This window comes from Clostridia bacterium (assembly GCA_024653205.1).
Lineage (GTDB): Bacteria > Bacillota > DSM-521 > Neomoorellales > SLTJ01 > JANLFO01.
Genome location: JANLFO010000009.1, coordinates 1 through 90349, shown reverse-complemented (window position 1 = coordinate 90349; position 90349 = coordinate 1). Strand labels below are relative to the sequence as shown.

71 protein-coding genes, 3 pseudogenes and 1 riboswitch are annotated in these 90349 nt (G+C 63.0%); of the genes and pseudogenes, 23 read left to right on the top strand and 51 right to left on the bottom strand.

Annotated features, from left to right (window positions below; all coding sequences use genetic code 11):
* Nucleotides 1-701 precede the first annotated feature (701 nt).
* Nucleotides 702-914 carry a hypothetical protein gene (locus tag NUV99_06475; GenBank protein ID MCR4419766.1) on the top strand — a complete coding sequence of 71 codons (213 nt, stop codon included), beginning with the start codon at nt 702-704 and terminating at the stop codon, nt 912-914.
* A gap of 273 nt (nt 915-1187) precedes the next feature.
* On the opposite strand, the gene NUV99_06470 is transcribed toward NUV99_06475, so the two are convergent.
* Nucleotides 1188-1394: a TOBE domain-containing protein gene (locus NUV99_06470; protein ID MCR4419765.1), complete on the bottom strand. Its 207-nt coding sequence runs from the start codon at nt 1392-1394 to the stop codon at nt 1188-1190.
* Nucleotides 1395-1887: 493 nt separating this feature from the next.
* Between NUV99_06470 and NUV99_06465 the strand changes: the two are divergent.
* The 12 genes and pseudogenes from NUV99_06465 to NUV99_06410 all read left to right on the top strand — a co-directional run bounded on the left by NUV99_06465 (nt 1888) and on the right by NUV99_06410 (nt 15177).
* Nucleotides 1888-1965, top strand: a pseudogene (locus NUV99_06465) (ATP-binding cassette domain-containing protein).
* A gap of 526 nt (nt 1966-2491) precedes the next feature.
* Nucleotides 2492-3367 (top strand): xanthine dehydrogenase family protein subunit M, encoded by an 876-nt coding sequence (locus tag NUV99_06460; GenBank protein MCR4419764.1) that lies wholly within the window; start codon nt 2492-2494, stop codon nt 3365-3367.
* 18 nt (nt 3368-3385) lie between these two features.
* The gene (locus NUV99_06455) at nt 3386-3919 is read left to right on the top strand and encodes a (2Fe-2S)-binding protein (GenBank protein ID MCR4419763.1); all 534 of its coding nucleotides are present in this window, start codon (nt 3386-3388) and stop codon (nt 3917-3919) included.
* On the top strand, nt 3912-6206 hold the full coding sequence (hcrA, locus tag NUV99_06450) for a 4-hydroxybenzoyl-CoA reductase subunit alpha (protein MCR4419762.1): 2295 nt from the start codon (nt 3912-3914) through the stop codon (nt 6204-6206). Before NUV99_06455 ends, hcrA begins: the two co-directional genes overlap by 8 nt.
* A 181-nt stretch (nt 6207-6387) precedes the next feature.
* Nucleotides 6388-7575 carry an ABC transporter substrate-binding protein gene (locus NUV99_06445; GenBank protein MCR4419761.1) on the top strand — a complete coding sequence of 396 codons (1188 nt, stop codon included), beginning with the start codon at nt 6388-6390 and terminating at the stop codon, nt 7573-7575.
* Between the two features lie 189 nt (nt 7576-7764).
* Nucleotides 7765-8748, top strand: coding sequence for an iron ABC transporter permease (locus NUV99_06440; protein ID MCR4419760.1), 984 nt, complete (start codon nt 7765-7767; stop codon nt 8746-8748).
* On the top strand, nt 8745-9608 hold the full coding sequence (locus NUV99_06435) for an ABC transporter ATP-binding protein (protein ID MCR4419759.1): 864 nt from the start codon (nt 8745-8747) through the stop codon (nt 9606-9608). Before NUV99_06440 ends, NUV99_06435 begins: the two co-directional genes overlap by 4 nt.
* 8 nt (nt 9609-9616) lie before the next feature.
* Nucleotides 9617-10543 carry a DUF364 domain-containing protein gene (locus NUV99_06430; GenBank protein MCR4419758.1) on the top strand — a complete coding sequence of 309 codons (927 nt, stop codon included), beginning with the start codon at nt 9617-9619 and terminating at the stop codon, nt 10541-10543.
* A gap of 501 nt (nt 10544-11044) precedes the next feature.
* Complete coding sequence (locus NUV99_06425; GenBank protein ID MCR4419757.1) at nt 11045-12013, top strand: DUF364 domain-containing protein; 969 nt, start codon at nt 11045-11047, stop codon at nt 12011-12013.
* A 193-nt stretch (nt 12014-12206) separates the two neighbouring features.
* Nucleotides 12207-13430, top strand: coding sequence for an MFS transporter (locus tag NUV99_06420; GenBank protein MCR4419756.1), 1224 nt, complete (start codon nt 12207-12209; stop codon nt 13428-13430).
* Nucleotides 13431-13610: 180 nt separating this feature from the next.
* Nucleotides 13611-14417, top strand: coding sequence for an ATP-binding cassette domain-containing protein (locus NUV99_06415; GenBank protein ID MCR4419755.1), 807 nt, complete (start codon nt 13611-13613; stop codon nt 14415-14417).
* Nucleotides 14374-15177: an ABC transporter permease gene (locus NUV99_06410; GenBank protein MCR4419754.1), complete on the top strand. Its 804-nt coding sequence runs from the start codon at nt 14374-14376 to the stop codon at nt 15175-15177. Before NUV99_06415 ends, NUV99_06410 begins: the two co-directional genes overlap by 44 nt.
* Nucleotides 15178-15301: 124 nt before the next feature.
* On the opposite strand, the gene NUV99_06405 is transcribed toward NUV99_06410, so the two are convergent.
* The 10 genes from NUV99_06405 to NUV99_06360 form a co-directional block, all read right to left on the bottom strand.
* Nucleotides 15302-15634 (bottom strand): hypothetical protein, encoded by a 333-nt coding sequence (locus NUV99_06405; protein ID MCR4419753.1) that lies wholly within the window; start codon nt 15632-15634, stop codon nt 15302-15304.
* A 64-nt stretch (nt 15635-15698) separates the two neighbouring features.
* Nucleotides 15699-16034, bottom strand: a complete 336-nt coding sequence (locus NUV99_06400) for a winged helix-turn-helix domain-containing protein (protein ID MCR4419752.1) — start codon at nt 16032-16034, stop codon at nt 15699-15701.
* Between the two features lie 63 nt (nt 16035-16097).
* Nucleotides 16098-16922 (bottom strand): transketolase, encoded by an 825-nt coding sequence (locus NUV99_06395; GenBank protein ID MCR4419751.1) that lies wholly within the window; start codon nt 16920-16922, stop codon nt 16098-16100.
* On the bottom strand, nt 16910-17782 hold the full coding sequence (locus NUV99_06390) for a YitT family protein (protein MCR4419750.1): 873 nt from the start codon (nt 17780-17782) through the stop codon (nt 16910-16912). Before NUV99_06390 ends, NUV99_06395 begins: the two co-directional genes overlap by 13 nt.
* A gap of 22 nt (nt 17783-17804) precedes the next feature.
* Nucleotides 17805-19490 (bottom strand): AarF/UbiB family protein, encoded by a 1686-nt coding sequence (locus NUV99_06385; protein ID MCR4419749.1) that lies wholly within the window; start codon nt 19488-19490, stop codon nt 17805-17807.
* 24 nt (nt 19491-19514) lie between these two features.
* A protein-coding gene (prfB, locus tag NUV99_06380) for a peptide chain release factor 2 (GenBank protein MCR4419748.1) occupies nt 19515-20646 on the bottom strand; the annotation gives its coding sequence in 2 pieces (ribosomal slippage) (nt 19515-20576 and nt 20578-20646; 1131 coding nt in all).
* A 327-nt stretch (nt 20647-20973) separates the two neighbouring features.
* Complete coding sequence (gene secA, locus NUV99_06375) at nt 20974-23628, bottom strand: preprotein translocase subunit SecA (GenBank protein ID MCR4419747.1); 2655 nt, start codon at nt 23626-23628, stop codon at nt 20974-20976.
* 156 nt (nt 23629-23784) lie between these two features.
* Entirely contained in the window at nt 23785-24432 is a 648-nt protein-coding gene (locus NUV99_06370) for an efflux RND transporter permease subunit (GenBank protein ID MCR4419746.1), read from the bottom strand.
* Between the two features lie 24 nt (nt 24433-24456).
* Nucleotides 24457-24996 (bottom strand): ribosome-associated translation inhibitor RaiA, encoded by a 540-nt coding sequence (gene raiA, locus NUV99_06365; protein ID MCR4419745.1) that lies wholly within the window; start codon nt 24994-24996, stop codon nt 24457-24459.
* A gap of 113 nt (nt 24997-25109) precedes the next feature.
* The gene (locus NUV99_06360; GenBank protein ID MCR4419744.1) at nt 25110-25313 is read right to left on the bottom strand and encodes a cold-shock protein; all 204 of its coding nucleotides are present in this window, start codon (nt 25311-25313) and stop codon (nt 25110-25112) included.
* Nucleotides 25314-26032: 719 nt separating this feature from the next.
* On the opposite strand from NUV99_06360, the gene NUV99_06355 reads away from it, so the two are divergent.
* On the top strand, nt 26033-27007 hold the full coding sequence (locus NUV99_06355) for an MBL fold metallo-hydrolase (GenBank protein MCR4419743.1): 975 nt from the start codon (nt 26033-26035) through the stop codon (nt 27005-27007).
* A 12-nt stretch (nt 27008-27019) separates the two neighbouring features.
* On the opposite strand, the gene NUV99_06350 is transcribed toward NUV99_06355, so the two are convergent.
* From NUV99_06350 to NUV99_06320, 7 genes are all read right to left on the bottom strand, one after another.
* Nucleotides 27020-28852 carry an FAD-dependent oxidoreductase gene (locus tag NUV99_06350; GenBank protein MCR4419742.1) on the bottom strand — a complete coding sequence of 611 codons (1833 nt, stop codon included), beginning with the start codon at nt 28850-28852 and terminating at the stop codon, nt 27020-27022.
* A 21-nt stretch (nt 28853-28873) separates the two neighbouring features.
* Nucleotides 28874-30160, bottom strand: a complete 1287-nt coding sequence (locus NUV99_06345; protein MCR4419741.1) for a B12-binding domain-containing radical SAM protein — start codon at nt 30158-30160, stop codon at nt 28874-28876.
* A 286-nt stretch (nt 30161-30446) separates the two neighbouring features.
* Complete coding sequence (locus tag NUV99_06340; GenBank protein MCR4419740.1) at nt 30447-31214, bottom strand: 3-oxoacyl-ACP reductase FabG; 768 nt, start codon at nt 31212-31214, stop codon at nt 30447-30449.
* Between the two features lie 487 nt (nt 31215-31701).
* Nucleotides 31702-33666, bottom strand: a complete 1965-nt coding sequence (locus tag NUV99_06335) for a TRAP transporter fused permease subunit (protein MCR4419739.1) — start codon at nt 33664-33666, stop codon at nt 31702-31704.
* A gap of 11 nt (nt 33667-33677) precedes the next feature.
* On the bottom strand, nt 33678-34763 hold the full coding sequence (locus NUV99_06330) for a TAXI family TRAP transporter solute-binding subunit (GenBank protein ID MCR4419738.1): 1086 nt from the start codon (nt 34761-34763) through the stop codon (nt 33678-33680).
* A 66-nt stretch (nt 34764-34829) separates the two neighbouring features.
* Nucleotides 34830-36203, bottom strand: a complete 1374-nt coding sequence (locus NUV99_06325; protein MCR4419737.1) for a UbiD family decarboxylase — start codon at nt 36201-36203, stop codon at nt 34830-34832.
* Nucleotides 36204-36361: 158 nt separating this feature from the next.
* Nucleotides 36362-37795 carry a sigma 54-interacting transcriptional regulator gene (locus NUV99_06320; protein ID MCR4419736.1) on the bottom strand — a complete coding sequence of 478 codons (1434 nt, stop codon included), beginning with the start codon at nt 37793-37795 and terminating at the stop codon, nt 36362-36364.
* 403 nt (nt 37796-38198) lie between these two features.
* Here NUV99_06320 and ahcY point away from each other — a divergent pair, with 403 nt between their 5' ends.
* Nucleotides 38199-39446, top strand: coding sequence for an adenosylhomocysteinase (ahcY, locus tag NUV99_06315; GenBank protein MCR4419735.1), 1248 nt, complete (start codon nt 38199-38201; stop codon nt 39444-39446).
* A gap of 234 nt (nt 39447-39680) precedes the next feature.
* On the opposite strand, the pseudogene NUV99_06310 reads toward ahcY, so the two are convergent.
* The 17 genes and pseudogenes from NUV99_06310 to NUV99_06230 form a co-directional block, all read right to left on the bottom strand.
* A pseudogene (locus NUV99_06310) lies at nt 39681-40448 on the bottom strand (hydrogenase iron-sulfur subunit).
* 30 nt (nt 40449-40478) lie between these two features.
* A complete protein-coding gene (locus NUV99_06305) occupies nt 40479-43601 on the bottom strand; it encodes a CoB--CoM heterodisulfide reductase iron-sulfur subunit A family protein (protein ID MCR4419734.1) in 3123 nt (1040 codons plus the stop codon).
* A gap of 39 nt (nt 43602-43640) precedes the next feature.
* Nucleotides 43641-44192, bottom strand: a complete 552-nt coding sequence (locus tag NUV99_06300; protein MCR4419733.1) for a (4Fe-4S)-binding protein — start codon at nt 44190-44192, stop codon at nt 43641-43643.
* A complete protein-coding gene (locus NUV99_06295) occupies nt 44192-46138 on the bottom strand; it encodes an aldehyde dehydrogenase (protein ID MCR4419732.1) in 1947 nt (648 codons plus the stop codon). Before NUV99_06295 ends, NUV99_06300 begins: the two co-directional genes overlap by 1 nt.
* 553 nt (nt 46139-46691) lie before the next feature.
* The gene (locus NUV99_06290) at nt 46692-46967 is read right to left on the bottom strand and encodes a MoaD/ThiS family protein (protein MCR4419731.1); all 276 of its coding nucleotides are present in this window, start codon (nt 46965-46967) and stop codon (nt 46692-46694) included.
* A 120-nt stretch (nt 46968-47087) separates the two neighbouring features.
* Entirely contained in the window at nt 47088-49001 is a 1914-nt protein-coding gene (locus tag NUV99_06285; GenBank protein ID MCR4419730.1) for an aldehyde ferredoxin oxidoreductase family protein, read from the bottom strand.
* Between the two features lie 108 nt (nt 49002-49109).
* The gene (locus tag NUV99_06280; protein MCR4419729.1) at nt 49110-50822 is read right to left on the bottom strand and encodes a hypothetical protein; all 1713 of its coding nucleotides are present in this window, start codon (nt 50820-50822) and stop codon (nt 49110-49112) included.
* Nucleotides 50823-51155: 333 nt separating this feature from the next.
* The gene (locus NUV99_06275) at nt 51156-52592 is read right to left on the bottom strand and encodes a hypothetical protein (protein MCR4419728.1); all 1437 of its coding nucleotides are present in this window, start codon (nt 52590-52592) and stop codon (nt 51156-51158) included.
* Between the two features lie 595 nt (nt 52593-53187).
* A complete protein-coding gene (locus NUV99_06270; protein MCR4419727.1) occupies nt 53188-54474 on the bottom strand; it encodes an iron-containing alcohol dehydrogenase in 1287 nt (428 codons plus the stop codon).
* Between the two features lie 140 nt (nt 54475-54614).
* Nucleotides 54615-56078: an FAD-dependent oxidoreductase gene (locus tag NUV99_06265; protein MCR4419726.1), complete on the bottom strand. Its 1464-nt coding sequence runs from the start codon at nt 56076-56078 to the stop codon at nt 54615-54617.
* Between the two features lie 113 nt (nt 56079-56191).
* Complete coding sequence (locus NUV99_06260) at nt 56192-57247, bottom strand: uroporphyrinogen-III decarboxylase (GenBank protein MCR4419725.1); 1056 nt, start codon at nt 57245-57247, stop codon at nt 56192-56194.
* A 62-nt stretch (nt 57248-57309) separates the two neighbouring features.
* Nucleotides 57310-57939 carry a cobalamin-dependent protein gene (locus NUV99_06255; GenBank protein MCR4419724.1) on the bottom strand — a complete coding sequence of 210 codons (630 nt, stop codon included), beginning with the start codon at nt 57937-57939 and terminating at the stop codon, nt 57310-57312.
* A 30-nt stretch (nt 57940-57969) separates the two neighbouring features.
* Entirely contained in the window at nt 57970-58920 is a 951-nt protein-coding gene (locus NUV99_06250; protein MCR4419723.1) for a branched-chain amino acid ABC transporter permease, read from the bottom strand.
* Nucleotides 58917-59777 (bottom strand): branched-chain amino acid ABC transporter permease, encoded by an 861-nt coding sequence (locus NUV99_06245; GenBank protein ID MCR4419722.1) that lies wholly within the window; start codon nt 59775-59777, stop codon nt 58917-58919. The genes NUV99_06250 and NUV99_06245 overlap by 4 nt, the downstream gene beginning before the upstream one ends.
* Nucleotides 59778-59866: 89 nt before the next feature.
* A complete protein-coding gene (locus NUV99_06240; GenBank protein MCR4419721.1) occupies nt 59867-61138 on the bottom strand; it encodes an ABC transporter substrate-binding protein in 1272 nt (423 codons plus the stop codon).
* Between the two features lie 51 nt (nt 61139-61189).
* A complete protein-coding gene (locus NUV99_06235) occupies nt 61190-61894 on the bottom strand; it encodes an ABC transporter ATP-binding protein (protein ID MCR4419720.1) in 705 nt (234 codons plus the stop codon).
* Between the two features lie 75 nt (nt 61895-61969).
* Complete coding sequence (locus tag NUV99_06230) at nt 61970-62743, bottom strand: ABC transporter ATP-binding protein (GenBank protein MCR4419719.1); 774 nt, start codon at nt 62741-62743, stop codon at nt 61970-61972.
* A gap of 775 nt (nt 62744-63518) precedes the next feature.
* Here NUV99_06230 and NUV99_06225 point away from each other — a divergent pair.
* From NUV99_06225 to NUV99_06210, 4 genes and pseudogenes are all read left to right on the top strand, one after another.
* Nucleotides 63519-63710 (top strand): annotated as a pseudogene (locus NUV99_06225) (type II toxin-antitoxin system HicB family antitoxin).
* Nucleotides 63684-63842 (top strand): carbon storage regulator, encoded by a 159-nt coding sequence (locus tag NUV99_06220; GenBank protein MCR4419718.1) that lies wholly within the window; start codon nt 63684-63686, stop codon nt 63840-63842. The pseudogene NUV99_06225 and the gene NUV99_06220 overlap by 27 nt, the downstream one beginning before the upstream one ends.
* Before the next feature lie 154 nt (nt 63843-63996).
* Complete coding sequence (locus NUV99_06215; protein ID MCR4419717.1) at nt 63997-66606, top strand: DNA internalization-related competence protein ComEC/Rec2; 2610 nt, start codon at nt 63997-63999, stop codon at nt 66604-66606.
* A 261-nt stretch (nt 66607-66867) separates the two neighbouring features.
* Nucleotides 66868-67122, top strand: a complete 255-nt coding sequence (locus NUV99_06210; protein MCR4419716.1) for a LysM domain-containing protein — start codon at nt 66868-66870, stop codon at nt 67120-67122.
* Nucleotides 67123-67332: 210 nt separating this feature from the next.
* On the opposite strand, the gene NUV99_06205 is transcribed toward NUV99_06210, so the two are convergent.
* From NUV99_06205 to NUV99_06190, 4 genes are all read right to left on the bottom strand, one after another.
* Complete coding sequence (locus NUV99_06205) at nt 67333-67983, bottom strand: response regulator transcription factor (GenBank protein ID MCR4419715.1); 651 nt, start codon at nt 67981-67983, stop codon at nt 67333-67335.
* A gap of 2 nt (nt 67984-67985) precedes the next feature.
* A complete protein-coding gene (locus NUV99_06200) occupies nt 67986-69668 on the bottom strand; it encodes a GAF domain-containing sensor histidine kinase (protein ID MCR4419714.1) in 1683 nt (560 codons plus the stop codon).
* 156 nt (nt 69669-69824) lie between these two features.
* Nucleotides 69825-70832, bottom strand: a complete 1008-nt coding sequence (gene gap / locus NUV99_06195; GenBank protein ID MCR4419713.1) for a type I glyceraldehyde-3-phosphate dehydrogenase — start codon at nt 70830-70832, stop codon at nt 69825-69827.
* A 272-nt stretch (nt 70833-71104) separates the two neighbouring features.
* Nucleotides 71105-73228 carry a methyl-accepting chemotaxis protein gene (locus tag NUV99_06190; protein ID MCR4419712.1) on the bottom strand — a complete coding sequence of 708 codons (2124 nt, stop codon included), beginning with the start codon at nt 73226-73228 and terminating at the stop codon, nt 71105-71107.
* A 55-nt stretch (nt 73229-73283) separates the two neighbouring features.
* Nucleotides 73284-73369, bottom strand: a riboswitch (cyclic di-GMP riboswitch).
* A gap of 104 nt (nt 73370-73473) precedes the next feature.
* Here NUV99_06190 and NUV99_06185 point away from each other — a divergent pair.
* Nucleotides 73474-73776 (top strand): hypothetical protein, encoded by a 303-nt coding sequence (locus tag NUV99_06185; protein MCR4419711.1) that lies wholly within the window; start codon nt 73474-73476, stop codon nt 73774-73776.
* 34 nt (nt 73777-73810) lie between these two features.
* On the opposite strand, the gene NUV99_06180 is transcribed toward NUV99_06185, so the two are convergent.
* From NUV99_06180 to malQ, 10 genes are all read right to left on the bottom strand, one after another.
* Nucleotides 73811-74008 (bottom strand): twin-arginine translocase TatA/TatE family subunit, encoded by a 198-nt coding sequence (locus NUV99_06180; protein MCR4419710.1) that lies wholly within the window; start codon nt 74006-74008, stop codon nt 73811-73813.
* A 14-nt stretch (nt 74009-74022) separates the two neighbouring features.
* On the bottom strand, nt 74023-74208 hold the full coding sequence (gene tatA, locus NUV99_06175; GenBank protein ID MCR4419709.1) for a twin-arginine translocase TatA/TatE family subunit: 186 nt from the start codon (nt 74206-74208) through the stop codon (nt 74023-74025).
* A gap of 76 nt (nt 74209-74284) precedes the next feature.
* Entirely contained in the window at nt 74285-74500 is a 216-nt protein-coding gene (locus NUV99_06170; GenBank protein ID MCR4419708.1) for a hypothetical protein, read from the bottom strand.
* Between the two features lie 182 nt (nt 74501-74682).
* Nucleotides 74683-75897 carry a Ger(x)C family spore germination protein gene (locus tag NUV99_06165; GenBank protein MCR4419707.1) on the bottom strand — a complete coding sequence of 405 codons (1215 nt, stop codon included), beginning with the start codon at nt 75895-75897 and terminating at the stop codon, nt 74683-74685.
* Nucleotides 75897-76991, bottom strand: a complete 1095-nt coding sequence (locus tag NUV99_06160; GenBank protein MCR4419706.1) for an endospore germination permease — start codon at nt 76989-76991, stop codon at nt 75897-75899. Before NUV99_06160 ends, NUV99_06165 begins: the two co-directional genes overlap by 1 nt.
* Nucleotides 76992-76998: 7 nt before the next feature.
* Nucleotides 76999-78627, bottom strand: coding sequence for a spore germination protein (locus tag NUV99_06155; GenBank protein MCR4419705.1), 1629 nt, complete (start codon nt 78625-78627; stop codon nt 76999-77001).
* 325 nt (nt 78628-78952) lie between these two features.
* Nucleotides 78953-79594, bottom strand: coding sequence for a Crp/Fnr family transcriptional regulator (locus NUV99_06150; GenBank protein MCR4419704.1), 642 nt, complete (start codon nt 79592-79594; stop codon nt 78953-78955).
* A gap of 48 nt (nt 79595-79642) precedes the next feature.
* Entirely contained in the window at nt 79643-80434 is a 792-nt protein-coding gene (locus tag NUV99_06145) for a Sir2 family NAD-dependent protein deacetylase (GenBank protein MCR4419703.1), read from the bottom strand.
* 120 nt (nt 80435-80554) lie between these two features.
* Nucleotides 80555-82990, bottom strand: coding sequence for a DUF3536 domain-containing protein (locus NUV99_06140; protein ID MCR4419702.1), 2436 nt, complete (start codon nt 82988-82990; stop codon nt 80555-80557).
* 24 nt (nt 82991-83014) lie between these two features.
* On the bottom strand, nt 83015-85051 hold the full coding sequence (malQ, locus tag NUV99_06135; protein ID MCR4419701.1) for a 4-alpha-glucanotransferase: 2037 nt from the start codon (nt 85049-85051) through the stop codon (nt 83015-83017).
* Nucleotides 85052-85329: 278 nt separating this feature from the next.
* On the opposite strand from malQ, the gene NUV99_06130 reads away from it, so the two are divergent.
* A complete protein-coding gene (locus tag NUV99_06130) occupies nt 85330-86055 on the top strand; it encodes a DUF364 domain-containing protein (GenBank protein ID MCR4419700.1) in 726 nt (241 codons plus the stop codon).
* Nucleotides 86056-86115: 60 nt separating this feature from the next.
* Here the strand turns inward: NUV99_06130 and NUV99_06125 are convergent, their stop codons facing one another.
* Together NUV99_06125 and NUV99_06120 are read right to left on the bottom strand one after the other, a co-directional pair.
* Entirely contained in the window at nt 86116-86703 is a 588-nt protein-coding gene (locus NUV99_06125) for a Gmad2 immunoglobulin-like domain-containing protein (GenBank protein ID MCR4419699.1), read from the bottom strand.
* 195 nt (nt 86704-86898) lie between these two features.
* The gene (locus NUV99_06120; protein ID MCR4419698.1) at nt 86899-87684 is read right to left on the bottom strand and encodes a sulfite exporter TauE/SafE family protein; all 786 of its coding nucleotides are present in this window, start codon (nt 87682-87684) and stop codon (nt 86899-86901) included.
* A gap of 216 nt (nt 87685-87900) precedes the next feature.
* Between NUV99_06120 and NUV99_06115 the strand changes: the two genes are divergently transcribed.
* Complete coding sequence (locus NUV99_06115; GenBank protein MCR4419697.1) at nt 87901-89244, top strand: uroporphyrinogen decarboxylase; 1344 nt, start codon at nt 87901-87903, stop codon at nt 89242-89244.
* Nucleotides 89245-89416: 172 nt separating this feature from the next.
* Nucleotides 89417-90214, top strand: coding sequence for a copper amine oxidase N-terminal domain-containing protein (locus NUV99_06110; GenBank protein ID MCR4419696.1), 798 nt, complete (start codon nt 89417-89419; stop codon nt 90212-90214).
* Nucleotides 90215-90349 lie beyond the last annotated feature (135 nt).

Below are 90349 nucleotides of genomic sequence, written 5' to 3'. Positions count from 1 at the left end.
AAAACCAGTGCCACACCTAGATCTAAGCCTCCCTCAGGCCGGGAACTTGCGCTTAAATCTCCTCCTTTGCTTTTGATTGGATTGGTTACAGACCACCGCCACCGCTCAGGAAGCGTGCGCTTCCAGCAATACCACCGATACCACCGTTTCCGGCCCGGCGGGTCCCCTGGCCGGCCGAAACAAAAAGGGGACCCGCCCCTTTTCCGGGCTGATCCCCCTACGGTTCTCCGTTCAGGTAGATCCCTGATCTAAGCGTGTTATAGGATCCGCCGTGAACCCGATTTTCAACCTGTATTGTCAATCTGTCAACCCAATTCTACTATTTCCTCCCTCCTCTGCCAACCATCTCTACGGCCCAATCGAACAGGCAAGGCCTTCTGGCAACTCGCTCTCGTGCTCATCCGTTTCCGGACGCGTCCGCTCTGGCCCACACTGCGTCGGGTTAGACCTTATTGTCAGGCCTTCCGAAAGCCTGCCGCTTTTTTCTCTCCTCCGTTTGTGGCAAGAAAAACTTTTGCCGGCAGGAAGGAATTGCATCCTCACTAGAGAAATATGCCGAGGTAGCAGCCGAATCGTCCGTAGGCGGTGGCGTGGAGGGAGGTGCTGGAAAGAAGTGGGGCCAGTTTTATGTTTGGGCACTGTTATGTTTTTGCGGACATAACGGTTTTCGTACGTAGTACTCGCCGGAAAGGGTGAGGAGCTTGGAACAAACCAACCGGGTGACACTCCGGGACGGACGGGCGCGGCTCGTCAGCGGTGACCTGCTTCCGGAGCTACAGCTTCGGCCGGAGGACATTCGCCTGATAATGCACTGCCGGCGGCAGAAGTGGGGTGAGTTTACGGTGAAGCTCAAAGACGGCTACCCGGTAATGATTACCCGCGCCCTGCAAAGCATCAAGCTGGACCAGGAATGAAGCCCGAAGACAGCGACCGGTGGTTGTAGGTGTGGCGGCAGCCGGCCGGGGAGGCCGCAAAGCGGAGCCGTTCGAGCACCTGCACGACGGGGCCCGCCCGGGTCTCGGCGCAGGCCGGCCCACGCGGAGACCCAGAGGTGGCCCGTGCGGTCTTTAGGGTACAACTCTAGGGCGCGATCAATACGGCCGGGTGGGACGTTGCCCCTTGGGGCGACTGCACCAAGAGACAGACCCGGGGAAAGACCGGGCCGGCGCGCGACCCCGACGGCCGCTTTACTTCACCAGCATCACCGAGGTGGCCTTGACCAGGGCGGTAACGCGGTCGCCCACCGCCAGGCCCAGGTCCTCGGCTCCGTCCCTGGTGATCACGGCAGTTATGTTGTGTCCGCCACCGATGTCCACCAACACCCTGGCCATCAAGTCGTCGGTCTCAATATGGCGGACGGTGCCGGCCAGTTGGTTGCGCCCGCTGATCTTCACTCCCTCCACCCCCTTTTGCGACCTCGACAGGTTAATTATTCTCCTTACGGTGTCGGTCTATGCGCAGGCAGCCAAAGGTTACCTAAACAGGGTCCTCCCCGGCCGCCAGGGGCGTATCACTCCGCCCGTCCTCCGTCAATGCGCTAGCGGCAAGAATAAGCATGATGCAGGATGCCGCCGCCATTTAAAGTCTTGCGGTGCCGGGCCGCACCTGCGTGTCCCAGGAGCAAAGCGCTGCGGACTGGCGAGCAAAAACCGCGTTTATGGGGTATTGCACTGTTCGCTATGCTTGTGTTAGCATAACGATGTGCCCACAGGGCAGAGTGAGTTCTCCCATCCAACTCCCAACTACGGCCGGTCGCCGTTTCCCAATGCGCCCCGGGCGGCGACCGGCCCCCTCAAACTCAACCACAAGGCAAAGGAGGCCAAAACATGTTCGGAAGACCGGGCAAGGCAGTGCTGAGCTGGCTGATCCTGGGTGTGGGGCTGCTACCTTAAGCTCATAGGACTTAACGGCAGCGGGAAGTCCACGCTTCTCAAAATCATTGCCGGCATACTCCCCCCGACCAAACGGCCCTAACGAAGAATGGCTGCGTCAGTCGAAACATCACGCCGATCTGCTGCGTTAGTGGGTTCTAAACTGAAGCTGATCCGTCTGAGGAGGAATGAATGCGGTTTGACAGGTCATGCGCGGCGCGCTATGTTTAACTTAGCATAACGCTTGCACCCCTAAGAGAGGTAAGCACAGGCGTTACACCCTTACCCTGCGGTCGCCAGCGCCGGGAAGGGCCCAGAAATCCTGACGCCGCAGCCCCGAACGGGGCCGCAACCTTGGCCGGGAGCCTGGCCAGGACAAGACCTCCTCTCCCTTGGTTGGGCGTCCTCTAGGGCACCGGCGACGGCCCACGTCCGAGGCGGTCGGGAGTCGGGAGAATCAAGTTCTGCGGTTCAGAGGCATTCGCTTCTCCTCGGGGGACCGGCGGATAGTGGACCAGCAGCTGCCCGGGCTGGCGCTGCCGGTTCCCCCCGGCCTTTTTCCAGAGGTCACAGGTCAGACACACCATAAGCCATTCAGGAAAGGAGATGGGGGTTCGGCTATGTACCTGCCCGACTTTGATTACTTTGCACCCATGAGCCTAGCGGAGGCTTGTGCGCTCTTGGCAAGATTCGGCTCCAGCGCTAAGGCTCTTGCCGCCGGCACCGACCTCCTGCCCAAGATGAAGGGCGGACTTTTGTCCCCAGAGGTTCTGGTCTCGCTGCGAAACTTGGAGGGGCTAAGGGGTATTCAGTACCACAAGGAAAGAGGAGTGGTTATCGGCGCGCTAGTTACCCACAACGATCTTATCCGGTCGGCCCTCCTGCAGGAAAAGTACCCTTCCGTCTGCGGGGCCGCCCGGCAGATAGCCAACTACCAGATCAGAAACCGGGGTACCGTGGGGGGAAATATTTGCAACGCCGTTCCCTCTGCCGACCTTCCTCCCATCCTAATAGCCCTGGAAGCCCAGGCAAGACTGGTGGGGGCTACGGGAGAAAGGACTCTGCCCCTGGAACAGTTCTTCGTGGGGCCGAATCAGACCGTGATCAATCAGGACGAGATCTTGACTGAGATCGTTATTCCCGACCGCGAGCCGCCCTTCACCGGCAGCACCTACTTGAAGTTCGGTCTGCGGCGCTCGGGCGCGCTCGCCGTGGTGGGGGTGGCGGCGGCGGTAGTCACAGAGGGAAACGTGGTCAAAGAGGCCCGGATTGTGCTGGGTGCGGTTGCTCCCGTGCCCATGCGGGCCAAGAAAGCGGAAGAGCTTTTGACGGGCAAGGAGGCCACCGAGGAGCTTCTGGAGGAAGTAGGCCGGTGTGCGGCGGCCGAAAGCAAGCCCATCTCCGATATTCGTGCCTCGGAAGAATACCGCCGGGACATGGTACGGGTGTTTACCAAACGTGCCCTGCGCAAAGCCATCGCCGAGGGGCAGGCATAAGGAATTGGGGGTAGGGAAATGCAGGCCATAGTCGACAGAACAGGTGTCAAGCGCTATCTGGTCACTCTGAAGGTAAACGGAACGGTCCATACCCGACCGGTCAAAGCCAATACCCTCCTGGTAGATCTGCTGCGCGAGGACCTCGACCTCACCGGAACCAAGAAGGGGTGCGAGCTGGGCGACTGCGGGGCCTGCACCGTACTGGTGGACGGGGAACCCGTCAACTCCTGCCTGGTTCTGGCCGTGGAGGCCGACGGAGTCGAGATCACCACCATCGAAGGGGTGACACAAGACGGCAGGTTGGATCGGGTGCAGGAAGCTTTCATAAACCACGCGGCGGTACAGTGCGGCTACTGCACGCCCGGCATGATTCTGTCGGCCAAAGCCCTCTTGGCCCGCAATCCTCACCCTACCGAGCAGGAAGTGCGGGAGGCCATTGCCGGCAATCTCTGCCGCTGTACGGGCTACGTCAACGTCGTCAAGGCCATCCTGGCGGCCGCCAACGAGAAAGCAAACGAGGGAATAGAGGAGGGAAGGGCGAGCAATGAGTGATAACTATGCGGTAATCGGCAAGAGCGTACCCAGGGTGGACGCGTACGATAAAGTAACTGGGCGGGCCAAGTACACCGCCGACCTGAAGTTCTCAAACATGCTGGTGGGAAAACTCTTAACCAGCCCGTACGCCCACGCCCGCATCCTGAGTATCGACACCTCCCAGGCGGAAAAGCTGCCGGGAGTGAGGGCCGTAATCACGGCCAAGGACGTGCCGGCTACGAAGTACGGGCTTAGTCCTGCGCGTTGGGACGAAAACGTTTTCTGCATCGACAAAGTTCGCTACGTGGGCGACAAGGTCGCGGCCGTGGCGGCCGAAGACGTGGAGACCGTCTACCAGGCCCTTAAGCTGATCAAAGTAGAGTATGAAGTGCTGCCCGCCGTGTTTGACCCCTATGAGGCCATAAAAGAGGAGGCGCCTCAGATTTTTGACGAGTATCCCCGCAACATAAACGTGGAAATCCACCACCACTTTGGAGATGTAGAAAAGGCTTTCAAAGAAGCGTTCTACGTGCGCACCGACAGTTTTGTGGGACAGCGCACTTACCAATCGCCCCTAGAACCCCATGCCTCGATCGCCTTCTGGGAAGGGGACAAGGTGACGCTTTACTCCGCCACCCAATCGGTCCACTACCTGCAGTATTACCTCTCCCGGGTATTCGGCCTCCCCCTGGGGAAAATCCGGGTTCTCAAGACCTATGTGGGAGGCGGTTTTGGGGGCAAGCTTGACCCGACCGGCCTGGATTTTGCCGCCGTGGCTCTCGCCAAAATTACGGGCCGGCCGGTTAAGATGTTCTTCGATCGGCACGAGATGTTTTACAATAACCGCGGCCGCCACAAAATGTTTATGGAATATACCACCGGCGTAACTGAGGAAGGCAAGATTTTGGGCGTACACGCCAACTTGGTCATTGACGGCGGGGCATACACCGGCCTGGGAATAGCCAGCGCGTACTACGCCGGTGCCCTGCTGCCCGTGTACTACGAGTTTGACAACTATAAGTTCGATTGCGTACGGGTGGTTACTAACCTTCCCCCCTGTGGCGCTCAGCGGGGCCACGGACAGCCACAACCTCGATTTGCCTTCGAAAGCCATCTAACCCACATTGCCGAAGATTTAGGCATGGATCCTATAGAGATACGTCTGGTCAACGCCCGCCGTCCCGGTACAGTGACGCTCAACGGCCTAAAGGTGGACTCTTACGCCCTAAAGGAAGCCCTGGAAAAAGCCAGGGATATTTCGGGTTGGAAGGATAAAAAGGGCAAGCTGCCCAAAGGCCGGGGGATCGGCGTGGGCGTGGGCGGCTTTGTTTCCGGCGCCGGTTACCCTATATACCGGACCAACCTGCCCCACGCGGTGGCCATGATCAAAGTTCACGATGACGGCACTGCGGCTACGGTTTATACCGGGGCGGTGGATATCGGCCAGGGCAGCGACACGGTACTCTGCCAGATGGCCGCGGAAGCCATGGGTTACCGTTTCGAAGACATAAAGATTGTGGCTGCCGACACGGACCTCGCCACGCACGATTTCGGAGCCTATGCCAGCCGACAGACCCTCATGGCGGGGTGGGCGGTAAAGCGGGCCGGGGAAGAAATTAAGAGGAAAATTCTGGAGACCGCCGCCGGTATGCTAGGCGTTTCACCGGAGGAATTAGATTGCCGCGAGGGCGTGGTATTCAAGAAGGCGGATCCTTCCGTAACCAAGCCCTTCGCCGAGATAGCGCGAGCCTACTTTGTGCAGCACGGCCAGCTTGTAGGGCGCGGCTCTTATCGGCCGCCGAAGCTAGGGGGGACGCAAAAAGGCGCCACCGTGGGCACCTCCCCGGCCTACAGTGCTGCAGTGCAGGTGGCCGAGGTAGAGGTAGACGAGGAAACCGGCGAAATCAAGGTGGTCGAAGCCTGGGACGTCCACGACTCCGGTTTTGTGGTTAACCCCGCTCTCCTGCACGGGCAGGTTCACGGTGCCTTCTCCATGGGTCTTGGAGAAACCATCTGGGAAGAGGTGCTCTTTGACGAGAAAGGCAGGCTCCTGAACGGCAATCTTGCCGAATACAGGTTGCCCACGGCCTTGGATATGCCTCCGGTCACTTCGGAACTAGTGGAAAGCTCGGATCCCAATGCGCCGTGGGGGGTCAAGGAAGTAGGGGAGGGAGCCACTACCCCTACCTTGGGCTGCGTAGCCAACGCCATATACGACGCCACGGGGGTGCGGGTGAGAACCCTGCCCATTACCTATGAAAAGCTCTGGCGCGCCCTAAAGGAAAAGCGGGCCGGCAAGGTATGACCTCAAAGCCGCCGGCTTCAATCCCGCCGCCGACCCAGCCAAAGTTCTGGGCGAGTACCGTCAAGAGGACCGGCAATAACAAGAAAGCCCTAAAATTCCCCCAGTAAAGACCCGGGATTCTCTGAGCGCGGGAGTCTGGGGAGTTGGACGCCAAATTGTTGAGATAGGAGGTACTTTTCCCATGCGTCGGCCCAAAAGCAAGCACCTGCTGCTGGGATTGATCCTGACCGTGATCCTGGCCTTGGCCGTCCAGGGGTGCGGCCAGCCGAGCGGACAGGCTCCCTCTGCCCCCGCCGCGAAGGCCGGCACCCGGACCATTGTGGACATGACCGGTCGGTCGGTGGAAATACCCACCCCGGAGAACCTCCAGCGGGTGGCCGTGCTTACCTCTCCCCTGGTTCAGCTAATGTACGCGGTGGGCGCTCAGGACAAGTTGTGTGCCATGACGGCTTCCCAGAGCCGGTTCAAGCTTTTCGAGAAGTTCTACCCCCGCCAGGCCCAGATACCTGCGCCCCGGCGCACGGCGGCAGACATCAACATCGAAGCCCTGCTAGCCGCCGACCCCCAGTTCTGCATCGGCTCCGAGGTGGACATGGATCTGGTAGAGAAGAATACCGACCTGCCTACGGTGCGCATCAGCACCACGAACGCGCCGGAACAAGTTTTTGAGAACCACAAGGCTACCGTGCGCCTCTTCGGGGAGATTTTCGGCCAGCCGGCCCGGGCGGAGTATTACTGCCGGTTCCTCGACGGTATGCTCCGGGAGATTAAGTCGCGCACCGCCGAGCTTCCGGCGGACAAGCGGGTCAAGGTCTACATGGGCTTTAACCCCGACCATCTGACCACCTACGGCGGTGACACTTACATGCAGTACCTGATCGAGGCTGCCGGCTGCCGCAACGCCGCCCAGGAGCTGTCCACGCTGGGCGGCAGGGAAGGCGGCCTGGCCGAGGTATCGCTCGAGCAGGTGCTGAGCTGGGATCCGGACCTTATCGTGGTAGACTACGGTAATGCCGCCGATCTGGCTCGCGACCCCACCTGGAGCGGCCTGCGGGCGGTAAAGGAGGGAAGAGTCCTCCGCATCCCGGTAGGGGGGTTCTTGTGGCACCGTAATTCGGCCGAGTCCGCCGCGCTTCTGCCCCTCTGGCTGGCGATTAACGCCTATCCGGACCGTTTCGCGGGAGTAAGCATCGAAAACGAAATCAAGCGCTACTACCGGGAAATCTACGGCTTTGCCCTTAGCGATGCCGACGTAGCCGGCATTCTCCATCCGGTGGATACCCCGGCGGGCGGCCAGAGCGGCCAGCCCAACGCGGGTAAGGGCGGCGGGGCAGGGTCCGCCAACGCCGGCCCGGCCGCTGGCAGGTAATCCCAAGTCTTCGCCGGCAGTCCCACAGAGCAGGGTCCGTCGACGGCCCGGCCCACAGGCAATCCTTAAGAGCCGGCGGGTGACCGGGCAAACGACCTAGCCGTGGCAAAGGGGGCAGAGGCGGTGGACAAAGGCTTGGCTTCAGCTCAAAAGACCACGGTCGGCTGGGGGCTCTCCCGCCCGGTCCAGGTGGCCCTGGTGGTTATCCCGGTTTTGGCCTTGGTTCTTTCGCTCTTCGTGGGTCGCTACCCGGCGAGGCCGGAGGAAGTCGTCCGACTGCTGGCGGCCGAGGCCTTGAACCTGGATCGGCTAAGCTTTCCCGAAGCCTTAAGGGTGGCCATTCTCCAGGTCAGGTTGCCCAGGGTGATCATGGGTATCCTGATAGGGGCCAGCCTTTCCGTATCCGGCGCCTGTTTTCAGGGCATCTTTCGCAATCCCCTGGTGTCGCCCGACATCCTGGGAGTGACCAACGGGGCGGCCTTCGGCGCCGCCCTGGCCATACTCCTGGGCGCTCCCATTTCCGTGGTGCAGACCGCCGCCTTCGCCTCCGGATTGCTTTCGGTAGGGCTCACCTATGGCCTCAGCCGCTTCTATCGCACCACGCCCACCCTCACCCTGGTGCTGGCCGGCGTAATCGTGGGGGCTTTCTTTTCTGCCCTGGTCTCCTTCCTGAAATACACCGCCGACCCCCTGGAAAAGATGCCCGCCATCGTCTTCTGGCTCATGGGCAGCCTGGCCAAAGCCTCGCCGGGCGACCTGGGCTTTGCCGGCCCGCTGATGATCGGCGCGGTCATCGCCCTTCTCCTGGTGCGCTGGCGGGTCAACGTGCTCTCCATGGGCGACGAGGACGCCAAAGCCCTGGGCATGGATGTGGAGAGGCACCGGCTGGTGATAATATGCTTCTGCACCCTGGCCACCTCGGCGGCGGTTTCCGTAGCCGGGGTCATCGGCTGGGTGGGCCTGGTGATCCCCCACATCGGCCGCATGCTGGTGGGCCCGGATCACAAGCTGCTGCTGCCGGCCAGCGCCTCCCTGGGCGGAGCCTATCTCTTGCTCATGGACAACCTGGCCCGCTCGGTGACCACGGCGGAGGTCCCCCTGGGCATCTTCACCGCCCTGGTGGGGGCGCCCTTCTTCGCCTACCTGCTCCGTCGAGGGAGTGGTTGGTCTTGACACTGGAGGTAAGGGACGCGGCCTTCTCTTACGACGGCCGCAAGGCGGTCTTTGAGGGGCTCAACCTGACCGTTGAGCCAGGGGAGGTGTTCTGCCTCCTGGGGCCCAACGGCTGCGGCAAGACCACCCTGCTCAGGTGCATTGCCGGGATGGAAAGGCTGCGCCGCGGCGAGGTGCTGATCGACGGCCGCAGCCTGGAAAGAATGCGGCGCAAAGAGGTGGCCACCCTCATCGGGTACATTCCTCAGGAGCACGGCTCTGCCTTCCCCTATACGGTGCTGCAGATCGTGCTCATGGGCCGCGCCCCCTACTTGAACGTTTTCTCCTCGCCTTCGGCGCAGGACGTCCTGCTGGCCGAAGCGGCGCTGGAACGCGTGGGCATGAGCCACCTCAGGGATAGGCGCTACACCGGGATCAGCGGCGGGGAAAAACAGATGGTGCTTATCGCCAGGGTCCTGGCCCAGCAACCCAGGGTGCTTCTACTGGACGAGCCTACTTCTCACCTCGATTTCCGGAACCAAACCCTGGTGCTGAGCATGATCAGGAAGCTGGCCACCGCACAGAGGCTGACCATCATCATGACCTCCCATTCTCCCAACGACGTGTTTGCCCTCGCCGACCGGGTGGCCCTGATGGGTTACGGCGGGTTCATTGCCGCCGGGCGGCCCGGGGAAGTGCTCACCGACGAGAATCTCAGCCGGACCTACCGCATGCCGGTTAAGGTCTACGGGATGCTCCACCACCGCTTCTGCGTGCCGGCGTTAGACGATCCCGGCCTTTTTCCCCCGGGAAATACCGGCGCCGACGTCAACCAGTCTGGCAAAGACGCGCCCCGAATCAAGAGGAAGGAGGAAGGATAGCCGTGATTATGCAGGAACTGATAGACTTCTTTGCGGCCCGGCCCGAGGCCGCCACCCGGGTAAGCCAGATTGTGGTCAATACCGGCTTTACCGGGGTGCTCCTGGAAAACGGCCAGGCCGGGATGGCCATGAACATCCGCAGCGCCGGCCGGCCGGCGCAGGCCGACCTGGACTTCCTGCAGGAGGTGATCGGGCGCCCCGCCCTGGATCTGGCCTCCCGGTCCCTGGGGTACGGGCGTCTCGCGCTTTCCGCCGGGGTGGCGGCCTTAAGCGCCCTCTCCCAACCCTATCTGGACCAGTCCTTTCTGGGGCCCCACAACCTTAAGGTGGACCGAGTCGATACCGGCCGATTCCCTGATCACGGTATCACCCCCGGGTCCCGCGTAGGCATGGTCGGCTTCGGGGGAGGGGCATGGCGGATGGCCGGTCTTGCGGGGCAACTGGTGGTGACCGAACTTGAGCCCGAGCTCTTTCGCTCCCGGATCATCAGCCGGGAGGGGGTAGTGGAGGGGCCGACCCGGTTTCGGCTGGCTCCCGCGGCCGAGAGCCCATACCTCTTGGCGGGCTGCGACACGGTACTGATCACCGGCTGCGCCCTGGTGAGCCGCACCATTGACGAATTGCTCGCCACTTGCAGGAATTCCCGCGTGGTCATCTACGGCCCCAGCGCCAGCCTCCTGCCCCTGCCCTTCTTCCGGCACCCCCAGGTGGCGGCTATCACCACCATCCGCGTCCTGGACGGCACCAAACTGATGAACTTGCTGGCCAACGCGGGCCCGGGCGTGGAGCGGCTGCTGGCAGAGGCGAGCGAAAGCCTGTACATTCGGAGACTCGAACCGGCGGGAACCATAACCCCCGCCGACTCCCCGAGTGGCGTAACTGCATGCGGTAACGCGGAAACAGGCGCCAGCGAAAGCATTACGCCCTCCGCCTGACCTCATGGGTCATACGGGCCGCCTGTAAGGGTCCAGGAGCAATAAGTACGGTTTGACAGTTTTGGTGAGAGGCGATATGCTTAATCTAGCATAACGCAACACCTCTATAAAATAGGGCAAGCGGCCAAGACCATATCCCCGGCCTGCGATCGCCAGCGCGGGAAGGGAGACAGGGAAGCGCCAAAGCGCGGCCCCGGAGACAGCCGGTCCCGGAGGAGAAGGCCAGCTCTCCCCACCGGCCCTCCCGGGAGGTCGCAGCGGCCGCCGCCCGGGTTGGTCGCGAGAGTCCCTACTTGCGGTTCAGAGGTGTTCGCTTCTCTTCGTGGGGACCGGCGGTATGTACACCAACGGCTGCCAGGGGTGGGGCCGCCGGTTCCTGCTCCCTACTCCGCCAGTCGAGCCCAGATCAGTCCGTAGAGGTGATGCGCCAGGGCCCAATGGACGGATCTCGCCATGGCAGCCCGTCAAGGGAAAACCCACAGGAAGGAGTAGTGCAGGGTCATGATCGCTCAGGAATTGATCAGCTTCTTTCAGTCTCGACCCGAGGCCGAAGCCCGGGTTAGCGAGATCGTGGTGAGTGGGGGTTTCACCGGTGTACTCCTGGATAACGGCCGTGCCGGACTGGCACAAAACCTTCTCCGCGGGACCACGCCCAGCGGAGAAGACCTGGATTTTCTGTGGAGAATGGTCGGACGGCCCGCCTTAGACCTGGCCTCACAGTCCCTGGCCCACGGTCGCCTGCTGGTTTCCGCCGGCGTGGCCGCCCTGAGCGCCCTATCCCAATCCTACCTGGAACCGGACTACCTGCAGGCCAATGAGCTACGCGTAGAGCGCGCCGATTTCCGCCGGGTTCTGGACCACGACCTGAGTGCCGGTGCCAGAATAGGCATGGTCGGGTTCGGCGGCGCTGTGTGGCAGGTGGCCCGGGTGGCGGGACAACTGGTGGTCACCGAAGCAGAACCCCGGTTCTTCCGCACCCATGTGGTCAGCCAGCAGGGCATAAGCGAGGGTCCTACCGGCTTCCGCCTGGTTCCCACGTCCAGGGCCCAGGCCCTCCTGGCCAGTTGTGAGACGGTATTGATCAGCGGGTGCGCCCTGGCCGGTCAGGCCCTTGACGAGTTGCTGTCTGCCTGCAGGAACTCAAGGGTAATCGTTTACGGTCCCGGCACCAGCCTCCTGCCCCTACCCCTGTTCCAGTACCCCCAGGTGGCTGCGGTAGTGACCATCCGCATAGTCGACGGTCCCGGATTGATCAACCTGCTGGCCAATATGGGACCGGGGACGGAACCACTGCTGGGCGAGGTTGGCGAAGCCCTGTACGTGGAGAGAGCCCAGGTGACGGCAAGCGCAAGATTCCCCGCGGAGGCAAAAGTCTTGGGCCTACCCCCCCTGATGGATGGCCGAATTAGGTGGGACAGGGGGAGGCAGAGTGCCTCGGCCCTTCGGGTGCTGGAGCCCAAGGGCGGTTGAGCCCGGAACGTTTCCCCTAACCCGCCGGTGGGAATGCAGTTCAAAGCCTAGTTAAGTAAAGAAGGAATCCACCCCGGGTCCGCCGAACCTTCTTAGCCAAATTCTGTCGGCCGGAACCCGGGCCTCCTTGTCCGGGAAGCTAGCGGCGAAACCGGAAACCGCGGCCGCGGCCAACCGACATGGGGGTGGTCACTTGAACGAATCCGAACCCTGCTGCCTTCCCCGGGAAGGGCCCCGGGCCTCACTGCGAGCCTGGACAACCGTCACGGCGGCCTTTGCCGCCGGAGTCTCCGCCGCCGCCAGCCAGAACCAGCTTCCCCCGGTGGCCACGGTGGTCCAGTCCACCCTCCAACTCGATCCCACCCTGATGGGGCTGCTGATGTCCTGCTTCGGTCTAACCGGGCTCCTGTTGGGGGTGCCGGCGGGAGTAGTGGTCGGCCGGAGCAGTCTCAAGAAACTGACGCTGGTCGGGCTCGCCGCCCTGGTGGCGGGCAATTTCGTTCCCTTGCTACGTTTCACCGCCGGCGTAATAACTGCCGGACGGGTGGTGGGCGGGGTCGGGTTCGCCCTGGTGGCGGTGGCCGCCCCGGCGATCGTCAGCGCCAGCGCTCCGCCGGGCAGGCGCGGTCTGGCCATGGGCATCTGGTCCGCCTGGGTGCCGGCAGGCACAATTCTGGTCTTTAACCTCGCCCCCAGCCTGCTGGAAGCGTTTTCTTTAGCCGGGGTCTGGGGTTTTTGCCTTCTTCTTTCTTTGGCCGCCCTGGGAGCAGTGTGGCTCCTGGTTCCCAACCGGCCCGCTGCGGAGAATAACCCGGCGCCGGCCTCGTCTCCGGGCGGGGAATCCCTCCCGGACGAATCCCGGAGGCTCAACCCCCGCCTGCTTTGCATCACCGGCATCTTCGCCCTCTACGCCTCTACCATGCTCTCCGTCACCACCTGGTTCCCCACCTTCCTGGTTCAGGTACGCTCGATGCCCCTGGCCACGGCCACCTTTATCGGGAGCCTGGCCTCCGTCGGAGCCGTAGGCGGCTGTCTGGTCGCGGGTCACCTTTACGACCGCTACCGCTCCCTCCGGCGCATCTGCATTACCAGCTGCGTCATCCAGGCGCTGCTCTACCTCCTGATATTCAACCTTACCGGCGTGGTGGTGCCCGTAGCCCAGACCCTGGTGGGATTCATCGGCAGTATGGTACCTACCGCGGTATTCGCCGCCGTTTCCCACCTGGCCCGCAGAAGGCGGGAGGTAGCCCTCGGCCTCGGGCTGACGCTGACCGCCCAAAACGGAGGCCTCATACTGGGACCCAGCCTCAGCGGCCTCCTGCTCGGCACCACCGGCTCCTGGGACCTCCTGGCCATGACCATCAGCCTGACCTGCGCTCTGACCGCCGTGCTCTGGCTGGTGCTTCCGGTGGAATAGGGGGTAACAAAAAGCAGCCGAGCTCGGTGACGGGATTCGGGGTAGCCGGTGAACCGGGACTGCCCGGGTAATATAACCGTGGACGGTAAAGGCTTGACGCGGCGGAGAATCCGGCGATATACTTTGGATATAGAAATGTTTGGGAACCGATGCATTCTCGCGAGGAAGGAGTACCGGTCCATGGCGCCCATAGTAGTGACCGCGGGGCTTACCAAGGATTTTGCCGGCCGACGGGCCGTAGACGGGCTTTCCCTGGAGATCGAAAGCGGCGAGATGTTCGGCCTCGTCGGTCCCAACGGCGCCGGCAAGACCACCACCATCCGGCTGCTCACCACCCTCCTCATCCCCAGCGCCGGGTCGGCACGGGTGGCGGGTTACGACCTGTTGCGGCAGGCGGCTGCCATCCGGGGCGCAATCGGCTGCGTGCCGCAGGGCCTTTCCGTTGACGGCTCGCTCACGGCTTACGAAAACCTGCTGGTATTCGCCAAACTTTACCGCGTCCCCCGGGAACAGCGGCAGCGCCGCATTACCGCGCTGCTCGAACTGGTCCAGCTTGCCGACCGGGCACACTCACTGGTCCGGACTTTCTCCGGCGGCATGATCCGCCGTCTGGAATTGGCCCTGGCTCTGGTGCACCGGCCGCGGCTTCTGTTCCTGGACGAACCCACCGCCGGCCTGGACCCGGTGGCGCGGCGGACGTTCTGGGAGCACCTGAAGGAACTTCAGACCGAGGAGGGCCTGAGCATAGTCCTTACCACCCACTACCTGGAGGAGGCGGAAGCCCTCTGCGACCGGCTGGCCATTATGCACCTGGGGCGAGTGCAGGCGGTGGGCTCGGTAGAAGAGCTTAAACGCAAGGCCGGAGCGGTCAATGCCGGCCTGGAGGAGGCATTCGTACGTTTTACGGGAGAAAGCATGATCGAGGCCGGAGGGGGGAGCTACCTTGACGTGCGCCGCACGCGCCGTCTTTTCCGCCGCCTGGGCTAGGGTGGAAGAATTCACTGCCGGCACCCTGGCAGTGGCCGAGATGGAGGCCCGCAGACTGCGGCACGACCCGGTGGAGGTGGCGACCCGGGCCTTGCAGCCCCTGCTGTGGCTGGCGGTATTCGGCCAGGTTTTCGGGCAGCTCCGCGGGCTTGCCCCCGGCAACGTCTCCTACCTGGAGTACCTCACGCCCGGCATCCTCAGCCAGTCGGTGGTATTCATCTCCATCTTCTTCGGTGTCTCCGTACTGTGGGAAAGGGATTCCGGGACCTTTCAGAAACTGATGGTGGCGCCTATTCCCCGAAGCGCCTTCGTGCTGGGCAAGGCGCTCTCGGCCAGCCTCCGGGCCCTGATCCAGGCAGGGATCATCATCCTGATTGCCGCCCTGTTGGGGGCAAGCTTTCGCTGGCATATAGGGGCCCTGTTGGGGGCCTGGGTCACCATCACCGCCGGCGCCTGCGTCTTTTCCGGTCTCTCCCTTCTCCTGGCCTGCTGGATGCGCACGCGCGAACGCTTTATGGGCATCGGGCAGGTGATCACCATGCCCCTGTTCTTTGCTTCCAACGCCCTGTATCCCCTGGAGTTGATGCCCCCCTGGCTGCGAACGGTGGCCCTGGTCAACCCCATGAGCTACATTGTGGAGAGCCTGCGCGCCTTTCTTCTGGGCCTGCCTGCCAACGTGGGCAGAGACCTCACCTTCCTGGTCGCCTTTGCCCTGCTGCTCACCGTTCTGGGAGGCACGCAACTTCACCGGCTCGCATGAGGAGGGCAGGAGGCAGATGGACAGCTCTGACCGCGCCGATACCCTTGCCCGCCTGGAGGCAACCCTGCGGGGAATCAACTACCTGATGAACTTCCTCAGCCGGCACTACCTGCGCGAGGAGGGGCTAACCCTGCCCCGCTTCTGGGTATTGCTGCATCTGGCCGCGCACCGCACCCTGACCATGGGCGAACTGCAGGAAAAGCTCCTTATCAGCCCAGGCAGCGTAACCGCCCTGGTTGACGGGCTGGAGGCCGAAGGTCTGGTGGAACGCCGGCGGGATTGCGAAGATCGCCGGGTCGTGAATCTGGGCCTGAGCCCAACCGGTGCGGAGAGGCTGGAAAGAGTGCTTTCCTTCCGTCAAACCCTGGTAGAAGAGGCCTTCCCTCACTCGCCCGAGATAGAGCGCCTGGTCGCGCTCCTGGAGGAAGCCCAGCGGCGACTCCAGGCCGTAACCCACGGAACCCGCTGCGGCCGCCGGCCCTCGGCGGGCCGAAACGGAGCAACCCAACGTCGCGGGCCGGCTAGCCGGGGCCAAAGCAGTCCCGGAAGGCCCGGTTTACCGCCCGGTCCACTTCCGACTGGAAGCGGCGGTACCGCTCCACCCAGTCCCGACCGGCAGAGGTGAGCCGCGCTCCGCCGCCGGCCTCACCGCCCACCTGGCGCTCCAGGAGCCTTACCCCCAGCCGCTGCTCGGCCTTGCGCAGGTGACCCCAGGCCTGGCGGTAGGACATGCCCAAGGCCCGTGCCGCCTGGTTGATGGAGCCCAGCCGGTCTATGCCCAGCAGGAGCTGGAACAGCCCGTCGCCGAACACCGGCTCTCCGGCCTCTTCGATCCACACCCGAAAATGCGGCTCCATACTCTCCTCCCCCGCGCCCGGACCCCTGCCCCCGCCGGCGCCTTACCGGCACCTCGGTTCCTCCTATTCCACTCCCAGTTCGGCCAAGGCCCGGGTCAATTCTTCCCCCTTGGGAGCTACTCCGTGCCATTCCACCCGGTTTTCCATAAAAGATACGCCCTTACCCTTGACCGTATCGGCGATGATCATGGTGGGGCGGCCCTTGACCCGCCGGGCATGCTCCAGCGCTCCGGCGATCTCCTCTACCCGGTGGCCGTCGACCCGCACCACTTCCCAGCCGAAGGCCTGCCATTTTTCGACCAGCGGCTCGGGCGACATCACCTCGGCCACCGGTCCGTCGATCTGCAGGCGGTTATGGTCCACTATGGCCACCAGGTTGTCCAGCCCGTAGTGGGCCGCCGCCATGCTGGCCTCCCACACCATCCCCTCCTGTATCTCGCCGTCGCCCAGGAGGACGTAAACTCGGTAGGAACGGCCGTCGAGCTTGGCCGCCAGGGCCAGGCCGTTGCCCACGGAAAGCCCCTGACCCAGGGATCCGGTCGACATCTCCACTCCCGGCAGGCGGCGGCAGTCGGGATGGCCCTGCAGCCGGCTGCCCAGACGCCGCAGGGTAAACAGTTCGTCTGCCGGAAAGAAACCGCGCTCCGCCAGCGCCGCATACAGTAACGGCGCGGCGTGCCCCTTGGACAGAATGAACCGGTCCCGGTCCGGCCAGTCCGGCCGCGCGGGATCCAGGCGCAGCTCGTGAAAGTAGAGCACGGCCACTATCTCCGCCGCCGAGAGGGATCCGCCCGGGTGCCCCGAACCGGCAGTACCGATCATCTTGATGGCCAGCCCGCGCAGCCGTCGTGCCTTCTGATACATTTCTTCTCCGACTACTTGCTCCAATATGTGCCCTCCCTTCTTTCCATGGCCTTAAAGCCTTCGCCCAATACCTCGTGCACTCCCGCCACCACCACAAAGGCCCGGGGGTCCAGCTCCGCCACCAGGGCCTTGAGCCTGGCCACCTCGGAACGCGAAACCACGCACAGGATCACGGGGCGCTTCGCCCCGGTATAAAGGCCTCGAGCCTCAAACAGGGTGGCGCCGCGATTGAGCCGGGTAAGGATGGCCGGGCCGAGCTCCTCGGCGCGTTCGCTGATGATGAACGCCGCCCGGGCGTAAAGCCCGCCTTCCTGCACGGCATCGATCACCACCCCGCTCAAGAACACGGAAATCAAGCCGTAAAGGGCCAGCTCCAGCCCGAAGACCCAGGCCGCCAGCACAATCACCGTGCCGTCTATCAATACCAGGGCCCGGCCGGTGCTGCCGGGAAAAAAGGCGCGCAGTATCTGGGCGGCCATGTCCGTGCCCCCGGTGGTGCCGCCGGCCCGAAAGACCAGGCTCAACCCGAACCCCACCAGGGCGCCGCCGTACAGGGTAGCCAGAAGCGAGTCCGCCGTGGGGCTGGGAATCAGGGCCAGGAAGGTATCGACCAGCACCGAAAGGATTACGGTGCCGTAAAGGCTGCGGAAGGTAAAGCTCCACCCCCTCACCCTTACCGCCAGGACGAAAAGGGGGACGTTCAGACCCAATAGGGTGAGGCCGACCGGCAGGCCCAGGGTGTAGTGCAGCACCGTGGCCAGGCCGCTCAGGCCCCCGGCGGCGATCCGGTGCGGCACCTGAAAGGCGGCAATGCCCAACGCCACCACCGCCGCCCCGCCGCTGAGCAGGAAGTAGTCTGCCAGCCCCCTCGTGAACTTGCTCATGGCCCGCTACCCTTTTCCGCTCCTAAAAGCGGCCGCTACGCAGTATCCACCACAGCATTCCCAGGAACATCAGCGTGGCCACGCCGAAACCGATTTCCAACACCGGCAGCCGCCAGAAGAAAAGCTCTCCCCCGCCCCCGACCAGGGCGGAGCTGACCGTGAGCCCGGTCATCAACAGGCTAAAGGATAAGAGCAGAATGGCAAAGCAAAGGCGGTTGGCTATCTGGTCCAGGTGGGCCCGGAATTCGGGCAGCTCGCGGTGCCGCAACTCCAGGCTGACCCCGTCGTTGGCCAGTTTGTCTACGAGTTGGTTTAGGTTACGAGGCAGACCTAGCGCCAGATCGGCGGCCTCCCGCCAGGCCCGCCGCAGGCCCGCCTGAAGGGCCGACGGCTCGAGCCGGTGACGCAGGTACCGGCGCCGGAAGGTGCCCGCCACCTCGGCCAGGTCCAGGTCCGGGTCAAGGTTTCGGGCCACGGCCTCCAGAGTAATGAGGGTCTTGATCATCAGGGCTAACTCCCGGGGGAGCCGCAGCCGGCGGCGAAAGGCTACTTCCACCAATTCCTCCAGCAGGCGGCCCAGGTGCAGCTGACCGAAGGGCAGGCGGTAGTACTTCTCCAGGATCCGCTCCAGATCGCGCTTGAGGCTTTCCCGGTCCGTGTCCCGGGAGGCGATGCCCAGGGCCACCAGGGCCCGCGCCAGCCGCTCCGTCTCTCCTTCCACCAGGCCCCGTACGATCTCCAGACACTGGGACCGCCGCTCCGGGGTAAGAGTACCCACTACCCCGAAGTCCATGAAGGCCAGAGCCGGTCCGGGAAGTACCGCCAGGTTGCCCGGGTGCAAATCGGCGTGAAAGAAGCCGTCCACGAAGACCTGCTTGAGCACCGTCTCAATGAGGAGGCGGGCCACGGCCCGGCGGTCCACCTTCTCTGCCGCCAGGCGTTCGGGCTCGTTGAGCTTTACGCCGGCCACGAACTCCATGGTGAGCAGCCGCCGGGTGGTGTGCTCCCAATAGATGCGGGGAATGAGTACCCCCGACATGCCGGCCGAGTTCTGGCGCAGACGGTCGGCGTTGCGGCCCTCGGCCAGAAAATCCATCTCCTGGCGCAGGGTGAGGGCAAACTCTTCGGCCAGGGCGGTGAAGTCGTACATCCGCCCCCAGACCGGGTGCAGGTCGGCCAGGCGGGCCACGGCGAACAGGATCTCCAGGTCGGCCTCTACCGTCTCCTCCAGATGCGGCCGCTGGACCTTGACCGCCACCTCCTCCCCCGTGGCCAGCCGGGCCCGGTGCACCTGGGCAATAGAGGCGGCGGCCAGGGGTGTGAGGTCAAACTCGGCAAAGGCCTCCTCCAGCGGCACTCCCAACTCGCGGGCCACCGCCTCCCGGACTTCCTCCGCCGAAAAGGGCGGCACCCGGTCCTGAAGCTTCTCCAGCTCGGCCACCACGTCGGCCGGAAGCAGGTCGGGCCGGGTGCTCAACACCTGACCGAGTTTGATAAAAGTCGGCCCCAGCTCTTCCAGGGCGCGCGCGAGGCGCTCTCCCCGGGAGAGACGGGGCCTTTCCGCTGCCGGCAAACCCGGTCGTAAGGAGCGGGAGAGAAATCCGGCCAGGCCCAGCTGTTCCACTATGTAGCCGAACCCCTGCGCGGCGGCCACGTTGACGATCTGGCGCAGCCGCCGCCAGTGACGCCGGCGCAACGGCCCGGGCAAGCTCGCCTTCTCCTTTCCTCTTGCTTAGGGCGCAGCCCGGACGGAGGCTTCTGCCCCCTTCTGGGCCTTCCGGCGGAGGTAGGCGAAGATGAAAGGATCCAGGTCGCCGTCCATTACCGCTTCCACGTTGCCCACCTCTGCACCCGTACGGTGGTCCTTCACCAGCTGGTAAGGCTGGAATATATAAGAACGAATCTGGCTGCCCCAGGCGATTTCCCTCTGCTCCCCCTTCAGGGCGGCCAGCCGTTCTTCTTCCTGGCGCCGCTTGAGCTCGAACAGTTTGGCCTGGAGAAGCTTCATGGCGGTAAGGCGGTTGGCGTGCTGGGAGCGCTCGTTCTGGCACTGCACTACTATTCCCGTAGGCAGGTGGGTGATGCGCACCGCGGACTCGGTCTTGTTCACGTGCTGGCCGCCGTGGCCGCTGGCCCGGAAGGTATCGATGCGCAGATCCTCGGGGTCAATGCTTATCTCCTCTTCGGGCTCGAGTTCGGGCAGCACCTCCACCGAGGCAAAGGAAGTATGCCGCCGCCGGGCGGCATCGAAGGGAGAAATGCGCACCAGACGGTGCACCCCGCTCTCGGCCTTGAGGTACCCGTAGGCATAGGGCCCGACGATACGCAGGGTGGCGCTCTTGATCCCCGCCTCCTCCCCCTCCAGAGAGTCTACCAGTTCTACCTGGTAGCCCTTCTCCTCCGCCCAGCGCGTGTACATGCGCAACAGCATGGCCGCCCAGTCCTGGGCTTCCGTGCCGCCGGCGCCGGCGTGCAGGGAAAGGTAAGCGGGGTGGTGGTCGTAGGGCTCGCCGAGCAGCACCTCTATCTCCGCCGCGTCCAGACGTCTCTCCGCAGCGGCCAGGGCCGCGGCTACTTCCTCGGCCAGGCTCTCTTCGCCCTCTTCGACCGCCAGTTCCCAGAACTGATAGAGCTCTTCCACCTTACGTTCCAGGGCGGTGAACCTCTCCCGCTCCTCCCGCAGCTCCGCCAGCTTCCGGCCGATTTCCGCCGCCCGGCGGGCGTCCTCCCATACTTCCGGCCGCGAGAGGCGGGCCTCCAGTTCCCTTATGGTTTCCTCTTTGCCGGCCAGGTCAAAGAGAAACCCTCAATTCTTCCAGCCGGGATCTCAATATCTCCAGCCGCGGTTTGTAGTCGGCAAGCACGGCTTGGCTTCACCTCCAAAATATCGACCCGCCGGGCTCCCGGTACGGGCAGGAACCCCCACTTCTCGCTTGGCGGGCGGTTCCGGGTCTCCCCTGAGTACCTTGGAACCTCGCCGGAAACCGAACTTGGCGAGGGCGAGCGCGGAGGCAGGCCGGAGGCCACGGATGGCCGTAGCGGCGCGGCGCCACGGACGGCGCCTGCGCCGGGTGCCTGCCGGAGCGCGACGCCCGAGCCTTAGCTCGGTCGGCGAGGTGACCGGTACGAACGGGGAGTACCCGGAACCGCCTAGGGCAGAATGGGCATGCGCCGGCGGCCGCTCCCTCGCCTCAGGCCACCCGGCCGCAGCACTTCTTGTATTTCTTCCCGCTCCCGCAGGGGCAAGGATCGTTGCGGCCCACCTTGGGCCCCCTGCGCACCGGCTGTTGCGGCGCCGGCTCGGCCTTCCTGTCCTGGCCGTCCGGCGACGGCCGGCCTTCGGTGACCTGCCGCACCCGGGTCGGGGCCGGCTGCGGCTCGGCCAGGCGCAGGCGGAAGAGGTATCGCACCGTATCTTCCTGAATGGCGGCCACCATGTCGTTGAACATCTGGTAGGCCTCGAACTTGTACTCGATGAGCGGGTCCCGCTGGCCGTAGGCCCGAAGCCCGATCCCCTGGCGCAGGTCGTCCATGGCGGCCAGGTGGTCCATCCATTTCTGGTCCACCACGTGGAGCAGCACCAGCCGCTCCAGCCGGCGCATGTTCTCCGAACCCAACTCTTTCTCCCGTTCCTCGTAGAGCCGGAAGGCCGTCTCCTTCAGGAAGCGCCGCACCTCTTCCTTTTCCATGGCCGCCAGCTTTTCGGGAGTGAGTTGGTGGTCGGGCAGGAACACCTGCCGGGCGTAGTCCAGCAGGCCCCGCAGGTCCCACTCCTCCGGGTAGGAGCTCTCACCGGCGTATCGGTCCACGGTGGAGTCCACCAGGGTATCGATCATCTTGAGGAGGTGCTCTTTCACATCCTCCCCCATCAGAACCTGCCGCCGCTGGGCGTAAATGATCTGCCGCTGCTGGTTCATTACGTCGTCGTATTCCAAGAGGTGCTTGCGGAGGTCGAAGTTGCGGGCCTCCACTCTTTTCTGAGCCATCTCCAGCGAGCGGGTTACCAGGGGATGATCTATGGGCGTACTGTCGTCCATGCCCAGCCGGTCCATGAGCCCGGCCAGGGAATCCGAGCCGAAAAGCCGCAGCAGGTCGTCTTCCAGGGAAACGTAAAAGCGGGTGGCTCCCGGGTCTCCCTGCCGACCGGACCGGCCGCGCAACTGGTTGTCAATGCGCCGGGCCTCGTGCCGCTCGGTACCGATGATGAAGAGCCCGCCCAGCTCCACCACCCGGTCGTGCTCCTCGGCGCAGCGGCGCTTCATCTCCTCCAGCACTTCCCGGTAGAGCTGGGGATCGGCCTGGGCCGGGTCGTACCCTCGACGCCGCAGTTCTTCCCTGGCCAGAAACTCGGGGTTGCCGCCCAGCATGATGTCCGTGCCCCGGCCGGCCATGTTGGTGGCGATGGTCACCGCCCCCAGCCGCCCGGCCTGGGCCACGATCTCCGCTTCCTTTTCGTGGTACTTGGCGTTGAGTACCTGGTGGGGCACCCCCCGCTTCTTGAGCATGGCGCTGAGCTTTTCCGATTTCTCGATGGAAATCGTTCCCACCAGAACCGGCTGGCCCTGCGCGTGCCGCCGGCAGATCTCCTCCACCACCGCCTCGAACTTGCCCTGCTCGGTGCGGAAGATCAGGTCCGGCAGGTCCTCGCGGATCATGGGCTTGTGGGTGGGGATCACCACCACGTCCAGCCCGTAGATCTTGCGGAACTCTTCCTCCTCGGTGGCCGCCGTACCGGTCATGCCGGCCAGCTTCTTGTACATGCGGAAGTAGTTCTGGAAGGTGATGCTGGCCAGGGTCTGGGATTCTCGCTCGATCTTCACCCCTTCTTTGGCCTCAATGGCCTGATGGAGGCCGTCGCTGTAGCGCCGGCCGAACATCAGCCGCCCGGTGAATTCGTCCACGATGATTACCTGGCCGTCCTTGACCACGTAGTCCCGGTCGCGCTTCATCAGGAATTGGGCCTTGAGGGCCTGGTTGACGCAGTGGCTGAGTTCCAGGTGGGTATCGTCGTAGAGGTTATCCACCCCCAGCCAGCGCTCCATCTTGGCTACGCCGGCCTCGGTGAGGGTTACCAGCCGGGCCTTCTCGTCCAGGTTGAAATCCTCCCCGGCCTTCAGACGCGGCACCAGCCTGGCCACCCGGTAATAGAGTTCCGTGGGCTTTTCCGCCTGCCCGGAGATTATGAGCGGGGTGCGGGCCTCGTCGATCAGGATGCTGTCTACCTCGTCCACTATGGCGTAGTAGAGCTCCCGCTGCACCAGTTCCGACGCGTCCAGGGCCATGTTGTCCCGAAGGTAATCAAAGCCGAACTCGTTGTTGGTGCCGTAGGTAACGTCGGCGGCGTAGGCCTGACGCCGCTCGGCCGCAGTCAGCCCGTGGACGATGACCCCCACACTGAGCCCCAGCATCCGGTAGACGGGACCCATCCATTCCGCGTCCCGCCGGGCGAGATAATCGTTCACGGTCACGATGTGCACGCCTCGGCCAAGCAGGGCGTTGAGGTACGCGGGCATGGTAGCCACCAGCGTCTTGCCCTCGCCGGTCTTCATTTCCGCTATCCGGCCCTGGTGCAGCACCATCCCGCCCAGCACCTGCACGTCGAAAGGCCGCAGCCCCAGAACCCTGCGGGCCGCCTCTCTGACCACGGCGAACGCCTCGGGAAGCAGATCATCCAGGGTCGCTCCCCGCTCCAGGCGCTGTTTGAACTCGGCGGTCTTGGCCGCCAGCTGCGCGGCGTTCAGCTTCTGCACTTCCGGTTCCAGGGCGTTTACCTGAACCACCTGACGGCTGAGGCGCTTTACCTCGCGAGCATTATCGTCCAATAGGTGCCGCAGGGCACCGAGCATTATGTCCACCGCCTTCCCGCCCAAGGGCGCCGGGGGAACCTTGCCCGTTCCCCCCTCCGATCTTTCTCCCTAATTCTAGCCCCTGGGACCAAAATGTGCAACCTCGGCAGCCGGCCGGCACCTCCGGCCTGTTTCCGGCCGTCCCGGGCAACGAATTCACGCCGAGCGGCGTGCGGCCCTCTGACTCAGGGCGGCCAGGGTGGCTTCGGCCGCCGCCTCCAGGTCGTCCCGCACCACCAGGGCCGCGCCCACCAGGGGGCCCTCGGCGGTTTCCACCACCACCAACCAGGCATCCCGAAAGGCCACCCTTACCTTTACCGCCTCCGCCAGGCGCACGGGTTGCAGGTTCTCCAGGCGGGGCCCCAGGGCTTTAAGCACCGCTCCGGCCGCCAGCACCCCCAGTCCGGCCGAGGAAAGGTCGCTGCTGGCCGCGCCCGAATAAGTCTCGCCGCCGACTTCCAGGTGCACCTCCACCCGTACCTGCGAGCCCTGAAGATGGTAGCTCAGGCCGACCAGGAGCGGCCGCTGGGTGGCGGTCGGCGAATGCTCAAAGGGCGAGGCTTCGGAGCGGGGCTCGCTTTCCAGCTGTACCACGCTTATCTTCTTATGGTCCAGATTAAGCCCCATTTGCACCACAACCGCCGATTCTATGTCTCTCACCAGTTGCTTGGGATTGCGCCTGGGGTCCGCCACCACGTGAACCTCGGCGATATTGTCCTGCTCGTCCTTGAGCACGCGCACGGAAGCAACGCCGCGGACCCGGCGAATTACCTCTTCTAGCTCCGGGTAGCCCATCTTGTCCAAAGTATCCGCCGCTCCCCCTGGGTATTACTCTTCAGGCTCGATCAACCCGTAACCTCCGTCCCGGCGACGGTAAACCACGTTTATCTTGGCCGTCCGGGCATTGGCAAAGACGAAGAAGTTGTGGCCCAAGAGATTCATCTGCAGTATGGCCTCGTCTACCGACATGGGCTTGATGGGGAAGCGCTTGACCCGAGCAATGGTTGCTTCTTCGCCCAGTTCCTCCGGTTTTTCCTCCGACGTTCCCGGCGCGGCCGCTTCCCGCGTGCCCGCCGTTCTCAGGCGCCTGATCAGCCGGGTCTTGTACTTGGCAATCTGTCTCTCCAGCTTCTCAACTACCAGGTCCACAGAGGCGTACATGTCACCGGTCTGCTCCTCTGCTCGCAGCACCAAACCGTCCAAGGGTATGGTGACCTCTACCACGTGGCGGCTCCGCTCCAGCCGCAGCCTCACCTGAACCTCCTCGATCCCGTCCAGGTAGCGGCCCACCCGGGCCAGCCTCTTCTCCACGTACCGCCGCAACGCCTCGGTCAGTTCCACGTTCCTGGTCCGAATCTCAAGCTTCAAAGTAGCACCCCCCTGGTGGTAATTATTCCCGCAAGATTTGAAAATTCCTCCCCTTCCTCTCCGCTGGAAATCAAAAGCCCCCGGCGTATGCCGGGGGCTGAGTTGGCCAAGCCCTAACCTCTAAGCTTCACCACGTTGGCCGCCTGTGGTCCCCGCGGCCCCTGAACGATATCGAACTCCACTTCCTGTCCCTCGGAAAGGGTTCTGAAACCCTCCTCCTGAATGGCCGAGTAGTGGACGAACACGTCGCCGCCGTCGTCCCGCTCGATAAAGCCGTAACCCTTTTCCTGATTGAACCACTTTACCCTACCGTGCATTAAAAGCATTCCTCCTAGAAGAATTTCCCTGTGACTTCGGCCACCCCGGAAGGAAATCGGCCGGCGCTCCCGGCCCCGGTGCCGGCACCCGCCGGCCAACACCTCACCTTGAGGTTGATGCCTAGCTCACAAGCAACTTTACTTTATCACAACCCCCACCGCGAGTCAATGTTACCGGGCCCTGAGTTATCCCCAGTTTCCCTTAGGCGGTACCGGGTGCTCCCCGTTCGTACTGTCACCTCGCCGACCGAACTAGGGCTCGGGCTTCGCGCTCCGGCGGGCTGCCGGCGGAGGCGCCGTCCGTGGCGCCCCGCCGCTTCGGCCGTCCGTGGCCTTCGGCCCGCCTTCACGTTCGCCCTCGCCAAGTTCGGCACCCGGCGAGGTGCCAATGTACTGCCCTGAAAATAGGTCGAGCAGTGCCATTTTCATCCTCTGCTGGTGCCACCTGGGTGGCATGAGGGTCTCAGGAGAGCACCCGGTACCGCCAGCCAACCCGAAAGTGGGGATAACCCAGTACCGGGCCCCCGAGGAAGGTCCGTTTTTGTCCCAGGGGCCGCAGAGGGCGAACGGAAGGCGAGCACCGGGCCGCGAGCCTCAAGGCGGTCTTCGGCCCGGCCGCCCGCGACCTCTCCCGGAAGGAATTCTTCCGGGAGTGGCGAACTATGCCTAGCGGCCCGGATCCGACCAGCCAGACGATCGAGAAAGGCAGGCAGGAGACAATGTCGCAGAGCAATTTCACCCTCGTACGGGAAGACCGGGGAGACGCATTATACCTGATAGACCTACCCCACCTGATGGCCGGGTTCAACCCTTTTCTGGCCGCCTGGCTCCTGGTCACCCCCCGGGCCACCTACCTGGTGGACCCCGGACCGCCCGTAACCGTCCCCCACCTCCTCGACGCGCTCGAGGGCCTGGGTATCGAGCACCTGGACTACATCCTCCTTACCCACATCCACCTCGACCACGCCGGCGCCACCGCCCGGGTACTGGACCGCTATCCCCGGGCCCGCGTCTTTGCCCATCCCCGGGGCCGGCACCATCTGGTCGCGCCCGCAGCCCTGTGGCAGGCCAGCCAGGATGTAATGGGCAGGCTGGCCGCCTACTACGGCCCGCCCCCACCGGTTCCACCGGAGCGGCTGGCGGACGAGGCTCCCGGCGTAGAAGTCATCGAAACGCCGGGCCACGCCGCCCACCACCTGTGCTTTCTACGGGGCAAGATTCTTTTTGTGGGTGAAGCCGCCGGCGTCTACCAGCCGGTAGAGGGTTTTTACCTCCGTCCCGCCACCCCTCGCCGCTTCTTCCCCGGGCCGGCCCTGGCCTCCCTCGACCGGCTTCTGGAACTGGACCTGGACGGCATCCTGCTCTGCCACGGTCACTACGGCCCCAACCCCAGGGCCCGGGAGACCCTGGACCGCCACCGGGCACAATTGCGCCTGTGGGCAGAAGTCGCGGCCGACTGCCTCACCAGGGCCGAGGACGAAAAGGCCTGGTACGATACGGCCCGGAGCATCCTCCTGGAGCGCGATCCCCTGCTGGCCTGCTTCCCCTTGCTGCCTCCCGACGTGCGGCGGCGCGAGCAGTACTTTCTGGACAACAGTCTGGAAGGTTTCCGGGATTATCTGCTGCACCCCTCCGAAGCCGGGTCGGGCTCCGCTCCGGATGCCCGGCCGGGAGATCCGGACGCGCCGCCGTAACCGCCCCCGAGTTCAACGGTACCCGTCGAGGCCGGGTCTCGCCGCAGAACCCGGACCGGGCCCGAGACTGCGGTCCAGCATGAGCGCCTCCGCCAGCAGAGTATAGGCCTGAGCCCGGGTCAAAGGGGCGCCCGGAGCGAGACCGCGTAGCCGGGCATGGGTAGGGTTAAAGGTGACCTCCTGCCCCGGGCGGTACCAGTTAAGTAAGCGGTCCAAGAAATCGCCGGCCTCTGCCAGCCTCACCGGTCGCTTCTCTGCCGGCACCGGCAACCGGTCCGGAGGCGGAAGCGGGGCCTCCGGGTGGCGGAGACCGAAGGCGGACCGGGCCAGCCAAGAGAAGGAGACGGCAACCATCGGCTCGTCCAGGCGATAATTGTTGTCGTAGCCTCCGGCCACCAGGCCGAGAGCCTGCAGTTCCCGCACCGCGGGATAGGCCCAGTGATCGGCCGCCGCATGCTTCAGGTCAAAACGCGGAAGGTAGGCTCCCTGCAGTCGCAGCCGGTTCTGCAACTGCTCCATGAGCCTGGCATCTCGGACAATCTGCCGCGGGGTAACGTTTTCCAGCACGGCCACGGCGGCGGCCACGCCGGCGGCCTGCCCGGCCACCATCCCCACCGGGACCACCCGGGCGCTGCCGGCGGCCAGGGAAGTGAAGGAGGCCGAACGCCCCACCACCAGCAGGTTATCCACCTTCTGGGGCACGAGGCAGCGGAAGGGGAGGCTGTACATCAGCGGCTTCCCCAAGGCGGTCGGCCGCTTCAAGTCTACCGGATAGGACCCCACGCCGATCTGGTCCGGGAAATACCGGTTTCCCAGCACGTCGTCCACGGTGAGGGTGTACTCGCCCCGGATATGCCTGGTTTCGCGAATGTAGAGCTCGGGAGCCACACCCAGGAGGTGTACCCGGGCAAAACCCGGGAGCCGGGAGCGCATGAAGCTCACGATGGCCGGAATCTCCTGCCGGGCCAGTTCGTAGGCTTCCCGGTGGGAAGCCGAGTCCAGACCGTTGACACCGCTGATCTGCAGTCCGTTGACCAGCACGCTGCCATCCTTCTGGCGGCCTAGGTTCAAATCCGGTATCCGCAGCCGGGGGTGGCCGGGCCGGTAGTGCTGCATCTGGTCGCCGAAACCCCAGGCCGAGACCGAATCCGCGCCGGTATACGGCTTCCCGTCTCGGCTCAACGCGCCTTGCACCTCCGCCCAGTCCACCCCGTCCAGCTTGAAGATGAGCGTGGCCGGCAGGGCTTCGTCGGCGCCGTAATCTTCTCCGCCGTAGGTCCAGGGCACGCCCGCCGCCGCGGCCAAATCGGCGTCGGCGGTGGCGTCTATAAACACCCGGGCGCGGAACTGATAGGTTCTCTGCGGCCAGACGGCCCGGACCGCCACCAGCGCCCCGGACTCGTCGAGTACCGGGGCAACGGACAGGGCGCCGTAGCGGACCACCAGGCCGGGTTCCCGCCGTAAGAAACCCGCCAGCAGGCGCCGCATGTGCTCCACGTCAAAGGAACTCCCGCCTGCCTCCCGGAAGACCTCGGCGAAGATACCCCGGGTTACCAGCTCTCCCTTTCCCCCGGGAGCATAGTTGAGATCAAAGGTATTCAGCCACCCGTAAGTAAAGAGCCCTCCGGGACCGTCCCGCCTCTCCAGGAGGAGAACTTCCACCCCGCTGCGGGCCGCAGCCAGTGCCGCCGCCACTCCTTCCGGCTCGGCCCCGACCACCACCACCTCAAAATCCCGGGACTCTTGGGCCAGGCCGGGGCCACCGACCGAGCCCACACCCAGCAAACCCAAGACTACCGCGACCAAGAAGAACCCGCTCAGGGCCCTTGCACCTTTCCCGCGCATACCCTTCACCTTTTCGCCCGGCTAGGCCTTTTCGGACAACAGCTTCGGGTGCCGGCTTACCCAGGAATAGTAGAGCTTCGTGCGCAATACGTGGGGGAGGTAGCGCCAGTGGCGTGCTATCCCTTTGGCGATCCGAGGCCAGGAGTAGAAACTGCGGAAGACGAAATTGTATCCGTCCTGAAGTTCCCTCGGGCTCATCCGGGCGGGCCGGTATACCACGTGAGCAAAGTCGTACCGAGACCAGTCGTAGGAGAAGATCCTATCCTCCGCCTTCAGCTTGGTGAAGAGGTCGGTGCCCGGCAGAGGCGTCAGGATGGAGAACTGGGCGAAGTCGATCCTGGTGTCTTCAATGAAACGCAGGGTTCGTTTAAACACCGACGGGTCGTCCTGATCAAAGCCGAAGACAAAAGAGCCGATCACCATAATGCCGTGGGCGTGAAACCTCTCTACGAGCTTGCCGTATCTATCAATGCGGTTGAAGGTCTTGCGCATCTGACGCAGACTTTCCTCATTAATCGATTCCAAGCCCACAAATAAGCCCAGGCAGCCGCTGGTAGCCGCCCTCCGGAGCAGTTCTTCGTTCTCGGCCATCCTCACGGTGCCCTGGCTCACCCACCTCTTCTTAAGGGGAGCCAGGGCGGCAAAGAACTCTTCGGCATAGGCCGGGTCACCCACGATGTTGTCGTCGAGGAAGCCCACCAGCCGGCCGGGGCTGCGCCTGACCTCCTCTATGACCTCCTCCACCGGCCGGTGCCGGTACTTGCGGCCCATAACCGTGGAAACCGAGCAGAAGGTGCAGTTGTGCGGGCACCCCCGGGTAGTCTGGTAAACCTGCTTCAAGAAATACCTCCCGGTGAGCAGATCCAGGCGGGGAGAAGGAAGTCCGGCCAAGGAAGGAGGCATGTCCCGGCGGTAAAACCGCCTGAGCCGGCCCCGGCCGGCGTCCTGCAGGAGTTCCTCCCACAGCCCCTCGGCCTCCCCGATTACCACGCTGTCCGCATGTTGGGCGGCTTCCTCAGGCAGGGCCGTAGGATGGCTCCCGCCCAGCACCACCTTTACGCGCCGGTCGCGCAGGCTGCGGGCGAGTTCGTAGGCCCGCGGGGCGGTGGCGGTCATCACCGTTATTCCCGCCAGGTCCCAGGGTTCGTCCCAGGGTATTTCCTCCAACCGCTCGTCCACTATCCTAACCCGGTGCTCGCCGGGGGTGAGGGCGGCAAGAAGCGGCAGGCTGAGCTGGGGGAAAGGCACCACCTTGGCCTTCTTTTTCTTGGGTCCCGGCGTCTCCGGCGCGATCAATAATATTCTCAAATGAGCGAACTCCTTCCCCAGTAATTCTTTCGTTTATTATATCCCATTATGCGCCCCGCACCAGCCCTTTTCTTTCCCCAAGCCGGTTCTTCCCGCCTTCCGCGCAAGTTCAAGGCTCCGCCCCGTACCTCAAGCCTCGCCGGGCACCATTCCATCCTCGACTGCACCGGAACGCTCGCGATGGCCCCTTGCAAGAGGCTACCATCCGGCGACCGGGAAAGTGGGCCGGACGCCCAAGGTGGTTCCCGCCCCGGGCGGCCGGTCCAAACGTAGCGGAACTCCGGCCCTAGTAGTGGCGGGCTCCGCCTTCCACATTAATGTTCTGTCCGGTAATGAAGGCGCTGTCGTCCGAAGCCAGAAAAACCAATACTCCCTCCAGGTCCTCGGGCTCCATGGGCCGCTTGAAAATCCGTTGCTCCAGGGCCACGTTATGGATGAATTCGAGCTGTTTGGGGTCGTCCGAGAGCTCCTTGGAGGCCCGGGTCATTACGTATCCTGGGGTAATGGAATTCACCCGGATGCCGTATTCGCCCAGCTCGCGGGCCAGGGAACGGGTAAAGGCCCAAACCGCCCCCTTAGAGGCTACGTAATGACTGAGCAGTGGGGCTCCCTCCAGGATAGAGGCGGAGGAAATATTGATTATTACGCCCCCGCCCTGTCGCTTCATCACCGGCACTACCGCCCGACAACACTGCCATATCCCCTTGACGTTCACCGCAAAAACCCGGTCCCATTCCTCCTCCGGAATGGCGTCAAAGGGCTTGAGCTTCAGACCGCCGTACAGGGCGGCGTTGTTAACCAGCACGTCGATGCGACCAAAAGCAGCCACCGTGTTTTCGGCCATTTCCCGGGTGCTTTCAAACCGGGTCACGTCTACCCTGAGGCCCAGGGCCTGCGCCCCTTGGGCCCGGACCTGGTCCAAGGTTTCGCCTACGTCCAGGATGTCTGCGGCTACTACCTTGGCACCCTCCTGGGCCAACCGTCGGGCGAATACCTGCCCGATGCCCCGGGCGGCGCCGGTGACGATTACCACCTTATCTTTTAGCCTCGGCAATAAAGCTCCTCCTTTCCGGGGCCTTCCCGACCTCTTGCTCCCGAACAACCGCTTCGGCCTGGCCTTTATCCGCACCCACAATTACTGCTTACTGCCTACCGCATCGACCCCCCTCCTCTAAGTCCTTTCTCATTATACCCCATCATATACGGCGGGCGAGATATCTCGCCCTATAGAGCAACGAGATTCTCGCCCGCTCAGAGAAGGCCTGGCTAACAGGGGCACCGCTAGGATCGGAGAAACCGTGCGGCTCCCCGGTTTACGTTCCACATACTAGGGCGCGGTGAAGGCTGTGAACGCCGGCACCAGCAAGATGCTCAAGGCGGTTATAACCACCAGGGTGAACGCCGTAACCACCACTCCGATGCGGAACATGTCCCCAAACTTCACCGCACCGAAGGAGAAGCAGGTACCGGCCGCAGCCCCCGCCCAGGGGACGGATACCGCGAGCGCCGTACCGGCGATAATCCGGGCCAGAATGGCGGGATTAAAGCCCAGCTTCGCGGCAATGGGGAACCGAACTCTGCCGAGCGCGGTAAGCCCTTAGCTGCAGCAGCCCCACCGCCAGGGCAATGACCAGCCCGATGATCCGGGTTTCCCAGCCGGGCACGAAAAGGAGAATCCCTGCCGCCGCCAGGGCCAGGCGCTCCGGAGGGCTCAAAGTCCGGAACTGATATCCTTCTAGCGCACAGGCCAGCAACACGGTGGCGATCACGCCGTCGAATACCGACCAGGCTACCTCGCCGGCCGGTCCCACCAAGGCCAGTCCCGGCTTGTACAGGAAGATAAAAGGCACCAAATAGCCGGCTACCGCCAGCTTCATGGCCTGGACGGCGGTAGGCATCATCGGCGAGCCGGCAATGGAGGAGGCGGCGTAAACCGCCAGGCAGACCGGGGGTGTAAGGAAGGAAAAGGTGCCGAAGTAGAATATGAACAGGTGGGCCAGGAGCGGATCCACGCCCAGCTGAACCATGGCCGGAGCCGCCAGGGCGGCCAGGAGGATGTAGCACGCGCTGACCGGCATGCCCATTCCCAGGATGGAGCTTACCACCGCGGTCAGCACGGCCAGCAACAAGAGATTGCCCCCGCTTAGCTGGGTAAGGAAGGCCGAGAGCGAGAGGCCCAGGCCGGTATACCCTACTACTCCAACGATCAGGCCGGCAGCCCCGCACACAATCGTGATCTCCAGCATGCCTTTGGTTACCCCTTCCAGGGCCTCGACAACCTTTCTCAGGCTGAGGCTGGGGCGGGTTTCCTTCCTCAGGGCCGCCACTACCAGCAGGGAAGCGGTGGCAATCAGGGCCGAAAATTCCGGCCGCAGGTACAGAACAAAGAGGGCATATACCAACACGGCGACGGGGATCAGGAAGGGCCAGCCACGGGCCAGCGTTCTCCTGAGCGACGGAATATCCTCCAGCGGTAAACCCTCCAGCCCCAGTCGGACCGCGCGCAGGTGTATCTGCATGAAGTCGCCCAGATAGTAGAGGATTGCCGGCAGCACCGCCGCCACCGCCACCACCGGATAGGGCACCCCAAGGAACTCCGCCATTATGAAGGCGGCGGCCCCCATGACCGGGGGCATGATGCAGCCGCCGGTGCCGGAAACGGCCTCTACCGCGCCGGCGAAGACCGCCGGGTAGCCGGTTTTCTTCATCAGAGGGATAGTAACCACCCCCACGCTGGCCACGTTGGCCACCGCCGAACCAGATATGGTGCCGAAGAGGGAGCTGGCTATCACCGCCGCCTTGGCCGGGCCACCGCGCTGGCGGCCCATAGCCCCCTCGGCCAGCCGCACGAAGAAGTCACCCCCTCCGGTGGTGAAGAGAAACTGGCCGAAAACCACGAAGCCGAAAACCACTATGGCGGCAATCTTGAGAGGGGTGCCGAAGAGGAAGTCGGCCCCCAGGTACAATTGGCTTATGAGTCGCGGCCAGGAAATCCCGCTTCCCTCCAACGGACCCGGGAAAAGATAGGCGAAGCGCCCGTACAGGATAAAGGTCAGGACGATTATCACCAGGGGCCAGCCGGTCAACCGCCGGGTAGCTTCCAACACTATCAGAGTTGCCCCCGCACCTAGGAGAATGCGGGTATTATCGATAAGGCCTAGAGTGGGTAGCAGGCGGGGATAACCCACAGCCACATATATCCCCGCAACCAAGCTCAATCCCGCCAGAACCAGATCGTACCAGCGTATATCCGTCTTACCCTGTCGCTTCGAAGCCGGCACGGTAAGGAAGACCAGCGCGCTGGCCAATCCCCAGAACAGGGCCAGGTACTGCTGGCTGAACAGAGAAACCCCGGTTAGATAAAGGGGGAGATCCAGGGCCGCCACCACGCCTACCGCCGGTACGGCCAGGGCCAGGGCGCGTTTCACGTACCGGAGGGCCGGAAGGGTATCCGGCCCGCCCGGTCTCGCCGCCTGCCTATCATCGTGATTGTTGCTGGCTGCCACGGCTACCTACCTCACTTTGCCGCCAGGAGCTGGCTTTGGAGCGACTCCATGTCCGGGCCCCACACGCCGGCTTCCTTGTAGAACTTCACCGCTCCGGGATGATAGGGAATGGTTGCCCGGGGGTTGACGAAACGATCGGGAACCCAGTCCTTTAGCCGGGCGTGGATCTCACCCAGTTCCTGACTGTGCTCCCACAGCGCCTTGACTATCTGGTAGGCGGTCTCCTCTCCCAGGTTCTCCGAGCCCACCAGGTAGAACTCGTAGCACATGAGGTAAGCGGGTTCTCTGACCCCAACCCGGCCCTGACCGGGCTCTACCTTCTCCAGGTAGCAGGGATAGTACTGCTGCATCCGCCGCACCGCCTCGGGCGAAGGGTCAAAAGACAGGTAGCGGGCGCCCTTCTCCGCGTCCAGTTCGGTGATCACCGCCGTACCGAGGCTGATGGTAGTGGCGTCGGCCCTACCTTCGATTACCGCCCGCAGGCCGGCCTCAATGCTGGGCACGCTGATGGGTCTCACATCCGCTTCGGACAGCCCAAAGTTGGCCAGGGCCGCCTTATTCTGGGCGGTAATGCCGCCGCTTCCCGTGACCGTAACCACTACCCTCTTGCCTTTCAGGTCCTGACCCGTCCTTATGCCCGAGTTGTCGGCCACCATGGTGCCCACCATGGAGCGGGTGCCGGAGGCCAGCAGGTAAATGGGGGCCCCCTTACCGCCGGTGGCCGCCTGGAAATCCTCCTTTCCCAGCCTGCCCATCTGGGCATCCCAGTTGTTGAGCACGCCCAGATTCACTTCACCGGTGGCAATCATGGGCAGCCACTCAATCGGTCCGGTGGTGGGCATCACCTTCACCTCAGTGCCCAGGTACTTGCCGAGCACGGTGGCGATACCGGTACCCAGGCTGTTCACCAGGCTTCCCACCGGGTGGGTGGCAAGGGTAAGCACGTTGGAGGCGGTTGTTCCGTTTCCGGCCTGGCCGGACTGAGGTGCGGGAGTGCCGGAGGGCCTCTGACCTCCGCCGCACCCGACCACCCCTGCCAACAGCAACCCGATCAGGGCCAAGTGCATGCCGCGCTTCCACAACCTAACGCTTGTCATTGCCTTAGTGCCTCCTCTCCCCCGTATTGAAGACCCTCGAAGATGCCCCTGCCTCCGGCAAATGCTCTAGCGGCTCAAACCGGGTAGGTAATCCTCCAGCCGGATTCGGTCCATCACCTCCCGGGGCACCACGGCCCGAGCGTGGTACTGATCCAGAAAGGGCTTGGCGGTGGCGTCCACGATCATCTTGCACACCACACCGTCCTCATCCGCCGAGGGGTCCAGGTCCGACCCCAGGGCGCGGGGAATGAAGGTAATATCCCGGTTACCCTGGACCCGGGTGGCCACCGCCCAAAGCACCTCTCGCTCGTCGAACACGTCAATGTCGTGATCCACCACTACCACCATCTTGGTGTAAATGTCCGCTCCCAGAACCGCCATGCCCACGTTCAGCGGCTGCCCCTTGGCCTTCTTTTCCAGGGAAACGTAGCAGTGGAAGCGCCCGCACCCGGATACGGGCACGTGTACGGCCCTCACGGAGGGAGCCGCCACCCGGGCGACCTTGAACAGGTAGGATTCCTTAGCAATGGAGCCCAGTATCCGGTGCTCCGTGGAACCGGCAACCAGCGCATGGTAAATGGGGTCCCGGCGCATGGTAATGGCAGAAATCTTGATTACGTGCCGGTGGCGCCGTCCGGTGGCATAACCGGTAAACTCGCAAAACGGCCCCTCTTCACCGCGAACGTGGGGAAGAAGTTCGCCTTCCAGGACGATTTCCGCCTCGGCCAGGGCGGGCACCGGAACGGTCTTGCCGGCCACTATTTTCAGAGGTTCACCGTCCATAGCCCCCATAACGCCCAACTCGTCCTGATCGATGGGAATGAGAGACAGGGCCCCCAGTGCCCAGGTCGGCGGACTGCCCAGGCTGATGGTTACCGGCAGCGCTTGGTTGCGGCTTTCGGCCTTAGCATAGTACTGGTGCAGATGCCTGCCCGGGGTTACGTGCGTATAAACGGTATTTCGATCCACCAGCATCAGGCGTCCAAAGCTGGCGTTGTGTACCCCGGTATCGGGGTCCTTGGCAATGACGATGCCGGTGGTGATGTACGGAGCGATGTCGGGTTCGTGGGCGGTGAGCACCGGCAGCCGGTATAGATCCACCTTGTCCCCCGTGATCACCACCTCTTGAACCGGTGCCTCTCCCACTCCCTGCGGGGGAATGGGGTTGTCCTCCCGCTGGCGGTAGATATCCGCCACCTTATCCGGAGTGGTACCCAACGCGAAGGCCAGGCGGTCGCGATTGCCGTAAACGTTAAGCACCACAGGCATATCAGAGCCCTTAACCCGCCTGAAGTATAACACGGTATAGCGGTCTTGCTTCTCCAGTTTCTTTTGGATCGCGGCTATTTCGTACTTCGGATCTACCTCCTTGTCTATCTCCGCATACTGGTCGGGCAACCGGCTTCTGACTGCGTCTAAGAAGGACCGTAGATCAGACATGGGATCGCCTCCCGGTAGAATGGGCCGGCAATTTCGGCTCTGAGCCAGTTGCTTGCAATATTCATGCTAATCCGGGAGGGCAAAGCTGCTAGAAAAATATTATAACGGTTTCCGCTTTTCGGAAATCCGTTCGGATAATGGCGCCGCCGCCGCAATCCTTAACGCAAAGTAGCTTTCTTATTCTCAGAATTCCCTTTCCGATTCTCGGAAACCGTGCCTCCCATATGCTTGAGTTTGTCGTACAGGGTACTAAGAGATATGCCCAGGGCACGCGCGGCCTGCCTCTTTCCCTCAACGGAAGTGCCGAACCTGTCTATTGCCCGGCGGATCATGTCCGCCTCCAGGTCGCGCAGGGGCACTATCGCTTGAGGGGCTGCGGAACGAATGCGAGGCAGAAGAATGTGCTCGGGCCGGATTGGCCTGCCCTCTTCCACCAGCACCAGGGCCCTCTCCAGGACGTTCTCCAGCTCCCGCACGTTGCCCGGCCAGCAGTAGTCCTGAAGCAGGTTCATGGCTTCGGGGTCGATGCCGGCCACCCGTTTGCCGGCCTTGCGCGACAGCCGGCCGAGGAGGTGGTCCACCAGGAGGAGAATATCCTCCTTGCGCTCCCGTAACGGCGGCAAGGCGATTTCCACCACGTTCAGACGAAAGTACAGGTCGGGCCGGAACTGGCCCCTTTCGATCAGTTCTTCCAGGTTGCGATTGGTGGCGGCGATGACCCTAACGTCTGCCCGGACCATGGCCGTGCCGCCGATCCGGCGGAACTCGCCGCTCTGCAGGACCTGAAGCAGCTTGGCCTGCAACCTCAGATCCAGGTCCCCGATTTCGTCCAGAAACAGGGTGCCCCGGTCGGCCAGCTCGAACATGCCCAGCTTGCGCTGGGCAGCACCGGTGAAGGCTCCTTTCTCGTATCCGAAGAACTCACTTTCCAGGAGCGTCTCCGGCACGGCGGCGCAGTTAACGTGGATGAAAGGATACTTGGCCCGGCGGCTGGCGTTGTGGATGGCGGCGGCAAACAGATCCTTGCCGGTGCCGCTTTCCCCTCTCAGCAGAACCGTGGCGTCAGTTGCCGCGGCCTTCCGGGCCACTTCCAGGGCCTGCTGCAGGCGGGGGCTCTGCCCCACGATAGAAGCGAAGCTGTAAGGGGCACGGCCGATCTCTTCGATCTTTGAAGACAGCACCGCCAGGCATTCCTGGGCCCGCTTGAGCTGTTCCAGGATTTCCAGGGCTCCGGTAACCTCTTGGAAGAATACCGCCGCCCCCAGCAACCTGCCCTGGTGGTAAACGGGAAAGGCTCGGGCCAGCACTTCTACTTCGGAATTGGGCGGGCGGTGGCGCTTGCCGAAGACCGCCCGCCCGCTGCGCAGCGCCTCCGCCAACGCTCCCTCCGGGTTGGTCGCAAATATGTTGGTACCTACCCGCGCCCTGCCGTCGCGGTGATGGATCCGGGTATAAGCCGCATTAGCATAGATTATGGTGCCTCGGGCGTCGGCCACCAGGATGCCCTCCGGCGAGGACTCCAGAAGCGCCATTCCCAGCAGGTTGAGCTCTTCAGGAGCCGGGTCGCCAGGCGACGACCTTCCTGTGCTCACGTTCCCACCCCTTCGGCCCACCGAGATTATCGAGGGTAATCGTGTGCCACATCAAGCAGTTCTTAATATCTGAACTTCTACCTTATCCTCTTAACTCCCTCCTTGGGCGCCGGGTTTTCTACCGCCTCCGCAATCACCGCATGGCGTCCCTGACAGTTCACGGACATGTCTTCTCGGCGGGTGGTGCCCCAGGTCCTTCGGTCCACGGAATTGGTCCGAGACAAAACCCGATGCCCTTGGCAGGAAGAATCCGGAGGCGTGTCGAAGGCCGGTACTCGTTACGATAATTGGGAAAACCTAACCTGGGCGAGGTTCATCGGCCGGCGCCGGGCCTCCGTCCGGGGCCGGGAATCCCTCGGACGAACACGGGGGCCGACCAAGACGAAAGGAGCAACGACCCGATATGAATCGTGAAGAACTCGTCCTTACGGGCGAGCGACGCATTGCCTGGGCGGGGCAGCACATGCCCGTCCTGGCGTCCATCGCCCGCCGCTGGGAGAAGGAAAGACCACTTGTGGGCCTGCGCGTCGGCGCCTGCCTGCACGTCACCACCGAGACGGCCAACCTGGTCCGGCTGCTCAAGACCGGCGGGGCGGAGGTGGCCCTTTGCGCCTCCAACCCCCTTTCCACCCAGGACGACGTGGCTGCCGCCCTCAACCAAAGTTACGGCGTTCCCACCTTTGCCGTGCGCGGAGAAGACGAGGAGACCTACTACCGCCACATCCACCAGGTGCTGGACACCAAGCCCCACATCACCATGGACGACGGCGCCGACCTGATCAGCACCCTGCACCGCCAGCGGCAGGAGCTGTTGGACGGAGTAACGGCCGGGACCGAGGAAACCACCACCGGGGTGATTCGGCTGCGGGCCATGGCCCGGGCCGGGGTGTTGCGGTACCCGGTGGTGGCGGTCAACGACGCCCTGACCAAGCACATGTTCGACAACCGTTACGGCACCGGGCAGTCGGCGGTGGACGGTATAATCCGGGCCACGAACTATCTTCTGGCCGGCAGCACCTTCGTGGTGGTGGGCTACGGCTGGTGCGGCCGGGGGGTTGCCGCCCGGGCCCGGGGGCTGGGCGCCCGGGTGGTGGTGGTGGAGGCGGACCCGCTGCGGGGCCTGGAGGCGGCCATGGACGGCTATCCGGTTACGGACATGAAGGAGGCGGCCCGCCAGGGGGACATCTTCTGCACGGTTACCGGCAACAAGCACGTCATAGACGAGGAGCATTTCGGGCTCATGAAAGACGGCGCCATCCTGGCCAACGCCGGGCACTTTGACGTGGAGATCAACCTGGAGGCGTTACGGGCGCTGGCCGTTTCCCGCGAGCGGGTGAGGGACAACGTGGAGGAATTCCGTCTGGCCGACGGCCGCAGGCTCTACCTCCTGGCCGAGGGCCGGCTGGTAAACCTGGCGGCGGCCGAAGGGCATCCGGCCCAGGTAATGGACATGAGCTTTGCCAACCAGGCTCTGGTAGTAGAATGGCTTTACAAGGGCGGGGCAAAGGAACTGCAGCGGCAGGTCTACCGGGTGCCGGAAGACATAGACCGGCAGGTGGCGGCGCTCAAGCTGGCCAGTATGGGCATAAAGCTGGAAAAGCTGACGGCTGCGCAGGAGGAGTACCTTCGCTCCTGGCAGGCCGGAACCTGAACCGAAACTTCTTCCTGTACGCCCACGCCGCGCAGTGGGAACCGGCAGAAGGCCTGAAGACACGCCACGGATCCTTTGAGCCAGTCACATCCGGGCGCGCCACCCACCTTCTACCAGTAGAGTACGGGTGGCAGAGGCGGCTACACTTTCAGGGCGGACATAGCCTTTGCCGGGATATCGGTCTACTCCCGGCAAGGGCTACGCGCCGGCCCGGGCAAGAAGAGGGTAGGGTTCCGACTTTCTCACCACCGCACCGAAGCGGGGCGGGCAGGCCTCCAGGCACGTGCCGCACCGGAGGCATTTCTCCGGGTCGATTACGTGAACCTCGTTCTTGCCTCCGGTAATCGCCTCCGCCGGACACAACCGGGCGCACCTCATGCAACCGTGGCACTTCTCCGGGTCAATGGAGTAGGAAGCCACCTGACCCAGCAGCTCTTCTATCTCTTCCCGGGTATACAGCCGCTCGTATTCCTCCGGGCGGCCCAGACGAAGGCCCAGCTTTTCCTTTTTCACCAGCTTGATATAAGGGACCAGCTTCATCAGTTGCCCGAGCGCCAAGTTCAGTTCTTCCCGGCCTATCCCCTCCCCCTCGCCCAGGGGTCCCAACTCCCGCACCCGGTTGATGAATTCGTTGCTGACCTGGGCAAAGAAGGCCCCGTCGCTGGAGGACATGAATGCGATCCTCAGCCTTTCCGGGTTCAGACCCATGTGCTCCAGGAGCCTCTTGGCCAGGGAGACCGTGTTCAGGGCGTGGTAGTTGCCGTGAGTATCGTACTTGCACTCGCCCAGGCGGCAGCCCCCGATGAAGACCCCGTCGGCCCGGTTGTAAAAGGCACGGAGAATGAGCCCCAGGTCTACCCTTCCGGAGCACATTACCCGGACCAAGCGCATTTCGGTGGAATATTGAAGTCTGGAAACTCCAGACAGGTCCGCCGCCGCGTACGCTCACCACTGGCAGACGAAACCTAGGAGCCTGGGTTTGAACCCTCGTCCGGCAGACATCTGCTTCCCCCCTTTCGCGGCTTTGGCCCGCTAGCCTGCGGCCGCCTTTGAGGCCGCAGGTTCCGGCTCGGCGCCGAAGGCGTCCACCAGGCTTGCCAGTGCCCGGTCGGTGTAGTGCTTGAGCGCGATGGCTCCGGTGGGACACTTGGCGTTACACAGGCCGTCCCCCTTGCAGAGGAAGGGATTGACCCTGGCCCTCCTGCCCCCCCGCGCCTCGTAGAGTTCTATGGCTCCGTAGGTACAGGCCGCCGCGCAGGCGCCGCAGCCCATGCACCTTTTCTCCGTTACCTCGGCCACGGCACCGGAAGTGGTGACGAAGTCCCGGGCGAGGATGTTCACCGCCCGGCCGGCGGCGCCGTAGGCCTGGCCGATGACCTCCGGCAGGTGCTTGGGGTAGTGGGCCGACCCGCAGAGGAAGACCCCGTCGGTACTGAACTCCACCGGCCTCAGCTTGACGTGGATTTCCTTGAAGAACCCGTCCTCGTTCAAGGGGAGCTGGAACAGTTGCGCCACCCTTCCCGTGTCGGCCGCCGGCACCACGGCCGCCGCCAGCGCCACCAGGTCGGCCTCGATGGCCACCCTCCGGCCCAGGACCGCGTCGGTCACGGTAACCCTCAGTATTTCCCGGCCGTCCTCTTCCGCTTCTGCCGGTTCCACCTCGGGTTTGTTCTCGGCATCGTAGCGAATAAACTTCACTTCCTTGTCCGCCGCCGCCCGGTAGTAATCTTCCCGCAGGCCGTAGGTTCTCATGTCCCGGAAGAGAACGCAGACGTCCGCCTCCGGGTTGATTTCCTTCAGTTTCAACGCGTTCTTAACCGCGTGGCTGCAGCACACGCGGCTGCAGTAGTTCCGGTCCTCCTGCCGGCAGCCCACGCATTGAATCATCACCAGGCTTTGGCAGCGGGCTACCTTCTCGTCCTTTCCGGCAATCCGTTCCTCCAGCTCCAGGAGGGTCAGCACCCGGTCGTCCTTTCCGTAGAGGTACTCGTCGGGCTTATACTCTTCCGCCCCGATGGCGATGACGGCTACCCCGTGATTTATCTCGGCAACCTCATCGGCGCACCGGACCCTGGTGAGGAAGTTGCCGATGTACCCGGTGACCTCGAGGATTTCCGCGCCGGTATACACGCGTATCCTCGGGTGCCGCTTGACCTTCCCTGTCAGCTCCCGCAGGAAGGCCTGGACGTCTACCCCCTCCAGCGTATAGTGGAGCCGGCGGGCCGTTCCTCCCAGCTCCTCCTGCTTCTCCACCAGGTGAACCTCAAAGCCCTGGTCGGCTATGGAGAGGGCCGCGGTCATGCCGGCCACGCCGCCGCCGATGACCAGGGCCACCTTGGTCACCGGCAGCTCCAGATCCTGGAGGGCCTCCAGCATCCGTGCCCGGGCCACCGCCATGCGAACCAGGTCCTTAGCCTTCTCCGTGGCCGCCTCCTTTTCCCGCGGGTGAACCCAGGAACAGTGCTCCCGGATGTTGGCCATTTCGAAGTAATACTGATTGAGGCCGGCTTCACGCAGGGTGCTGCGGAAGGTGGGTTCGTGCGTCCTGGGGGTACAGGCGGCCACCACCACGCGATTGAGCCCCTTCTCCTTTATGGCGTCGGCTATTTCCTTGGTGGAGTTGCTGGCGCAGGAGAATAACTGCTGCTGGGCGTAGACCACGCCGGGCAGGGTGGAAGCGTACTCGGTTACCGCGGGGACGTCCACCACCCGCCCGATGTTGGCCCCGCAGTAGCATACGAAGACGCCGATCCTGGGTTCCTCCTGCGAGACGTCCTTCTCGGGAGGATACTGCTTTTCCCGGGCGAGCTTCCCCCGCCGCCGGCCCAGCAGCTCGCCGCAGCGGGAACCGGCGGCACTGGCGCTGAAGACCGCCTCGGGAATGTCCGCCGGGCCGCAGAAGGCTCCGCTCACGTAGATTCCGGGACGGGTGGTTTCCACCGGGTTCAGGGGATTGGTCCTGCAGAACCCGTGCGGCTCGAGCTCTATGCCGAACTTCTCGGCCAGCTCTCTGGCCTGCACCGGCGGATTGAGACCCAGCGACAGGACCACCAGCTCGAACTCTTCCTCCCGCACGCCGTCTTGCGGGGTGGAATACCTTACGGTAACGTTCTTGGTCTCCGGGATTTCCCTGCCGATGGAAGCGTAGCTGCGCACGAACCGCACCCCGGGAAGGCCGGCCGCCCGCCGGTAGAAACGCTCAAAGTCCTTGCCGTAGGACCGGATGTCGTTGTGGAATATGACCGCCTCTACTTCCGGGTCGTGCTCCTTGGCCAGAATGACCTGCTTCTGCGTGTAGGTGCAGCAGACTGCCGAACAGTAGCTGTTGCCTTCCTCGGTCACCTGCCGCGAGCCCACGCACTGGATCCAGGCTATCTTTTTTGGGTGCCTGCGGTCCGAGGGCCGCCGGATTTCGCCCTCGTACGGCCCGGTAGCGCAGGTGAGGCGTTCGAAATCCAGGCTGGTTACCACGTTGGCCATTCTTTGATAGCCGAACTCGTCGACCGCCACCGCGTCGGACAGGTCGTATCCCGCGGCCAGCACTATGGCCCCTACCCTGACTTCGATCCTCTCCGGACTCTGGGTAAAATCAATGGCCTTCTTCTCGCAGACCCCGGCGCAGATGCCGCATTTCTTCTCCTTGAGGTACAGGCAGTTCTCGTCAATGTAGGCGATGAGGGGAACGGCCTGGGAGTAGTGCAGGTGGATGGCCTTGTTTCTGGAAAGCCCCTGGTTGAAGGGATCGGGAATCGTAACCGGGCAGTATTCCACGCAGGTGGTACAGCCGGTGCACTGGTCGAGAATGATATACCGGGGCTTTTTCACCAGGGCCACCCTGAAGTCCCCGGCCTCCCCTTCTACCCTCTCCACCTCGGTATTGGTCAGGACCTGTATGTTGATCTGCCGGTCGACCTCGACCAGTTTAGGTGCCAGGATTCATATCGAGCACTCGTTGGTGGGGAAAGTCTTGTCCAGCTGGGACATCTTGCCCCCGATGGCCGGCCCCTTCTCCACCAGGTAGACCTTGAAACCTGCGGTGGCCAGGTCGAGCGCCGCCTGGACGCCGCTGATGCCCCCGCCGACCACCATCACGTCTCCCAGCCTGCGCTCCACCAGGCTCCGGAGCAATTGCCGGGTCGCCGTTTCCTTCTCCATCCCTCTCTCACCCCCTCCACCTCAAGGCGGAGGCCCTGATCAACCCTCAACCTTGAGGTAGCCCTTGCCGCTCAGTATCCGCGCCAGGCTGTCCATTACCTTCTCCGGCCCAAACCGGTCCACCAGGGATTCCATTCCCGTTTCCAGTTCATCCAAGGCGGCCTCTTCTACTTCCTCCTCCCTTTCCTCATAGGTCAGGGCGTGAACCAGGCACCACTTCACGCACATGGGCTCCTCCAGGGGAGGGTCCTGCTCGCACATGTCGCACTTCAAGGGCAGTCCCGAGTCCGGCTCCTTGAAGAGGTCCCTGGACGGGCAGGATACGCCGCAGAAGGCGCACTCGTCGTATTCGGTCCCGTTGGCCGAATACCGGTTCCGGCCCGGGCACTCAAAGGCGGTGTAAGCGCTGGCCAAAACCGGCACGAAGACGTTCCGGAAGGGGTCGAAATGCACCCTAATGCGGGAGCGGCCGGGATTGGTGGTGCTGAACTTGGGGTTGGCGTGAAAGGCCGAGCACACCACCTCGCAGGCCCGGCAGCCGTTACATTCGTCCAGGTTGACCTTGATCACCCTTACCTTTCTTTTGGCCATTACAGGATCCCTCTCCGCTCCAAGTCCTCGGCCACGTAGTCCAAACCGAGCCGGCTTAAGGTTTCTCTGGTGGGGATGCCCTCCGGATTCCAGCCCTTGAACCGGTAGTACTCGTCCAGGAGCTTGGCCTCGTACTCCGGAAATCGCTTCTTCCAGTGATCCTCGGGCGGACGCTCGTCCTTTCTCCTCAGACCCCGGCGCACGTTGACGCCCCTAACCAGGTTGCGGTTGCGCCGTATGGTTTCCCAGAGCCCGTCCTCGTCCAGCTCCAGCCCGGTGGCGGCAGAGATAATCCGGGGGAAGTTGTGGATGTGGTAGGGCGGCTTGATGGGGAAAGAGGAAAGCCCGGCGCATACGCCCGTGCAGTCGTCGATGTAGTGCATGGTTTCCTGCCAATCCACCAGTTCGCAGACCATGTCGACGGTGGGGTAGTAGGGGAAGGTACCGGGTTCCCAGTTGAGAATAAACTCCTTGAACCTCTCATGAGGAACCTGGATCCAGTCCCTGACAAACTCCTCTCTTTCCTCCCGCGTGGGGAAGGGAGCCTGCGGCACCTGCCCCTCGATCTGAGTGATATTGGCCTTCTCTCCGGTAGACCACAGGAGGTAGTAAATGGGATTCAGTACCCCCAGCTTGATGGGGACCTGCTCGTGCTTCTTGATGGTGTTGTGGTCAAAGGCCTCCGCTCCGCGACCGATCTGGCGTGCCGCCCAGTAGACCCCGTTGGCCAGAACGTCTCCTATGCCCTCGCGCCTGACGATCCTCTCCAGGAGCCAGAAGAACCTGTCCCGGTTATCCTTGGGGAAGCCGGGCATATCCTGATCGGTCAGAATACCGGCCTCGTACAGCTCTACGGCAAAGGCCAGAACCTGCGGGGTGGTGAACCCGTCCACGCCGTATTCCTGCGCCAGGCCGGCGATTTCAAAGCCGAAGGCCAGGTCGTCGGCCATGGCGGCCATGACGTAGGTCAGCTTGGAGTAGCACTTCATCATGTACCGCTGTATCATCGGGTGGCGGATTATCCCCCCGCACCGCATCGGGCAGTTGTAGCAGCTTATGAGGCGCTCTATGGCCTTCGACTGGGTTTCGCTCCACTGCCTGGCGATCTCTTCGGTCCAAAAGCCCTTCCGGCGGTGGCGGGCGTGTCCCCAGGCAAAGCTGTCCACGTGCCATTGCTCGTCGTGCAGGGCCATTTCCTGCGGCGAACCCAGACCGGCCAGGATGGGGGGCACCCCTTTGATGGGATTGGCCTTGCGAAACTCGATATAGCGGAGAACCTCCTCGCACAGCTCGGAGAACTCGGCCGGACGGGCTACGGCCAGATCCTTACTGCCCCGGACGGCTATGGCCTTTACTTTCTTATCCCCCATTACGGCACCCAGGCCCAGCCGGCTGGCGCTGGAGCGCATGTGCTCGATGGAGGCGTAATACACCCGGTTCTCCCCCGCCAGGCCAATGGCCAGCACCTGGGCCCGGGGCTCGTTAAGCTCTTCGCGGATGAGCCGGGTGGTTTCGTAGGCGCCTTTCCCCCGCAGGTGCCGGGCGTCGCGTATCTCCACCTGATCGTCGTGTATCCAGATGTACACCGGCTCCGGCGACCTGCCCTTGAGAACCACCTTATCGTAGCCCGCCAGCTTCAGTTCCGGCGCCCAGAACCCTCCCATCATGGAAAAGCCCATCAGAAGGGTCTGAGGGGAATAAGACGACACAATGGTGCGGTTGGCACCCGGCGCGGGGGTGCCGCCCAACAGGCCGGCACTGAATATGAGCAGGTTATCGGGGGAAAAGGGGTCCACTTCGGGGGGAACCCGATCCCACAACAGTTTGGCGTTGGTACCCAAACCTCCGAGGTAGAGTTCGGTCAGTCTCGGATCGGTTTCAACTTTCGTCACCGTGCCCCGGGAAAGATCGATTTCCAGGTTACATCCGGCCTCGGCGTACCTCATGGCTCTCCTCGCCTACCTCCGTATGTTCCTATCCATGATAAATAAATTCTGGCCTCAGGTAAATCCCTAAAAGGAGTGAGAATTGTCTCCCCCTTTAGGGGAGCACCCGCGCCGGGTTAGCATCCGCCCCAGCACGAGAAGGGGCAGCCGCTCCGCCGGCCCATGCCGGTCGAGAGGCCGCCGGGTCAAATCGCGCAGAGCGGTGAAAGACGGGGTTCTGCGGCCTCACGCTTGCCGCCGGTGGTAGCGCGTCCCTCCAGCCCCTGGAAAGGTCCTGCCACGGTGGCGAACCGGGTGCCTTCGGGCGCAACACCGGCACGAAGACGCAGAGCGCCGGACTAGCCGGCGCTACAGAGTCCCTATTCTCGTTAGACCGCACGCAAACGCCGCCGGAAGCCGGGCCGCACGGCGGGAGCCGCCAGGTACACCGGCGCCGCCCCGTATATTCTCGGCAGAAGCCCTAGGCGGCAGCCTCCACCCCGTCGCCTCTCCGCTCCGCTAGGTTCAACCGGGGTTCGCCTCCTGGCCCGCCGCCGCGCCCGGGTCACTCCTCCTATCCGCCGGCGATAAGAACGGTTAGGAGCAGCACGCCGTTGTCGGGTATCACGGCCTCCAGCCCCTTCTCCGAACCGATGCTGCGGCCGTCGAGTAGCAGCAGATACCCGGCCTGTAACTGCCCCTGCTCGTCCAGCAGTTCCGCTTCCAGGTCTCGGTGGTAGCGCTCTCCCAGGTACTTGAGGCAATCCCGGATGGTAATGTTCTCCTGTTCTACCCGTACCCGACTCGGGAAATCCCTGAGCGCCCCTATTTGATAAAAGTCAAAAGCCAACCGCCGTCCCCCCTGCCGCCGCCGATACGGTTTCTCCCTCCCCTGGGCCCCCGGGCCGCCCGGAGAGGCCACCTGCCCCAACAACTGCAGGGAATGCAGAAACCGCCGGAAGGCCGCGGATCAGGACTCCTTTGGTCGCGCTGCCCCGCGGCCCACCAATTCGGCTAGATTCAGCCGACGAAGTTCCCGGGGCGAAGGCTCGCCGGTAACCGCGTCCCAGTCGAGTTCGCGGTAGTAATCTGCCTTTACTGCTTCAAGGTCGATCGTTACCCCTGCGGTGGGACCCCCTGCCAGCGGTGGGTTCCCTCTCACTCTTTCCGGAAGCGTCCATCGCTGGGGCTGTACGCCTTCCCGCAGGTTGAAGCAGTGGCGCAGGGTATTGATGCGCGCTCCTGCGGTCAGCGCCTCGTTCAGGTCAAAGGTCGTCCATCCGGTGACGGCCCTGAAGGCTTCGAGAATGGGATACTCTTGGTACCCGTATACGTTGAACAGGCACATTCCGGTCGAATTGAAGAACTGAAACCAGTGATTAAGGAGCGCCAGGACCTTACCCTTGGAGTGGTAACTGTATCTTTCCTGGGCGAGATGGCTCAGGTTATAACCATGTTTCTCCAGGGTCTTGTCCGTCCACCCGTGTTCGATGAATCCCACCCCTCCCTGAGTGTGACGTCCGGGTGTGGGATCCAGCGCGTACCCGTACCCAAACCCCGGCCAGCACCGGGGGTCGTGACAGGCAAGCTCCTGTCCCCCTACGTGGATGGCGAACTCCTCACTGCCCCCGCCTATACGCTGACTGGCCAGCCGCACCCCGTCTGCCAGGACCGCGCCGATACCCTCCCGCCGGGCCATCATTTCAATTAGCGGCAGAATCGCGTCCTTGTTGCCCCACTTCAGCGAGAGACCGTCGGTCTCCTTATCCGTGATGAGGCCCCTTTCATAGCATTCCATGGCAAAGGCAATGGTGGCACCGGCGGAAATGGTGTCCAGGCCGTAGCGGTTGCAGAGGTGGTTAGCCCTTATCACCGTGGCCACATCGTCCACCAGGCACATGCTTCCGAAGGCAGCTATGGTTTCATATTCCGGCCGGTGCGTTCGCAGAGGGCCGGTGGGTCCATCCAGTTCGATTAGCGCCCCGCAGGCTATGCCGCACTGCGCACAGGCGTACTTCCGTTTCTCCAGCCCCAGATATACCTCCGGGCCCAGCCTTTGCGCCCGCTCCAGCGGATATACCTCCGAGCTTATTCCTTTCCAGTTCTGGATGGGGGCGTCCTGCATGGCAACGTTGGTCACGTACACAACCGGCGTCCCGAATTGTCGGAGTGCGTCCACAATGTGCGGCCTGGACTTAAGGTCCTCCGACATAACCCTGAGAACCCTTTCGTAGGCATCCATATCGGCCACCGGAACTTCTTTGGATCCTTCCACGGCCACCGCCTTCAGGAGCTTGGCGCCCATTACCGCCCCCAGACCCTGCCGGGCCGCCGCCCGGCCCTGATCGTGGATAAGGCCGGCAATCCAACAACGGTTCTCTCCGGCAAGGCCGATAGTTATCACTCCAACCTCCCGGCCGCATTCACTCCGGACGATGTCTTCTGTTTCCAGAGCATCTTTTCCCCACAGGTGGGAGGCGTCCCGGAACTCCACCCTCCCCTCTGAAACCCACAGGTACACCGGCTTGTCCGAACAGCCGCGTACAAATATGCCGTCGTATCCCGCGCGTCTTAGCCGCGGGCCGAAGCGCCCGCCGCAGCTGCTATCGGCCCATCCGCCGGTCAGAGGGGATTTGGCCACCACGTTAAACCGCCCGCCGCCGTGCACCTTGGTACCCACAAAGGTTCCGGTTACGAACCCGATGACATTCTCCGGGCCCAACGGATCTACACCGGGCCTCATGACCTCGTACAGAATCCTCGCTCCCAGTCCGTAGCCGCCGATGTATTCCCGGTAGAGGCTCTCGGCACCGTCCACCTCCTCGTAGGTCCGCCGGGCCAAGTCTACGATTAGAATCTTCCCCATGTAGCCGCCTTGAGGCATATCCAGGATACCTCCCTCGGTCCGCCCGCCGTAAGTACGGTCAAGGCGGGGCACTGTCTGCAGGTATCACTGCTTCTACCCGCCAGGTCTATACACACAACGTCCCGACTAGCGCCTGAACTCAACGATGCTCTTCGCCGGTTTTCCGTCCGGCAGGAGGACCGGCTCCACTATGGCCTCACTGTGCAGCGCCCAGGGCAGGATGACCGCCGAATGCCCTCCCTTGCCGCCGGCCACCACTATTTCCACATCCTGAGGGGAGCGCGTAACCGGCATGGGGTGCAGCTGGTCGAATCCCGGCGGCCGCACGGGCACAATTCCCCGGTTCCTTATCATGGGCACTTCGTTAACCGCCCGCAGATGGATGTGCTGTCTGATCTGGTCTTTGTCCAGCCCCGCGTCGGCCAGCATCCGGGCATGATCCGGGGTGAGCACGACAATGAGGCTTCCCGGCAGGTAGGCATTGTTGGATCCCAGGGTGGTGCAACAGTGGGTTATGGTGTCCAACAGGTCTCTTCCGTCCTGACTGAGAAAGTCGATGATATCGTGCGGGGGCTCTGCCTTCAGCACCAGAACGCAGGTGGTGTCCCGATCAAAACGCTCCTCGTTGATGGTCTTCCAGGGCGTCAGGGAAGGATCTTCCGCAAAACAATAGGTGAACTCCGCCTGCGAGGCCAGGCAGTCCAGATCGCAAACACCGGGCACCGACCGGCACACGTTGATGAGTACCAGGTTCACCGCCCGGCCGATGGTGGCGTTGGCGCGGAAGCCGGGCCCCAGGCAGCCTTGGCCCCCGAATATCCCTATCTCCTGCGCTATGGGTCCGCTCACCAACACCAGGTTGCCTCCGGGGTGGGAGGTGGTTACCGATTGGAGGAAGTTGTACTTCGGATTGGCCAGGGCCCGGAAGGCCGTGATTAGTATGGGTACGTACTCCGGCTTGCACCCGGCCATCACGGCCGCTACCAGCACGTCTTTTACGGTGATGTTCTTGCCGCTGGGACCCACCTCGTAGGCCAGAACCGTTTCCGGGTTAAAGGGACAGTAGGCCAGCATCTTCTGGTAACGGGCCCGCGTGGGGGGAACCACGGGCAGGCCGTCGCCCAGGTGCTCCCGGTCCAGTACCTCCATGAATTCCTCGAGATAGCAGCCGGGCTCATACAGCCTTTCCTCGGCCATTTCGATGCCCTCCGCCCACGGCAGCAGGCCGTCGCTCCTAGGGGGAACACGGTCAACCGGGAAGGGGATGGCGGCCAGCTTCTCCAGCACTTCGGGCGGAGCGGTTAGGCTGTTCAGTATATAGTCCCAGTGAGCATCGACCTCGGCGCGGATCTGCTCCCGGGTGCTGGCCTGATATAGGTCTAGGTTACACAGGCAGAGCTTGCCGGCCCGGTAATAGGCCACTCCCTGTACCAACTCGTGCCCCGGGCTGGCGGTGATGTATACCGTAGGTATGCCTAGCCTCTCCAGTGCTATCGATACAATGCAGGTCGCGGGGGAGGTGCCCATGTCTCCCAGAGCCACCACGGCCGCGGTCGGCTTCTCTTCGGCCAGCTTGGCGGCATAGGCTTCCAGTGCCTTGGTATCCTTGCCCCGCACGGTCTCCCGGTAATCGACAAAATTGCCGATGCCCATTTCCCGGAAGCGTTCCTTAATCCGGACGAATACTTCGCCGTAGTTGCAGAAATCCAGCTTGGTATTGTCGTAGAAAAGGATCTTGCCCCTTTTCAGCTCGTCTACGCCGGGCCGGCGGGCCAGTACAAGCGTTGCTCTTTCCTGTATCCCCCGCGGGTCCAGTACGGGTTCTAGTTTGCTGGTCATACCTCTCCCTCCTGGTCTTTTCGCCGATTTTAGGTCTCTACATTCCCGTACGCCGCCACAGGCCGTGCCGCCGCGTAACTATTATAATGCTCGCTCTCACCGCGGGGCCAGGCGGTTGCGCCAGTTGTCACCGACCTTACCGTTGACAAATAGACGCAACACTCCCGAACGTTCAATCGTCCGGTGCTGCTTACCTGGGCGTACCCTTGGTCTGGGTTGGTGGTGTTCGGCGGACTGCCCGCAGGCGAAGGAAATCTGCATCAGCTTTGCGGGCCTGACAGTTCGTCGGGCGCAACCGCTGCCGGAGCCCGGAAAAGCAACGGCCCAGGCCTTCTACCCCCCGATGGCAGCCGAGTGGCGCGGAAGCCCGAGTAACCTCTTCTTGATCCAATTCTTATCTCGTTGAATTGAAGGAAGCGAGTTCCAAAACTCCTCAAAGAATTGCCAGAAGCTGTGTACGATCATTGGTTCGTCAATGGTGAACAGCCCGTCGGCGCGAGGGCCCGGTAGCGCCATGAAACTACTGTCTTTCAGCCAGAGGTTTATTCTACCCAGCCTGGGCATTGGCGGTTGGCAGGTAAGGGCTACTTCTAGGTTAGGGTTCGCCTCCATGAGGCGAACTAGATAGGTGATTTGTTCATGAAGGTGCCGGGAAGTGGTATTGATTCTAAACCCCGCCAGGTGAGGGAACCGGTCACACGCGGATGTGGTGGAAGGGTATAGCAGTGATTGCTCGAGCTGGCGAAGGTCTAATATATAGCGGTAGCGCTTACCCGCCATATTGAGCCGAAACTGATGATTCAACTTGTCGTAATAGGGTAACACCATTTCTACCTGGGAAGTGCTTAAACCACCTTCTACCAGTACCCGTATGAAAAGATCGCGGGGCATCGTGCTGAAGAAGGGCATAACGTTATAGAAGTAATTATCCCCCGGCTTTTGCTCCAACCGAACCAGGTAGTTAAGCACTTCGGGAAACGATCGAGAGTCAACCCTGTCGAACAGGGGCCGACTCTCGAAAAGCAGGGACATAAACATCCGCTGTAGCGTTTGCACCGTCACCGGATCATAATAAAGGTGGGTGTACAATTCTCTAGAAAGACCGTCTACACTTGTGCTCGCAAGTCCCGCCTTGTCTTTAACAATGGTGAGATATATCCTAAACGGTTTGCCGGTACTCTTGGGATAGTAATAAGGCGAGGTACAACCCGTGGCGTGCAGGGGAAGCCATTGGGCGAGTGTCTGAACTATCAGTTTGGGGTCGCGGGAGGTAGTGTGAATAATGCTTACGTGGGTGCCCTTCCGGAGAAGTTCCAGATACTTCTCTTCCCAGGTAGCCAGGAAAGCAGGATCCTCAACCAGCCAGGAGGTATCCTCCTCGCTGAACATATAGATTTCCTGGCCCCTGGGAAGCGAAAGGGCCATGTCCAGCAACTGCAAGACGATTTCTCTTCGCCCCTCGTTACCCTTGTAAACCTCAAACAGCGCCTGGTAGATCCTGTGCCTGCGTCTGGCCCCCAACAGGGGAATCTGACTGCTCTCGGTGGGATTATGGCACAGCCACCTGCCCAGGAGCGCAGATAACGTTTCCTTGGAGTCTAGGTTGGCATCGGGGTAGTGGTTTCCCAGGACCTCTCTTATTCTCTCATACTTTCTCGCCGAGTCTACGGTAAGGAAGTACTCGATCAGCTGGGTCAGGTAGGGCGAGTGCGGTTGAAGTGACCGGGCGCCGTTTCTCCATTTGCTTACCAGGGAATGGTGAACATTCAATACTTTTGCTAATTCCTTACCACCAATGCCCAGCTTGTCCATTAGAAACCCTAGCCTCGAGGATTCATCCCCTAACAACGGGCCTCCCCCCTCAAACGCCTAGGAAGTCGACCGGTTCTCGGATAATGTGATGTGCAGGCACCGGGCATGCGTTCCGCGTTGTCACCGTAGGTGCGCCCGCACCACCCTCCTCCCATGGCCGTCCGGACGCACCCTCCACCACCCCGGGTCGCCCCCTGCCAGGCCGTGAACCTGCCGGCCTCCGCCCCCACCGGGCTCCTCCCGGAGAGACCGCCTGAGACGGGCTCCCCTCGGGGAGCCATGCGCCCCGGCCAGCGCCTGCAGGTTCGGCATGGCACCCGGGCTGCCGGTTCCGGCCTCGCCGCACGCTCCCACGGATGGAGTTCGTCGCGAACTGCGCCTGTCCTCCCCCAAGGGGGCAGAAAGATTATGGCATCAGACCTCTGGCCCCTCCCGGGTACGCAGCGGCGATCCCCAAGGAGAAAAGGGAGCCCCGCACCCGACCGTGTTCACCGGCCGGAGATTCCGCACACCAGCCGCACGGAAGTGCGAGGCCCATGGTGCCGAATAACACTCAGCTGTACTTGCCATTCATCACGTCCATATACATCTGTTTCAACTGGGCCTTGGTCGTGGTCCGCGGTAGGCAGTACAGCCTGTCGTTGAACTCGGAGACGATCCGGTCGACTATCTCCTCGGTGCAGCCGTAATCGGCCAACGTCTTACCGTTAAGAATGTTGAGGTCGCGGTTGAGCTGGATCAACTTCTTGACCAGCATTTCCGGCTCAAACTCTTCCTTTGCCACCGGGTGATCGGGATACATCAGGTTGTAGACCTTGCGAAACTTCTCCTTACAGACCTGGCCGTTGAACTCGACAAACGCCGGGAAAAGAATAGCGCAGGCCTCGCCGTGGGAAATACCCAGGATCTCGGTAACGGGATGGTTAGACCCGTGGATCTGCGCGATAAAGGAGTTGTTCCAGGCGAAACCGGCATACATGCAGCCCTTGCTCATGTGGTCGGCGTGTTCGGGAATGGCGCGGTTGTGATAGTAGGGAACGATATGAGGTCCTATATGCTCGACGGCCCGCAAACTCATCATTTCGGAGAAATCGTTGGCGGCAAGGCTCACGTAAGCCTCCACCGCCTGTACCAGTGCGTCCATGGCAGTAGCTGCCGCAACGTGCGGCGGCAGGGTGGCCAGCAGGTCGGGGTCGCAGATGGCGTAGGCAGGAAGAATGCAGTCGTGCATGGGAACCATCTTGTGACCGTTGGGCTCGGTAATTACGGCATTACGGATGACCTCGCTCCCCGTCCCGGCGGTGGTGGGAACCGCGATGATCGGATATGTCTTCCATGGCGGGGGAGTAAACGGCCCTATTTCGAAGCACTTGTCGCTGGCTTCCCTGACGGTCATATTACTGTCACCAACCATGGCGATGCCCTTGGCGCTGTCCAGGGTACTGCCGCCCCCGAGGGCGATCATCACGTCCGCCTTCATTTCCTTGTACATGGGGATACCGTACTTCTCAATATCCACCTCCAGGGGATTGGGTTCGATCTTGGAAAAGATCTGATATTCAACCCCTGCCGCGGTCAGTAAGTCCATACACTTCTTGGCGCCTCCGGCGTTGAGCACACCGGGATCAACGACAAGCAGTACTCTTTTCCAACCTTCTGCGGCCAGAATCTCGGGGATTTTGTTGATGCAGCCGCTACCCTGATACACCGTCTGCTTGATCCCAAAGCCCTTGTACTTCTCGCCGGTTAGAATGGGGTGGCCCCTCAAAAACGCCTTTCTGAGCCCGTCCATCTCCTCGCCGCCTTCTTGAGCGGCAGCCGTCCCCAAGGCGTCCTTCATCAGTATCCCTCCCGAACCATTCTCAGTAATTTAAGTTGTAAGGCCCACGCTTCGTGTGAGTAGGCTTGGTGGCCAGACCGCGCTAACTGCCAACCGCACGGGTGCCGACGGCCAAGGCAGACCACCAGGCACACGGTATCCTAGTGCGTCCCGTACAGGATGGCACCCTGCTTGAGGAGAATCTCCTGCAACTCGGATACATCTTGCTCCAACGCCCTCGGGGTGATGCCCTTCCTGGCACACAGCGCCGCCGCCACCCCTGCCGCCTGTCCCGTCACCATGGTCTGCATCAGGAACCTCAGGTACGGATCCCGGTCTGTCGACACCGCCTTGCCGGCCACCAGCAGATTCTCAACCTCGCGCGGCACCAGGCAACGGTAGGGAATGTCATGCGAGCCGCCGTCCTTGGGATACCGGGTGGCGTTCCCCTCGGACTCCTTCAGGTGCGCCGTGATTGTGGCCACTCCGGCCACGTGATGCCCCCCGGTAGGAAAGGCGCTCTTTCCGATAACATCCGGGAATTTCCTGGCCTCGATCACGTCCTCGCTGGTCAGGACGTAGTCTCCCATGATCCTCCTGGTTTCCCGGATTCTCACCTCGGGACAGACCCGCGTCAGGTAGGAATTCTCAAAACCAGGCAGGTATTTCTTGATGAACTTCAGGGCGATCAGAATTTGCCTCCTGGACTCGACCTCGCAGTAGGTCAGGTCGCGCACGTCCGTGCAGTCGCAGTTGGGTACGTGCGAGGAGTGCTGGAAGTGCGCCTGGATGTGCCCGCCGTCCCTGGGGATGAGGAAGAAGCCCACACCGCTGTATCCGTGCCATTCTCCCTTGGCCAGGGCCTCGTTACGAAGCGAGACAAAGCCCATCACTTCGCCGAGCTCCGTAATATCCCGGCATTGCCGGATGCGCTCCAGCATCCGTTCCTTGGTCCAGCCCTGGGACATCAGGTACGGCGTCAGGAGGTGTTCCACCTCCAGCTCCTCGGGGTGCTCCCTGATGTAGTCCATAACCTTGTCCCAGTTCACGCCATCGACCGTAAAGGCCAGCGTGTGCGGCTGCAGCATGTCCTTGGGCACCTGTTCGTAGGGCGCTCCGGCCCACACGCACACGTAACCCTCGCCGGTGCAGTCGATGACCACCTTGCCCAGCACCACCTGTCTGCCGGACGGGGTCTCGACGATTACCCCCTTGACCGCGCTGCCCTCCTTAACCACATCGACCACGAGGGAATGGAGCAGCAGGTCTACACCGTTCTCCTGCATCATCTCGAACATCAGCAGGCCCCACCAGTCGGGGTCCACGTAGGAGAAGGTATAGTGCGAGCGGAAGTCCGGGCGGATGTGGGGAAGCGCATGCCCCTCCTTTAGCAGCCGGGCATGCGTTTCCTCGACGATGCCGGCAATGATCTGCTCGCCGCGGGCGTTGAACAGGTGGGCGTAGGCGAAGCCCGGGGGCCCGGAAACGTTCATCTGGCCGCCGAGAGCCCCGAGACGCTCGATCAGTACCGTCTTCCCCCCCGCTCGCGCTGCGGCGATGGCCGCGGCTACCCCCGAGGTGCCGCCCCCGGCAATCACCACGTCGTATTCGCCAAAGATTTCCACGATCAAGCCCTCCTTACCTGATTGTTTCTCCCATATTATAGGGCCGCGGGTACGCAGGGCCTATAGGCTACGGCCATCTATCAAGCCATGTGCCTTGACACTCGCCGGGCGTGTTACTTCCCGAGAGCCGCGGCAATCATCGCCCTCACGTTTTCCGGTTTGGCGTTGTGCGGTACGCTGCAGCCCGAGGACATGATCAGCCCGTAATCGGCGAATTCCTCGATCAGCCGCAGGCTGTAGGCATAAACCTCGTCCGGCGTGCCCAGCGTCAGCATGCTGGCGGGGACGTCGCCCATGAAGCACATGTGGCCCTTGAGCACCTGCCCGGCCTTGAAAATGTCCGTAGTGCCGTCCGGAGAGAAGATACACTTGCCCTTAGGCAATTCCTTAAAGTAGTCCAGGAAGCGGTCCCAGCACATATCCAGGTGGAGATAGGCAAACGCCCCCTCCGCGACGGCAGCCTCCACCAATTCCTTAAAATACGGCCAGGCAAAGCGGTCAAACATCTTATAGGTTAGGAAATCCCCGGCCTCCCGCGCGCCGCCGATGAAAACCGCCAGGGGTCTGGAATCCCTGATTTGTTGCCTCATCGTCTCCACCGTTTCATGCTGGATCACGTCGAAGACGGCCTGCACCTTGTCCGGGATCCGGTGCAGGTCCCTCATGAAGCGGGGAATGCCGCGCCCGCCGGATATCGCTCCGAAGGGAGGCAGCGCCATGATGGGTGCGAGGGTCACAATGCCGGCGTCGGTGTACATCTGAGCCAGCTTGTCGGCATGTCGGGCGAGGTGCTCGTACTCCCTCTCGACACCGTCCAGCCTGCTCCGGTAATAGTCCGCGAGAAACGAGCCCCACCCGTGCCGGATGATCGTATCGTAGTCCTCCTCGGTCATGAGACCCTGTTCGTCAATCTGCCAAATCTCGTCATCCGGCAGGTCCCGTCCAGGCACCCTGATCCGAGAGAGAAAGATACTGCCCAGAACGGGGGGGTACTCGTTGTTGAGCTCGGTAGCGTCTACCTCCCCGTCACCCAGCCTCAGCATTCCCTTGATAATACAGGCATGCCCGTATTCAACCCGGCTAACCAGGTCCGCCAGCTTTCCGCCGCCGTACTTGCAGCAAAACGCGGCCGCATTGAGAACAATCGGCGGGCGATCTGTCTTTTCCATGGCGATGGCCTTCCGTAGCCGTTCCAAATGCTCGCCGTACATTTGCGGGCCGGACTTCACGTTCAGTTCACCCCCAAGAGGCGCTTGCAGTAGTCCACTCCCTGCTGGGCGGTAAGGCACACGGCATCTGCCTTGACGTATTCGCGCACCGACTCGTTGACCGCCGCGCCGCCGATGATGATCTTCAGGTCTTTGCGCAGCCCCGCCTGCTCGATGGCCTGGATGCATTCCTTCATATGGTCGTATACCGTGGTCAGCAGACCGGAGATGCCCACCACCTGCGGCTTGTGTTCCCTGATTGCCGCCAGGAATTTCTCGGTGGGCACATCCACGCCCAGGTCCACCACCCTGAAGCCGTTGCTCTTCATGAGGGAGACGACGAGGTTTTTCCCGATGTCGTGAATGTCCCCGTAGATGGTCCCGATCACAAACGTCCCTTTGCCGGCGCCGGCGTCGGCATCCACGTCCATTCCCAGCATCTTGGTTACTTCCGTAAACAGGCTGGCCGCGGCAATCAGTTCGGCCAAGAAATATTCCCCGGCTTCAAACCGCTTACCAACTATGGTTATACCGGCTTGAAGGTCGGCAATGATCTCCAGCGGTGGTACCTTCTGCTCCACCAGGGCCCGCACTTCCGCGAGCAGCGCATCTTCATTCAGCTCCGCCATCGCCTGTATCAGACTATCCCTCACATCCACTCACCCTCCCCTTCAGGATTCCCGTCACTGGCCGGCGGACTCCGCCGGGCTCGTTCCTTTCACATAACTCCCGATGCTGACCAGCCCCCGGGGCATAAATCTGATCATCAGAATTACCACTAACCCGTATATCGTCAGCTGGTAAGCCTCCAACTCCTGCATCCAGGCAGGCAGAAACACCAATAGAAACGATCCTACGATCGGCCCGGCGATCGTTCCGGTACCCCCAATCACCACCGCGAGCAGCATGTAGAGCGAGGCGGTGACACTAAAGGGCTCCGGGCTTACAAAGTTCATGTAATATGCGTAAAGGACACCGCCTATCCCCGAATACACCGATGCCAGGACGAGCGCGGCGATTTTATATTTGTAGAGCGAAATACCGACGCTCGCCGCCAGTTTTTCGTTGGCCCCAATTCCCCTTAGGGCGTAGCCCAGCCGGGTCTTCCGCAGCCATAGGGCAAAGGCCACGGCACCCAGCATAATGAGCAGAACCAGATAATAATAAGACACCGCCGGCCACGACGCGGGGAGCAGGCTCGGGACCCCCGCGATCCCCACATCCCTACCGGTGATCTCGAGATTCTTGAAGAGCTCGTACAGCGCCAGCCCCATTACCAGGGTGAGGATGGCAAAGAACTGCCCGTACGTCCGGAAAACCACTAGGCCCAGCAACAATGAGAGCACGGTGACGGCACAGACGGCGACGAGGGCTGCCACCCAAGGGCTTGTACCGTACGCGGTCGTAAGGATCGCGGTGATGTACGCGGCCGTACCGTACAGCCCGCCCTGAACCAGGGAGCAATAACCGGTGTATCCCAGAATGATGTTGAAGCCTTGATTCACTATGATCCATATGAAGGTTACGATAAACAGCGACTGATAAAAGGAGTTGCTCGTAATCGCCGGAATCAGGAAGGCCACGGCTATCATCAGCCAGGGAAGAATAATGCCCGGTTTGATGGATGCCTTCACCGTCTCACCTCCTTGCCGAACAGGCCCATCGGCTTCAAAATGAGCAACAGGATAATCAGGCCAAAAACCGCAACCGTTGAGAATGCGCTGGAGACGTACCCGATCATGAACGCCTGGAATACGCCTAAGATCACACTGGCCACGATAGTGCCCATGAGGTTGCCCATCCCGGCCAGGACAATGGCCGCGAACCCAAAGAAGATCAGATTGTCGCCCCGTGTTGGGATGAGCGAATACAAGCCGCCGTAAATGATTCCTACCACGGCGCCGATGGCAGAGGTGTACGCAAAAACGAAGGCCGATATCCGCCTGATGTCTATCCCCATTAGGGCGGCCGCTTCCCGGTTGGCGGCCACAGCGCGCACGGCGATTCCAATCTTGGTCCTTCTCAGGATCAGCCAGGTCACAACCATGATGACAATTGCCACCAAGAGCAGGGCCACGCGCAATTCGGTAAGCACCAGTTGCCCCAGATAGACCAATTGCTCCCCATGCAGTTTGATCTGGACCTGATCCGGTCCGAATAGTAACTGCAAAGTATTATTCAGGAAGGTCATCAAGCCTAAGGCTACGATAAATGCGTTCAGTGGAGGTAATTTGTTCACGTCGCGGTAGGGGAGGAGATCCAGGAGCACTCCGATTGCCGCCGAGATCACGACCGCCAAAGCAATTCCCGCCCAGACGGGAAGGCCGAGCAGGTTTACCAGGACGTACCCGACGTACCCGCCGGTCACGGCCACCGCCCCGAAGGCGAAGTGCGGGATCTCCAAGACCCCGAATATCAGGGCCAGCCCCAGCGATAGCAGCAGATAGAGACCGGACAGAACCAGCCCGTTCAGCAATTGCTGCAGCAGCACGTACAATGCGGCCACCCTCCAATCTCTTCACCCTCCCATCCCCCGCACCTATGGAAGGTGCGGGGGATGGGAGGGGGGACCGACCCAGACTACTTGTTGCTGGCCCTGGCCTCAGCGAGTTTCTTCGAGTATTCGGCAATGGGGCTGTCCATCAGTTTGTAGACCACCTTTTTCCCGCCCTGGAAGACGAAGGCCGCATTCGGAATATACGCCTGATGGCTGCTGTCAAACAGCTTTCCTTCCACCGGGACCCATTGCAGTACAAGGCCCTCGGGCACTGCCAGGTTTTCCAGTTCCCGGACCACGGCGTCGGGGTCAAGGGTGCCCGCCGCCTGAATCGCGGCCGCCAACGTCTTCATGGCGTCGTAGGTGTATCCGGCTACCGGCGGCGGATCCTCTCCGAAGGCCTTCCTGTAGTTTTCTACAAATGCATCTGCACCGGGACCGTTGATGCTCGTGTCCGTCGGGTTGATCTCGGCGGGAATGAGGTCGAATATCCCCTCAAGCTGATCAACGGTGCAAATCTTGGTGAACTGCTTTACGTTGCCTCCGCTAAAACCGAAAATCTTCCCCTTATAGCCGAGTTCTCTCAGCTGCTTGTACACAAAAGCCTGAGACTCGATGGGCGCCAGGGCATATATGGCGTCGGGCTGCGTCGCCAGCGCCGCGGTAATCTGGGCGCTCATATCCTGCTGCGACGACTTAAAGTCCTGGACGCTGGTCACTTTGCCGCCCATGGCCTCGAACCCCTTCATTGTGCCCTCGGCTATATCCTTGAAGAGCGCCTGCTCGGAAACGGTGCCGATAACCGCCATTGTCCTCACGCCGAATTCATTGTAGATGAACTTCCCCGTGGCCAACGCCGTATAGGCCGTGGGCGGGCGCATCCGGAACACGTAAGGGTTCGGCGTTGCCGTAATTATCTCATCCGGGGCACCCCCAACAACCACGGGGATCTTCTTCTGCTGAATGTACGACATCGCCGGCATTATCATTGCGGCGTTGGTGAAACCGATAAGGAACTGGGCACCATGGACCTCTACCAGTTTCTTCACATTTTGAAATGCCAGGGTGGGGTTTAATTGGTCATCCAGTTGTACCAGCTCGATCTTGTATTTCTTTCCGTTTACCTCCAGGCCACCCGCCGCATTAATCTCGTCTACCGCAAGCTTGGTAGCGTTGCATTCCGGTACCCCGTAAACGGCGATCGGCCCTGTCAGGGGCTCCGTCTCACCAATAACGATCTTTCCCACTTCTTCTTGCGTACCGGAATCGGCTGCCGGTTTCCCACAGCCGCCCACGCAAGAAATAGTCGCTACCAGCGCTAGGATAAGGAGTATACCGATCCATGCTCTTTTCATCTGCCTCTATCTCCCCTCTCTCGCATAATCAGATTTAGGCCGTGCACCAGATTAGACGCCCAAGTAGACGGTTTGGACGAATGTGTCCGATACCAGTTCCTTACTGGCACCTCCCTTCACGATGGAACCGGCATCTATCACGTAGGCAAAATCGGAAATGGAGAGAGCCATATGAGCATTTTGCTCAACCAGCAAGACGGACGTGCCTTCTTGGTTAATCCTCCGGATGTATTCTCCAATTCTTTCCACCAGCATAGGTGCCAGTCCCAGTGAGGGCTCATCGAGCAGGGCCAGTTTCGGGCGCGACATCAGCATGCGCGCGACGGCAAGCATCTGCTGTTCCCCGCCGCTCAGATTTCCCGCCGGTTGATTACACCGTTCCTTTAGAATCGGAAACCAGGTGAAGAAGCGGTCGAGATCCTCCTGAATGCCCGACTTATCCGCCCTCAAATAGGCGCCGAGTTCCAGGTTTTCCCTGACCGAGAGAGCAGGAAAGACGAGCCTCCCTTCTGGGCAAAGAGCGATTCCCCGCCGCATCCGCTCCTTGGTGCTCAAACGCGTAATGTCCACACCTTCAAAGCGAATTACTCCCTTTGTTATCCGGGCCATCCCCATGACTGCCTTCATGATGGACGTCTTTCCCGCTCCGTTTGGCCCAAGGATGACCGTGATTCCGCCTTCCCTGGCGGCGAAATCGACCCCGTGTACGACCTCAATATCTCCCCAGGCCACATGCAGATCTTCGACCGACAGCACGCTCGCACTACTCCTTCCTCGAACGCTTCACTCTTCGCCTATTCTTCACGGCTGGGCAATCCGGTGCGCGGGCAGTCATGAGGCGCAGACGGCGGCACTCCTTCCCAGGTACGCTTCAATTACAACGGGATCCTGTTGTACCTCTTGCGGACTTCCGTCGGCAATCACCCGTCCGAAGTTAAGAACAACCAGCCGGTCGCAGATCTCGGACAATAGACGTACGTGGTGCTCCACAATCAAGATGGTAATGCCGCGGTCACGTGTTTTAGCCAGAATCTGTTTGAAATCATCCCGTTCACTCACAATCATGCCTGCCGACGGTTCGTCCAATAGAATCATCGATGGTTGGTTAATAATTGCCATTGCTACCATCAATCGGCGTTGGTCAGCCGTACTTAGCTCGGACACCATGCGCTTGGCATAAGACCGTGGAATCTCTACAAACTCGAGTACGCCGTTCGCTTCCCTCTCTAAATCTAACTCATGTTTCTTCTGATTTTTGAAATCCAGCAGGTGACGTTTGTCTTGGAGATGACAAGCAATCAAGAGGTTGTCCAATACGGTACAGTCCTGAAAGAGACTGGTTGTCTGAAAGGACCTTCGGATTCCCAGCCGGGCAATCGACGCAGCACCAAGACGCGTAATATCCTTTCCCCTAAACAGAACCCTGCCGCCGGTTGCCGCAGTATGCCCCGAAATTACATCTAAGAGTGTCGTTTTACCCGAACCGTTCGGCCCTATTAGACCAACCACCTCATTGCGGTACACTCTAAAACTGACCTTATCGAGGGCTTTAACGCCCCCAAAGTGCTTGCTTACTTCTATTACTTCAAGCATGCAATCCGCCATCAGTCCACCTCCCTCCGGATATGACCTCTCTGACATCACGTGCCCCTCAAGGCTCCAGGTTCCCCCCTCGCCTTTCACAGCCTATCTACGAAAGGACCTTCACTTTACCCCAAAGCCCCCATCGGGGCAGGCTTTGTCACGCACTTTTCGGAACGCAACTGTCCTGGGGTCCGTAACGATAACAGTCTAAGCACGTGACAACCCAAGTTGAAAAACCTGCGATTCTAAAAAACCCGCGATTGGGAAAAAGCAAAACTGACGCCGCATTATTCGCTGATGAAGACCCCAGCCAATCTGATTCTTCCGGGAAAGCCATAGCTAAATGCTTCACCTTTTCAAGGGCTTTCTTACACAGGCATTAGCTTTCTTACACAGGCATTATAAGTCTGCATATTGGGCAGAGGCAACCCAAGCTTCCCACCGGTCAATTCGTTCTGCTTGACAGTTGTGTCGCTTCCGCTTTTTGGTGAGGCCGCCCAGACGGGTGGGCTCCCGACCCGCTCTCTACGGTTACTCATTGCTTCGTTGGCCGTCCTGGTGGTTGCCCTGTGGGGTTTGTCAACTGAGGACGGTCCCGGTGCGCTACAGGCGGGTAGCCAAACTCGGACTACTACGAACGACGCCGGCCACAGGTAAAGCACTACCCGCCTGATGCTTGCCGCGAACCCCGCGCCGGGTTTCAGGGCTTCGTTGTAATGATCCCAAGAGTAGTGTAGAATAGGCCTTGGCAGTGCAGTCGTCCGATACCTCACGTTAAGGAAGGGGTGTGGGCGGGATGGAGCGGGGATTCAAGGTTATCCTGGAGTGGGACAGAGAAGGCAACGCCTACCACGTCTCGGTGCCGGCGCTTCCGGGTTGCTTTACTTACGGCCGCACTAGGGAAGAGGCACTCCAGAGGGCAAAGGAAGCCATCCAGGGCCACCTCAAGGGGTTAAAGCTCATAGGAGAACCCATACCTTTTGGGGAGCAAGTAAGGCCGGGGATAGAAGCGCCACCGGACGTTACCGTGTACCGGGAAGAGTTGGCGGGGCGGGAGCCGGGTGCCTCGCCGGAAGAGGAGAGCGCGGACGAGTCGGGCGCCGGCGCCGCGACCGTTTGAAAGGCCACTTGGGCGGGGTCGGACCAATGGCCACCCACCCCTAAGGTGGGCATCCCCAGAGGACGGGTAGAGTTGCGTAAAACATCCACTCGGCAGAAAACCTCTTGCCAGTCCGTGCCGTCCCGCCGAAGCCGAATCCGCCCACCTCACGGGTATGGAAACGCGTCCCCTAGTAATAGTTACTCTGGCCTTTGCCGCCGGGGTCGCGGCGGGGTACGGATCTTCTTGGCCCTTGAGCTTCCTGGGCCTGGTGACCGGTCTGGCCGGGGTGGCGGCCGCGCTGGTCTATAGCTCCTTGGGCGGCCCCGGCAAATCTCGGGAGAAGCCCGCTAAGGGTACTGCTTCCCAAGAAGCAGATACAGGTTCGGTTGCGGAGTTGGGCCCCGTGGGCTCCCAGAGAAACCCCGTTGCCGCCTTCACTAATGGGCCTCTGGTCTCCCTGCTCCTGGTGGCGTTGTTCTTTTTCCTGGGCGCGGCCTGGGCCCGGTTGGATACGGCCTCCAAGAAATCCACCCTCCTGGACGACCTTCACACCCACCTCTACCTTACCGGCCGGGTGGCGGAAGAGCCCAAGGTCTACGCCAACCGCACCGTCTACGTGCTGGAGGCGTGGGAAGCCCGCCAGGAGAACTGGCGGGAAACGCTCAAGGAGAAGGTAGAGCTGGTCGTATATCGACCGCTCGAAAGGTCGGCAAATACCGCCCAGGAACCGGCAGGTGACGAAATCCCCCAGGCCGCCACTCCACGCCCGACCAACCGGACAGTCGTCACGCACGTCCCTTATCCGAGCTACCGCTACGGCGACGTGCTGCGGGTTTACGGGCAGCTCAGGCTCCCTCCCACCGCCCGCAACCCGGGCGAGTTCGACTACCGCGCCTACCTGGCCCGGCGCGGGGTCTTCACCCGCATGAGCGTGGAGCCGACCGACGTGCGCCTGCTGGGCCACCGGCCGAAGAACCTCATCCTCGAGTGGGTGTACGGCGTAAAGACGCGGGCGCTGGCGGTCATCGAGTCGGCCCTGCCGGCCCGGGAGGCGGGCACCCTGGCCGCCGTGCTCTTCGGCGACCAGGAGCGACTCGACGAGGAAGACGTGGAAGTATACAGGACCTTAGGCACGTATCACGTGTTCGCCGTGAGCGGCCAGCAGGTGGGCTTCGTGCTCTTTCTGGCCCTGGTGCTGGCCCGCCTGCCGGGTGGCGCCCCGGCCCTGCAGTTGGCCCTGGGCGGGTTGCTGATCCTTTTTTACATGGTCCTGACCGGCTTCACCCCCTCCGTGACCCGGGCGGGGATAATGGCCCTGGTGGGGCTGGGGGCAATGGTCCGGGAGGAGGAGGCCGACCCGTACACGGCCCTGGCCGCAGCCACCCTGGTAATTCTCCTCTGGCGACCCTACGAACTCCTGGGCCCCGGGTTGCTGCTGTCCCTGGCCGCCACCTGGGGAATAATCTACCTGAACCCCACGCTCGAAGCCACGGTCTCGGTACTGCCTCCCTGGCGCAGGTACCTGACCGTTACCGTGGCCGCCCAGACCGGGGTAGCCTGGCTCATTGCCTACTACTTTCAGCTGTTTTCCCCCGGAGCGTTGCTGGCCAACCTGTTAGTCCTGCCGGCCATAGGGGCGGTAACCATCCTGGGGATGCTGCTCATACCTCTGGCCGGGTTGTGGCCGGCGATGGCCGGTGCTCTTACCCTGGCCTGCGGGGGGCTATTGGACGGACTGGGTTCTCTGCTGGCCGCCCTCTCCGAAGTCAGGGGCCTGGCCCTGACCGTGCCCCGGCCTGGCCCCTGGAGCGCGGCCCTCTACTTCGGCGGCCTGATCTTGGCCCGCGAGGCCTGGTGCCAACGGGCCCGGATACCCTGGAAGCGCCTGTGGCCGGTGCCGGTTACGGCGCTCCTCCTGGCCCTGCTCGCCGCCTGCCTGCCGCTCGGTACCCCCCGGCTGGAGGTGGTATTCCTCGACGTGGGCCAGGGGGATGCGATCTACCTCCGTACCCCCGGGGGCCGGCACGTGCTGATCGACGCCGGGGGCCCGCCGCCAGGGCGGCAATCCAACTACGATCCGGGAGCGAAGACGGTGGTGCCGTTCCTGCAGCGGCGCGGGGTCCGGCACCTGGACCTGGTGATCAGCACCCACCCGCACGGTGATCATATCGAGGGGCTATTCTCCGTCCTGGAGAAAATCCCGGCCTCCCTGGTGCTGCTGCCGCCCCAATCCTGCTTTGGCGCTTCCTATGAAGCCTTTACCGCCTTCCTCGATAGCCGACACCTCCCCTACCGGGAGGTAAGACGCAGCCACCGCATCTTACTGGACCCGGAGGTGGAGCTGGTGGTTCTCAACCCCCCTGCCCCGGGCGACGGCCTCAACCTAACGAAGGAGTGGACGGAAAACGACTATTCCCTGGTGGTGAAATGTACCTACAAAGAGACCGGCTTCCTGCTCACCGGAGATATTCAGGCGGCAGCCATGCAGGATCTACGCCAGGCAGATGCCCTTGGCGCCCTGCCTAGTAGCTTGAAGAGCACAGTCTTTAAGGTGCCCCACCACGGCAGCGCCAACGGTCTGGCGGAGGATTTTCTGGCCGCAGTCGACCCGCAGGTGGTCGTTATCTCCGTGGGGGAAGGCAACGATTTCGGCCACCCCTCCCCACAGGTTCTCGCCTTCTGGCGTGCCCGCTCCGTTCCCCTCTACCGCACCGATGAACACGGCGCCGTCACCTTCATAAGCGACGGCTGCCGCCTGGCGGTGAGAACGGTCCTGCCCTAAGCCCGATCCCGGCCGATCGCCCATTCCTGCCTGGCCCTCGCAGGGCGTCCAACCTCGCCCACTAAAAGATCCAACCTCGCCCACCAAAAGAACTATCCGGCCGCGGCTTCCGGCACTTGGCTCGTGCCCGCACCCCGGTACGCACGCGCAGCGGCGGCCGGTGCCGGGCCGACCGGATCGCGGTGGGAAACGGGCTGCGGGCCGGCGGCGCACCCCTCTTCCACCTGTTGCATAGATTGGAAGGAGAAAGGGGGGAAGAAAATGGCGGAGAACGAAGCCCTTTGGGCCGGCGGCGAATACTTTTGGCGCCGGTATATCTTGCACGTGATCCAGCGGGACGACACTTTCTACAACCTGGCCCGCCGCTACTGCGTAGATCTGGACGAGATCCTGCGCCTCAATCCCTGCGCCGACCCGGAGAACCTGCAGATCGGCCAGATAGTAATGATCCCCTGCCCGCGGCGCCGCCGTGACGACCGTTGTGACGACCCGCCCGGATACTACACCGAGAAATAAGGGGAGTGCGACCGGTACCCGGGCCGAAACCGCCTTCCGGTCCCGAGCCATGGCGTTTCACCTACTACCGGCCTGGCACCCGGGGCCACCTGCCTGACCTCACCACCGGGACTCTGGTGGCAGGAGCCTCTACGGGTGCCAGGCCTCCGGAAGGCCGGAAGGCGCAATATCGGCCGGCACCAAGGCAAGGACCAAACACAAAACCCAGACCTATCGGTGAAACAGCTTGAGGGCCACGGAAACCGCCTGGGAGCGGTTCCTCACCCCCAGCTTGCGGTAGATGTTGCGCAGATGGGTCTTAACCGTATCGGTGGCCAGATGCGTGGCCGCGGCGATTTCCTTGTTGGTCAAGCCCCGGGCCAAAAGACGCAGGATTTCCTGCTCCCGAACCGTAAGCTCCTCGGCTCCTGCCGCCGCGTCCGCCCCCACTCCCTGGGCCAGACGGGCGTAGTCGTTCACCACGCGGCCGAAAAGCTCCGGGTCGATCACCTTTTCGCCCCGGTAGACCCGGCGGATGGCCTCCACCAGCTTCTCCTGGGTAACCTGCTTGAGAATGTACCCGCTCCCCCCCGCCTGCAGGGCCTGGCGGATGGATTCGGCGTCCTCGTAAATGGTCAGGAAGAGCACTTTTACCCGGGGGTTTTCGCCCAGGATGCGCCTGGTGGTCTCAAACCCGTTGAGACCGCCCATCCGGATATCCATCAGTATCACGTCCGGCAATACGCTCGGCGCCGCGACCACCGCCTCCTCGCCGTCGGCACAGGTGGCGACCACCTCCAGATCGGAATAGGGACCGAGCATGGCCACCAGCCCCTCCCGTACCATAGGGTGATCGTCCACTATCATCACCCTGACCGCCAACTCTAGCCTCCTCCTCTACTTAGACCGACCGCCGGCCGTTCCTGCGAACCGGAAACGGGAATAACCACCTTGACCGTAGTGCCCTGGCCGGGCCGAGAGCGAATCTGGCAGGTTCCGCCTACCAGCAACACCCGCTCCTCGATGCTCGCCAGTCCCAGATGCTGCTGCCCCTGAGCCCAGGTACCGGGCGGAGCGCTGAAGCCGCGCCCGTTGTCCTTAACCTCCAAAGTCACGGCCTCCGCCTCCGTAGTGAGTTCCACCCGTACCACGGTGGCCTGGGCATGTTTGATGACGTTGGCCAGCGCTTCCTGCAGCACCCTGTACAGGGTGATTTCGATGTTGGCCGGCAGACGGCGGTCCGTCCCCCGGCTGACCATCTCGATGAGCGGACCGGAACCGGCCTGCAGAGTCTCTATGTAGGCCTGGATGGCGGGAACCAAACCGTAGTTATCGAGCACCGATGGCCTCAGGTTGTAGACGATGCGGCGGATGTCCTGTATCTGGCCCCCGAGTTCGTCCCGCAGGCGCTCTAGTTCGGACCAGAACTCGGCTGCAGGCGTACCGCCCGCCTGGGAGGTCAGCCGCTGCAGCCGGTACCAGATACCCAACAGGGCCTGAATAACGCCGTCGTGGATTTCGCCTGCCACCCGTTTGCGCTCGTCTTCCTGGGCGGTGATGATCTTGTTGACCAGGCTGTGCAGGGTCTGCTCCTTGCGCGCCAGGGCCTCGACCAGCTGGGCGTTCTCCAGGGCGATGCCGGTCTCCTTGGCCATGGCGGCAATAATCTCAATCTCCTCCCGGGAGAAAGGCGAGCCCACCGCCGAGGGATACGGAGGCCGGTCCACCTGCATCACCCCTACGCCCCGGCCCCGGATCACGATCGGCGCGTACACCGTCCACTGCAGCTCGAAGGCCGTGGTCACGTCGGGAGGGATCAACTCGTCCATGTTCTCCGGGGTCACTACCACCGGACGCTGGGTCTTCAAGGCCCGCACGATGGCCGGAAATGGCTGGCGTCCTTTTAGGTTCTTGAACTTCTTCTTCAGTACCGGATCGTAGACCCCCACCGCCACTTCCGGAACCAGGGTTTGGGTTTCCTCGTCCAGCAAGAGAATGGAGCAACGCCCCCGCAGGAGATCGGCGGCCAGTTGGGTTACCAGGTGCAGCACCTGCTTCAGATCCAGGGTAGAGCTGATGGCGCTGACCGTTTCCAGCCACACCGCCAGCCGCCGCAGGTGGGAACGCTTTTGCGGCCGGAAGAGGGAGTCCTGAATCAGGTCGGCTATGTGGCGGGCCAGGGGGACTACCTTGTGGAGCAGCGCTCGCGCCTGCTCGCCGTCGGCGTGAAAAATGCCCACCTCGATAACCCCGACCGGATCCCCGGCCCGCAGAATCATGGGCAGGTTGGTCCCGGCCTCGGGGGAAAGCTCCAAAAGGGGGCGGTCCTCCAAACCGGCCAAGTATTGCTCCCGGCCCCGGCCGGCGGCCTCGCCGGCGCAAAGGTACACGGCCTTGTGGCCACTCCGCAGGAGCAGCAGGTGAGCCTCGCCGAATCCAAAGTAGGACGTGGCGGTGGAAAGCACGCCCTCCAGGCATTCTCGTAAGCGATGACCGAAACGGAAAAAGGCGGAGCTACGGTAGACCAAGACCAAGCAGGGACCAGCCTCGGCCTCGCCTCGGTCCACCTTGTCCTCCGCCCACATCTCGCCGTAGGGACCAGCTTGCCGCTTCCGGTCGGGCCCAGGCATATCCGTTCACCAAAGAAGACAATTCGACGTGGCCTCGGCCGAACCCTGCCGAACAAATAACCCGTGCCCGCCGGTTAAAAGGCCATTTTCCCTCTAGATGCCTCGCTCGGCCATAAGCTGAACCAGGTCCAGCACCCGGTTGACATAACCCCACTCGTTGTCGTACCAGGCAACCGCCTTCACCATGGTCTCGTCGATCACCATGGTCAGCCCGCCGTCTACGATGGCCGAATGGGGATTGCCGTTAAAGTCCATAGAAACCAGCGGTTCCTCGGTGTAGGCGAGGATACCCTTAAGTTCATTCTCCGCCGCCCGACGGAAAGCGGCATTAACCTCTTCTGCGGTCACCGGACGGCTCACGTCCACCGCCAGATCCACCACCGACACGTTAGGGGTAGGCACCCGCAGGGCAAAGCCGTGGAACTTGCCTTTGAGCTCCGGGATTACCAGCCCTATGGATTTGGCCGCCCCGGTGGTGGTAGGAATAATGGAAAGGGCGGCGGCTCTCGCCCGCCGCAGATCGCGGTGGCTGCGGTCCAGGATGCGCTGATCGTTGGTATAGGCATGAACGGTGGTCATCAGGCCGCGCTGGATGGTAAACTCCCGGTGCAACACCTTCACTACCGGCGCCAGACAATTGGTGGTACAGGAGGCGCAGGAAACGACCCGGTGTTGGGCAGGATCGTAGAGCTCCGCGTTGACCCCTATAACCAGAGTAGCGTCCTCGTTCTTCCCCGGCGCGGTGATGACCACCCGCTTGGCACCCTTACGAAGGTGCACCGCGGCCTTCTGGGCATCGGTGAGTGTACCGCTGGCCTCCACCACCAGGTCTACGCCCAGGTCCCCCCAGGCAAGCTTCTCCGGATCCCTTTCCACCAATACCCGGATTTCCCGACCGTCTACTACTATGCTGTTCTCCCGTACCTCTACCTCGCCAGAATAGATGCCGTGCACCGAATCGTACTTGAACAGATGGGCGTTGGTACGTGCGTCAATGGACCCATTGATGGCAACCACTTCTACTCCTGGCCTACCGTTGGCAGCTCGCAAGACTAAACGCCCAACCCGACCAAAACCGTTTATCCCAATCCGAACGGCCATGGTTCCATGCCCCCCGTCCAACGGCATATTTTGGTTCGGCCAGGGCCGACATCTATGTTTATTCGCCGACAAGGCAATTTTTCCTGCCCGCAAGCATACTGCATACAAGGTGTTAACGCATCCCGCCTTCTTCGGCGGTTTCCGCCGACCGAAAGGTTGCCGGGACCGGTGGCGGGATCTGCGCCGGCCGCCCCGGGAGGGCGGGGCCTCGCCGTCCCTAGTTTTGCCCGGCAAGCAGTCCCGCCCAGGGCAGATTGGGGATACACCAGGGGCTACGCCTGTTGCGCTTCGGCCGATACCTCCTCCCCGACCGCCCCGAGCTCAGGAGCAGGCTCCGCCAAAGCCTCGACGATCGGTTCTGCCTCCACCATGGCCGGCCCCGGGCCTGGCTCCGGCTCCTCCGGCAGCCTGAACTTCTCCACCTGCTCCTTCAATCGCTGCATCAAGGCTCCCAGGTTCTCGGTGCTGGCGCTTATGCTCTGGGCGGCCGAACTCATCTCCTGAGCGGAAGCCGCTATCTCCTGCGCCGAGGCCGCGTTCTCCTGCGAGGTGGCGGCAATGTCGGTAATGGCCTCCACGATCTTCTGACCCTGTTCCCTCACCACTCCTGCCTGGGCCTCCGCCTGCCGCAGCAACTCGGCCATGTCCTGAGCCGCCCGGGCTATTCCCGTAAACTCCTGCCAGGCCTGCTCGCCGATCCGCGTCTCTTCCTCCACCACCTGCACGGTCTCCCGCGTCACCTGCGAGGCCTTTTCTACTTCCTCTACCACCTGGGAAATAAGGCCGGCGATCTGTTGGGCCTGCTGGTTGGAGGCCTCGGCCAGTTTGCGCACCTCATCCGCCACCACCGCAAAGCCCCGGCCGGCCTCCCCCGCCCGCGCCGCCTCAATGGCCGCATTGAGCGCCAGCAGGTTGGTTTGCTCGGCTATACCGGTGATTACCTCGGTGATGCCTCCGATCTGCCGGGCCCGTTCGGTAAGCCGGACCATGGCCTCGCCTACCCTCCCCGCCTTCTCCGCCACCGTCTGCACCCGGCCGGCCAACTCCTGCAGCGTGGTCTCTCCGCGCCGGGTCCGGTCTACCGTCTCTTCCGTATGCCGGGCGATTCGGCTTATGTTCTCTCCCAGCCCCACCAATTGCTCCTGGGTCTTTTCCGCCGCGGCGGTCACCTCTCCTACCGTCAGAGCCTGGGTCTGGGCACCGGCCGAGACCTGGGAGATGGTTTCCGCCACCTGTTCCGAGGCCTGGGAAGTGGCTTCCGCTGCTTCAGACAGTTCCTTAACCGCCCTTTCCAGGTCAGCCGCGGCTCCCACTACCGACCGCAACACCGCGGTGGTGTTGGTCACCATCCTCTTCATCGCTTCAGCCAAAATTCCCAGCTCGTCCCGAAAACCGCTGGCAATACTTACCGTCAGATCCCCGGTGGCGAGTTCCTCCGCCTGGCCGGCCAGCCTCATTATGGGTCTGCTGATCTGCCCGCTGACAGTTCTCGAAGCCAGGATTATGGCCACGGCAACCAGCACCACGATCATTATCGTGGTTCGGGTCATGGCATTAACCCCGGCGTAGACCTCGGCGGTGGGGGCGGTGAGCGCCACCACCCAGCGGGTGGAGGGCACGGGGCTGTAGGCCACCAGTTTATCATCTCCGTCATAGGTGTAGCGGTCTATACCCGGCTCGCCCTGAAGCATCTTGGCCGTCACCCGGTTCACGCTCTCGGAATCGGTCTGGGTAAGGTTGAGCTGGCCGATCTGGCTCTCGTCCGGATACGCCATAACCTTGCCCGTAGAATCCACCACATAGCCATACCCGGTTTGGGCAAATTTCAGCTTTCCAACCACGTTTTGAATCACGCGGTAACTGTAGCAGGCTCCGAGGACCCCCACAAATCCCGTGGGCCCTTCTACGGGCACGGCGATTACGATCGACCTGTTGCCGGTATATTCGTTGGCAGTAAGATCGGACACCGCCCAATCCTGGCCGCTGCGTATGGCCCGGAAGTAGTCGGTATCGATAACGTTCATCTTGGGTCCCCAGGTATTCAGGGCTTCCCCAGAGGCTTCAGCAAGAAAGAACATCTCGGCGTTGGGTTTATTCTGCTCGAGCATTGCCTTCAGCGCATCGGTCCGATCGAACTGGGTGCCGGTCACCAGGGCTTCGTTCAGGGAATACATCTGCAGCTTCTGCACCTCCCCCCGGACCCAGCCGTCGAGTTGGTCGGCAGCAAGGGAGGCCATAAGCTGGAGGTCGGCCTCGGTAGAACGGGTAGATTGATTCATAGCCATATAAGTATTTAGGAACCCCACACCTATCAGAGGTACCAGAGCCAAGAGCAGAAACCAGATCGTCAGCCGTCTCCCCATACCCTGTCGCAGGTGTTTCCTTCTGGTCTTCACGGTTCTACCCCCCTATAAAAATTACCAGGCGACCCCCCGGCGCCTGGCTCATTACCCCGGCAACCCGGCTGCCGTACCCCAAGGGGCCTTAGGCCCGTGGCTTTGCGTCCCCACCTTTCGGAGGGTTTGCCCTTTTCGGCCCTGGCGGATAGGTATCCGCTGCCATTATAGGAGTTACAAATCCAGTTATTACGACTCCGTTCGGGAAATTCCTGCCGTTAAAAGCGGCCCGATCCAATTTCGATCTGGAGGTAGACTACGCCCTGACCGTACAGGGAGACAGCATGGTGGGTGCGGGCATAGCTCCGGGCGACGGGGTATGGGTAAGACAGGCAGATACCGCACAGCCGGGCGAAACGGTGGTGGCCCTGCTGGCGGGAGAGGAAGTCACGGTAAAACACCTGGTAAAAGAAAACGGCCGCTACCTCCTGCGGGCCAACAATCCCGAGCACTCCTACCCTGACCTGCCCCTGGGGCCGGAGCACAGAATCATCGGCGTGGTGCAGCGTATCGTGAAGCGGCCAGGGCCTCCGCCCAGAAGGACCTAGGCATGTCGCCGCACGGGGCTCGCGGGCCCCACTTCTAACTGGGCTTTTTCTCTTCCTTATCGGCGTCGAGTAGATCGTCGATGCCCAATTCTTCCCTCAGTCCCTGCGAGGCCCGGCGGAATTCCCGCACCGCCAGACCCAGGGTGCGGCCCAGCTTGGGCAACTCCTTGGGGCCCAGGACCACCAGGGCCACCAGCACTATGATTAGGAACTCGAAGCCGCCGATGTTCACCCTGCTCTTTCCCCTCAGGTCTGCTCCTTAGAACCGGATTCCTTCTCCGCCGCCGAAATCCGCCCCTGCTGGGCCTCCTTGAACTCGCGGATGCTCTGTCCTAAAGCCCGGCCCACGCTGGGAAGCTTGCCCGCCCCGAAAACGATGAGGCAGATCACGAGGATTATTAGCAGCTCAGGCAGCCCGATATTAAACGGCACGGTTATCCCTCCTCCCTTTCTCTGTTCAGTATACCACAACCGCAACCCGGATTCCTGCCCTCCCAGGCAAGAACCCTTACTCGAGCCACTTGGACAGGGGCCGGAAAATTGCTCCGATGAAGCGCATGGGGTTCGGCAGTTCCACCCCCAGGCTCTGGGGCAGGGTAAGCGCCACCGCCAGGGCCAGGAAGAAGAAAAAGGCGGCCAATTCCCGGCGCATCCCTCTTTTCACCAGTCCCGGCACTTCTAGGGCCACCAGGGCCGCGTAGGCGGCCAAAAGCAGCAGCCACATCCGTCTCGCCTCTCCTCCAGCCCGGTCGCGATCGAACCGGCGTCGCCGGCCACGGGCTCCCCGCAACCACCCTAATCAGGCAACTTCCACGGCGCCGTTTTCGGACCCCCAGGCGCCGGCCCTTTGTCGCCGGGCGGTAGCCGATCTTGTGAACCCAGGCCCGCGCGTGACGGCCGTACCGCCTAACTCTTGGGGGGCGGAACGTCCACCCGTCTCATCTCCAGCCCGAGTTCGCGGAGATGCACCTTTACTTCCAGCCGAAACTCCGCCCGGCGGAACAGCTCGTTCCAGCGGCCCTCGATCTCTCGCCACTGCCGCGGGTATTTCTGGTGAAAGGCATGACCGAACCGGAAAGGGTCTACGCCGTAGTCCTGCTGCGCCTTGCGCAGGGCCACCAGGGCCCGCCGCCTGATCTCCTCCGCCACCAGGGCCTCCAGCGCCTTGGCCTGGGGCGGCCGGGCCAGGTCGGAAAGCGACTGCTGTTCGGCTACCATGGCATCGACCCGCATCTGCACGTTGAAGCGCACCCGGTCACCCGAGAGCTCGGGCAGGATCCGGGTCCGGCCCCCCATGATGCTCACCGAGACCTTTCCCTCTTCCCGGCTCGGGGTGGGTACCAGCAGCACCTCTCTGTCGACCTCCCCTTTGAGCCATTTCAGTCCGGTAGTCTCGTAGGCGTTGAACCAGCCTATCAGGCGGTCTCTCCGGAATACGGCGCTCCCCGTAATCTCTACCTGCCTGGGCACGGTCGGACTGGTACCCTGGCCGGGTGCCGGCCCGGGCGTGGTTCCCGCCTCCCGCACCTCTACCCGGGTGGCTACCGGCTCCCCCTCCCGGCTGGCCAGCATCTCTGCCAGATCCTTGAGCCGGACGAACTTGCCCACCTTTAGCAACGCCAAGAAGCCCGCCGCTTGGGCCGAGGTATTGGCTAGAGGGGAATAGCTTTCCATGACCTCCCGGGCCTCGCCCTTGGCCACCATCACCCACATAATCTCCCGGGGCTGGCGGCTGCGCAGGAAGAAATCGATTACCGGGTAAAGGCCGTGCCGGGCCATCTCTTCCCCGAAGACCAGCACAATGCAGTGCCCCCAGTAAAGCTGGCGGGGTACCAGGCGCGCCAGGCTTCTTTCCGCCTCCTCGACCGTACGGCCGTCGGCCCAAACCACCCAACTGGTCGGCGTTGCCTGACCGCCCCCGCCACCGCCTCCCGCTCCGGTTGCGCCCGCAAAGGCGGTAGGCCGGGCGATCTGCACCGTGAGCCGGATCTTTCCCTCCGCAGTCCGGTCCACCCCCGTTCCCAGCACCACCGCTATCTCCGTGATCTCGCGCCGGCTCCAGCAGCCCGTCAGGAGCCCGGTCGCCAGCACCAGCACCAAGACCAGCCTGGCGGTGCGCATCAGGCCTTTCTCGCCCCCAGCCGCCGGAGGGCGGCCACGGCCAGCAGCAAGAGGGGGAACCCCAACGCGAAAGGCAAAAGGGTGTATGCCGGCCACACGCGGGCGGCAAAATCCCGCAGGTCCACCACGCTCCGGCACAGGGTGGCCAGGCCCACCAGGATTACCGCCAGCGGGCCCACCAGCGGCCGGTAGTCTCTCAGCCCCAGCGCCTGGGCGCTGCCCAAGGCGGCGGCGTATAAGAACAACCCTACTTTGGTAAAGCCGCCGAACATCCAGGCCGCCACCACCACCGCATCCAGCCGCTCCAGGAAGTTGGCAATGGAAACCACCCGCACCACGTTGTAGGTGGGGAAAAGCCAGCCGGCCGGCAGCACCGGACCGTAAACGAGGATAGCCGCGGCCACGCAAGCCCAGAGGAAAAAACTGACGAAGAGGAGGGCCCGCACCGCCACCGCCATGGCCTCCCGGGGCCGGGCCAGATTAGGCACTATCAGACCCAAGATTACGCTTTCGCCCAGCCAGCTCATGGGGGTGGCCGCCCCCTTCAGGATCTCCGCCGGGGTTCTCTCCAGCAGGGGAAGCAGCCGGCTGAACTTCATCTCGGTGACGGCCAAGAGCAGCACCACGCTCAAGAGGGTCAGGGTGAGAGGCAGGAAGACCTGGGTATAGCGGGCCAGCACCTCCAGCCCGTGGCGGACCCCGTAGGCCACCACCGCCGTGCCCACTATGAAGAACACCAAGGGAGGAGTATCGGGCATGATGGCCGCGCAGAGAAAGGACCCGAACTCGTCGGAAATAAAGGCAGCGCCATGCAGGAACCACCAGACGTACAGGAACTGCACCGCCTTGCCCGGCACCCGGCCCAGAATAACCTCCGCACACTGCAAGAGAGACTTTCCGGGAAAGCGCAGGCAGATACTCACTACCATTCGGGCCACGGCCAGGCCTACCGGAACGGCCACCAGGATGGAAAGCCAGGCGCCCTGCCCCGCGTGCTTGACGGTAATGGCCGGCACCACCAGGAAGGCGGTAGGCAGGATCAGGCCGATCATAAGCCAGGTGGCCTGGCGGCCGTCAATGGTTTCCGGCTCCACCGCCTCCTCACCTCCTTCTCCGCCGGGTGGGAGGAGCAGGCTTTAGGTTCGGGGTCTGGCGGACCTGGTCCTGGCGGGCGATCAGGCGGGGCCGGGTAAACATGGCCCACCAGGGGGCCCGGAAGGCGGCATCTCTCAGGTCCACCTGGGTGGTAGGGGCGAGAGGGGAGAGATAGGGCACGCCGAACGAGCGCAGGCTACACAGGTGAAAGGCGATCACCGCCAGGCCGCAGGTCAGCCCGAACAGCCCCAGGCTGGCAGAGAGCACCATGAGCACGAAGCGCAGCAATCTCAAAGCGATGCTGGCGCTGTAAGCGAAGGTGAAGGAGCCGATGCCGGTCAGGGCCACCACAATCACCGTGGAGGCGGCCACCAGCCCGGCCCGCACCGCCGCCTCCCCGATCACCAAGGCGCCCACGATGCTCACCGCCTGGCCGATGGGCCGGGGCAGGCGGATTCCCGCTTCCCGCAGGATTTCAAAGGCCAGCTCCAGCAACAGCACGCCTACGAATACGGGGAAGGGCACCCCCTCCCTCTGGGCGGCCACGCTCAGCAGCAAGGGAGTAGGCAACATCTCGGGGTGGAAACTGATCACGGCAACATAGAAGGAAGGGAGGATCAGGGAGAGGACGGCAGCCGTAAACCGGACCAGACGCACCGCCGAGGCAAAGATGAAGCGCTCGTAGTAGTCTTCCGGCGCCTGCAGGTACTCCACGAGTAGACTGGGCACGGTGAGCACAAAAGGGGTGCCGTCCACCAGGATGGCCACCCGGCCCTCTAAGAGCAGCGCCGCCGCCCGGTCGGGCTTCTCGGTGTGGTTGACGGTGGGGAAGGGGCTGAAGGGATGGTCCTCGATCAGCTCTTCCAGGTAGCCGCTGTCCAGCACGGCGTCTAGTTCCTGCGCCCTCTGCAGCCGCCGTTTGACCTCCGTCACTATCTTTTCGTTCACTATGCCCTCTATGTAGGCCACGGCCACGTCGGTGCGGGTCACCTTGCCCAGCACTAGGCTCTCGATCTTCAGCCGCGGGTTCTTTATCCGGCGCCGGAGCAGGGCAGTATTAATCCGCAGGCTCTCCACAAAAGCCTCCCGGGGGCCCCGGACCGTAGGCTCGGCTTCGGATTCACTGATGGCCCGCGTCTCCCAGCCCCGGCTGGCGCTGATCAGGGCCCGGGCATGGCCTTCCACCAGCAGCACTGCGTCTCCCGAAAGGACCGCCTGCACCACCTCCGGGAGGAGATCGCTTTCCCGCACCTCGTGGCTGCAAAGGCCCCGATCCCTGACCAGCTCCAGCACCCTACCCCGGGTCAGCTTCTCCCGCTCCGCCCCCGGCAGGGCCATGGCCAGCTCCAGCTCCAGAGCCCGCAGGATCTGCTCGCTGATCTGGGTGCGGTCGGAGAGCCCGTCGGCGTAGATCAGTTCCAGCCGCACCCTGGGGTTTTGGGCCAGGACGAACTCCCGGTAGACGATGTCGCTGCAGCGCTCGAAGGTTCTCTTCAGCATGGCCATATTGGCGTCCAGGTCGGTACTGAGCCGCACCGAAGAACCGGAAGGGTAGCGGTTTCCCGGATCCGGCTCCTGCCGCCTCCGGCCCCCGACCCGGAAACGGGTCCGCGGCGGCTTGCGGAAACCCCACATCCCTCGTTCATTTCCCCCAAGTACGCCTTTGTTGCTCCACTTGCAGAGCGTGTCCCGCAGCCTGATACTTAGGTTTTCCATTCCAGGGCCGTACATACCGGGAACATCTCTTACAAGGGCGGCATCCCGCCAGAAGGCCCCCAGAACGGGGCCGCCGCCTGCGGCCCGAACGTGCAGCCCAAACGAAAGGCCCGGCCCCATCCGGCCGGACCGTTTACCGAACTATTCATCTGTCACCGGATCCTCAGCTATCCTTTGGCCGCTTCCTAGGGACGCCCTTGGCTCCCGCCCTATCGCCTCGGCAATCCAAGAGCGAAGTAGCGGTCTATACCCTCACCATATCCTCCAGCCAGCGCCGCAGGGCCACGTGGTCCAGGACCAGGAGGTGCTTTTTCTGCTTCTTAAGCAGGCCGGCCTCGGCCAACTCGGCTATGGCCTTGGTAACCGTAACCCGATTACAGCCCACGTAGCGGGCCAGCTCGTTCTGGGTAATGGGGAGCGCCACCACCGTGCCCTCAAGCTCCGCTCCGATCTGCACCGCCAGGTTCAGAAGGGCGAACCCCACCCGTCCCACCGCAGGATAAAAGCTGTCTCCCACCAGTTGCCGGCCCAAGGCCCGGGCGTGCTGGGACAGGGACTTGGCCAAATGGATGGCAAATTCTCGATCGTGCGACAACAGCTCCTCCACCTGTTGCGCCGTAAAGCCTGCTACCACCACTTCGGTGTAGGCTATGGCGGTAATGCCGTAAAGCGATCCGGAGAACACGTCCGGCGCCCCCAGGAAGCGGTAGGGCCGGATGAACTCGATTATTCTCTCCTGACCCTGGTCGCTGAAAATGCTGAGCTTGACCACGCCCTCCAGGATCAGGTACAGTTTGCTCGCCCGATCCCGCTGCACGAAGATTACCGTCCCCCGCGGGTAGCGGAAGGCATACCCGTGGCGGGCGAAGGCTGGCACTGCGGACATGCTGGCCGTTCCTCTCCCCATAACCGGCCCGCCTCCCTGAACGAGGGCCTAGGCACCGACGGCTTTCCGGACCAACTGGTCCAGTATCTCTCCCGCCCGGCCGCTTAACACCACTTCGGCCCGGACGTCCAGGTGGGTGGCGGTAAGATTGACTATGATCAGCTTGGCCCCGGAGCGCAAGGCGTACTCGGGCAGATAGGCCGCCGGATAAACCACCAGGCTGGAGCCTGCCACCAGAAACAGATCGCAGGCCTGGGCCCGGCGCGTGGCCTCAGCCAGCACCAGGGCCGGCAGGCTCTCGCCGAAGAACACCACCGCCGGTTTCAGCGTGCCCCCGCAGGAGGTGCATTCCGGCACTTCTATTCCCCGGGAGAGCCACGCCGACACTTCCTCCATGGGATAGCGCCGGCCGCAGGCCAGGCAGTAAGCCCACCTCATGGTGCCGTGCAGCTCGAATACCTTCTCCTCGGGCACCCCGGCCTTCTGGTGCAGGCCGTCCACGTTCTGGGTGATAACGCAGTCCAGCTGGCCCCGGCGGTCCAGTTCGGCTATGGCATGGTGGGCGGCGTTGGGCTCCGCCTGATAGGCAAGAAAGGTCTCCTTGAGCATCTGCCAGTGCTGCCGCCGGGCTTCTTCCGAACTCATGAAGCGGCTGTAGGTGAACTCCTCCGGGTCGTACCGGCTCCAAATCCCGCCCGGGCTGCGAAAATCCGGAATTCCCGATTCGGTGCTTACTCCGGCCCCGGTAAAGACCACTATCCGCCGCGCCTGCCTTACCAGCTGCACCGCCTTCTCCATGGCCGCGGCGTTCATTACCCTCACCCCCGCAACCGGCCCCATGACCCCGTTTGGGCTGGTCTCATAGGGGGATTCGCCCCAAAAGCGCGGACTCCTCTTTGCGGCCCGCCCGGGTAAGATTTGTCGGGCTCCGCCGGGTTATGGCAGGGAAACCTGCGAAGGCTAGGAACCCGGCGCCGGGGCAAGCCGCACCCGCAGCCGCCGCGCCAGCGACCGGAAGAGTTCTACCCAGGTGCGGGCGTACTCGTCCCCCTGATCGGCCCGGCTTTGCTGCTGCCGGTACGCCGACGGCGCCACCTGGTAGAGAACCTTCTGCGCCGGCCAGCTATCCACCGGCCAGGGCAGGCACCCGGCCGCCTCGACCGCCCGCTCCAGGGACAGCAGGGTGTCGAGATCCTCGGGACGGCGGGAGAGCTTTTCCGCCACCCGGGCCAGCGTCGTCTCCGCCGTTGCCCGCAATTCTTCCCGAGAAGGCTCCAGCTCCCACAACCGCGCCTCCTCGAGCAGCCGGGCCACCCGTCCCGGATCGGGCGCATCCTTGCCCAGCTCTTCGCAGAGGGCGCCGTTTATGGCGAACTCGGCCGCGGCACCGAAGGCCCGGGGCAAGGGGAAACCGTGATGGCGCAGGAAGCGCATCAGGCCCGCCTGGCTCCGGTAGAGCCGGCGCAGGTCGGCCTCGGCCGCCGCCAGGGCGCCCCGCATGAGGTGCTCCAAAACCCGGCGCCGCTGATCCCGAAAGAGTTGCTCCAGCCCGACAGCCGTGCCCCCCGGACACAGGCTGAGCCGCCGGGCTACCTCCGCCAGGTCGCCGTGCCGGAAGGCCTCCTCGATCGGAAAGGCCCACTCCTCAGGATCCGCGCCAGCGGCCGGCCGTACGCAACCCAGTACCAGGTGGCCGCCCAGGCGCGCGGCAGCGTACTCGGCGGTGAGGGATTCGCGCGTGAGGTGAGAAGTCACTTCCATCCGGCCCACCACCAGCCGGGCATCGCCGGCAGGAAGCGCGCGCCGGTCGAGGTGGCGGACCGAAAAGGCGCGGAGCGCGGGCGAGGCCGCCTCCTCCTCGGAAAGGGCTTCCAGGGCCAGGCTTCCCGCTACCCTCTCCAGGCCGGCTTGCGCCGGCCGTACCCACCGACGGTAGACCTGCGCTCCGTCCCCCGCTTCCGCCCGGTTGCTCTTGGCCCGGGCCAGGAGCTCCAGAAACTCTTCCTCCAGGCGCAGGTCCAGTACCTGCCCGGCCAGTTCCGCGGCCCGGCCAGCATAGAGCAGGATCTGTCCGGTCCCGATTTCGGACAGGTCGTCGAAGAACCAGCCGCAGCTGGTGTACATTAGCTGGAGGTGGCGCTGCATCTCCAGGAGCTTGAGGACCGCAGCCTGCTCCTCGGGCTCCAGGGGCCGGAGGGCGTGGCGGGCCAGAAAGCGGTCCACGTTCTCCGGCGAGCGGTCCAGGATCACGGAAATGTAGTCGTTCCGCGCCGCCCAGGGGTCTTTAAGGTAGCGCCGGCCCCCTCGCTCGTATTCGGGGGCCAGGCGGTTGCGCAGCCAGTTCAGGGCGTCGCGCAGGGGCGCGCGCCAGGCCTGAGACCACTCCGGGTGCCGCCCGGTGTTGCAGCCGCAGTCCGCCCGCCACCTCTCCACCCCGTGGAAGCAGCTCCAGGAGGTGTTCTCCGCAATCTCTATCTCGTACTCCGGGGGATACCGCTCCAGGTATTCGCCGAAGTTGGTCAGCCGGGCCAGGTGCCTGCTTTCCAGGTAGTCCAGGGCGTAGGCCAGGGCCATCTCTCCAAAGCGGTGGTGATGGCCGAAGGTCTCCCCGTCGGTGGCCACGCTCACCAGCTGCGGCCCGGGCCGGGGCTGGCGCAATCCGGCCGCCAGCCGCCGGGCGAACCTCTCCCCGTCCTCCAGGAGGTCGCCGAAGGCCACGGCGACGGAGATGGAGGCGTCGTAGAAAAAGACGGCCAGACTCTCGCCCCCGGGCAGTTCCAGGCGGTAAGGCCGGGTAGGATCTATCCCTCTTGGACCCATTTCCTCCCACCCCCCGCCCGGCCGGCGTACCCTGCGGGCCTGGTGGGGGGCCAGCACGGTGAAGCGCAGGCCCTCCCGCGCCATGAGCTCCAGGGTCTCCAGGTCCACGGCGGTTTCCGGCAGCCACATCCCCTCCGGCCGGCGGCCAAAGCGGTATTCGAAATCCCGGATGCCCCAGATTATCTGCGTGTGCTTGTCCCGGCGGTTGGCCAGGGGCATGATGATATGGTTGTAGGCCTGCGCCAGGGCGGAGCCGTGGCCGGAGAACCGCTCCCGGCTTTCCCGGTCGGCCTCGATGATGGCCCGGTATACCTCCGTTGCGTGGCGTTCCAGCCAGCTCAACAGGGTGGGGCCGAAGTCGAAGCTGATGCGGGCGTAGTTGTTGACGATCTTGCTTATCCACCCCTCGTCGTCCAGGATACGGGCCCAGGCGTTGGGAGCGTAGCACTCGGCGGTGACCCTCTGGTTCCAGTCATGGTAGGGGTGGGCGGAATCCTGCCGCTCTACCTCCTCCAGCCAGGGATTCTCCCGCGGCGGCTGGTAAAAGTGGCCGTGTATGCACACGTACCTTTCCACGGCGTTTCCGGCCCGCTCCCCTCCTCACTCCGCCGGAGGGGAGGAGCGGAGCGCGTTCACCTCCTCCAGTATCTGCCTGACCGCCGGCAGGCGCCTTATCTCCTCCAGGCCGTAGCGGGCGCGGCGCTGCCAGTTCGGCCGCTCCCACCCGGTGCCGGGTACGTTCTGGGGTTCGGTCTCCAGCCAGAGATCTTCCAGGTTAATCATGAGCAGGCCGGCCGGACCGGCCGCCAGGTATCTCAGACAGGCGGCCAAGACCTGCTCCCGCTCCCCGGGTTCTCCCCGGAGAACGCCGGACCGGCGCAGCCACTCTTTGAGGGCGCTCTGGCCGGCAGAACCGAGTTCGTCCCAGAAGCCGGCAAAGGGCAGGGTGTCGTGCGTGTTGAGGCAGGCCAGGCTCCTGGCCGGAACCGCCCGGCCCGGGCCGGGCGAGAACGGGTGCTCGAGCTGGAACACGTACATTCCCCACAGGCCGTGCCGCTTCATAGCCGCCCGCAGGGGCCGGGGCAACAGGCCCAGATCCTCGCCTACGATAATCGCCCGGTGGCGGTGGGATTCCAAGCTCAAGAGGGCGTAAAACTCTTCGGCCCGGTAGCGCACGTAAACCCCCTGACGGGGGTCCATACCCTTCGGGATCCAGAACTGGCGGTGCAGTCCCAGCACGTGATCCAGGCGCAATACCCGGGCGTAGCGCAGGTGGTGGCGCAGGCAGGCCAGGTAGTAAGCGTAGCCCTGCTCCCGCAGCCACCCGGGGTGGAGGGGCGGTACACCCCAATTCTGTCCCTGACGGAAGAAAGGGTCGGGAGGCGCGCCGCAGGATACTTCGGTGGCGAAGGCCTCCCGCTCCCGCCATACGTCGTAGCCGTGGGGGTGAACCCCCAGCGGGAGATCCAGGTAAAGTCCCGCGCCCGAGCCCCGCACCAGGTCCTGCAACTGCCGTTCGGCCAGCCACTGGACGTAAAGGTGGTAGCGCTCTCCCTCGGGAGAGAAGTCTCCCTCCTCCAGCCGGCCCTCCCGCATCCGCTCCGGCCAGGAGGGCCAGGTCTCCCCCCGGAGTTCTACCGCCGCCCGGAAGCGGGCGTAGTCGCGCGCCCGCGGGTGACCGGCTGCCCAGGCGGCGAGTTCAGGGGAGCCCTGCGGCCTCCGGGCGAAGCACTCCCGGGCCAACAGCTCCAGTACCCGGCGCTTGAGGTTCAGGACCCGTCGGTAGTCCACCCCGGGCTCGGCCGCAAGCCTGTTCAGCTCCCGCCGGAAATCTGCCGAGGCCACCACTTCCCTGGCCTGGGGGCAGGCCGCGAGTTCCGGGGCCCGGGACACGTCCAGATAGAGCTCGTTCCAGAACAGCCGGCTCACCGGAGTGTAGGGGCTGGGGTCGAGGGGACGGTCAAGAAAGGCGGCCAGGAGGGGTAGGGTGCCCACCGTTCCACCTCCTAGCCCGGCCACCCAGGAGGCCAGGCCGGACAGATCGGAGAAATCCCCCACCCCCCAGCTTCGTTCCGAACGGAGCGCGTAAAGGGGCAAAAATATTCCCCAGGCCCGCCCCTTCGGCGTTGGGTAGGCCCGCCGGGGGGCGACTATCAGCAGCGTGGAGCCTTCCCTGCTTCCCAACCGCACCCGCAGGCGGTGGTATCCCCAGGGCAGGTCGGACGGCAGGGCGAGCCGCAGAAGCAGATTATTTCTCCTTGCCCGGTACCGCCGGGCTACGGAAAAAGCGGCCGCTTCCACCCGCCAGTGACGCTCCTCTCCGTTCTCCAGCACCAGTTGACACTCCGCCCGATCGGCTGGAGGCCGACCGGGTGCCGCCAGGGTGACCGCGGCCGGTCCCGGGCTCCACACCACCGTAACCGGCGGACAAAGGCGCCGGGCCTGCTGCCGGTAATGGTCTTCCAGGGCCGGGGCCGCGTCGGCCACCCTTTCCACCGGGGCCCCCAGGGCGCGGAGGACGGCCAGCAGAGCCTCCGGGTCTGCCCGGCGCCGGTGCCCCTGGGCGTCCCGGTACACGGGCTGAACCCGGTAGGCCAGGGCCAGCCGGTAAAGGTCGGCATCGAGTTCTTCGGGCATGCTGGCTCCCCGGCACCTCCTTGGTCTCCGTCCCTAGAGTGCCCGGCCCGGTCCGGTTTATTTCACGGCCGGGCGGGAGAGATTCGTGGCCCCCATGCCCGTTACCGGACTGGTTACACGGCAGGCGGGTTATGTATTGGCACAAATGCGAGAGGGAAGCGGAGCCTCCACCACGAAACAAGGTAGGGAGGTTTGGGCACGGCTCGGTGTAGTCCGCGTTCTGAGCCTATGCTATAATTGGAATTGTGAACCTGACCGGCGGGAGGTGGAGAGACGAGGTGTCACTGCTCGAGAAGGCCAAGACCCATCTGCAAGAACTGGCGCGCCGGCACGGACTCTTGGCCGAGCCGGTGGCGGTAGTAAGCGCCCGGCCGCTTTCCCCTCAGGAGGCCCTGGGGCAGCCGGACCGGACGGATTATCCCCTGCTCAGGGGCAAGGAAGTGCTGGTGGAAGCCGAGTTTCGGGGAGCCAAGGGCCAGGCCTTCACCGACCGGCCGGGAACCTACTCCGGCTCCCTGAGGGAGGTCCTGGAGCTCCCCCTGGCCGACAACTACCGGCGGGCGGTGTTTATCGCTACTCTCAACGCGGTTCTGCGCCATCTGGGGCTGGTGAGCGGCACCGTGCACTGCCGCGACACCGAACCCCGCCAATGCGCAGGCCAACTGGCCGAATACCTCCGCCGGCGTTTCGGCCGCCCCCGCATCGCCCTGATCGGCCTGCAGCCGGCCATGCTGGAGACCCTGGCCCCGGAGTTTCCCGTCCGGGTCAGCGACCTCGACCCCGAAAACGTGGGCAAGGTGAAGTCCGGGGTGCGGGTTGAGTCCGGGGAACACAATGCGGAGTTACTGGAATGGGCAGAGGTAGTTCTGGCCACCGGTAGCACTGCGGTGAACGGCACCCTTCCTTCCCTGCTGACCGAAAAGCCCACCCTGTTTTACGGGGTGAGCATTGCCGGCCTGGCCTATCTCGAAGGGTACGAGCGGGTCTGCTTTTGCGCCCACTAGATTCAAGGCCGGGTGGGAGGGTCGGGGTCGGCGCCCGTCCCCGGTCCCGCGGCCGACCCGCTAGCTTACCAGCGGCACCACCCGGTCGAATTTCACCGGCACTACCAGTTCTTCCTGCCGAGAGCCGTCCTGGGCGCTGTAGGTTACAAAAAGGAGCGTGCCGTGAGGGCTGGTAGGAGGATCAAAGTTCAGTTGCACTTCAAAGTCCCCCCAGCCGGGAGCACCTTCGTCCGCCGTTACTACCTCTTCGGCCAGGATGTTATGGCCGTCCTCCAGCTCTATGCTAAAGGTGGCCTCGAATACCCGGGCCTGACCCCGGATGGTGAGCGGCTGCCCGACGGTCACCGTGGTGTCCGGCGCTGGGGTAAACAGGCGGAAGTTGTCGCTTTGGGCCACCGGCTGCGGCGTCGGCTCATCCGCCTCCTCGCCCTCGCTTGGTGGGCCGGAACTCACCGGCTCCTCCGGCGATTTCCCCGCCTGCCCCTCGCCACCGGAGGGCACCGCGCCTTGCGGCTCGGAAACCGCCGCCGGCTCCCGTCCGGCCGCGCTCCCTCCCGATTCCGGTTCCGGCGCCGCCGCCTGGCACCCCGCCAGTACCAGCCCCACCACTATAAGCGCCGCGAGCAATATCCACGCCAGTCTCCGCAACGTATTCTCCTCCCTTCCGCAATCTCCTCTGTAGGTTTTCGAGGGGTCTGCACTCTAAGATAATGACGGGCGGCCCGCGCTCAAGGTTTCCTTCCTTAAAAAGGAATGGAGCCGGGGCTCCAGCGTCCGCCTCATCCGCCTTCGCCGCCCTGCTGTTCTTCGGCTTTCAAGGCCAAACCGTGCCCGGGAACGTGCCTAAACGCGCAGGGTCAAGGCAAGGACCGTTCTGGCCGTGACCGACCACAGGATGAGGGAAAGCAGGAGCCGGAGCAACCGGGGCGAAAGGCGGGCGGCCACCCGGCCTCCCAGCCAGGCCGCCGGCACCGCCCCGGCAATTACCAGCAGCAGGGGCAGGGTATCGATCTCCACCGTGGAGGCCTTCCAGGCCAGCCCGGCGGCGGCCGAAATCCACACCACGGCCAGGGAAGTGCCCAGGGCCTTATGAGTGTTCACTCCCAAGAGGTAGACGAGCAAGGGGATCACGATGACGCCCCCGCCCAGGCCCAGCAGCCCCGCGAGCAGGCCCTGCCCCAGGCCCACCGCCAGAGCAAAGGCAGGCTTGACCCGGGCTTCGCTCCGGCCGCACTCCCCAAAGGTCCCGGAAGGCGGGTCGAGCAGGTCTTCGGGCCTCGGCACCAGCAGCACCGAGGCCGACAGGGCGGTTACCGCGCCCAAAAGGGCCAAGAGGAACCGGTCGGAAACCATACCCGCCAGGTGGGCCCCGCCAAGAGCGCCGGCTACGGCGCCGGTGCCCATCCATAGACCCAGGCGCAGGTCGGTGTTGCCGGCCTTGAAGTGGGCTCCGAGCCCGGAGGAGGCAGAAAACAGGATGAACACCAGGCTGATGGAAGTAGCCGAGCGCAGCGAGATGCCGGCAAGGTAAACCAGCAGGGGTATGAGGAGTATACCTCCGCCGATCCCCAGCAGGCCGGCGGCAAAGCCGCCAATACTCCCATATAACACCAAGAAGCCGTCAGACACTTCGCGTCACCTCGAGATTCATGGAGGCGGCCCGGCAGAGCCCGATGAGCAACGGCTTGGCGGGTTAAGGCCAGTATAGCATTCTCAACGGGCGCTGAAAAGCACAAGCGCTGTACACGCAGTTGCCGAGGGCGGAAGGAGCCTGGCCCAAGCATGAAGAATACTGTTTTGTTAATTGACTATATAACAATTAACAATTCTGTTGGGGGGTTGGTTGTGTATCCTTCGAATTGGAACCGCTTGTCGCCAGAAGAAAAATACCGGGCCCGAATGGAGGCCTGGGAGGAAGGCCCAGGTATACCGTTCCCTAACGAAGAGGTCCGACAGGCGTACCGACAACGCGTACGGCGTCTGCGTGATGCCCTAGAACTCCGTCGCCCGGACCGGGTACCCATCATTCTCCTGACCGGCTTTTACCCCGCCCAGTACGGGGGTATTACCGCTCAGGAAGCCATGTATGATTATGCCAAGCTGGGCAAAGCCTTTCGCAAGTTTAACCACGATTTCACCACCGACACTCTGGCGGCCAGTGCCGGCATTGGGGCAGGCAAAGTCTTCGAGGTACTGGACCTCCGCCTGTACGAGTGGCCCGGCCACGGCACCCCACCGGACATCCCCTTCCAGTGCATAGAAAAGGAGTATATGCGCGAGGACGAGTACGATCTGCTCCTTCGCGATCCTTCTGATTACTGGCTCCGCTACTACCTGCCCCGCATCTTCGGGGCGCTGGAGCCCTGGGACAAGTTGCTCCCCCTCACCGACCTGGTGGAACTACCCTTCATGGGGCCCTTCCTGGTTGCTATAGGACTACCCGAGGTACAGGAGGCCTTTGCCAGGCTTCTGGCCGCCGGGCGGGCGGCGCAGGAGTGGATTAAGGCCACCGGGGCGGTAGATACCGAGAATAGCGCCACTCTCGGGTTACCTCGTTTGGCCTCGGGGTTTACCAAGGCACCCTTCGACACCTTGGGTGATACCCTGCGCGGCACCCGTGGCATCATGTTAGACATGTACCGCCGTCGGGATCAGGTTCTAGCTGCCTTGGATCGTCTGGTGCCGATAATGATCGATATGGGGGTACATAACTCCCGCCTCGGCGGTAGCCCCCTGGTTCAGATTCCCCTTCATAAAGGCGCAGATGGCTTCCTTTCGCGGGAGGCCTTTGCCAAGTTCTACTGGCCCAGCTTTAAAGCCGTTCTTCTGGGGCTGATTAGAGAGGGTCTGGTGCCCTTCGTCTTTGTAGAAGGCAGCTACAACCAGCGCCTGGACTTCCTGGCCGATCCGGACCTGCCCCCAGGACGAATTATGTGGCTCTTCGACCAGACCGACATGGTGAGGGCAAAGGACACCCTTGCCGGCAAAGCCTGCATTGCCGGAAACGTGCCTCTGCCGTTGCTTAAGGTAGGCCACCCGGAAGAAGTACGGCAGTACGTTAAGAAGCTGGTTACGGAGGTCGGGTCCGACGGGGGGTACATCCTGGCCAACGGCGGCGTGCTGGACGGTGTCCGGCCGGAGAACCTCCGGGCTATGATCGACACCGGGCTCGAGTACGGGCAGCACTAGATGTTGACTGAGAGGGTTGGGGTTGGGGTTGTGGTATTATATGGTCAGCCGAGGCCGGCACCGTAGGCGCCTTTTGGGAACCCGGGGGAGGTGACGCGGAAGCTTCATCAAGAACATTTAGTTAGATAGAGTCGCTGTGGTTCCCAAACTTGAGCGCTAGGGAGGCAAGATTATGCGCAGGCAAAGCCGATTTCTGCTACTGACCGTACTTACCCTCCTGGTTCTGTCCCTCCTGGCCCCGGCGTTCGCCGCCGCAGCGCCGGGCTCCCCGGACATGGACGGCAAGAACCGCAACCAGGTTACGAAGCGGCTGGAAAAGGAAACCCAGGCCGGCGACGAGAAAAGCGGCGCTGCCAAGGAGCAGCCTGCAGCTCGCGAACGAGTCCGCCTGCGGACAGAGGAAAAAACCGGGACGGAAGCCCAGACGGGCAGCGCTTCCGGCCTGGGTCTGAAGGTCCGGGAACGCACCCAGCTCCACCGTTTTACCGGTAAGGTATTCCTGAACGGCCGCGAGTTCGCCTTCGACCCCTCGGACCTGCCGCCGGTTATTAAAGACGGCCGGGTTTTGATTCCGGTGCGGGCCATAACCCGGGGCCTCAAGGCAGAAATTGAGTGGGATCCGGAGGCCAGGACGGTCACGGTGATCAAGAACGACATCACGGTAGTGTTGTCGGTCTACAGCAAGGAGGTATGGGTAAACGGGGAGAAACAGGAGCTGGAGGTTCCGGCCCTCTTGGTCAGCAACCGGGTGCTGGTACCGCTCCGTTTTCTCAACCAGACCCTGGGCTGCCAGGTGGATTATGACCAGAACACCGGCGACGTAAGCGTGGTGGAGCCAGCCGAAGAGGAAACCGACGAGAACGAAGGAGAGACTGAGGCCACCAACCCAGAGGGAGAAGAAGAGGATGGCGGCTCCGAGGCGGGTGAGAGCGCCGATACCGGGTCCGGATCGGCAGAGACCGGTACCTAGAAACAACGAGACCGGGCCTGCGGCTCATTCTTGTATCGAAGGATGATTAAGTTCACCGGCCCCTGGCCTTTGCGATCAGCTAAGCGCAAGTTCCCGGCCTGAGGGAGGCTTAGATCTAGGTGTGGCACTGGTTTT

What these genes read in the sequence shown, in the direction of transcription:
- NUV99_06425 (MCR4419757.1), top strand. Translation starts at nt 11,045, where the DNA reads ATGATCGCTCAGGAATTGATCAGCTTCTTTCAGTCTCGACCCGAGGCC.
- NUV99_06350 (MCR4419742.1), bottom strand. Translation starts at nt 28,852, where the DNA reads ATGCGCGGGAAAGGTGCAAGGGCCCTGAGCGGGTTCTTCTTGGTCGCG.
- NUV99_06360 (MCR4419744.1), bottom strand. Translation starts at nt 25,313, where the DNA reads ATGCACGGTAGGGTAAAGTGGTTCAATCAGGAAAAGGGTTACGGCTTT.
- NUV99_06330 (MCR4419738.1), bottom strand. Translation starts at nt 34,763, where the DNA reads ATGACAAGCGTTAGGTTGTGGAAGCGCGGCATGCACTTGGCCCTGATC.
- NUV99_06170 (MCR4419708.1), bottom strand. Translation starts at nt 74,500, where the DNA reads ATGTGGCTGCTGCTTTTGGCCGCCTACGCGGCCCTGGTGGCCCTAGAA.
- NUV99_06155 (MCR4419705.1), bottom strand. Translation starts at nt 78,627, where the DNA reads ATGTGGGGTTTCCGCAAGCCGCCGCGGACCCGTTTCCGGGTCGGGGGC.
- secA (MCR4419747.1), bottom strand. Translation starts at nt 23,628, where the DNA reads ATGCTCGGTGCCCTGCGGCACCTATTGGACGATAATGCTCGCGAGGTA.
- NUV99_06280 (MCR4419729.1), bottom strand. Translation starts at nt 50,822, where the DNA reads ATGACCAGCAAACTAGAACCCGTACTGGACCCGCGGGGGATACAGGAA.
- NUV99_06270 (MCR4419727.1), bottom strand. Translation starts at nt 54,474, where the DNA reads ATGAAGGACGCCTTGGGGACGGCTGCCGCTCAAGAAGGCGGCGAGGAG.
- NUV99_06415 (MCR4419755.1), top strand. Translation starts at nt 13,611, where the DNA reads ATGGCGCCCATAGTAGTGACCGCGGGGCTTACCAAGGATTTTGCCGGC.
- NUV99_06325 (MCR4419737.1), bottom strand. Translation starts at nt 36,203, where the DNA reads ATGTCTGATCTACGGTCCTTCTTAGACGCAGTCAGAAGCCGGTTGCCC.
- malQ (MCR4419701.1), bottom strand. Translation starts at nt 85,051, where the DNA reads ATGCCCGAAGAACTCGATGCCGACCTTTACCGGCTGGCCCTGGCCTAC.
- NUV99_06285 (MCR4419730.1), bottom strand. Translation starts at nt 49,001, where the DNA reads ATGCCTCAAGGCGGCTACATGGGGAAGATTCTAATCGTAGACTTGGCC.
- NUV99_06165 (MCR4419707.1), bottom strand. Translation starts at nt 75,897, where the DNA reads ATGCGCACCGCCAGGCTGGTCTTGGTGCTGGTGCTGGCGACCGGGCTC.
- NUV99_06145 (MCR4419703.1), bottom strand. Translation starts at nt 80,434, where the DNA reads ATGGGGCCGGTTGCGGGGGTGAGGGTAATGAACGCCGCGGCCATGGAG.
- NUV99_06240 (MCR4419721.1), bottom strand. Translation starts at nt 61,138, where the DNA reads ATGAAAAGAGCATGGATCGGTATACTCCTTATCCTAGCGCTGGTAGCG.
- NUV99_06400 (MCR4419752.1), bottom strand. Translation starts at nt 16,034, where the DNA reads ATGGAGCCGCATTTTCGGGTGTGGATCGAAGAGGCCGGAGAGCCGGTG.
- NUV99_06355 (MCR4419743.1), top strand. Translation starts at nt 26,033, where the DNA reads ATGTCGCAGAGCAATTTCACCCTCGTACGGGAAGACCGGGGAGACGCA.
- NUV99_06300 (MCR4419733.1), bottom strand. Translation starts at nt 44,192, where the DNA reads ATGGCCAAAAGAAAGGTAAGGGTGATCAAGGTCAACCTGGACGAATGT.
- hcrA (MCR4419762.1), top strand. Translation starts at nt 3,912, where the DNA reads ATGAGTGATAACTATGCGGTAATCGGCAAGAGCGTACCCAGGGTGGAC.
- NUV99_06430 (MCR4419758.1), top strand. Translation starts at nt 9,617, where the DNA reads ATGCAGGAACTGATAGACTTCTTTGCGGCCCGGCCCGAGGCCGCCACC.
- ahcY (MCR4419735.1), top strand. Translation starts at nt 38,199, where the DNA reads ATGAATCGTGAAGAACTCGTCCTTACGGGCGAGCGACGCATTGCCTGG.
- NUV99_06150 (MCR4419704.1), bottom strand. Translation starts at nt 79,594, where the DNA reads ATGTCCGCAGTGCCAGCCTTCGCCCGCCACGGGTATGCCTTCCGCTAC.
- NUV99_06230 (MCR4419719.1), bottom strand. Translation starts at nt 62,743, where the DNA reads ATGGCGGATTGCATGCTTGAAGTAATAGAAGTAAGCAAGCACTTTGGG.
- NUV99_06295 (MCR4419732.1), bottom strand. Translation starts at nt 46,138, where the DNA reads ATGAGGTACGCCGAGGCCGGATGTAACCTGGAAATCGATCTTTCCCGG.
- NUV99_06210 (MCR4419716.1), top strand. Translation starts at nt 66,868, where the DNA reads ATGGCGGAGAACGAAGCCCTTTGGGCCGGCGGCGAATACTTTTGGCGC.
- NUV99_06445 (MCR4419761.1), top strand. Translation starts at nt 6,388, where the DNA reads ATGCGTCGGCCCAAAAGCAAGCACCTGCTGCTGGGATTGATCCTGACC.
- NUV99_06390 (MCR4419750.1), bottom strand. Translation starts at nt 17,782, where the DNA reads ATGAGCAAGTTCACGAGGGGGCTGGCAGACTACTTCCTGCTCAGCGGC.
- gap (MCR4419713.1), bottom strand. Translation starts at nt 70,832, where the DNA reads ATGGCCGTTCGGATTGGGATAAACGGTTTTGGTCGGGTTGGGCGTTTA.
- NUV99_06215 (MCR4419717.1), top strand. Translation starts at nt 63,997, where the DNA reads ATGGAAACGCGTCCCCTAGTAATAGTTACTCTGGCCTTTGCCGCCGGG.
- NUV99_06460 (MCR4419764.1), top strand. Translation starts at nt 2,492, where the DNA reads ATGTACCTGCCCGACTTTGATTACTTTGCACCCATGAGCCTAGCGGAG.
- NUV99_06455 (MCR4419763.1), top strand. Translation starts at nt 3,386, where the DNA reads ATGCAGGCCATAGTCGACAGAACAGGTGTCAAGCGCTATCTGGTCACT.
- NUV99_06260 (MCR4419725.1), bottom strand. Translation starts at nt 57,247, where the DNA reads ATGGAAAAGACAGATCGCCCGCCGATTGTTCTCAATGCGGCCGCGTTT.
- NUV99_06110 (MCR4419696.1), top strand. Translation starts at nt 89,417, where the DNA reads ATGCGCAGGCAAAGCCGATTTCTGCTACTGACCGTACTTACCCTCCTG.